Source organism: Bacteroides caecigallinarum, assembly GCF_021531075.1.
Lineage (GTDB): Bacteria > Bacteroidota > Bacteroidia > Bacteroidales > Bacteroidaceae > Phocaeicola > Phocaeicola caecigallinarum_B.
This window is the reverse complement of sequence record NZ_JADYTJ010000010.1, coordinates 1-84264: the sequence shown is the minus strand read 5'-3', so window position 1 is coordinate 84264 and position 84264 is coordinate 1. Positions and strand designations below refer to the sequence as shown.

Below are 84264 nucleotides of genomic sequence, written 5' to 3'. Positions count from 1 at the left end.
TGTATCAACTGAGGGAATGTCACTTCTGCCATAACTGATACATTTAGGGTTACACTATACAAAGGTAACTTCAGCTTGACTATTTACATTCTCTTTGGCGTGATTTTTTTATCTCATGGGAATTTCAATATATAACAGGCATCTAAAGCAAAATTTAAAACTGTTTGAAAAGCTTTTGCAAAAGGTTTTAAAACTTTAAGATTTATGGTACATTCCATTATCAGAACAAACCGAATAACAAAATAAATATACAAAATGAGAAAAAAATTTTCATATTTCGAAGTTATATGCTATATTTGTCATAGAAATTAGGTAGTATAGATGACAGAAGAGGATAAAAATCTACTAAACAGTTTTGAAGGAAAGCTAAGGCATATCCTATTTTTATACAATGAAGAGAAAAAGGAAAATGCTCTGTTAAAGCAATCCATAGCCGATAAAGATTCTGAAATACAGGCTCTGTTAAGTAAGATTAAGGAACTTGAAACCAGATATACAAACCTGAAAATGGCCCGTATGATAAGTGTCAATGACAATGAAATAAGAGACACAAAACAAAGACTTACGAGGCTGGTGCGTGAGGTCGATAAATGTATTGCTTTGCTGAACAAATAAACGGAAAGAAAAGACAGTGAAACATTAATATATGGACGACAAGCTGAAAATACACTTGCAGATTGACAGAGAACGGTATCCATTGGTGATTAGTCGTGAAGAGGAAATATTCTACCGTGAAGCTGCCAAGATGATTGACAATAAACTGAACAAATACCGCAGTCTATATCCGAATCTCGGAACCATGAAACACTGGACTATGGTGGCACTGGAACTGGCATATGAAAACGCCAAAATTAAAGATTCAGTAGATACATCACCATATACAGAAAAAATAAAACAACTGGAAGACCTGTTGGATGGTTACATAAAGGATAGTGCATCGAAGTAGTTGTTTAGGAAACAAGTAAGGAAATCCACGCACAAGTTTACAGGAAATACCCTGAAGCTTGTGCGTTTTTATTTATATTTAAAATTAAATTATAGATGTTGACAACAGTAATATTAACAGTTGTAGCCTTCCTGGTAGGAGGAGCTCTTTCATATAGCTTTTTCAGATACGGTCTGAAATCGAAATATGAGAATATCATTAAAGAGGCTGAAACAGAAGCCGAAGTTATCAAGAAAAACAAACTCCTGGAAGTTAAGGAGAAGTTTCTGAACAAGAAAGCCGACCTTGAAAAAGAGGTGGCTGCACGCAACCAGAAAATCCAGCAGGCAGAAAACAAGTTGAAACAGCGCGAAATGGTAATAAACCAGAAGAACGAAGAACTTCAGCGCAAACGCAACGAAACTGAAGCCATCAAGGAAAATCTAGACGCTCAGCTGGTAATAATCGAGAAGAAGAAAGAGGAACTTGACCACCTGCAATCGCAGGAACGCGAAAAGCTTGAGGCTATTTCAGGTCTATCGGCAGAAGACGCAAAGGAAAGACTGATAGAATCGCTAAAAGATGAAGCAAAGACTCAGGCTCAGTCTTATATAAACGACATTATGGACGATGCTAAACTTACAGCCAACCGCGAAGCTAAGCGTATAGTGATACAGTCTATACAGAGAGTGGCTACTGAAACCGCAATCGAAAACTCTGTAACTGTATTCCATATCGAATCAGACGAAATCAAAGGACGTATCATCGGACGTGAAGGACGTAACATACGTGCCCTCGAAGCTGCTACCGGAGTGGAAATAGTAGTTGACGATACTCCTGAGGCTATCGTACTTTCTGCTTTCGACCCTGTTCGCCGCGAAATCGCCCGTCTTGCACTTCATCAGCTGGTTACTGACGGACGTATCCACCCGGCACGTATCGAAGAAGTTGTTGCCAAGGTACGCAAGCAGGTAGAAGAAGAAATCATCGAAACAGGTAAACGCACTACTATCGACCTTGGTATCCACGGTCTGCATCCTGAACTTATCCGTATCATCGGTAAGATGAAATACCGTTCATCATACGGACAGAACCTGTTGCAGCACGCACGCGAAACTGCCAACCTCTGTGCAGTAATGGCTTCCGAACTTGGACTGAACCCTAAGAAAGCTAAACGTGCCGGCTTGCTTCACGATATAGGTAAAGTGCCTGATGAAGAACCTGAATTGCCACACGCATTGCTCGGTATGAAACTGGCTGAGAAATACAAGGAAAAACCTGATATCTGCAATGCTATCGGTGCCCACCACGACGAAGTGGAAATGAACAGTTTGCTGGCTCCTATCGTACAGGTGTGCGATGCTATCTCCGGTGCACGTCCTGGTGCCCGCCGCGAAATAGTTGAAGCTTACATCAAACGTCTGAACGACCTTGAACAGCTTGCAATGTCTTATCCAGGTGTTACCAAGACATACGCTATCCAGGCCGGACGCGAATTGCGCGTAATCGTTGGTGCAGACAAGATTGACGACAAGCAGACAGAAAGCCTGTCAACAGAAATCGCCAAGAAGATTCAGGACGAAATGACTTATCCGGGTCAGGTTAAGATTACCGTGATAAGAGAAACACGTGCCGTAAGCTTCGCAAAATAATAAATTAGAGAAATAAATAATAAAGGCTATATTTCATATCCTATGGTTAAGGATTGGAATATAGCCTTTTTAGTTTTATATAAAAAATTATCAACGAATATGATGACGTTTGATTCTTCTTTTTCTTCTGTTCTGATTGCGTCTGTTCCTATATTTCTCAATCTTTTTATACGAAACATAGATAACAAGCACCAACAATGTAAGAAGAATAAATATCACAAGACCTCCTCCAAGATTATCTCCCTTTACGTGCGACCACATATCCAGAACAGCCTGTGTCCTCTCCCCCGAATCGCGTATAATAGCACAGCGAGCCACTACCGCACTGTCGGGATACTGTATAGGGTCTATCTGTATATGTCTTGCTTCAGGACCGAAAAAATAAGCCAGATTGGAATAAGTTTCAAGAGTGGTATCAATCTTTTCCTCAAGAATCTCAGGCGTGGCTACTGCACTGACATAACCTATGGTTTCCATATTTGCCAATGCCACATCGGGACGGCAAAGATAGTTTATGAAATAGCTTGCGGCCTTCCTGTTGCGTGCATATCTCGGTATCACCCATCCGTCGAACCATACGTTACTTCCTTCTTTAGGGACTTCATATCCCAGCTCCACTCCTATCGCTTCGGCTTCCTCTATCGCCCACACAGCATCACCGCTCCATGTCATATTCAGATATGCCTTGCTTTTGGTCATCATTTCCTTACCGAAATCAGCCTCCCATCCTGCAATGTTCGGTTTCAAGTCCTTCAGGTATTTTTCAGCAGTGGCTATGGCTTCAGGTGAATAGTTGTTCATCAAATCATCAACTTTTATATCGCCTTTTGCCAAAGCTTCACGGTTGGCATATATCACAGCCGTTCCGTATGCATCACGATAGCTGTCTTTCATCAACAGCTTGTTGCGGAACTTGCTGTCCCATAAAGAATGCCATGTAGATGCCTCTTCGGCTGTTACATATTTCTTATTGTAAAGTATTCCCGCTGTACCCCACATGTATGCCACCGCATATTTTGATGTAGGACGGCCTGGAAGTCCAAGTTTATCCATCTCGCCGCGTACATACGGAGATATATTGTGTATGTAATTTGGCGTTTTGCCGAAAGCCGTATCTATGGGTAGAAGAAGGTCTTTAACAAGCATTCGCTCAATAATATATTCCGATGGGCATACCACATCGAAGTCTTCCTTACCACGTTCTATCTTGGTAAGCATTATCTCATTTATATCGAATGTCTGATATACAATGCTTATCTCCTCTCCTGTCTGCTCCTTATACCACTCCGGAAAAGCCGCCAACACTTCCTCGTCGATATAATCGCCCCAGTTGTAAATCTTCAAGACCTTTTCGCGATCCTCACTGTTATAGCATCCCGTAAGGAATATTGCTGCGAGCAGTGTCAGAAATATTGTATAAAGTCTGTTCATAATCTATTATCGTTATTTTGCGTTCTTTTTCCCTGCACGGCGGTTTATCATTATAAGCATAAACAGCACGATAAGGAATATAATAGTTGACAACGGACGAAGCTCCGGTGTAAGTCCGCCCTTTCTTGCATCCGAATATATGTATGTAGAAAGAGTTTCAAGCCCTTCGTTTCCTATGGTAAATATTGTTACAGCAAAATCGTCAATTGAAATTGTTACTGCAAGCATAAAACCGGCTATCATTCCTGGCAGAATTTCAGGGATGATAACTTTCCTCAATGCCTGTCCTGGAGTTGCTCCCAGGTCTAGTGCAGCCTCGTAAAGGTTTGGATTCATCTGTTTGAGACGTGGCAACACACTAAGCACTACGTACGGTGTACAGAAAGCTATATGAGCCATGAGCACTGTGCCGTATCCCTGATGTATTCCCAACGAAACGAAAAGCAGGAACAGAGACACACCCATGATTATATCGCCGTTCAATATAGGTATATTGTTGATGAAAGACACAGCCTTACGCTGACGTGCACGCATATTGTACATACCAATAGCCGTAATAGTTCCGAGCAGAGTAGATACGACAGCAGTTATCAAGGCTATGGTAACTGTATTCCATAGAGCATTCACCAAAGAGTGGTGAGTGCCATGCACAAAGAGGTTTTCGTATAGTTTTGTTGAAAAACCGGTCCAGTTACCTAGCACTTTAGCTTCCGTAAAGGAGTATATCATTATTATGATGATAGGAGAATAAAGCATCAGAAGTAACAGCCACAGATAGCCATGACAGAGGACTTTCTTTATCATGTTTACCATATCGCGCCTCCTTCCTTCTCCTGATTATCGTCAGAAGCAAAAAGAGTGGCAGCACCTATAAGGAACAGCATAATGAGCGAAAGTGCAGCACCGTAGTTCCACATACTATTGTTGATGTTCTCCTGGATTGTTGTACCAAACAGTTTTATATTGTTCATTGTAAGCAGTTCGGCTATTGCAAAAGTAGAAATGGTAGGCATGAACACCATGAGAATGCCACTTGCAACTCCCGGCATGGAGAGCGGAAGCACTGTCTTTGTGAAAACCTGAAAAGGAGTAGCGCCAAGATCCTGTGCTGCCTCAATATAACTGCGGTCCATCTTGACCAGTGTATTATAGATGGGGTAAATCATAAACGGAATATAGTTATATACCATACCGAAAATCAATGCTCCCTCACCTAGAGGTACACGGAAGAAATCGAACAGTGCCACTGTGGCAAGAGTTCGTATCAGAATGTTTACCCACATAGGAAGGATGAAAAGCATCACTACTATCTGTGAATATCCCGATTTGAGTCTGCTCAGAATATACGCAGCCGGATAACCCAGCAGGATACATATAAGGGTATTTATTATGGCTATACCTATGGAATAGATAAATGTATTCACAGCCTCAGGATGAGACATGAACTTACTGAAGTTGGCAAAAGTGAAATCCCCCCTCTCGTCAGTAAACGCAAATACCACAATCAATATAAGCGGAAGGACTACAAAGAATGCCGAAAATATGATGTACGGCAGTGTCCAACTCTTACGCGAAGTAAGAAAAATACGAATGTTACTTAGTTTCACCTCGTTTCCTTTTATAGTTAGTTATTAATTTTTTCTGCGTATGGATATGTATTCAGACGGAATACTGATACCCACATTATCTCCCTTGTCCCAAATATCGTTTGTATCAACATAAACCGGTTCGTCCCAATCGGAATCTACTGTGATGTGATAGTGATTACCTTTATAAAGGATGAAACTTATGCTTCCCGTAAGAGTTCCGTCCTCCTGATTGTCGTCAAGCACTATTCCGTCGAAAGGGACTTCCACCAGCACCTCAGTACCGGCATCCATGCCCGAAGTAGCTTCCTTACTGCACTCAAACTCACAACCAAGGAACTCAACATGAGTTTCGTCGATGATTTTTCCTTCGAATGTGTTGCATACCCTTTCTTTCTTCATTATATGTATATCGTAAGGCTTAACCAACAGCCCAACTTCCGAACCTACTTCAAAATGATGATAGTCCTGGACAATGAATTCAAATCCGTTTGCCACTACAACCATTTCGTAATGCACTCCCTTGAAGATACATGATGTAACCTTACCGCGGAACTGTGCGGAATCGTTTACATGGAATATGTAAAGGTCCTCCGGACGTATGACCACATCAACCGGTACATTGTCGCCAAATCCTTCGTCCACACATTCAGCCTCTACACCGGCAAAACTTACAAGGCGGTCGTGTATCATAACTCCGTTAAGAATGTTACTTTCGCCAATGAAGTCGGCTACAAATGAGTTGACTGGTTCATTGTATATATCAGTAGGAGTTCCTATCTGCTGAATTCTTCCTTCGCTCATCACTACGATGGTGTCGCTCAGTGTCAGAGCCTCTTCCTGATCGTGTGTCACATACACAAATGTGATGCCCAAACGTTTATGCATTTCCTTCAGTTCCATCTGCATATCCTTACGCATCTTGAGGTCCAGTGCTGCCAACGGCTCGTCAAGAAGTAGAACGTCAGGCTCGTTCACAATAGCACGGGCTATGGCCACACGCTGCTGCTGACCGCCGGAAAGAGAGTTTACATCGCGATACTCATAATCGCTCATGCTCACCATCTTCAGGGCGTTCTTCACCTTGCGCATGATTTCATCCTTAGGCATCTTTTTCAGTTTCAGACCGAACGCTATATTGTCGTAAACGTTAAGATGAGGAAATAAAGCATATTTCTGGAATACTGTGTTGACGGGACGTTTGTGTGGAGGTGTCTGGGTAATCTCTTTACCATTAATTGTTATCACGCCTTCCGATGCTGTCTGGAAACCTGCCAGCAAACGAAGCAACGTTGTCTTACCACAACCCGAAGGTCCCAATATAGTTACAAACTCACCCTTGCGTATGTAAAGGTTGATATCGTCAAGAGCTACCTTATCATCGAAGTATTTTGAGACATGGGAAATCTCAATAATATTTTTTACCCTTTCTTGCATTTCAATTAAAACTCTATCCGGCGACAAATTTACTGCTTTTTTGCATAAATAAACGTTAGAGTACGATTTTTATGCTGAAAAAATAACTTCTAGCGCAAATATATACTTAAATATTAAATATATATTGCAAAAAAATGCATGTACCTCATCTATAAGTGAGATACATGCATATACATTCAGGTAGGAAGAAATTTATTACTCTTCTACCAAGCCTATAGATTTCCAATTGTCAAGCAGACTTCGTGAGTCTTTCAAAGCAACACTACGTTCTATATCATAACGTTCCAAAAGTAAATCTACTATTGTTTCAAGATCAAACTCCCTGTTTGAGATATGTTCCCAAATATAGGCAGCCGAACTGTTAAGTGTAACTATTTTATTGAAATCTATCTGTTCCAGTCCCTCGCCGGAAATAATCTTTTCGCCTGCCAATTCACGCAGTACAAATCCTTTCTTTATTCTCATATATATTATTGTTTTAAATATTATCACATAAAATTATCATTTCACTGTATCGTGACATAAATGTGCGGCATCTGCATCCGGAAGACATTCAAGATGGAATATCCCTACAGATTGAATAATACCGGACAATGTATTGTGAAGTCCGTCAGCCATCACTCTGTCCCACTTCATGGACGACGCCGACGGTGCCAGCGCTGCATATGCCTGAATTCCTGTCAATCGTCTGATGGAATTGTGTGGAGCCTGACTCAGTCTGACAACTGCTCCCAGAGGTGCTTTTTCATTACGATAGCAAGGAGTTTTGCCACTCCACGGCGAACCATATACCATAACATTGCCGTCGTCTTCTATCTTGACCACCGGATTATCATCATTAAGGAGCCATGCACCGGGGATATTGTTGAGCCACAGCCTGGTATGTGTACTTTTTCCTGTTCCGCTCTTTCCCAGGAACACATATCCTTTGCCATCGGCCACTGCAACAGACGCATGTATGAGAAGGGTATTCCTTGTAGCAGTGAACAACGCATAAAGCAACATCAATGCATTATTTAGAACAAAGTGTCCATGTCCGCCACCATTGCACGCTCCGGCATAGAGCTTACAGTTACGATAATCTTCACCTATAACGAGAAGACCTCCTCTATCCCTCATTTCGCGATTCAAGGATATCTGGAAGATTCTTTCACCTTTACCGCCTGTCATAACTGATATGAAGGCTGTATCATCGTCAAACTCAGCCAGGACCTTGGAACTTTCCATCAATTCTGTTCCTGCCGATACTGTATCCACATAAAGCGAAAACACACAGCTATCCAATGTATCTACTCTGTCACCCTCTATAGTGTCCTCTGTTTCAATAAACGGTTTGTAATTATCCACTCCGTTCCATAACACAGACTCTACAGGCATACTCATGTAAAACCTGTGTCCGCCAACTATATATGAATTCTGTTTATCCATTCTCTTATATTATTTTTATTAATAATCGTCTGTAAACAGCCAGGATGTAGCGCCTCAATGGCAGCATTTTTCTCCATAGCCTGAACATAAAAATCCATGATTTTGAGTCGGGATTACATTTCCTCCCCTTCCTTATAACTGTTATAGCCTTTCCACATAGCTTGCTTGCATGACAATATTCCGTTCCACGGATATTACCATCGCCCATCAGTGTAATCATTCCCGAATCTGAAATACCAATTATGCGATGAAGCACATACGCACCATTGTCAAGATGTGCCAAGGCAATGTCTCCCACACAAGGTTCTCCATAAGGCTTAAGTATTACACTGTCTCTCTCGCCTACGATAAACGGCAGCATACTGTTACCTTTTGTCATTATAGTAACGGTTGTACCCTGCGAAAGGAGTCTTTCAACCTCTCCCATTAATATTTCATTTGGCAATACCAGTTTCTTCATAATCAGATCTTCTTTACATATACCACATTTTCACATCTGTCAGCAATTTCCTTGCGATGGGTTATAAACACAAGGGTCTTGCCGATGTAGTTTTCTGTCAGCCTGTCCATAAGTTTTTGTTCCGTTTCGGCATCCAGAGCAGATGTAAACTCATCCAAAAGCATTATCTTTCCCTCACAAAGCAAGGCTCTGGCTATTGCAATACGCTGTGCCTGTCCTTCGCTCAGTCCTTCTCCACCTTCGCCACACATTGTGTCCAGTCCGCTCTGCAAATCATAAACAAACTCTGCTGCAGCCATATAAAGAGAATTCCTGATTTCATCATCAGATATATTTTTGTTTCCACCTGTCAGATTCTCGCGTATTGTGGTACTGAGCAGACTGTTTCCTTGTGGAACGTATATTATTCCGTTTCTGAAACGTGCCGAAGCATCGGCATTTGCACCATCCTGGGCATATAGAATCACTCTACCGCTTTCCGGTTTAAGCAGCCCCAGCATAAGCCTCATCATAGTGCTTTTACCGGCACCGGTTTCACCCATAATGGCTGTAGAAGTTCCAGGGCGGAAATCATATGTAAAATTACAGAAGATTTTCCTGTTTCCATCAGGATAACCAAATGTAACATTTTCAAGCATTATGCCATCCGGTTTGAATACAGGAGAATTATCTGTCAAAGAGTCATCTTCTTCCTGTTCGGCAGTGTATACCTCCATAAGTCTCTCGGCCGATGCCATAGAATGTATCATAGCCGGCAGACGACGGCTCATATCGGCTGTGGGTCGCTGAATCTGACCAACAAGCTGCAAAAAAGCGGACAGCATACCGAATGTCACAACTCCGTCCTGCATGCTGTGTACTCCCCATATGAATGCCGTGAGATAACCTGCACCGAAACCGGCCATTACGGACGCACGCGATGACACGGTGAACTTGTTTCTCTTCATAACTTTTTTCATCAGAACATCCTGTGCTCCGACAAGACGTTTCATCACGTACTCCACCCTGTTCAGTGCTATTATCACAATACGTTTCTGAAGTGATTCCTGCAGCACGGACTGTACCTGAGAGTCGGACTTACGTATATCTGAAGTAAGTTTCTTTATCCGTCGTGCCATTAATGCCGCCACGATTAGAAAAACAGGAAGGATGCATAGTATCACCCATGCCAACCCAGGATTCATAGTCCATAGGAAAACAAATGCGGCAGCCAACTGTACAAAAGTAACCAATGTGCCGGGAACCAAATGACACAACGTATCGGCTATTACCCTGACATCTTCTTCCAGACGATTTACCACATCTCCGGTATGCCATTTTTCCTTTCCGTTCCATCTGGCGTTCAATGCTTTTATAAAAATCCTGCTACGCAATGAATTACGGATTTCAGCCTCGGTCTTCACATTTATATATCCCTGCAATACTGAACACAGCATTTCTACAGAAAGGGCTGCAATCAACAATATGACATATTTCATCAAACTGGTATCAGTCTTCACCGCCATGTCTATCATTTCCTTACTAATCCATATGAAAGACAAAGATGCAGCAATCCTTACCACCCCTAATAACACAGAGGCAGACACCGGGACTTTATATCCTGATGTCTGCCTATACATCCATGAGAGCGTGGTAAACGCACTACCCAATATTTTTTTATTTAATCTTATCATAAAATGTGGTAAATTACCAGCGAATTATCCCTATATCCTGCCAGTGATTCATCAAAACAAGAGCCTCCTCGAGAGCACGCGTATAGTCCATACCAAACTCGCTGCACAACATAGTGGCCAGAGTATCTTCATCAAACTCTTCCTGACCAATAGCCTGAATCAGATATGCAGCTTCATCGCTCAACGGGGTTAGCATATCGTATTCGGATGCCTCCATATCTTCTCCCCCTAAGATATATCCATCCGGCCCTTTTTCTATTTCTATATTTTTCTTTAGTTTCATCTTTTTATACCCATATCCTTCGGAGCGCAAAGATAGTCAATTCAATTAAAAATTGCAAGATGATGTAGAAGCATTATACATATACATTATAATATATTGACAGTTGATAAAAAATTATACCATGTCGTTTCTTATTTTATGCTCTATAATAATAGTGTTTCAAGATTAATACAACTGAACAACGGTATCAAATTATTGTTTTCTTTTTTTGAAATGCAGTCGCATTGTAGTACCTTTGCCGAGAATTTAAAACAGCATAAAATACAACATACAGACATGATTTATCCTCTGAATTTTGAGCAGAAAATAGGATTCGACCAGATACGCACACTTATAAAGAATAAATGTCTATGCACCTTGGGACACGAAAAAGTGGACGAAATAAGTTTCTCCGACGATTTCGATAATGTAAATTCCTTGCTGGACCAGGTAACAGAGTTCATGCAGATTATACAGGGTGAAAATGAATTTCCAAGTCAGAACTTCTTCGACGTACGCCCTTCATTAAAGAAAATCAGAATAGAAGGTATGTACATGAACGAAGCGGAACTGTTCGACCTGCGACGCTCGCTGGAAACTATCAGAGAGATAATACTCTTCCTTCAGAAGGATGACGAAACCGACGATGAAGGCAATTACACCAACAGCCACTATCCTAACCTCAGGATACTGGCTGAAGACATCATGGTTTTCCCACAGCTTACTGCAAAAATCAACAATATCCTCGACAAATTCGGCAAGATAAAGGACAACGCATCGCCCGAATTGCTCAACATACGCCGCGAACTGGCATCTACAGCCGGAAGCATATCGCGCAGCCTCAACTCTATCCTCAGACAGGCACAGTCTGAAGGATATGTGGACAAGGACGTAACCCCTACCGTACGCGACGGACGACTCGTAATACCTGTGGCACCGGGAATGAAACGAAAAATCAGAGGTATAGTACATGACGAATCGGCTACAGGAAAAACAGTCTTCATAGAACCAGCCGAGGTGGTGGAAGCCAATAACAGAATCAGAGAACTGGAAGGCGAAGAAAGAAGGGAAATAATCAGAATCCTTACTGAATTTTCAAAAGAGATACGTCCGCACGTCCCTGCCATAATGGTGTCATACGAATTCCTGGCAAAAATCGATTTCATCAGAGCCAAAGCTTTGTTCAGTATAGATATCAAGGCCACAAAGCCTGCAATGGAGAATAGCAGGACGATAGACTGGTTCGATGCGGTACATCCGCTGCTAAGAATAAATCTGGAAAAGCATAATAAGAAAGTAGTACCGCTGGAGATTGCACTAAACAGCAAAGACAGAATATTGCTAATCTCCGGACCTAATGCCGGTGGTAAATCCGTGTGTCTGAAAACAGTGGGACTATTGCAATATATGCTACAGTGCGGAATACCCGTTCCGATGAACGAACGCAGTCATGCAGGTATATTCAGCAGCATATTCATCGACATAGGCGACGAACAGAGTATTGAGGATGACCTTAGTACATATTCATCGCACCTGACAAACATGAAGAATATGATGAAATACTGCAATGGCAGCAGTATCATCCTCATAGACGAGTTTGGTGGCGGAACAGAACCACAGATAGGTGGTGCCATAGCAGAAGCCGTACTGAAACGTTTCAACAACAAGAAAACTTTCGGAGTAATAACCACCCATTATCAGAACCTGAAACATTTTGCCGAGAATAACGAAGGAGTGATAAATGGCGCGATGCTGTACGACCGCCACGAAATGAGGGCACTGTTTCAGTTGCAGATAGGAAATCCGGGAAGCTCGTTTGCTGTGGAAATAGCACGCAAAATAGGACTTCCGGAAGACGTAATAGCCGATGCATCGGAAATAGTTGGCAGCGAATACATCCAGAGTGACAAGTATCTGCAGGACATCGTACGCGACAAGCGCTACTGGGAAACAAAACGCCAGAACATACGCAAGCGCGAAAAGCAGATGGAAGATACCATTGCCCGTTACGAAAAGGAAATGGAAGAACTGGCAAAGAGCAGAAAGGAAATACTGAAAAAAGCCAAGGAAGAAGCAGAGAAAATCCTACAGGAATCGAATGCACGCATAGAAAACACCATACGTACCATCAAGGAAGCACAGGCCGAGAAAGAACGTACGCGCATGGCAAGGCAGGAACTTACCGACTTCAGACGCGAAGTGGAAGAACTTGAAAAGGCCGCTATGGAAGAGAAGATTGTCCAAAAGATGGAAAAACTGAGGGAAAAGCAGGAACGCCGCAAGGAAAAGAAAGAAAAGAAGGCAAATGAACCGAACACACCTGTCATCCCTAAAGTAAAACCTATCAATGCCGGCGACTATGTACGCATAAAGGGTCAGACCAGTACAGGTCAGGTGATGGAAATAAATGGCAAGAATGCTGTAGTGATGTTCGGGCTGATGAAGACCAACGTCAAGACAGAACGCCTGGAACATGCGGATGCACCTAAACCATCTGCCACATCTCCTGCAAAGGCAAGTTTCGTAAGCAGTGCTACACAAAGCAGCATGTACGATAAAAAGCTTAACTTCAAACACGAAATAGACGTAAGAGGCATGCGAGGCGATGAAGCAATACAGGCTGTGACGTACTTTATAGACGATGCTATCCTGGTGGGAGCCAAAAATGTGAGAATCCTTCATGGCACAGGTTCCGGTATACTACGTACGCTGATAAGACAATATCTGGCTACAGTACCGGGAGTATCAAGCTTCCACGACGAGCATGTACAGTTCGGTGGTGCCGGAATAACAGTAGTAAACATTTGACAACATAGCAAACAAGACAACAACATAAATGAAATCAATAAAAGAGCTATACAGAATAGGTACAGGTCCCTCAAGCAGTCACACAATGGGACCTCGCAAGGCTGCCGAGATGTTCCTTGAAAGACATCCGGAAGCCACATCATTTCAGGTAATACTGTATGGAAGTCTGGCTGCAACAGGCAAAGGACACATGACAGATGTGGCAATACTCGACACACTGCAACCACATGCACCGGTGGAAATAATCTGGAAATCGCACGTATTCCTTCCCTTTCACCCTAACGGTATGACATTCAAGGCATTGAACGCCAACAAGCAAGTTACAGACGAATGGACAGTATTCAGTGTGGGCGGAGGAGCCTTGGCAGAAGAAGGCAAAGCCAGAAATGTTTCGAAAGACATTTACGACATGAAAAGCATGAGCGAAATACTGGCATGGTGTAAAAATACAGGCAAAAGCTACTGGGAATATGTAGAACAATGCGAAGGACCTGAAATATGGGATTATCTGGCCGAAGTATGGGAAACCATGAAAGCAGCAATACATAGAGGACTTGACGCCGAAGGAGTTCTTCCCGGTCCGCTAAACCTGCCAAGAAAAGCATCATCATACTATATACGCGCAAAAGGCTACAAAGACTCCTTACGTTCACGCGGACTGGTATTTGCATACGCACTTGCAGTGAGCGAGGAAAATGCATCAGGAGGGAAAATAGTAACAGCCCCCACATGTGGCTCATGCGGAGTAGTTCCGGCAGTGCTAAAACATTTGCAGGAAAGCCGCTATTTCAGTGATGCAAGGATATTGCGTGCACTTGCCACAGCCGGTCTGGTGGGAAACATTGTAAAACACAATGCTTCAATTTCCGGTGCAGAAGCAGGATGCCAGGCTGAAGTCGGTGTGGCATGTTCTATGGCTTCGGCAGCTGCAAGCCAGCTGTTCGGTGGAAGTCCTGCACAGATTGAATATTCTGCCGAGATGGGACTTGAACATCACCTGGGAATGACTTGCGACCCTGTTTGCGGACTCGTACAGATACCATGTATCGAAAGAAATGCCTATGCAGCGGCAAGAGCACTCGATGCCAATATTTATTCGGCATTCACAGACGGACATCACCGTGTTTCGTTCGACAAAGTAGTTGAAGTAATGAAACAGACAGGTCATGACCTACCGTCGCTATACAAGGAAACGAGTGAAGGAGGTCTGGCAAAGAACTACCAACAAATGTAACAGACCTGAAAACATAAAAAAACAAAGGGTTAAATAGTCCGACACCGAACTGTTTAACCCTTAATTTATGACTTATTAATTGAAATAATAAAGGAATGTAGCCACTCCTTCAAGAGCTTTCTTCTTCTGATCCTTAATTTCTATAGAGAATTTTATTTCTGCCTTGGCAACTCCACGAAGGTTTACAAGCGACTGCAAATCAGCAACCAGTCTTACACTCTGACCGGAAAGAACCGCCTGACCGAATTTCATCTTGTCCATTCCGTAGTTTACCATCATCTTGAGATTGTTAACTTCGATAATCTGATTCCAAAGATAAGGCAACAATGACAATGTAAGATATCCGTGAACTATTGTACTTTTATATGGACTCTCCACCTTTGCTTTTTCCACATCAACATGTATCCACTGATGATCCAAAGTAGCGTCGGCAAACAAATTGATACGTTCCTGCGGAACTTCAAGCCATTCAGAAACACCAATTTGCTTTCCTACCAATTTTTCAAATTCTTCATAAGAATTAATGATAACTTTCTCCATAATATTCAATTCATTATTATTTAAATTATTGAATTGCAAAGATAAGGAAAACTTGTTGAAAAGGGATAAAAAAACGACAGATATTACACAAAAAAGCGACTTTTGTGCAATATTTTCATTAATATTTACCAGTTAGCCTTTTAGGAGACCCATGCCAGGAACATCCCAGACAATAAACCTCGCTCAAGTCAAAACCTTCAAGACTCTCTTCAGGATACTTAGGCACGACATTGTGATTTTCATCCACATATACTAATCGGCGTTCTCCACTGGAGTTCTTAACATACATAGACGATATCTTACATTGCGGACAAAGTAGTTTCTTCATAATCAATTCGATGTTAGAGTTTTATTTTTATTACCTTTTTAATATTATAATAGTCACAGCCGAAATTATAAGTATTATACCGACTGCAATAGTAAAAGTGAAAGCCTCGCCAAAAATCGCTATACCCACAATTACCGCCGTTACCGGCTCCATAGCCCCCAATACTGATGTCTGGGTGGCCCCAATGTACTTTATAGCCTCAATCAATGTCAGATTCGACACGATAGTCGGTATTATGGCAAGCAACAGCAAGTTACCTGCAGTAGTTACATCCGGTATAAAATGCAAACTTCCGGTTGACAACATTCCGGCAAGCAATATCACCGTACTGAAAAGGAACACATAAAAAGTGAGTTTCAGTCCTTTCAGGCTTTGATTCTTGCGCTGACCAACCGTAACAAGATACAAGGCATAGCCCACTGCCGATATCAACACAATAATCACTCCCAATATATTAGTTTCGCCTTGCGAATCGGAATACGAAAGTGCATAAACCCCTCCTATTGCCATCAGAATAGCCAAAGTATGAAACAGTGAATTCTTTTCGTGGAAGAAAAGCATCATGACTAGAGTCGTTATCACAGGATACATGAAATGTATTGTGGTAGCCACACCCGACGGCATGAACTTATATCCCCATAACAGGAATACAGAAGAAATCAGATAAAAAAATGATAGCAGCAAGAGCGTTGGCAAATCCGATTTTTCTATACAGAAAGGAACCTTCCTGATTTTCAGAAGAACAGCCAGTGCTATTGTGGCAAAAAGAAACCTATACGAAATGACATTCATAAAATCCATACCATGCTGCATGGCAGGAATGGCAAAAAGCGGTATCAATCCAAACGATGCAGATGAAATTATACCATATAGCAGTCCGTTTAATTTATTCATTGCAATATTATCATGATTAAAAAACGGCTGCAAAGATAAATAATTTATTTAATTATACCCGCCGCTGCAATACTTTGCCCTCTAAAATCAGGTTTGACACTTATATAATTTTTCTGTAGCAAAATTGTAGCAAATTATACTTAATTCATTAACAACCGTTTTTAAATAAAAAATCCCGTAAAATGTTGATTTTACGGGATTTATCAGTTTCAGCCTTTCTAATTTAATAAGTAGTTGCGGAAGCTGGGGGATTCGAACCCCCGGAACGGTTACCCGTTCGGCAGTTTAGCAAACTGCTGGTTTCAGCCACTCACCCAAACTTCCTTCCTTGGTAGCGCCTACGGGACTCGAACCCGTGTTTCAGCCGTGAGAGGGCCGCGTCCTAGACCGCTAGACGAAGGCGCCATTGCATTTAAATGTGACCGCGACAGGATTCAAACCTGTAACCGGCTGATCCGTAGTCAGCTACTCTATTCAGTTGAGCTACGCGGCCATCTTACTTTACTACTGGCGGAAGCTGGGGGATTCGAACCCCCGGTACGGTAATCCGTACGTCAGTTTAGCAAACTGGTGGTTTCAGCCACTCACCCAAACTTCCAATACTTCAGTAGTGCATTTCCTTAAATGCGGTGCAAAGATATGCCTAGTTTCCGACATATCCAAACATTTTCATACATTTTTATACCATTTTTTCCTCATTAGTTAATATTAGTTTGATTATAAAGCAGTTAGTATTTACAACTTTCTAAGATAAAATAAAACAACAATATTCCTTATTTAAGACCTTCAAAACAATTGATACAAATCAAAATAACTTTGTAATTAATACAAATTAATAATATACCTAATTGTAGGTATTGTGTAGTATAACAATTATTAGTACCTTTGCAGTGCTTAAAAATCATTTTTAAACATATTAAATATAAATCACTATGGTAATGAATTTCAAAGAAGGTCGTTGGAACCATGAAATCAATGTTACAGATTTTGTAAAGACTAACATCACTCCTTACGAAGGTGACTCTTCATTTCTGGTAGGTCCAACAGAACGTACAAAGGCAGTTTGGAACAAATGTTTGGAAGCTTTGGCTGAAGAACGTGCTAACAACGGAGTCCGCTCGCTTGACCCTTCGACAGTTTCTACCATCACATCATTCGCTCCGGGTTATATTGATAAGGATAACGAAGTAATTGTAGGTTTGCAGACAGACGAAGTTCTGCGCCGCGCAATCAAGCCTTTCGGAGGTATAAAGGTTGTAGAAAAGGCATGCCGTGAAAACGGTGTGGAGGTTGACCCAAAAGTAAAGGATATTTTCACCCACTACCGCAAAACTCATAACGACGGTGTATTCGATGCATATACAGAAGAAATACGTTCATTCCGTTCATTGGGATTCCTGACAGGTCTTCCTGATAACTATGCACGTGGACGTATAATCGGTGACTATCGCCGTCTGGCACTTTACGGTATCGACCGCCTTATCGAAGCTAAACAGGATGATTTGCGTCATCTGACAGGTCCTATGACTGAAGCCCGTATCCGTCAGCGTGAAGAAGTGGCTGAACAGATTAAGGCTTTGAAAGAAATCAAAGTTATGGGAGAACAATACGGTCTTGACCTTAGCCGTCCGGCTACTAACGCTCAGGAAGCTGTTCAGTGGGTATATATGGCATACCTTGCTGCCGTTAAGGAACAGGATGGTGCCGCTATGTCGCTTGGTAATGTTTCATCATTCCTTGATATATATATAGAATATGATATGGCTCACGGCCTGTTGGACGAAATGCATGCACAGGAATTGATTGACCAGTTCGTTATCAAATTGCGTATGGTTCGCCACTTGCGTATGCAGGCTTATACAGATATCTTTGCAGGTGACCCGACATGGGTAACAGAAGCTATCGGTGGACGTTTCAACGACGGACGTACAAAGGTTACCAAGACTTCATTCCGTTTCTTGCAGACTCTTTATAACCTCGGCCCATCACCAGAACCAAACTTGACTGTTCTTTGGAGCCCAGAACTTCCGGAAGGATTCAAGAACTTCTGTGCTCAGGTTTCTATCGATACATCATCTATCCAGTATGAAAACGACGAGTTGATGCGTGAAGTACGTAACTCTGATGATTACGGTATCGCTTGCTGTGTATCATATCAGGATATAGGCCGCCACATCCAGTTCTTCGGTGCACGTTGTAACCTTGCAAAAGCTCTGCTTCTTGCAATCAACGGTGGTAGATGTGAAAACACAGGTACACTGATGGTTAAGGACATCCCTGTATTGAGCGGCGATGTTCTTCAGTTCGAAGAAGTTCTTGCCAACTACAAGAAGGTATTGAAGGAAATGGCTCGTGTATACAACGAAGCTATGAACATCATCCACTATATGCACGACAAGTATTACTACGAAAAGGCTCAGATGGCTTTCGTTGATACTGACCACGTGATTAATCTTGCATACGGTGTGGCAGGTATGTCAATCGCTGTTGACTCACTTTCTGCTATCAAATATGCTAAGGTTAAGGCTAAACGTAACGATATCGGTCTTACTGAAGGTTTCGAAATAGAAGGTGAATTCCCATGCTTCGGTAACGATGATGACCGCGTAGACCACCTGGCTGTAGACTTGATTTACTACTTCGACGAAGAGTTGAAGAAACTTCCTATCTACAAGAACGCTAAGCCTACACTTTCTATCCTTACTATTACTTCAAACGTGATGTACGGAAAGAAGACTGGCGCTACTCCTGACGGTCGTGCCAAAGGTGTTGCATTCGCTCCAGGTGCAAACCCAATGCACGGACGCGACAAGAACGGTGCTGTAGCTTCATTAAGTTCTGTAGCAAAACTTCGTTACCGCGACTCACAGGACGGTATCAGTAACACATTCTCTATCGTTCCTAAATCATTAGGTGTAGATATGGAAAACCGTATAGAGAATTTGGTTACAATGATGGACGGTTATTTCGTGAAAGGTGCTCACCACCTGAATGTAAACGTTCTGAACCGTGAAATGCTGGAAGATGCAATGGAACATCCTGAAAAGTATCCACAGTTGACAATCCGTGTTTCAGGTTATGCTGTAAACTTCATCAAGCTGAGCCGTGAGCATCAGTTGGAAGTAATCTCACGCAGTTTCCACGAACGTATGTAATTGAATCCCGTATCCCGTCACTCTCCTATTGAGCAGTGACAACGGACACGATAATTTAAAGCAGAGGCTACCGACCTTCAGCAGGAAGCCTCTGCTATTTTACTATCTTTCAAAACAGGAAACTCCGGATATATTGCATAACATAAATATAATATCAATATGATAAGAGTACACTCATACGAATCGCTTGGCACATACGACGGACCGGGAATCCGCCTCGTGGTTTTCCTTCAAGGATGCAATTTCCGTTGCCTGTACTGTGCAAATCCTGACACTATTGACGCAAAAGGCGAAAGCAAGGAAACTTCTCCTGAAGAAATACTCAAAATGGCAGTGAGCCAGAAACCATTTTTCGGTAAAAAGGGAGGAATTACATTCAGCGGAGGAGAACCTACCTTCCAGGCCAAAGCCCTCATTCCATTATTCAAAATGCTGAAAGATGCAGGAATACATATCTGTGTGGATACCAATGGAAGTATATGGAATGATGACGTCAAAGAACTTCTTTCGCTTGCGGATCTTGTTTTACTCGATGTAAAAGAATTCAATCCTAACAGACACAAGATACTGACAGAACGTAGTAACGAACAGACATTAAAAACAGCGGCATGGCTTGAAGAGAATGGAAAACCTTTCTGGCTCAGATACGTTTTAGTACAGGGATATAGCGCTTTCAAGGAAGACATGGAAGCTATGGGCGAGCATTTCAAGGATTACAAACAGATTGAAAGAGTAGAAATACTGCCTTACCATACACTGGGGGTACACAAATATGAAGCCATGAACATGGAATACAAACTTAAAGGTGTTGAGTATAATACACCTCAACAACTGGAAGATGCCAAACAGATTTTTCAGAAATATTTCAAGACTGTTTACGTAAACTGATTTTTTTTGAAAAAAAATTATGATTGTGGTGCAGTAATATTGTTAAAGCTCCATTTAACCTATACAAGCGAGGAGCTAAAGGCAATAAAAAGCAAAACCAACAATTAAAGGAAAACAACATGAATAGAAAAACGGTGAACATTTCAAGCAAAAGAATAGAACAGAAAATAACATTTGTTACTTCAATCCTTGGTATCATCATTATGAATATCATATGGATAGCAGGTAGCAAAAGCATGAATGAACAGCCACATACATCAATAACACAAAACGAAAAAGATGCAACAGACAGTAAAGATATAATTAAAAGTACTCTTTACGTTTCTTACACTCAAGCAAAACTTGACTATTAAAATGCGTGCACCCCGCGAATCACTTCGCAGGGTGCACCCAACTAATAACTAACTTTTTTACTTTTGTGGTTTACGTAATTTCTATATGACTAACACTGCAAAGGTAATCACTTCCGCCTTTTCAGGCAATACCTAAAAATAGGTATTTTTCAGTTTAAAGTTTCATCTTTACCTCGCTTATATCTACTAATTTATTCACAATAGCATATATTGTAAGACCGGCAGCCGAATGAACCTGGAGTTTACGTGTTATGTTCCTTCGGTGTGTAATGACCGTGTGTACTGATATGTAAAGTTTTTCGGCTATTTCCTTATTGGTCATGCCCTTAACCACATATCCAAGTATTTCTTTCTCTCTCTGGCTCAATGATTCTGAATCGCTGTCCTCTTCTTCGTTTACATGTATCATAGCCGAAAGCTTTGCAGAAAGTGTTTCTATATCGTCAAACAGGTTTATACTCTCATCATAACCTTTCAGCATATTTGCATCTACTACAGTACATATCAACGATATAAACTTCACATCCTGTGCCTCATATTGGCGTTTGATTTCCTCTACATTGAACCATCCGTCGAACATAGGGTTCACTATCAATATTTCAGGTTTATGCGATTCCATACACAGTTGCAATCCCTCCATAGAGGATATTTCCAACGTTTCCACATTATAGTCGGGAAGATGCCTCAATACAGATATCAGCCCTGTCCTTACTATCATGGAAGCCTCGGCAACTGCAATATTTATAACATCATGAGATTTCATCTTGCCTCCTTTTCCAATTTCTTTATTGCCGGCACAAACAGGAAATCCTCTACCCTATTGTGCGATGCCAAATCTTCCTCGCAACTGAAGATATCGAACAAGGTTGCATTTAGCAAACGGTTGTTCCCTCCTGCTGGAAAATACTTGATAATTATGTTCTTTAGTTCCGTAAGTTTAGTGTCGATATGTTCGTGATGGCTGGCAAACACACTTATGTTATAACCATCCGGATGTTCTCCACTCAGAAGTTTCTCTACATAAGTAAACACATTTTCATTCTCGTGCTCCATATGTTTCTTCACTTCGTCAACATACGCATCGAAGAAACGCAATATAAGGAATGTTACATCTTTCTCTTTCGAATCGCCTATGGCCTCAATCAGTTTCTTTCTTATCTTAGGAAGCTGAAAATCAAGAAAGTAACTATGTGCTTCTCTTAAATAGTTCATAAGTGAAGTTATGGATATTCCTTCCAGATGATCTTCCATCCTGTTACTGTCTTCTATAAGGAAGTTCACCACTGTCAGAAATGTATTGCAGTCCACATTATTCAGTTCGCAAACCTCACGTACATTTTTATCTCCAAAGCCTAGGGATATCCCAAACCGGCTCAAAACCTGAAGAAGAGTATAATTTTCGCAAATCAGGTCACTCATTTTATCCGTCGGTTTGTAGATTCTGGTTCTATACATATTCAAAACATTGTTCATAGTTCTAATTCGGTTGCAAAATAATATATAAAAATCAGAGTTGTCAATACCTACTTTTAGGTATATTTCATATTTACAAAGATGAGGAAAATAGCTGAAAAAATCTAATTTCATACATTAATTTTCCGAATTCTGACTGAATGTCCTATCTTTGCATATATAAAATACGAAACAGAATGTCTGACAGCAAATACATTTCAATAAAAGGTGCAAAGGTAAACAACCTTAAGAATATAGACGTCGATATACCGCGCAACAAACTCGTGGTAATAACCGGTCTGTCCGGTTCAGGAAAATCTTCACTGGCATTCGATACTCTTTATGCAGAGGGCCAAAGAAGATATGTAGAAAGTCTGTCATCATATGCACGACAATTCCTCGGAAGAATGGGAAAGCCGGAATGCGATTTCATAAAAGGCATTCCGCCTGCGATAGCCATCGAGCAGAAAGTTGTGAGCCGAAATCCGCGTTCTACCGTAGGTACTTCAACAGAAATATACGAATATCTGCGACTACTGTTTGCCAGGGTGGGAAAAACATATTCTCCTGTTAGTGGTGAAGTAGTAAAGAAGGACAGTCCGGAAGATATTGTCAACTGCATGCTTTCCTATCCTAAAGGTACAAGATACACAGTCCTCACCCTATTGCTTCCACGCGACGGACGTACACATCAGGAACAGCTGGATATGGACCTGAAACAAGGTTTTACACGTCTGGAAGTTGATGGTGAAATAGTAAGGATAGAAGACTACAAGTACGACGAAAGCGACAAGGTATATCTTCTGATAGACCGGATGAGCTGCAATGACGACAAGGATTCGATAAGCCGACTGACTGATTCGGCCGAAACTGCCATGTACGAGGGCGATGGTACCTGCATGCTGCGCTTCTACCTACCCGATGGCGAAACCAGACTTCACTGTTTCAGCACAAAATTCGAAGCCGATGGAATCAAGTTCGAAGAGCCTACTGACCAGATGTTCTCGTTCAACTCCCCTATCGGAGCATGTCCGACATGCGAAGGTTTCGGCAAGATTATAGGTATTGATGAGCATCTGGTAATACCAAACAGAGCACTGAGTGTATACGACGGTGCCGTGATGTGCTGGCGAGGAGAAAAAATGGGAGAATGGCTCCAGGAATTCCTGCGTGAGGCGCCCAAACACAATTTCCCTATTTTCGCACCATATTACGAGCTTACAGAGGAACAGAAAGATTATCTCTGGCATGGTCCACGTGAAAAAGTATGTATAGACACCTTCTTCAAGATGCTTGAAGAAAATCAGTATAAGATACAGTACAGAGTAATGCTGGCACGCTATAGAGGCAAGACCACTTGTCCTACATGCAAGGGCGGCAGACTGAAGAAGGAAGCCACTTACGTGAAAGTAGGCGGAAAAAACATCTGCCAGCTGGTGGATATGCCTATATCAGAACTTAAGGAATTTTTCCGTACGCTTCAACTTAACGAGCACGACACTCTTGTGGCACAGAGACTTCTTAACGAAATAAACAGCCGCCTGAATTTCCTGATGGACGTAGGCCTTGGATATCTTACACTTAACCGTCTGAGCAATACGCTGTCCGGCGGTGAAAGCCAACGTATAAATCTTGCCACTTCGCTTGGAAGTAGTCTGGTTGGTTCATTATATATCCTTGACGAACCGAGTATAGGACTTCACAGCCGCGATACAGACAAACTGATAAAAGTATTGCGACAGCTCCAACAGCTTGGCAACACAGTTGTAGTGGTGGAACATGATGAAGAAATTATACGTGCAGCAGACTATATTATAGACATAGGTCCGAAAGCAGGACGCCTGGGCGGTGAGGTGGTATATCATGGCGACATGAAAGACTTACAAAAAGGCAGTAACAGCTACACTGTGAAATATCTGTTGGGCGAAGAGACTATTCCTCTCCCGCTAAGCCATCGTTCATGGAATAATTATATCGAGATAAAAGGTGCAAGAGAAAATAACCTGAAAGGTATAGACGTTAAATTCCCACTTAATGTAATGACCGTAGTCACCGGAGTAAGCGGTTCAGGTAAGAGTACACTCGTACGCGACGTTTTCTTCAAAGCGTTAAAACGCGAATATAGTGAATCGAGCGAACGTCCTGGCGAATTCGTGTCATTGGAAGGCGATATAAAGATGATAAACGATATAGAGTTTGTCGACCAGAATCCTATCGGGAAGTCATCACGCAGTAACCCTGTAACATACGTCAAGGCATACGACGAAATCAGAAAACTGTTTGCCGAACAACCTCTGTCAAAACAAATGGGATATACTGCCGGCTATTTTTCTTTCAACACCGAAGGAGGTCGTTGCGAGGAATGTAAAGGCGAAGGTACCGTAACAGTGGAAATGCAGTTTATGGCAGACCTTGTACTGGAATGCGAGTCTTGCCACGGAAAGCGCTTCAAGAGTGATGTACTTGAAGTAAAATTCGAAGGGAAAAATATTTACGACATACTTGAGATGACCGTTAATCAGGCTATAGAATTCTTTACAGAGCACAACCAGAAGAAGATAGTAAAGAAACTGCTACCACTACAGGAAGTAGGATTAGGCTATATCAAGCTCGGACAGTCATCATCTACACTTTCAGGAGGTGAAAACCAGAGAGTAAAACTGGCATATTTCCTCAGTGTAGAGAAATCGCAGCCGACAATATTCGTGTTCGACGAGCCTACCACCGGTCTGCATTTTCACGACATAAAGAAATTGCTCGAGGCTTTCGATTCTCTTATAGCAAGAGGACATACAATAGTCATCATTGAGCATAATATGGATGTAATAAAATGTGCAGACTATGTTATCGACCTTGGTCCAGAAGGTGGAGATAAGGGAGGTAATCTGGTAATTGCCGGTACTCCCGAAGAAGTAGCAAAATGCGGTGTATCCTACACAGGACAATTCCTGGCAGAGAAAATGTATCAGTAAGATTTATTATAAATATTATAAAAGGTTGTAAGACTACGTAAAACAGTCTTACAACCTTATTTTCTTTCTGAATATATTATAATAGTACAAAATGAAACATATACGTAAGTATTTGTTACATAAAGAATACATATTCTCAATCAATACAAGTATATTTGCATCTGTTACGGCATAAAAGTATCCGTAAGTAAAACCATGAAAAAACATAACAACATTAACCATTATGAATTTTAAAATCTTATTACAGACAGGCATCTTCTGTGCATTAGCATCATCATGCGCACAAGAAAACAAATTTCCTTATCAAGACCCATCATTATCTCCCAAAGAAAGAGCTGAAGACTTATTGAAAAGACTTACTCTTGAAGAAAAAGCCTTACTGATGCAAAACGAATCACCGGCTATTGAAAGACTCGGCATCAAAGCATACGACTGGTGGAACGAGGCTCTTCACGGAGTGGCAAGAGCAGGTTTGGCTACAGTATACCCACAATCAATCGGTATGGCAGCATCATTCAACGACGAACTTCTGTACGATGTATTTACATCTGTTTCGGATGAAGCAAGAGCAAAATCAACTGAGTTCAGTAAGGCCGGTGGATTGAAAAGATACCAGGGACTAACAATGTGGACTCCCAACGTAAACATATTCAGAGATCCACGTTGGGGAAGAGGACAGGAAACATATGGTGAAGACCCTTATCTGACATCAAGAATGGGTGTTGCCGTAGTCAAAGGTCTTCAAGGCCCGGACGACAGCAAATACGACAAGCTGCATGCTTGTGCAAAACACTATGCCGTACACTCCGGTCCGGAATGGAACAGACACAGTTATAATGCCGAGAATATATCACCAAGAGACTTATGGGAAACTTATCTGCCGGCTTTCAAGGAACTTGTACAAGAAGCTGATGTCAAGGAGGTAATGTGCGCATACAACCGTTACGAAGGTGAGCCATGCTGTGGCAGCAACAGACTTCTTACCCAAATCCTACGCGACGAATGGGGATTCGATGGTATTGTGGTATCAGACTGCTGGGCTATCAATGACTTCTGGAGCAAAGGTCATCATGAAACACATCCGGACAAGAATCATGCCATTGCCGATGCCGTATCGAATGGAACCGATTTGGAGTGCGGACCTAACTATTCATCACTTCCTGAGGCTGTCAAGGCAGGACTTATCACAGAAGAGCGTATTGACGTATCTCTCAAAAGACTTCTGAAAGCGAGATTCGAATTAGGAGAGATGGATGAAAAAACTCCTTGGAATGAAATTCCATATTCGGTTGTCGATTCAAAAGAACACAAGGAACTGGCTCTGAAGATGGCAAGAGAATCAATGGTTCTTTTACAGAACAAAAACAATATCCTACCTCTAAAAGGTAATGAAAAGATTGCTCTTGTAGGTCCTAATGCAAACGACTCTATAATGCAATGGGCAAACTACAATGGTTATCCTTCACACACCATAACCTTACTGGAAGGACTTAAAAATTCTGTCAAGCCGGAAAACCTGATATACGAACAGGGATGCGACAGAACTATCAGTACATACCTGCACAGCACTTTCAGTCAATGTAGCAATGATGGCAAACCAGGTTTCAAGGCTACATACTGGAACAACACAGAGATGAAAGGTGAACCGGCAACAGTTACTCACGTAAGTACACCTTTCCATTTCATAACAACCGGTGGTACGACTTTTGCTTCAGGAGTAAACATACAGAACTTCTCTGCAAAATATGAAAGTGTTTTGAAACCGGAAAAAGACACAGATATGGATTTCTGTTTCACGGCTCATGCACAGATTAAACTTTACATAAACGGTGAAAAGGTAGGAGAAGGAAAATTTATCAAAAACAACGAAAGCCTGTATACCCTAAAAGCCAAAGCAGGAAAGGAATACAATATTGCTATAGAATATACATTCAACAGTAATGACCGTGCTGCATCACTTGACTTCGATATGGGGTATTATGTTCCTGTCGACCTGCAAAAAAGTATAAATGCAGTAAAAGATGCCGACATAGTTATATTTGCCGGTGGTATATCTCCTACCCTTGAGGGTGAAGAAATGTCTGTCAAGATTCCGGGATTTAAAGGTGGCGACAGAACAAATATAGAACTGCCTGATATACAAAGAGAATTCATCAAGAAGCTGAAAGCAGCAGGAAAGAAAATTGTTTACGTGAACTTCTCCGGTTCTGCAATGGGGCTCGTTCCTGAATCACAGAACTGCGACGCCATTATTCAGGCATGGTATCCTGGACAGGCCGGCGGTCAGGCTGTTGCAGACGTAATTACAGGCAAATATAATCCTGCAGGAAGACTCCCTATCACTTTCTATAAGAATGTAGAACAGTTGCCAGACTTTGAGGATTACTCGATGAAAGGACGTACATACAGATATATGACAGAGAAACCTCTCTTCTGCTTCGGTCATGGATTGAGCTATACTACATTTGAATATGGGAATGCCACTGTAAGCAGCAACACTCTTGACGAGGAGGATGAAATAAAACTCACTATACCTGTAAAAAATATAGGCAAGATGGATGGTGAAGAAGTAGTACAGGTATATCTGAAATACAATAAGGACAAGGAAGGACCATCACATGCCCTGAGAGGTTTCAAGAGAGTGGAAATAGAAAAAGGAGAAACTGAAAATATAGAAATCACCCTCGAAAAAGAAGACTTCGAATGGTTTGACACTCTGAACAACACAATGAGAACTCTTGAAGGAGAATACACTGTATATTATGGTGGTACATCCGATATGAGTAAACTCAAAAAACTCACTGTAGAGGTGAAATAAAGAATATTTCTTGCATTCAACGAAAAAGAGTTGTACTTTTGAAATCAAAGAATACAACTCCAGACATGAATACAGAAATTATAAGTACATTATACAAACAAGTTACCGGTCAGCAGCACGATAATATCGAGCTGCTGACCGGTTCCGGTTCCAACCGTCAGTATTTTCGTATGACCGGAATCCGTAGTCTGATAGCCGTACGAGGAGAATCAATTGCAGAAAACCGTGCCTTCATATATATGGCTCGTCATTTCCGTAGTAAAGGAATACCGGTACCTGAGGTTCTTGCAGTTTCCGACGATGAAAGCTGCTATATTCAGGAAGACCTAGGCGATACTCTCCTTTTCAATGCCATATCAAACGGCAGAACAACAGGAGAATTCAGCGAGAATGAAAAAGGACTCATACGCAAAAGCATATCCCTACTACCGTCAATCCAGTTCAAAGGAGCCGAGGGTATGGACTTTGGTATTTGCTATCCGTTATCGGATTTCAACCGCCGCACGATTATGTGGGATTTGAACTACTTCAAGTATTGTTTCCTTAAGGCCACAGGCATCAGTTTCAACGAGAGTACCTTGGAAGACGATTTTGAGGAAATGACAGAAATTCTGCTCAAAGCATCATCCGATACTTTCATGTACCGCGACTTCCAGAGCCGAAATATAATAATCAAGGACGAAGCGCCATACTTCATCGATTTTCAAGGAGGACGCAAAGGCCCTATCTATTATGATGTAGCCTCATTCCTGTGGCAGGCTAAAGCCAACTTCAACAATGATTTAAGGGAAGAAATGATTGAGACGTATATAAGCGAGGCAAGCAAGTTCACAAAAATCAATCCTGCAGAGTTTAGAAAGACATTACATCACTTCGTTGTTTTCCGTACTATGCAGGTACTCGGTGCATACGGTTTCCGCGGACTGTTTGAACGTAAAACCCATTTCATTGAGAGCATTCCATATGCTCTAAACAACATTCAAACACTGTTTAAAGACCATTTAAACGAATATCCATACCTTAGCAAACTGCTCATGCAGTTATCTCAAATGGATATAAATGACATAACAACATTAAAACGATGAATACAGACAAACAACTTACAGTAAAAGTGATGAGTTTCTCCTATCGTAAAGGTATTCCGGAAGACACTTCCGGCAACGGAGGAGGATATGTTTTCGACTGCCGATATGTACACAATCCGGGAAGATATGACGAATACAAGCCTTTGACCGGACTTGACAAACCGGTTATAGACTTTCTTGAAAACGATGGCGAGATAACAGAATTCCTTAGTCACGTATATGCACTTGCAGATGCACACGTGAAACGATATATTGAAAGAGGATTTACCAGCCTGATGATATGTTTTGGTTGTACAGGTGGACAGCATCGTTCTGTCTATTCAGCACAACATACGGCAGAACATATTCACAACAAATTCGGAGTAAGAGTAGAACTCCTTCACCGTGAACAGAATATAGAGCAAATCTTCGAAGCCAATAATACAGAAGTATGAGAGCGATGATTTTTGCAGCTGGTTTGGGTACAAGACTCAAACCTCTGACAGACACAATGCCCAAGGCCCTGGTACCTGTAGCAGGCAAACCAATGCTTGAACATGTCATCATGAAACTGAAATCATCCGGATTCGATGACATCATCATTAACATCCATCATTTCGGGGAACAGATTATAGACTTCCTTCACGCCAACAATAACTTCGGAGTGAATATCCATATAAGCGATGAAAGGGAAATGCTTCTTGACACAGGCGGAGGAATAAGACGTGCCCTCGAACTATTCCCTACTGACGAGCCTGTGCTGATACATAATGTAGATATCCTGTCGGATGTAGACTTAAACGCATTATATGATTTCCACCTCCGTTCCGGTAATGATGCCACTCTTATGGTAAGCGAAAGAAAAACATCACGCTATCTTATATTCAATAAGAAAGACAGACTCTGCGGATGGATAAACAAGAACAGTGGTGAGACAAAACCAAAAGGTTTCATTTATAACTCTTCGGAATATTCTGAATATGCTTTCAGCGGAATACATGTGGTTTCGCCATTAATAATGAAATATATGGGAGAAAACTTTAAAGGTAAATTTCCTATAATGGATTTCTATCTTGGGACATGTCATGAAGCACATTTCGGAGCATGTATCAAGCCGGAAATAAAGCTGATAGATATAGGAAAGCCGGAAACTCTGGAGAAGGCAAATGAGTTTATAAGTACATTATAACAATAAAGGCGGTCCACAATGAACCGCCTTTATTGTTATACATTATCAATCCCAAAGTTTAAGTCTGTTTTCACGAGCCTCATCAAGCGAAACCACATTGATTTTCTTTTCCTGATGGGCATCTGTAAGAGCCTTATATTCATCGTAAAGTTCTTTCACAAATACTTCTTTTTGCTCCGGATTAAGTAGTTTGGCTGCCACAGGTGCATTCTGCGAAGCGTCCTTAAGATGAACTACAGGAGCATGATATGCAGGAACAATCTTCAATGCAGTATGAAGCTTGGATGTAGTAGCACCTCCCACTATGACAGGTATATCAAGTCCGGCACGCTCCATTTCCGAAACAGTATGTACCATTTCGTCAAGCGAAGGAGTAATCAGTCCGCTTAATCCTACGATATCAACCTTCTCACGAACAGCGGTTTCTATAATCTTATCGGCCAGTACCATGACACCAAGGTCTATAATCTCAAAATTATTACATGCCATTACCACACCTACAATGTTTTTTCCGATGTCGTGTACATCACCTTTCACTGTAGCCAAAAGGACTTTTCCCGCACTTGCCGCACCATCCTTCTTTTCGGCCTCAATATACGGCTGGAGAACAGCCACAGCCTTTTTCATCGTACGGGCTGTCTTCACTACCTGCGGAAGGAACATCTTGCCTGATCCGAACAATTCACCTACGTGATTCATTCCGTCCATCAACGGACCTTCTATAATGCTCACAGCGTTAGGATATTTTCCAAGAGCCTCATTCAGGTCATCTTCAAGAAAATCACCAACACCTTTCACCAGTGCGTATTTCAATCTTTCCTCTACCGTAGCTCCTTCCCTCCAAGCTATCTTAGACGAAGAAGCCTGTTCCTCAGTCTGTCCCTCTTTTTCGGCTTTCAGACGTTCGGCTGTCTCTATCAGTCTTTCTGCAGCATCAGGACGACGGTTTAAAACTACATCCTCAATCCTTTCAAGTACATCTTCCGGAATATCTGTATACAAAACTGATGCTCCCGGATTTACTATACCCATATCCATTCCCTGCTGGATGGCATGATAAAGGAATACGGCATGCATAGCCTCGCGGATATAATTATTACCGCGGAAAGAGAAAGAAAGATTGCTCACTCCTCCACTGATATGTGCTCCCGGAAGATTTTTCTTTATCCACCCTGTAGCACGTATAAAGTCTACAGCATAATTGTTATGTTCCTCTATACCCGTTGCCACTGCAAGTACATTAGGGTCGAATATAATGTCGTGCGGATTGAAACCTACCACCTCTGTAAGAATACGGTATGCACGTTCGCACACTGAGATTTTCCGCTCGTATGTATCAGCCTGTCCCTGCTCGTCGAATGCCATAACTATGACTGCTGCACCGAAAGCCTTGACTGTGCGTGCATGCTCTATAAACACCTCTTCTCCTTCCTTCAGAGAAATGGAGTTAACTACACACTTACCCTGTACACATTTCAGACCGGCAAGAATAACATCCCATTTCGAAGAGTCAATCATCACAGGCACACGTGCTATCTCCGGTTCGGAAGCCAGAAGATTAAGGAATGTAGTCATCTCTGATGCCGCATCCAGCAGACCGTCATCCATATTGACATCTATCACCAAAGCCCCGTCTTCCACCTGCTTACGTGCAATGGAAAGAGCCTCATCGTATTTCTTTTCGTTAATCAATCGGAGAAACTTTCTTGAGCCTGCAACATTACATCTTTCGCCCACATTCACAAATCGCACTTCAGGTGTAAGTTCCATAAGTTCAAGACCGGAGAGCCACATACATTCCGGACTGGCTGCCGGTTTATGAGGCACGGCATCCTTTATCAGCTCCTGATATTTGGCTATATATTCCTCAGTAGTACCACAACATCCACCGATAATGTTTACCAATCCCTCATCGATATATTCTTTTACCTCTTCTGCCATCTGCTCCGGAGTCTGGTCATACTGTCCCAGACTGTTCGGCAATCCGGCATTAGGATAAGCACTTATATAATACGGTGCACGAGCCGCCAGAGATTCCAGAAATGGCTTAAGCTGTTTTGCTCCGAACGAGCAATTAAGTCCTACAGAAAGAATATCTGCATGTTGTACCGATGCCAGGAAAGCATCAAGAGTCTGTCCGGAAAGAGTTCTGCCCGCAATATCAGATACAGTAACAGAAAGCATCAAAGGCACTTTTCTGCCGATAGTATGCATGGATTTCTCTGCTGCCATGATTGCAGCTTTCGCATTCAGTGTATCAAATATTGTTTCTATAAGTATAGCGTCAACCCCACCCTCAAGCAATGCCTCCATCTGTATGCAGTATGCAGAACACAGTTCATCGAATGTCAGCGCACGATAAGCTGGATTGTTCACATCCGGACTCATAGAGCAAGTCTTGTTCGTAGGTCCTACAGATCCTACCACAAATCTGGGTTTTTCAGGATTTTGTGCCGTAAATTCATCGGCTACCTTTCTTGCCAGACGTGCAGCCTCAAGATTTATCTCACGACAGAGATGCTCTGCATGATAGTCTGCCATCGACACCGGAGTGGCATTAAAACTGTTTGTTTCTATTATATCAGCTCCTGCCTGAAGATATTTACGATGTATTTCCTCTATCACGTCAGGCCGTGTAAGACAAAGCAAATCGTTATTACCCTTCTGCTGTCCGGACAAGTCCTTGAAACGTTCTCCGCGGAAATCTTCCTCAGTCAGTCCATACTTTTGTATCATCGTACCCATAGCTCCATCCAGAACCAGAATACGCTCGTCCAATAGTTGTTGTATTGTTTTTGTAAGCATTTTGCAATGTTTATCTCTTAAACATACGGTCCATCATTCTCTTGTCATCTTTCTCTTTAAGCGTTTCGCGCTTGTCATACTGTTTCTTACCCTTGGCAAGTGCTATTACCACTTTGGCAAGTCCGCGTTCGTTGATAAACATTCGTGTAGGGACTATGGTAAATCCCGTTTCCTGTATTCCACGCTGTAACTTACGAAGTTCCTTCTTGTTGAGCAACAGTTTGCGGTCGCGACGTGCCAGATGATTATTATACGAACCATAGAAATACTCGGCTATATGCATATTCTTTACCCATAGTTCACCCTTGGAAAAGAAACAGAAAGTATCCACAAGGCTTGCCTTTCCTTGCCTGATAGACTTTATCTCCGTCCCGGTAAGCACTATTCCGGCGGTATACGTATCTATAAATTCATAATCGAACGATGCACGCTTGTTCTTTATATTTATATTGTTATTAGTCTGATTCTTCATATTCAGTCCTTCCTTTTAATCAGTGTCCCCACTTCATCAGCGAAGAGTGACAGACAATTTATTAAACACAAATTCAATAAGCGACGGACACAGCAGAATTACCACCGTAGCAACTAAAGTAAATAATGTGACCTTATCCTCACTTATTTTAAGAAACCGTCTTGTTCCTTCAAAAGCCACAAACAGTGTATATATCTGAAGTATAACAAGCAAAAGTTTCAATGACAACAGACTACTAAGTATGTCTAACACAAATTTCACTGTCATGGAATATGCCACAAATACCGACACCATATCCTTTGACAAAGTTGTTCCAAACCATTTCTGCAACATTTTGTCTATCAGATAAGAAGACAGGAAGAAACCTCCAAACAAAGCAACGGCAACGGCGCAACAGTGTGTCAATGCTACCTGAAAAACATCCGGAATAAATTCTTTTCCGAAAAAAGTTCCTATAAACTCACTCACGCCACATAAACCTATAAAAGGATAAACAAAATTCGGGAGAACAGATTTTGTATCGCCTTCTGCAGAAATCTGCTCCCATGCTTTCGACGGCGATGATAGTATGAACAATGTCCTTGACAACAAATCCTTGTAATTCAATTTTCCTAAGTTTTAAATTTCTAATCTATTGATTTTCTTAGACTAATACCTTAATCTGAGATTATCGTCACTTAACGACGATTCGAACTGCAAATTTATAAAAAAAGAACGAAAATGCTCTGTTTAAAGATATGATTTTTACTATTATAATCTGTTACACAAGCATAATACCAATAAAAACCAACGGGTGGCAAACTCTAAGCTTTAAGTTTGCCACCCGTCACGACTTTAACAATTATACATTTTTATATATTCGTGTTATTGCCAAAATACTGATCAATTATAGACTTGTAATTAATCCTTATTTCACTTTCTTTAGCATCATCCATAGTAGATTTTGAAGAATACTTAAATTTGATAATTATCGTTTCCGGTTCAGAACCTCCCAATACGTAATTCAAATCAAAATGACGCGTTTCAGTACCTGCGCTTAATCTTTCATCATTAATTTCAGGATCGGCTACTATATGATTCAGATAAAGAACCATCGTATTATCTTTTACATCAGGGTCTTCTTCTGCTGTAGCTTTATAAATGACGAACCGATGTTTATCCAATTCTGTTTTCAAATCAGCTGCATTGGATGAATCCTTATAGTAATAAGTAAGATTTATGAATACGTTTGTTTTGTCAAAAAAGTTTACCGTAGCCCCTACTGTATGTATCGGTGCATTAGACTCCATCTCTCCTGATGTAAACCCAAAATCGTTAATAGGAAGAAGGTTTAAAATTTCTCCCTGAATGCTACTTGCACCTTGGGTTATAGTTCTGGTATCATATTTATATGTTACTACAGCAAACTCTGTATTAATTTCACTGGTAATAGCCTCCGCATTTGTTGGTTCCACTGTATATTTTCCGGCACTCTCAAAACTATAGAGGCCCATAAATCCTTTTACTTTCATTATTTCCGTACCTGTGAAATACGGATCAGGATCACCCAAACAAGAACTCAACCCCAATATAACCATCAATGCGGTAAACAAAACCGCAAACTTTGTCTTCTTCATAAATATCTTTTTAACTTTAAAATTAATAACTATACATATAAAATACAGATTTGCACATAAAACTGCACAAAGCTACAAAAAATTATTCTACAGAAGCAAAATCATCAATATGTTCGTCCACATACTCAGCTATTGTAGCAGTTATCACTTCTTCCATATCCATAAACTGCTCCTCAAGATCATCGAAAGCCTCATACTGCTCATACATAGCCATAAACTCTTCGTCGGTACGTTCTTTTTGCAAATCAGCCTTATTTGCATCATAAATAGCTTTTGCATCATAAAGAAGTTTTGCAAAATCCTTGGCACCGAACATACGCATAGCCTTTGCAAAAGGATTTTCGAAAATGTAAGAACCATATCCGTTCTGTATCAGTTGTACAAACCCTCCTTCAAGCACTTCTTCGCGAAAGAAATGATATCCCAACAACGAATGCTGGTAACCATTGAGCAAAGGCATTGTCTCGGCATTGATTTCACCACCTGTAACCTCTATATATTTATCTGTAAAAACTTTGAGAAAAGCATCCATACCTTCCTCCGCTCCCCTGCGCAAATCTGCGTCGGACACTGTTATTTTATTTGTTCCCATATACTATATTCTTACTGATACAAAGGAAATATTTTTTCGTGAAACATACAATATTTAGGCGAAAAAGATACTTTTCAAAACGCGGGCAAGTTTAAGTCAAAACACGGGCAAATTTAGACTTGAACTTGCCCGCGTTTTATTTTAGATTTTCCGAAGATAAAAAAACGGACAGATGATGACAAATGCAACAGCTACTTTTATATCTTTGCATCCAACAGTAAAAACAAACAAAAGAACAATCATGAGCAAAGACATAACATTCTTTACCGTGTCCGGGGATGATAATATCAATGAACATATCATATCGGAATGTAATAGGGTGAATATTATAAACCTGACAGAGAGCAACAATATAAATTCGACGGATGGACTTATAAAGATTGCAAAACAGACAGAGACGGATTTTATATTACTCTACACAAAACCATTTCCACTTAGTTTAGGATATAAAGCCATAGAACGCATAGCAGACTATCTGATGCCGGAGAATGCAGGTATGGCTTATGCTGACCACTATATTATGAAGGAAGGAACGCGTATGCCCCACCCTGTCATCGACTATCAGACAGGAAGTGTGCGCGACGATTTTGACTTCGGTTCGCTGATAATGTTCAGAACTGACATTTTCAAAAAAGCAGCTGAAAGCTTAATGGAACAGAAGGAATATTCATTTTCCGGCCTTTACGCATTGAGACTTGCTGTTTCTAGAGTTGCAGAAATCGTTCATATAAGGGAATTTCTATACACCGAAGTGGAAGATGACCTGAGAAAATCCGGCGAAAAGCAGTTCGATTATGTCGACCCTCGTAATCGCAACGTGCAGATTGAACGCGAAGAAGCATTTACATATCACCTGAGGAAAATCGGTGCCTATCTTCCGCAAAGAAACAGACTGATAGATACAGAAGAAGGCGATTTTGTCAATGAGGCTTCGGTCATTATACCAGTAAGAAACAGAGTAAAGACAATTGACGATGCCATAAAGTCAGTCCTGGAGCAGGAAACGGATTTCAAATTCAACATTATAATAATAGACAATCATTCCACGGACGGCACAACAGAATGTATAGAAAAATATAGGGATAATGAAAATGTAATACACATAATTCCTGAACGTGACGATTTGGGAATAGGTGGATGCTGGAACGTAGGTATAGACCATCCTGAATGCGGACGATATGCTGTACAACTTGACAGCGACGACCTATACAGCAGTCCTCGCACACTGCAAACTATAGTAGACAAGTTCCGCACAGAAAAATGCGCAATGGTGATAGGTTCATACAGAATGACCAATTTCAGTCTGGAGACATTGCCTCCGGGAGTGATAGATCATAAGGAATGGACAGACGAGAACGGCCACAACAATGCTCTGCGCATTAACGGACTTGGTGCTCCGCGTGCTTTCTATACCCCCCTGCTGCGTGAAATAAGAGTGCCGAACACCAGCTATGGCGAAGATTATGCCCTTGGACTGGCATTTTCCAGAAATTACAAGATTGGAAGAATTTACGACGTGGTATATCTCTGCCGCCGCTGGGAAGGAAACTCTGATGCAGCTTTGAGTATTGAAAAAATAAACCAGAACAATTCGTACAAGGACAGCCTTCGTACTTTGGAAATAAAAAGAAGACTAGGATTGGCAGAAAAAGAAGCTGAAGGATTCATAGCTGCACAGTTCGAGAAATGGGAACTTTGCCGCAAGAACCATGAAGCACTGGAAAATATAAAAACAAGATGCTTCAATATCGATGGAAACAATATTAAGGTACAGTTCAATCCGGCTAGAGCAGTCTCCACACTGGCCAAAATCGACAAATCGTCCATTGATGCCCGCCCATGTTTCCTATGTTTGAAAAACAAGCCGGAGGAACAGGATTCAATTATGGTCGATGCAGGCATGGAGTTCAGCATCAGGATAAATCCATATCCTATTCTGCCTGGGCATCTCACTATATCTTCAGACGGGCATATTCCACAGACACTTGCCGACAAGATGGATATGCAACTGCCGGGAAAAATTCTTCAGAAAATAGAGGATTATTTCGGACATCGTTATGCCATATTCTATAATGGCGCAAAGTGTGGCGCTTCTGCTCCGGATCATTTTCACTTCCAGGCTGCAAGAAAGACCGACATTCCTTTTATTGCCCAATGGAATGAAATATTCAAATCGGCCATTATGGAAGAAACCGTCAAAATGAATGGAGGAGATGTATCTACCAGTTTCTCTGTAAATGGCTATGTGTGCCCAATAAAGGTTTTCACTTCTTTTTCCGGGAATATTGATACAAAATTAGTTGGAAGGTATCTTGCTTCTCTGACTACACATGACGGAGAAACAGAACCGCGATACAATATGTTTGCGTGGAGAGACGACAGTGGAATGTTTATTACTACATATTTCCCAAGAGAAGAACACAGACCATCATGCTATTTTGCAGAAGGTAAGGAACAGATTCTTGTAAGCCCCGGAGCACTGGATATGGCAGGACTTATAGTAACTCCACGAGAAGAAGATTTCCTGAAAATCACTGAAACAGACATAAAAAAAATTTACAAAGAGGTATCATTATGGAAAAGCCATATATAAATGTAGGTATAATCACTGGGAAAGAAATTTCATTCAGTCTGAACGGTAAATATGTCACACGGAACGGTGATGCACAGACAGGAATACTGAAGGCATCTATGGCTACGAACGGAAAGATTTTGCTTGGTTTGGAAGAAATGGAAAGCATTGAATTTATCCCTGAAGACAATAACTGTTCGTTCACACTTCATAACGTAACCATAGGTATCTCCTACCATTGGGAAAGACAAGAAGTACAGACTTTCATCGGCAGACTGAAACTTATTACGGACGGAAAAAATGTGATAGCCATAAACATAGTGCCCGTTGAAGACTATCTGGTCAGTGTGATTTCTTCAGAAATGAGTGCCACATCATCTGTGGAATTTCTGAAATCGCACGCAGTGATATCACGAAGCTGGCTTCTTGCACAAATAGAAAACAGGGATAAGAAAAGCGTACATAAATATTTACAAGAAAACATCATAAAGGATGAGAACTGTATTATCAGATGGTACGACCGTGAGGACCATACACTTTTCGATGTATGTGCCGACGACCACTGTCAGAGATATCAGGGAATAACAAGAGCCACAAACCTGTCTGTAGCAAAGGCTGTGAAAGAAACTGAAGGAATGGTACTTATGTACGGTAATGAAATATGCGATGCCAGATTTTCTAAATGCTGTGGAGGGGTATCGGAGACATTCGATACTTGCTGGGAAGACAAGGACTATCCATATCTGCAACCGGTTATTGACGATTCTGAAAACAATGAATTACCTGACCTTAGTATTGAAGAAAATGCTGAAAAATGGATACGCACCTCGCCGGATGCGTTCTGCAATACACATGACGAAAAGGTTCTGAAACAGATTCTGAATAACTATGATCAGGAAACTACCGACTTCTATCGTTGGCAAGTGAAATACTCGCAAAAGGAAATATCGGAACTCATTCACAGAAAAACAGGAATTGACTTTGGTGAGATAAAAGACCTTGTTACCATACAAAGGGGTAAATCCGGAAGAATTTCAAGACTGAAGATTGTTGGGACTAAACGTACAGTGATTATAGGTAAGGAACTGGAAATACGCCGTGCATTGTCAGAAAGTCATCTGTTTAGTTCTGCTTTTGTGGTAGACAAAACTGAAGCTTCAGACAGTGTTCAGTCAGACTTTGTCATTACCGGTGCCGGCTGGGGACACGGAGTTGGTTTATGCCAGATAGGTGCAGCTATGATGGGCGAAAAAGGCTATTCGTATGATAAAATTCTCTTACATTATTACAAGGATGCAGAGATTAGGAAAGTGTATTAGTCGTTAGTTGTTAGTTATTAGTTGTTAGACAATAAAGGTTACCTTTTGAGTTTAAAGGAATATGAATAAAATACTGAAAACACATTCACCGTGGGCATGGGTCCCTTCGCTATATTTTGCCGAAGGTCTACCCTACGTAGCTGTCATGATAATATCGCTAGTGATGTACAAGCGAATGGGAATTTCGAACACCGAAGTAGCTCTATACACCAGTTGGCTGAATCTTCCGTGGGTTATCAAGCCGCTATGGAGTCCATTCATTGACATCATAAAAACCAAACGCTACTGGATTACCTCAATGCAATTGCTGATAGGTGCAGGACTGGCAGGAATAGCTTTCACTATTCCTACAGATTCATTTCTGCAAACCACTCTAGCAATATTCTGGCTGATGGCATTCAGCTCCGCCACTCACGATATAGCAGCTGACGGATTCTATATGATAGGACTTTCGCAACACGAGCAGGCACTGTTTGTAGGAATAAGGAGTACCTTCTATCGTCTTGCCACAATAACCGGACAAGGCGGACTTATCATGCTTGCTGGTTATCTGGAAAGCAGCAGTGGAAATATCAGCCGAGCATGGAGCATTACTTTCTATATCCTGTCTGGACTGTTCATAGGCCTGTGGCTTTACCACAGATATATCCTACCCCGCCCATCATCAGACATAAAAATAAGTAACAGCAATTCAGAGGGTATTCTGTCGTCATTCATAGGTACATTCCGCTCGTTCTTCAAAAAGAAACAGGCAGTTACGGCTATCCTTTTCATGCTCCTTTACCGTCTGCCCGAAGCCCAACTGGCCAAAATGGGTATTCCATTCCTCCTTGACCCATTGGAAAAAGGCGGTATGGGAATGACTACAGAACAGATAGGTTTCACACAAGGCACCGTGGGAGTGATAGGACTCACTATAGGTGGTATTCTTGGAGGTATAGCTGTTTCACGTCACGGACTGAAAAAATGGCTCTGGCCTATGGTATGGGCTATATCACTGCCCGACATAGTTTATGTGTATCTTAGTTTCTTCCAGCACAGCAGTCTGGCGGTTATAAATTTATGTGTTTTCATCGAACAATTCGGTTATGGTTTTGGTTTTACAGCATATATGCTTTACATGATTTATTTCTCGCAGGGAGAAAGCAAAACTGCACATTACGCAATATGTACTGCATTCATGGCACTGGGTATGATGCTGCCTGGAATGATAGCCGGATGGCTGCAGGAAATGATGGGATACCGTATGTTCTTCATATGGATTATGGTATGTACGGCTGCCACATTCTGGGTAACCTCGCTACTGAAAATAGACAAGAGCTTCGGGAAAAAATGACATAAAGCGGAATTTTAGGACAAAACTTACTTGAATATTCACAGAAATTATTCATTACTAATTTTTAATTTCTCACATAAACATATATCTTTGCGATATATTAACAAAAAACCAAAGCAAAATGAAACGAAATTTACTATCTGCATTTACTACTATTATTAGTATATTATTTGTCACTTCATTGTCATCATGTGGTGAAAGCTACTCTCCAATCACACTTACAAGCAAAGACGGAGAAACCGTAGTTACAAATGGTGACACTGTCAGACTTACCAAATTCACTGACGGAGAACAATACAACATCAAGGGAGGAAACGGAAAATATTTTCCTGAAATAATAAACAAAAAGGATGTAGAAATATTCAAATACTCATACGATGGTAATCTTCTTTCTATCACGCCTGTCAGCGAAGGAAACTGCTACTTGAAAATAAGTGACAGTGAAGAAAATGAAAGCAGATTTGTAGTCCTTGTGGAAAAGAAAGACAGACACTACAAAGTTGAAAGTTTAAGTGCTACTGTAGAAGGTGATGACCTGACAGTGGGTACACAAAAAGAAATTTACAACCTTATAATTGCTGATTCTAAAATCAAGACAGGAGGAAAGTTTGAGTTCTTGTATACAAACTCCAATAATGGTATAGTAAAGATATTATCCTCTGAAGGTGAGCAATACACAAGTGGAAGCTTTATCGAGACAAAATCTTATAATCCGGGAAACGGAGAAGAAATATCATCATTCAAGATTACAATATCTGAAAGCAATGTTTTCACATTGTATCTTTCTGAAAAAAATATGACACTATCGGAAGATGTTACGGATAAGTATAAGGGACAAAAAACTGAATATAACAATTTAGAGAAGGCTTACCTGATATACAATTTAAGTGTTGTTCCTACAGAAAACGAATAAGCATAAAGAATGACAGACAAACCGGAACACATCGACATACAGTCTTTTGATTTTTTCCAAAGAATAGAAAAAATACATACTCAGCCCGCAGCGTCGCAAGACAATCTGCGGGCTAAGTATATTATGCTATATAAGGTTCTGCAACAGGCTTGCTACGAACTGACCACCGGAGTTACGGCATCATTCGCCAATATGTTCTCCAGGCTGGACTTCATCTGCAAGGAAAAGAGGATGACTCCTTCGGACAGATACGCCATACAGACAATGAGACGTAACTGTAACTCCGCTATGGGCGACAATTTCCATCCTGACATGAATGAGTATCTCTATGACCTCAGAGCTATAGTGAGATTCATATCATTAGGTTTCGAAGAAGATATACCGGCATCAATACTTCCACAAATACCTCACTCCAACCGTCCGTACAGCGGAACACGTCTTTCGCACATACCATATGTCAGAGCATCAGTAAACAGCTGGAACGAAAATCTGATTTTCGCATCTACCGACAGCGACGAGGACCCTATGATAGTAATCAACTATGCCAAAGGTGGATTCAACGGCGACATGCTGTATCTTTACGACTTATTGGAAGAAAACATGCAGATAAACCTGCTTAATGTAAAAGTTGATGAAGAAAATCACTATATACCGGAACTGATAATACTCCATCCGGATTTCCTTATAGACATCAGTTCGCTGGCTTCATGCTTCAGAGAATACGGTCATCATCCACTGAACTATTTCATGAGCCGCATAAAACCTAAGGCAAATACGCACCACATACTGATGGGTAACCTGGCAGGACTGTTCCTCGATGATTATATAAACGAAAGAAATACACAACCGGTAACATACGCAGGCAGTCTGAAGAAATTCTTCTCTGCGTCTGCTCTCGATTTCTGCACCTGCCCCATACCTGACAATTTCCATACAATGGCACAGGCGCAGATGATGAATATCCGCTCTTTCGTAAACGATATATTGCCGCACAGCATTCCTTCATTCGACAGGAACAAGGTTATGCTGGAAGCATCTTTTATATGCGAAAAACTTGGCTTGCAGGGACGTGTGGACTTGCTACAGAAAGACTTCAAGGTGCTGATAGAACAAAAAGCAGGCAAAAAGGATGAATACAACAAAAGACATAAGGAAGACCACTTCATACAGATGATGTTGTATCAGGGTGTTCTGATGTACAATTTCGGAAAAGCAACTGAGGATATGCAGACGTTTCTGCTTTATTCCAGATATACAGACGGACTTATAATAGAACACTTCACTAACAGTCTTTTCCGTGAGAGTATAAAGCTGAGAAACATGATAGTGTGCAATGAAATGGCTTTCAGCGAAGGAGCTATTTCGAAAGTAACTGAAGAGATTGACACAGACCTGTTGAACGAACTGCAGGTGCACAACAAACTATGGAATGACTATCAGGAGCCGGAATTGTATAAAACGATACAAACCCTGAAACATTGCTCACCACTTGAAAAGTCCTATTTCCAACGTTTCTTTACTTTCATATGTAAAGAATCGGTTTTGTCGCGCACAGGCGGAAATGATGATTCATCCAGAGGTTTTGCTTCAGTATGGAATACTCCATTAGCCGAGAAAATAGAAAACGGTAATATCCTTACTGGTCTGAAAATAAAGGACAAGCGTATGAGTTCTCCCAACAAAGGATATGACCTGATAAAACTCAACATACCAAAACAGGGTGAAGATTTCCTGCCAAACTTCAGAAAAGGAGATATAATAATATTCTATCCGTATACTGAAAAACCTGACGTGAGAGACGAAATCCTAATGAAAGGAAACATAACGGAAATAACTCCTGACAGCGTAACAATAATACTGAGAAACGGACAGCAGAACAAAGACATCATAGGTAGCGATGACGAAACCTTTGCTATCGAACATGATTCATCGGACGTTTCTGCATCGGCAGGAATTAGAGGGCTTTTCTCTTTCCTCTCTGCACGTACAGACAGAAAGGAACTTCTTTTAGGAAGCAGGGAAACGTCGTTCAATGAAGAAATAAAATTGAACGGCAGTTACGGACGTTTTGATGAAATAATCCTAAAGGAGAAACAGGCTGAGGATTATTTCCTTCTGGTAGGCCCTCCGGGTACGGGCAAGACTTCGTGCGCACTGAGGTTTATGGTGGAAGAAGCTCTTTCGGAGAAAAATACATCTCTGCTGCTATTATCGTACACTAACAGGGCTGTAGATGAGATTTGCAGTATGCTTGTAGACTCCGGAATAGCATCCGATACACCATTTATACGTATTGGGCATGAAATGTCATGCGACAGAAGGTTCGAACAGTTCCTGATGAAAAACCAACTGGAAGACTGTCCGAAACTGGCAGATATCAAAAAGAAGATTTCTGACACAAGAATATTCGTAGGAACCACTACAGCGATAAACAACAGGCTTAATCTGTTCGACATAAAGCACTTCGATATGGCCATAATAGACGAAGCCTCGCAGATTCTTGAACCGGACCTGATAGGAATACTCTCGGCTAGAAGTGGCAACAATAATGCCATTGACAAGTTCGTACTTATCGGCGATTATAAACAGCTGCCGGCCATAGCTCTTCAGAATGCCGAATCTGCAAAGATTACTGACCCTCTTCTGAACGTTATAGGACTGTACGATTGCAGAAACTCACTGTTCGAAAGACTATACAGACAGAGTGACGAAAAGGCAAAAAGTGTACTAAGAAAACAAGGAAGAATGCACCCTGCCATCGCTGAGTTTCCTAATACAACATTCTACAGCCGTGAATGTCTGGAGTGTGTACCTCTTCCTCATCAGGAAGAGAGTCTGCCGTATGCAAGTATTCCGGAAAATCCGGACATGATAGAAAGGCTTCTTATTTCGAGGAGAATGGTTTTCATCACTGCACCTACACCAGACAACATCTCTGCATCTTCGGACAAGGCCAACATAAACGAGGCAAGAATCATTGCAGCATTGCTGAAAAGAATTTACGGCCTTACAGAAAACTATTTCGATGCAGACAAAACTGTAGGTATCATTGTGCCTTACCGCAACCAGATAGCAATGATAAGAAAGGAGATTTCATCACTCGGAATTCCGGAACTGATGAACATCTCTATCGACACTGTAGAAAGATATCAGGGAAGCCAGAGGAACATTATCATTTATTCCTTCACGGTAAGAAATACCAGTCAGCTGAACTTCCTTACATCTAATACTTTCCGCGAAGATGATGCTATAATAGACCGCAAACTGAACGTAGCCATCACACGTGCCAGAAAGCAGATGATACTGACAGGTAATCCGCAGGTGCTTAGTGCAAGCATCACATTCTACAAGCTTATGGAATATATCCGCATGAACAACGGATTTATAGAGACAGACACTGAAGAGTTCTGTAAAGGTAACTTCAACATACCTTCGTATGACATAAAGTGGGAAACTGACAGCAAATCATATTCCATAAAACCGGATTTTGAGAAGGCTTTCAAGAATATTATAGAGAAACAATACTCAGAAAACGAAACTTTATCAAAAGTGGATACAGCCAGTGCTAAAGAGATGATTTCATATGGAAGAACGGATTTCACTTCTCTGCATGGACTCAAAGCCGATGAGTATACCCTACTTTTCAACTTACATGAGATGAGAAAACAATACTCGGCTGCAATGGCTATGTACGAGGATTGCGGGAACTGGCTGAGGGATGCCATACGCAATGTATCGGGCAGGGTGGTATTTTGCGATATATCATACGAATCTGCATCATCGGGTCTGGCATTCATTGATCTGTGCAAACAACTGAATCACACAGATATATATTACTTGGGAATATACCCTACAGAAGAGATGGGACATACAAGCGAAGAATTCCTTATCTCCGAAAGTTACAGACATGTGAAATGGAGTCTGCATCCACGCATCACGGCTGTAAGCGATGGGTTTTGGAAAGCACATTCCGTACTTCCTGAACTAGTGATTTTCAATATGTCGAACAATATGGGCAGTATATCTCCTATCGAAGCCAGGCACCTTGCCATGCACATAAACCAGTTGGTACATGCACGTCCTACCAACCATTACATCACCATATACAGGGATGATGCCGGTAACATGGCAAACAGAAATGCATATATGGCTTTCTGCAGTCACCTGAGCAGGGAATTTATCAGCCTGAACGAGCAGATGCCTATGATATCAAAATATTATCTCGGAAGAAACACCAATGCTCCTGATTACAAGGAGTTTATTTACGAAATCAAATCAAACAGATAAATAACAGCAATGACTAACAATATGAAACGCGCAGTAATTATGGGAGCCACTTCCGGATTAGGATATGAAGTGGCACGACTTCTGCTTACAGATGGTTGGAAGCTGGGACTGGCGGGCCGCAGAGAAGAAAACCTAAAACAGTTTAAGTCGGAATTTCCCGAACAGGTATACATAAAGGCTATAGACGTAAAGGACAGCAATGCCGACAAGGCACTCCTGTCTCTGATTGACGAACTCGGCGGCATGGATATGTATTTCCACAGTTCGGGCATAGGATATCAGAATGCCAAACTTGACGCTGATATAGAGCTGAATACGCTTGAAACAAACGGAACAGGATTTACCAGACTGGTAGGTACAGCATTCAGATATTTCAAGGAAAAAGGCAAGGGGCATATAGCGGTGATAAGTTCAATAGCCGGCACAAAGGGATTGGGAATAGCCCCTGCTTATTCAGCAACAAAGAGATTCCAAAACACATATATTGATGCACTTGAACAGCTTGCAGGAATGCAGAAACTGAATATCCGTTTCACAGACATACGTCCGGGATTCGTTGCTACAAGTTTGCTTAACGACGGAAAGAACTATCCTATGCTGATGAAAGCACCTTATGCTGCCAGACTGATAGTAAAAGCCGTAAAGAAGCATAAACGAGTAGCTGTCATAGACTGGAAATACAGTATTCTGGTATTCTTCTGGAGGCTGATACCACGATGCATCTGGAGGAGAATGAAAGTGAAAAACTAAATCAAGCGGTATGCAGAGCTTTCTCTTTCTCCACGATATGACATAATCTGCGATAAACATATCTGAATGCCGGAAGAAGGAAAGCCACGGCAAACATCCATGCCACAGGGTCGCCAAAGCAGACTGCCCAATATCCCCACATAGGGACAGCCACCACACTCACCAATACACGTGCTATCATCTCTGCCACTCCGGAAAGCATGGACAGTTGTGTATAGCCTGCTCCCTGAATGGTATATCTGAATATACAAACCATACCCAAAAAGATGAAGAATGAAGCCGATATATGCAGGAACAATGCTGTATCGGCTAATACTTCTGTTTCAGAAGCATCAACAAACAACATCGCTATCTCTTCAGAGAAATTCCACAAAACCAAGTTTACCATAACCACATAAGCTACAGTAAGCATCATGGCAGCCTTCACACCCTGCCAAATTCTCTCCGGTTTTCCAGCTCCATAGTTCTGTCCGCTGTATGTAGCCATCGCCATTCCAAGGCTTTCAAGCATACAGAGGAAGAACATCTTTATCCTCATGGCTGCCGTAAATGCTGCCACACACGCCGTACCCAAGGCATTGTTGGAACTCTGAAGCATTATACTGCCTATGGCCGTTATGGAGAACTGAAGTCCCATAGGTGCACCTATGTAGAGCAACTGTTTTGCCAGCTCCGGTCGGAAACGTCTATCAGTCGGTGCTGTCTTAAGAATATCGAACTTGCGGTACATATACTTATAGCACATCAGTGCCGATACTCCCTGCGAAACAACCGTAGCTATGGCAGCACCTGCTACGCCCCACCCCAACACGAGTATGCACACCAAATCGAGAACAATGTTCAGAACTGTAGATATTAGAAGAAACCAGAACGGCGTCTTGCTGTCGCCCAATGCACGTATAATACTTGAAAGAAGATTATAATAGAAAGTACACGGAATTCCGATAAATGTAACCAATAGATAAAGATACGCATCCTTCATGATATTTTCCGGTGTCTGCATCCATCTCAGGATATAAGCACAAAGCAAGCTCGTCACAATAGCTATTGCAACAGACATAACTCCCGCAAGTTTCAGACTGACAGATACAAACCTACGCATGGTGACATAATCGCGCGCACCGAATTTCTGAGCCACAGGAATACCGAAACCGCCGCAACAACCGTTGCAGAAACCAAGGATAAGAAACACGACAGACGTACTGGCACCGACAGAAGCCAATGCATTTATACCAAGAAACTTACCCACAATGGCAGCATCGACAAACGAATAAGTCTGCTGCAGCAGATTTCCCAATAAAAGCGGAACTGTGAAATTCAATATTAGGGGCAGAGGAGCCCCGGATGTCATCTCTTTAGACTTTGCCATATATCCTGTACTTTTTACCGGGATGCAAAGGTAATGTATTTTCCAAACTCATAGACTTATGATTATTACGATTTTAACAAAAAATAAACTGCACCGGACGATATCGTTTTTACAATTTACGTCCGATGCAGTTTGAATATTATTTGAAAAACGTTTGCAAAAGCATTTCAAAGCCTTTGCAAGGCACTTTATCAGATACCAAGAGATTTCTTGACAGCTTCAATCTTTTCTTCAGCGTCAGCACATGCTCCTGCATAACACTTAGGACAAGCCATTTCGCCCTTAATTTCCATATAGAACTTAATCTTAGGTTCTGTTCCTGAAGGACGTACAGAAATCTTAGTTCCGTCTTCTGTGAAGAACTGAAGCACGTTAGATGGTTCCGGCATATCGATGTCAGTTACATTACCGTTGCCGTCTGTAGCCTTAAGAGTCTTATAGTCCTTAACGAGAGCAACCTTAGAACCGCCAAGTTCCTTTGGAGGACATGCACGGAAGTTGTCCATCATAGCCTTGATTTCGTCAGCACCACTCTTACCCGGCTTAGTAACGTTTACAGTCACTTCCTTAGAGAAACCGTATTCTACATAGATTTCCATCAATACATCATACAATGTCTTGCCCTGATCCTTAGCCCAAGCACAGATTTCAGCAAGAAGAGTACAAGCTGAAACAGCATCTTTGTCGCGAACGAAATCTTCAGCAAGGAATCCGTAGCTTTCTTCACCACCACCGATGTACTGCTTGATACCTTCGTTCAGGCGGATCTGACGTGCAATCCATTTGAAACCTGTGTAGCAGTCGTACATTTCGATATTGTTCTTATCAGCCACAGCCTTGATAAGTTCAGTAGTAACGATAGTCTTTACAACGAATTCATTACCCTTCATCTTACCCATAGCGATACGGTTCTTGATAATATAGTACAAGAAAATCAAGCAAGTCTGGTTACCGTTGATAAGTACCCATTCGCCATCGCTGTTCTTGCAAGCCATACCCACACGGTCAGCATCAGGGTCAGAAGCCATAACGATATCAGCATCGATACTCTTCGCCAGGTTGATAGCAAGTGTAAGAGCCTCAGCATTTTCAGGGTTTGGAGAGATTACTGTTGGGAAATCGCCACTCTTAACCATCTGTTCAGGTACACAGTGAACATTTTCGAATCCCCACATCTTCAGAGCCTGAGGAATAAGCATCATACCTGTTCCGTGGATAGGAGTATAGACTATCTTGAGGTCTTTCTGACGTTTGATAACTTCAGGGTCGATAGAGATTGAGTGTACTTTTTCCAAATAGATATCATCTACATCCTTACCGATAATCTGGATGAGGTCTTTATTGCCTTCGAACTTGATGTCAGCAGCAGAAGCAATCTTATTCACTTCGTCGATGATACCTTTGTCGTGTGGAGCAAGAACCTGTGCACCATCATCCCAATATGCCTTGTAACCGTTGTATTCCTTTGGATTGTGTGAAGCAGTAAGGATGATACCACTCTGGCAGCCAAGGTGACGGATAGCGAACGACATTTCAGGAGTTGGACGCATATCGTCGAACAGATATACCTTGATACCGTTTGCCGAGAAAATGTTTGCAGAGATTTCAGCAAACAGACGGCTATTGTTACGGCAGTCGTGACCTACAACTACAGAAATATCTTTCTTGCCGGCAAAACATTTATTAAGATAGTTAGACAAACCCTGTGTAGCTGCACCAACAGTATAGATGTTCATACGGTTTGAACCAACCCCCATGATACCGCGCAAACCGCCTGTACCAAATTCAAGGTCTTTATAGAAAGCTTCAATCAAGTCTGTCTTGTCTTCGTTTTCAATCATACGTTTTACTTCAGCCTGAGTTTCAGCATCGTATGCCGGTGTCAACCATTTCTGAGCCTTCTCAATGCAAAGCTTAATTAATTCTTCGTTTCCCATGATTAGTTGTTATTAAAATGATTATTGATTATATGATTAATTATGCACAAAAATATAAAATGAAAACTAATTATCCTAATGTTTTGATATTAAAAGAGATTTCCATAAAAAAATTATCACATTAAAATATAGTAATCTCTCACGTTTCCAGCATTAATATTTAAAATGCCTTGACATAATTACCGTTACACGAACGTGTAACGAGAGTAACGCCAACGTGTGACGCATGTGACACGAACGTGTGACGCGTGTAACACGAACGTGTCACACCTATTTTCTACCGGAGTTTTATCTTATGTTTCCTGAGTCTTTCCTCCATCATATAGTCCGGAATAATGGATTTCAGTGTTTCCAGCACGGCATTTACGGCACGTTCCCTAATGAAATCGTCCTTAATAAGGATAGAAACACATCGTTGCGCAGGCGGGGTAACATTCAGATGTACAACATTTTCCTTCTGAGCATCGGACAGGAAAGGTATATGAAGTTCCGGAATAATGGTATATCCACCGTTCCGGTCCACTATCCTGACAAGAGTTTCTATGCTGCCTGCCTCATAAATATGATTTCCGATATCCTTGTTTTTGCAGAAATTCATTGCCCCGTTCGGTACGCAATGTCCTTCCTTCAGAATCCACATATGCTCGGCCGGCAGGCTGCCACTGGCAATAATCTTCTGTGCCTGACTGCAACCAGAGGAAAAGTATGCCACAAACTTTTCTATATATACAGGTATTTCAAATATCCCTTCCCGATCTTCCGGAAGAGTGGAAATAGCTATATCTATGTTTCCGAATTGAAGTTCGCGTACGAGGGAGGCATTTTCCTTTTCATCGATAAATAAATCCACATCTGGATGTGTATCACGGAAATGATGAATGAAGTCCGGAACAAGATACGGAGCTATAGTAGGTAGTATTCCTATCCTCAGACTGCCTTTCATAGTACCTGTTTCGTCCGAAACAAGTTCTTTTATCCTCTGCGATTCGTTAAGAGCTATCTGGGCCTGACGTATGATTTTCTCTCCAATGGCTGTCGGTGCAATATTCTTTCTGTCGCGACTGAATATCTTCACGTCCAGTTCCTCCTCAAGCTTCTGAATCATGGCACTCAGTGTGGGCTGTGTCACACCGCATGCCTCGGCAGCAAGTACGAAATGACGATACTTGTCGAGTGCCACAATATATTCCATCTGTTGTAAATTCATGGTTCAATAGATTTTGTCTATACAAAGATAGAAATTATCTGTTGTCGGTGTAGCGAAAGTGGCATACTTTTGCATCAGAAACAATAAACAATTACTACCATGAACGAATTATTAAGAAACTGGGACATACTAAGATTAATAAGACTTCTGTCCGGAGCCGGATTCGCGATATACGGTATTTACTCCGGTGACCAATTTCTCACAACTCTTGGATTGCTGCTGGCATTCATGGCTGTCATAAACTGGTCGTGCTGTTGCTCTGGAGGCGAATGCGGAACAAGCCAAAAGACGAAATCTATATATAAGGATATGGTAAAGACATACGATCCTAACAAATAAAGAAGTATAAATAATGAAGTAATAACACATAAATAATGATTGATTATGAAAGCAAAACATCTGACTAAAGAAGAATTCCTGAATAAAGTAGCCAACTATGAAGCTAACCCTAACGAATGGAAGTTCCTGGGTGAGCGCCCCGCGCTGATAGACTTCTATGCCACATGGTGCGGACCTTGCAAGATGCTGGCTCCTGTGCTGGATGAACTGGCTGAGGAATACGACGGAAAGATAGATATCTACAAGATAGATGTTGACCAGGAAGAAGAACTGGCAGGACTGTTTGCAATACGCAGTGTACCTACATTGCTCTTCGTTCCTATGACAGGTGCCCCACAGATGGCTCAGGGTGCAATGCCGAAGCCAACATTGAAGGATGCTATACAGAAAGTGCTTCTAGGATAAGACTTTTTAACACAAAACGAAATGTGATTTACCAAAACGAAATGTGATATTCCTAAAACAAAATGTGCCGGAAACAGCTATAAGGAAAAGCTGCTGTCCGGCACATTCTGTTATATGTTTCTCTGAATCAAGTATCAATATGCATGATCGTCATTCTTTATCTCATCTGCAGTAATCGATTTACGGTCGATTGCACGCCATGCATAGAAGATATACGCCAATACGAAAGGAACAAGAATAGAAACATATGCCATAGTCTTCAGAGTGAACAGACTGGAACAGCTGTTTGATATAGTAAGTGAACTCTGCATATCTGTCAGTGAAGGATAGTAGGCTGTATTGTTATATCCTACAACAAGCAATAAAGCAAGAACTGTCAACACTGTGCCTACGCCTGAAAACCATATACCTTTCTTGTATGTTGAAACCAATATACTCTTGCCCAAGCCATACAATACGCAAACCACACCTATCAGGAACAGAACAAGAAGATATGGCATATCAACAAAATTGTTGAAATATTTGTACGGCTCCATCACTATCGCCTGAGTTTCCGGATTCACGGCAAATCCGTCTTTCAGCAATGTGCGTATAACGTATGCCAGGAAGAACAGAAGGAAAGGCACTGCATCAGAAACCAACTGTCGGCGGCAGCAGGTATTTATCGCTTCATTATCTATATTATTGATGAAATACATCCCTCCAAGAAGTCTTGCCAGGAAAAATACAGCCATACCGAGCACTAGATTCCACGGTTCAGCAAAGGCGTCAAGCCCGTGCCATCCGTTGGACCACGAACTGATGACAGGCATACCTAGTTCAGTAAGATTATCCTTAGTCACCTCGAAGTTTGAACCATAAAAGAATGTAGAAACAGCCATACCGAGAAGCAGAGGTCCCATAACACCGTTCAGCATAAGGAAGTATCTGTATGTACGCTGACCAAGCAGATTGCCCAGTTTGGACTGAAACTCGTACGACACTGCCTGAAGCACAAAAGTGAATAGTATTATCATCCACAGCCAGTATGCTCCGCCGAAACTTGTGCTGTAGAACAACGGGAAGGACGCGAAGAATGCTCCTCCGAAGGTTACAAGAGTAGTAAACGTGAATTCCCACTTTCTGCCTGTTGAGTTTACAAGCATCTTTCTCTCTTCTTCGGTCTGTCCTATACGGTAAATCAAAGAATTTCCTCCCTGCACGAATAGCAGGAACACCAGTAATGCACCAAGCAGTGATACTATAAACCACCAATAGTGCTGTAAGAATATATATGTAGATTCCATATCGAATGTAAGTAATATTTATCAAAAGAATATAATGTTATTTCTCCTCCGGACCGTGTTTAATAGCCTTGAGCATTATTCCTATCTCTGCTATCAGAAGTACAGTGAACATGATGAGGAATATGAAGAAAGTGGTCTGCACAGAGCCGGTTTCAAGTCTTGATATTGCAGCGTCCACAGGCAGCATATCCTGAATGGTCCACGGCTGACGTCCAACTTCTGCCACAATCCATCCAGCCTGACTGGCGATATATGCCAGAGGAATACTACACACTCCCAGCCACAAAAGCCAGTTGTGATAATCCACATTGCAGGTTTTCTTCCATGTCAGGAACAGAAGAACGGCAAACAGAACAATGAAATACATTCCCAAACCTACCATCACGCGGAATGACCAGAACATAAGATCGACGTTTGGCACCAGCGTGGATGTGTCCTTAATGTAACCGTAACCGAAATATGGCATATTCTCGTCTAGAACTTTCAGTGATTTCTCCATAGCAGCTGAATCGCCTTCTTTTTTAGCTTTTCTGTAATCCGCCAACGCCTTGATTGCCGTCTTTCCACGTTCTACCTTTTCATCCACAGAAAGCGCTTTGGAACCATCAGCCAGCTCATATCCTCCTTTCATTATATCATTTATACCGGGAACAAATCCGTCTGTACTGTGTGTGGCAAGAACGGAAAGCATCTCAGGTATCTCAACCGGACCTACCACAGTGAGAGGAGCATGCGAGCTTCCGTCATAAAGCGCTTCCATTGACGCCAGTTTCATAGGCTGTACCTGTGCCACCTGATATGCCGACTGGTCACCGGTTGCAGCCGTAACAATCGACGCAAACAAACCTACGGCTGAAGCTACCTTTATGCTTGCCTTGGCAAACTCTTTTTCGCGTTTCTTTATCAGATACCAACAGCTTACTCCTACCACAAACACAGCTCCTAAAATCCAACTGCTTATAACTGTATGGAAGAATTTCACTACTGCTACAGGCGAAAATGCCACGGACATGAAATCTACCATCTCATTACGCATGGTATCAGGATTGAACTCCATGCCTACTGGATATTGCATCCACGAGTTGGCGACCAATATCCACCATGCCGAAATCGTCGCTCCAAGTCCGGTAAGCCATGTGGATGCAAGGTGGAAACGGCGGCTCACCTTCTCCCATCCGAAGAACATAACTGCAATGAATGTAGCCTCCATAAAGAATGCCAGAATTCCTTCAATGGCCAACGGAGCACCGAATATATCGCCCACAAACCACGAATAATTACTCCAGTTGGTTCCAAACTGGAACTCAAGAATAAGCCCCGTAGCAACACCTACAGCAAAATTTATTCCGAAAAGTTTCATCCAGAACTTGGCCGTACGTTTCCAGAACTCATTCCCTGTACGGTAATAAACAGTTTCCATTGTTCCCATTATCACGGCAAGACCGAGTGTAAGAGGTACAAACAGCCAGTGATACATGGCCGTCAGAGCAAACTGTGCCCTCGACCAGTCAATCAAAGAAGTGTCAATAGCTTCAATCATAAAATAAAGTTTTATTAAGTTAGTTTGATTAGTTATTTAGTATCAGAATCCGATGCCCGTATAATCAGTTCATTGCCTACATAATTCTGTTTTTCTTCAGTTGTCTTATCTTTAAGGAAAGAAGGGAAAAAGAACAGTTTTATAATAAAGAACATAACAAATAGTTTCACCAGAATTATAAGCCAAAGTATACGTCCTGTAGTCATCGACTTGAATCCGTCTACATAAAATCTATAAATTCCAATTATATTCATAATTAACAAGTGTATATTTTTATAATGATTACAAAGTAAATGATTTATCGTGAAAAACCAAGGTTTTGTCCATACATTTCTTTGCCAAATCTATCTTTTTTGACTATGTGTTATATAAGGAATAATTTTGCCTCAGAAAAGAAATAGAGATAACAGTAAACAATATGAGACAAAGAGATTTATTCATTATCGCAGTTTTAGGTTCAAGCACAGGACTTTACGCACAGGACAACAAGACGTGGAGTCTGCAGGACTGCATTGACTATGCTCTGGAGAAAAACATACAGCTGCAGCAGAACAAGCTCTCGCTAGAGGAAGCTGATGTAGATGTGAAAAGCGCTAAGGCATCGCTGTTCCCAAGCCTGTCTTTCTCTACGGGACATAATCTGGTAAACCGTCCGTATCAGGAAAACAGTGCAACCGTGAGCGGTACAGAAATTATCACAAGTAACAGCAATAACACTTACAACGGAAGCTACAACCTGAGCGCTCAATGGACTTTGTGGAACGGCGGACAGCGACTGAACAACATTAAGCAGCAGAAAACAAACAAGGAAATAGCTGGTCTGTCTGTAGCAGAAACCGAAAACATGTTGCAGGAAGAAATCACAAAACTTTTCGTACAAATTCTTTATGCCAACGAATCTGTAGAGATTAATAAAAACACACTTGAAGTGAGTGAGGCTACATACAAACGCGCCGTTGAACTTTTCAATGAAGGAAGCCTGTCAAAATCTGACGTAGCACAACTTCAGGCTCAGGCTAGCAATGACAAATATCAGTTGGTAACAGCTGAAAGTTCACTGAGGAACTACAAGCTCCAGCTGAAACAGTTGCTTGAACTGGACGGCACTACGGAAATGATTCTAGACCTTCCGGAACTGAACGATGAAGATGTTATGGCCGCTCTGCCAAACCAGATAGATGTCTACAACACAGCCTTGACTTCAAGACCGGAAATACAAAGCAGTAAGTTGAGCATAGACAATGCAAAGCTGGGTATAAAAACCGCAAAAGCTGGATATCTGCCTACCATCAGTCTATCAGCCTCAACATCAAGTATGACAAACAATGCCAGCACAAACAACTGGGCTGAGCAGATGAAATATGGATGGAACAATATGATAGGTATAAACCTTAGCATTCCTATTTTCAACAACAGACAGACAAAAAGCGCCGTACAGAAAGCACAGATCACTTACAGTTCATCACAACTGGATTTGATAAACAAACAAAAGGAACTGTATTCAACCATAGAAACCCTTTGGCTTGACGCCCTGAACGCACAGCAACAATATGAGGCTGCAAACAGCAAACTTGAAAGTTGCCAGACCAGTTTCGACATGGTGAACGAACAGTTTAACTTAGGCATAAAAAACACTGTTGAACTGCTCACAGAGAAGAACAATCTGCTTAGCGCACAACAACAGCGTGTACAGGCCAAATATATGGCTATTCTCGACAGAGCATTACTTGATTTCTATGCGGGAAATGAAATTAAACTTTAAACAAAGGGAAACAACTTTATTATAAAGAACAAACGGTAAAATAACTAGATATGAACAAGAAAAAAGTTTTCATCAGCGCAGCTGCCATAATAGTACTTGCAGGAGCAGGACTGTGGATATTCGGTGGAAAAAAATCAAACCAGACTATAAGTTTTGCCACTTCGGCAGTACATAAGGGAACAATAAGTAATTCCATTACAGCTACTGGTACTATAGAACCGGTAACAGAAGTAGAAGTCGGTACCCAAGTATCAGGTATCATCGACAAGATTTATGTTGACTACAACTCAGTGGTTAAAGCGGGAGAAGTAATAGCCGAAATGGACCGTGTGACGCTTATAAGCGATCTTCAGTCGGCGCAAGCTACATACGACGGTGCAGAAGCAGAATATATGTATCAGGAGAAACTTTACGAGAGAAACAAGACTCTGCACGAAAAACAACTTATCAGCGACACCGAATACGAACAGTACGAATACAACTACCGCCGTGCAAAAAGTACATACGACCAAAGCAAGGCAGCACTGGCTAAAGCACAGAGAAATCTGTCGTACACCACCATCACATCGCCTATAGACGGTGTAGTGACAAGCCGCGAAGTGGAAGCCGGACAGACTGTGGCTTCAGGTTTCGAGACTCCGACCCTATTCACTATCGCAGCCGACCTGACAAAGATGCAGGTAGTGGCAGATGTGGACGAAGCAGATATAGCCGGAGTAAAAGACAGTGCAAGAGTTACATTTACTGTAGACGCCTATCCGAATGATGTGTTCGAAGGAAGAGTAAAACAGATTCGTCTGGGAAGTACCAACAGTACAAGTTCGTCTACCAGCTCTACATCTGAAACCGTCGTGACATACGAGGTAGTAATCACAGCCGATAATCCTGATTTGAAACTGAAACCAAGACTTACAGCCAACGTAACAATCTTTACAGATACACGCGAAAATGTTCTTGTAGTACCGAACAAGGCTCTCCGATTTATACCTGACAAGAAACTGGCAGGAGGAAAAGTCATAAAGGACTGCAACTCTCAAAAGAAAGTATGGACAATGGACGCGACATCAATTATTGCACACCCTGTCAAGACCGGTATGAGCGACGGTTCAAACACTGAAATAGTTTCGGGCATCAGCGAAGGAACTGAAATCATAACAGAAACAATAGTAAAAGGTGAAATGCCGGAAATGAGCGAAGAAGGAGGCGAACAAAATCCATTCATGCCGGGACCTCCAGACAGAAACAAGAAAAAACAATCTAAGTAAAAGGATTAATCACCATGAGCAAGACAGTAATCGAATTACAGAACATAAAACGAAACTTCCGTGTGGGAGACGAAACGGTACATGCGCTCAGGGGAGTATCATTCAGCATAAACGAGGGCGAGTTTGTCACTATCATGGGAACATCAGGCTCGGGTAAATCAACTTTGCTGAACACACTTGGATGTCTGGACACACCTACAAGCGGCGAATATCTTCTGGACGGAGTATCGGTAAGGACAATGAGCAAACCGCAAAGGGCTGTACTGAGAAACAGAAAAATAGGTTTCGTATTCCAGAACTACAATCTTCTGCCTAAAACCACTGCGGTGGAAAACGTAGAATTGCCACTGATGTACAATCCGTCAGTTTCTGCCGCTGAAAGACGCAGAAGAGCCATAGAGGCACTGATGGCAGTGGGATTGGGAGACAGACTGGAGCACAAGTCGAACCAGATGTCAGGAGGACAGATGCAGCGTGTGGCTATAGCCAGAGCACTGGTAAACAACCCTGCTGTAATCCTGGCAGACGAGGCTACAGGTAACCTTGATACACGCACATCGTTTGAGATACTTGTACTCTTCCAGAAACTACACGCCGAAGGAAGAACTATAATATTCGTTACACACAATCCTGAACTGGCAATGTACAGTAGTCGCAACATTCGCCTGCGTGACGGACATGTGATAGAAGATACCGTAAACAACAATATCCTCTCGGCAGCCGAAGCTCTTGCAGCTCTGCCAAAGAACGATGAAGACTGATACGGAATAATAAAACATTTTTACAATGAACGGAACAAATCTTTTTAAAATAGCTATCAGAGCACTGTCCAACAACAAGCTGAGAGCATTCCTTACGATGCTTGGAATCATAATAGGTGTGGCATCGGTGATAGCCATGCTGGCAATAGGACAAGGCTCGAAACGAAGCATCCAGAAACAAATCTCGGAGATGGGTTCTAACATGATTATGATACATCCGGGAGGCGAAATGCGAGGAGGAGTAAGACAGGACCCGTCGTCTATGCAGACTCTGAAACTTGAAAACTACGAAACACTTAGAGATGAATGTGTGTATCTTTCGGACATCAGTCCAAACGTATCTGCCAGCGGACAACTCATATCAGGGGCCAACAACTATCCTTCGTCTGTTAGCGGTGTAAGTATAGGATACCTCAACATCAGACAGCTGAAAATAGAACAGGGCGAGATGTTTACAGAAGAAGACATCCGCACCGCAGCAAAAGTCTGTGTTATCGGAACTACAATTGTTGATAACCTCTTTCCTGACGGTGCCGACCCGATAGGCAAAGTAATCCGATGCAATCAGGTTCCACTAAGGGTTATAGGTGTGCTTGAATCGAAAGGCTACAACTCAATGGGTATGGACCAGGACGATGTAGTACTGGCACCCTACTCTACCGTAATGAAACGACTACTCGCCCAAACATATCTAGGAGGTATCTTCGCTTCGGCATTGACAGAAGACATGACCGAAGAAGCAGTTGACGAAATAACAAATATACTGCGCCGCGAACATAAACTGAAAGAAACCGATGACGATGATTTCACAATCAGAACACAGCAGGAGCTCAGTTCCATGCTTAACACTACAACAGACCTTATGACTACTCTTTTGGCATGCATTGCAGGAATATCACTTGTTGTTGGAGGAATCGGTATCATGAACATCATGTATGTATCAGTGACAGAACGTACCAGAGAAATCGGTCTGCGTATGTCTGTAGGAGCAAGAGGAATAGATATCCTGTCACAGTTCCTTATAGAATCTGTACTGATAAGTATCACCGGAGGATTGATAGGTGTGATACTTGGGTGTGGAGCCTCATATATAATCAAGACTGTCGCCCACTGGCCAGTTTTCGTCCAGCCCTGGAGCGTACTCCTTTCGTTTGCAGTATGTACCTTCACCGGAGTATTCTTCGGATGGTATCCTGCCAAGAAAGCTGCCTGTCTTGACCCTATAGAAGCATTGAGATACGAATAAACGGATACAACTTCATTCTATAAATCAGGAACTACTTTGTTCTTCATAACTTTGGTTTCCTTTTCAGCAGTGCTGACGGTTCTCTCTGTGAGGTACCGCAGCGCTGCTTTGAAAGTATCAAAATACACAGATGAAAACACATTCCAATCAGCAATAGGCTTCTAAGTTTGCAATACTTATAACATTCCATTATATTTGTAAGTACACAATATAAAATCATTCAAACCTATGACTCATACAAACCGTAACAACAGATTGCTGGAAATATCCATACACGTATTCTGCTGGATATTGTTTTTCGGTTTTCCGATAATAATGACGCAAAGTGATAACGGAAGCATAGACTGGAAAGCTTTTATGCGGTTCATTATAGTCCCGGCATCACTGTTTGCAATATTTTATGTAAATTATTTTCTGTTAATTCCGAAACTACTTTTCAATGAACATAAGAAAAAGTTTCTGGCAGTAAATGCTGTTCTGACCATATTTATGTCGCTTACCATCAGATGGTGGAACGACATGCATGTTCCTGCTCCACCACCTGATATGTTCAGACATACCCCACCATCACAGATAGTTTTTATGATAAGGGATGCCGCAAGCATGATTTTCTCTGCAGGACTAAGTGTGGCCATCAGGCTAAGCATAAGATGGAACGAAACAGAACTGGCAAGACGCGAGGCAGTGAAAAGCATGACAGAAGCCGAACTTAAAAACCTGAGGAACCAACTCAACCCACATTTTCTGCTAAACACTCTGAACAATATTTACGCCCTGGTGGCTATTGACACAGACAAGGCGCAACAAGCCATACAGGAACTAAGCAAACTGTTGAGATATGTACTATATGACAATCAGTCAATGTACGTCCCACTGAAAAAAGAAACAGACTTCATCAGAAACTATATAGAACTGATGAGAATACGAGTATCCGAAGATGTAAATATAGAAACCAACTTCCGGGTAAAAGACAACAGCCAGACTCCGGTTGCTCCACTTATCTTCATATCTCTGATAGAAAATGCATTTAAACATGGAATATCACCCACAGGCCAAAGCTTCATAAAGATAACAATAGAGGAGAATGAAGACAACATTGTCTGCACGATACAGAACAGTAATCACCCCAAATCGACAGCAGACAAAAGCGGCTCCGGAATAGGTCTGGAACAAGTGAGCAAAAGACTAGAACTGCTGTATCCCGACCGCCATGAATGGAAATGCTGGCTTAGCGATAACGGCAACGTTTACAATTCGTGTATCAAACTGAAATTATAATAAAAACATATCACACAATATAACTATGACTATAAAGTGCGCAATAATAGACGATGAACCACTGGCTTTAGGATTGATAGCCGGCTACGTAAAAAAAACACCGTCGCTAGAACTATGCGGTACATATTCCAGTGCAGTACAAGCCATGAACGAACTGCCTAACAATCCCGTTGATCTTCTGTTTCTTGATATACAAATGCCGGATCTGAACGGACTGGAATTCTCTAAAATGGTTCCGGAAAAAACAAGGATAGTATTCACTACAGCTTTCGAACAATATGCCATCGACGGATACAGGGCAAATGCGCTCGACTATCTGCTGAAACCTATCAGTTATGCCGATTTCAGTGAAGCTGTAGGCAAAGCCGTAGAATGGTTTAATCTGAAACTAAAAGCCGAAAGCGAAAAGCCAAGTTTTCAACCGGAAAATCCAGAATATATTTATGTGAAAAGTGATTATAAGTTAATACAAATAGAATTGGACAAAATACTGTACATAGAAGGACTGAAAGATTACGTTAAGATATATACAGAAGATAACCCTCGTCCCATATTGTCACTTATAAGCATGAAATCATTGGAAGAAAGGCTTCCTGTTGAACGTTTTTTACGTGTTCACCGTTCTTTCATAGTACAAAAGTCAAAAATAAAAATAATAGACAAAGGACGAATAGTTTTCGGTAAAGAATACATTCCAATATCCGAAACTTACAAAATAATGTTGCAGGATTATGTTAATAAACACATTATATAATAAATAAGTTTCATTTTCAACTTTTTTATTTGTAACCAGGGAAAAAAGCTATTATTTTTTTGTTTTTGTTAATAAAAAACATATATTTGCAAGTGAATAAAGAACGGAAGTTGTGAAACTTCTCATTTAAATAGTTTAGTTAAGTCTAGTTTAGTTTTTGTGTTGTGATACTCCTGACAATAGCGATTGACAGGAGTATCTTTTTTTGTATATCTTTATCCTTTCACACCATAAATATAATCAGCCCATATTCGAGCCGCAGTCTCAACCATCTTTACACATGGACGTTTTGCATAATACGCACTGGTACGGGCTTCGGGTGTAGAAACTATAGGTTCTTTCTTAGATAGTCCCAATAAATCAGAGCAGCGCAATGATCCGTTCACAGTCTTGAATTTTTCAGCCAATTCCTGTACCAAAGCATATGTTGCACCCTTACTTTCACGGTCGGAACCTACTGTGGCACTCTTTTCCAGACCGGCAAGCATAAACATTCCGCAGGCAGCTCCACAAGTTTCACGCATGCGACCTATACCTCCACCAAATGCAGATGACATCTTCAGGGCCTGCTCTGTAGTAAATCCGTACATATCGGCAAAAGCTGCCACTACCGACTGCGAACAGTTATATCCTTCCTTGAAAAGCGCAACTGCCTTTTCTATTCTTTCCTCTTTTGTCATATTCTCACACTGCTACATTGTTAATAATTTTTCCTTCAATAAAGCTTTTCAGATTCATTACAGTCTGATTCATCAGTCTGGTGCGTGCCTCGTAAGTTGCCCATGCTATGTGTGGCGTAATGAAACAATTGTCTAACCCCAAAAGCGGATTATTCTCCATAGGAGGTTCATTCACCATTACATCAAGCCCTGCAGCCTTGATACGGTGTGACTTCAGAGCCTCAGCCAAATCATTTTCGTTCACCAGTCCGCCACGTCCGGTATTTATCAGTATGGCCGATTCCTTCATCAATGAAAGATGGTGGGCATTTACTATCTCCGCAGTCTTGTCATTTAACGGACAATGAAGGCTCACTATATCGGAATTACTGAATATCTCTTCTACTGAAGTAGCCTTATTCACACCTTCTGGCAAGGCCGACTGAAGTTTGCTGGTATATGCCAAAACTTCCATTCCGAAAGCTTTTGCGATACGCGCTGTGGCCGAGCCTGTGTTTCCTAACCCGATGATACCAATTCTCTTGCCGTAAAGTTCCATAAGAGGCCTGTTGGTGTATGAGAAATCCGCCTGTCTGCTCCACACTCCTGCATGTGCTTCTTGAGCATAGCATCCTACACTGTGAGTTATATTTAGAATGTGTGCGAATACCATCTGAGCAACAGACTCGGTGCTGTAGGCAGGTATGTTTGTAACAACTATGCCAAGTTCTTTTGCAACTGTGATGTCAACTACATTATATCCTGTGGCAAGCACTCCAACATACTTTAGTTTCGGCATATTGCGCAATGCCGATGCATTAATTACGGTCTTATTTGTCAATACAGCTTCAGCATCGGCTGCTCGTCCCAGTAATTGTTCTGGCAATGTCCTGTCGTATACCTTCAGAGTGCCTAATTTTTCCAGTTCACTCCATGATAAATCTCCTGGATTCATTGTAAATCCATCCAATACTACTATATTCATATCACTTATAGCATAATAAAAAATTATTACATATTAATCTTTAAATCTATTGCCCCACAACTGTATCATCCTTTCGCTTAATTTGGACTCCGAAGGATTGTTCTGAGGATGCCATATTCTGGTATCTTTCAGTTCGTCGGGCATAAACTGCTGTTCCACGAAATTTCCCTTATAGGCATGGGCATACTTATAGTCCTTTCCATAGCCAAGCTGTTTCATAAGTTTGGTAGGAGCATTCCTGAGATGCAACGGTACTGGGAGGTTTCCAGTCTGACGGACCAGTTCTATAGCAGAGTTAATGCCTTCATATGCTGAATTGCTCTTCGGACTTGTGGCAAGATACACTGTAGCCTCAGCAAGAGGGATTCTTCCTTCCGGCCATCCTATCTTCATCACGGCATCGAACGCAGCATTTGCCAGAAGAAGGGCATTAGGATTGGCCAATCCGATATCTTCTGAAGCCGAAATAACAAGTCGTCTGGCAATAAACGCCGGGTCCTCACCTCCTTCCACCATACGTGCAAGCCAATAGAGGGCACCGTCAGGGTCGCTTCCGCGTATGGACTTGATGAATGCAGATATTATGTCGTAATGCATCTCGCCCTCCTTGTCGTATGCAAGAGGGTTCTGCTGAAGACGTTCTACTACCTTCTCATCTGTTATTTCTACAGGAGTATCACTGTCTGCCTCTACTACAAGCTCCAAAATGTTAAGTAGTTTTCGTGCATCACCTCCGGAATATCTAAGCATGGCATCAGTTTCCTTAAACACCACATTCCTCTCTTTAAGAATACTGTCACGCTCTACTGCCTTATGAAGCAACTCCAGCAAATCCTCCTTTTCCAGCGATTTCAGAACATACAGCTGGCAGCGCGACAGTAACGGACGTATGACCTCGAAAGACGGGTTTTCAGTAGTAGCACCTATAAGCGTTACCACCCCTTTCTCTACAGCACCGAGCAGGGAATCCTGCTGAGACTTGCTGAAACGATGGATTTCATCTATAAAAAGTATCGGACTCTGCTGAGAGAAAAAACGGTTAGAACTCGCCTTTTCTATAACATCGCGAACATCCTTCACGCCGGAGGTCACCGCACTGAGAGTATAAAAAGGAACTTCCAACCTATTGGCTATAATTTGTGCCAAAGTGGTTTTTCCTACTCCAGGAGGCCCCCATAATATAAAGGAAGATATGCGTCCGGAATCTATCATCTTACGTAGGACAGCCCCCTGTCCTACCAGATGCTTCTGACCAATATAATCATCCAAAGTTCTGGGACGCAAACGTTCTGCTAGTGGTTTAGACATATTACTATTATTTTATTAATAATTTGCTACAAAAGTACACATTTTGCAGTAATTCTGACAGGTTATAGCATAAAAAAAAGGCCCTTTTCACAAAGAGCCTTTTTCAAGTTTTCAATAGGTATTAGTTTTTTTTTCTTAAGGTAAAAAGATTGTTTTCAGGATAACGTCACAAAGATGGGGTGATTTTTTGGATTGACCAAATAAAAAAAGATGTCATAAAACATATTTTGCAATTTTATTGCTTATTCAGTGCAAATCCAAGGCACTCGACCCTCATTTTTGTTCATTGCCAAATATACACACTATTTATGGATATACCAAAACTTGTTATATTAATTTTAAGCTTTATATATAATTATTCTATAAAAGAATCTTTAGGTGATATTTTTAAAGTAAGCAGTGAGAAAAACATGAAATTACAGTTCATTATCTATATATACAATCTTTATTTATGTAAATACAACTTGTATTTATAAAAACATAATGTGTATTTATATAAATATAAGTTGTATTTAGAGAATATGAAAAGACAAAATGAACTTTCCGGACAGGCATCTTTAAGAAAACAAGATAGCACAAGTCAAGAAAGATAATAAGCACAGCTGAATTAAAAAACAATTAAACATACAATATAAAAAGAAATGATTATTTTTGCACATTATTATTAATAAGGAATATGACTGAAATAAAAGCTACTGAAAGTTCAGAAAAGAAAAGCCTGAACTTCATCGAACAAATCGTAGAGAAAGACTTAAATGAAGGAAAGAACGACGGCAGAATACAGACACGTTTCCCGCCTGAACCAAACGGATATCTTCACATAGGACACGCCAAAGCCATCTGCATGGACTTTGGAATTGCTAAGAAATACGGAGGTGTATGTAACCTTCGTTTTGATGACACAAATCCTACTAAGGAAGATGTGGAATATGTAGAGGCTATCAAGGAAGACATTCAGTGGTTGGGATTCCAATGGGGCAACGAATATTACGCTTCAGACTACTTCCAGCAATTATGGGACTTCGCAATCCAACTGATAAAAGAAGGTAAAGCATATATTGACGAACAGTCATCTGAAGAAATAGCAGCACAGAAAGGCACTCCTACTCAACCGGGTACAAACAGCCCATACCGCGATCGTCCTATCGAAGAAAATCTTGACCTGTTCATGAAGATGAACAGTGGCGAGATAGAAGAAGGAAAGATGGTTCTGCGTGCTAAAATCGACATGGCAAATCCAAATATGCACTTCCGCGACCCTATCATATACCGTGTGGTTAAAACTCCACACCATCGTACAGGCGACAAGTGGAAAGCATATCCTATGTATGACTTCGCTCACGGACAGAGCGACTACTTCGAAGGTGTGACTCACTCACTATGTACACTGGAATTCGTTGTACACCGTCCGCTTTACGACCTGTTCGTTGACTGGGTGAAAGAAGGCAAAGACCTTGAAGACCACCGTCCACGTCAGTATGAGTTCAACAAGCTGAACTTGAGCTACACTCTTATGAGTAAGCGTAACCTTTTGACTTTGGTTAAAGAAGGGCTCGTAAACGGATGGGACGACCCACGTATGCCGACTATCTGCGGTTTCCGCCGTCGTGGTTACTCGCCAGAGTCTATCAGAAACTTCGTTGATAAAATCGGATATACCACATATGATGCATTGAACGATTTCGCACTGCTTGAAAGTGCAGTACGCGAGGACTTGAACGCTCGCTCTACACGTGTTTCTGCAGTTATCAACCCTGTGAAACTGATTATCACAAACTATCCTGAAGGCAAGGTGGAAGAAATGGAAGCCATCAACAATCCTGAAGATCCTAACTCAGGAACTCACATTATTGAGTTCAGCCGCGAACTGTGGATGGAACGCGAAGACTTCATGGAAGATGCTCCTAAGAAGTATTTCCGCATGACTCCGGGACAGGAAGTTCGATTAAAAAATGCTTACATCGTGAAATGTACAGGATGCAAGAAAGATGAGAACGGAAACATCACAGAGGTATATGCAGAATATGATCCTAACACAAAAAGCGGAATGCCTGAAGCTAACCGTAAGGTAAAAGGAACCCTGCACTGGGTAAGCTGTAATCACTGTCTGAAAGCAGAAGTACGTCTGTACGACCGCCTTTGGAAAGTGGAAAACCCACGTGATGAAATGGCTGCCATCCGCGAAGCAAAGAACTGCTCACCTCTAGAAGCAATGCAGGAAATGATTAATCCAAACTCTCTGACAGTGCTGAACGAATGCTATGTTGAGAAGTTCCTGGCAGACGCAAAACCATTGGATTATCTGCAGTTCCAACGTATCGGTTATTTCAATGTGGATAAGGACTCTACTCCTGAACACTTGGTATTCAACAGAACTGTGTCACTGAAAGATACTTGGAGCAAGATCAACAAGTAATCGTCAGTTGAAATAAAATTAAAGAGTAATATCACTAACCCCAACGGTAAATGATATTACTCTTTTTTATTTTATGCAAGCTGCAATATCCTACTTTCTCCTACCTATCCATGTAAGCCTGTGCCATACAGTTTCCAGAGGTCCACGCTTGAAATTTCTGAACCACCAGTGAGCAAACAGAACCTGTAGAATCAGAAATACAATACCTACAAGCAGACTGCATGTTGTTCCGCACACTTTATGCAATTCCAGTCCATAACCAAAATAAAGGAAACTGCCTACTACTGACTGAGAGATATAGTCTGTAAGACTCATTCTTCCATATGGAGCAAGAAGTTTCTGCACCTTTCCATCACAAGTCCAATATAGCAAAAGAAACGAAGCTACTATGCACAGCATGAAAAACAGATTATACCACGAATTAAGTATTGTCCTCAGTGTAGAAAGCATAAACTCAATCTCTATCTGAGTATAGACAAATTCTTTAAAATAGAACATCAACAGAGTTGCAGGTAATGACAGGCACAATACCTTTATCCAAAAGGTACGTGATTTAACAAGCTTTTCTTCCGATGAGGCATCGAAATATCCCAATCGTCCCAACAGGAGTCCAATAATAAACAATGAAGCAGTCTGAAACACACGTCCATAACACCATGCCCAGTTAAGGCTGGCCAACTGTCCGGTGACGAGGTTTACCTTAACCATTTCCCAAAACGACGTTCCACCAAGCTGGGGATAAACATCCCCAAGCGAGAAAATCATCTGCTTAGGATTTTCCATAGGATTGAAAGCTGAGTATATAACTTTTATCCATTCTACAGGCTGGATCATTAGGAACAATGCCATAGCAAAAAGAGCCTTGTTACTCCAATGTCTGACAGGAACAAGCACAAAACCTACAATGGCATAAAGCACAAGAATCTCTCCAGGAAAGAAAGCGGCATTTATGAATCCAAATCCAAGTAGCAGCAGAAGGCGCCACATATACCTATTTTTAAAATCCTCTCCCCTTTTTTCTGAACTTCGGCTCTGAAGATAGAATGTAAATCCAAACAACAATGCAAAAATTGCATATGTCTTTCCTGAAAAAGCGAAGAACATCATGTCCCACAAACTCGTATCGAGTGCCTTTATTGTTTCCCCGGAAGCTTCAGGAAACGAATAGAAATTGAAATGTTCAATGTTATGCAGCAACATTATCCCCATTACTGCAAAACCGCGCAAGGCATCTATGGCAACATTGCGCGAAGCATCATTACGTGTTTCCATATATTATATTTTACCCGACAAATAAAAAATGTCACCCACAAACCACATAAGTTTATGAATGACATTATAATTTTAAAAAGCTTGTACTCTGAAAATATTATTTCGCAGAATCACCTGTTGCAGGAGTAGCAGCCGCAGCATCAGTCTGAGGAGCAGCAAAACCGGCAGGTGCATTCAATGGGTTAGTACTCTGTTCTTCTACAGCCTGTTTCATGATTACTGAAGAGCTTTCAGCAGACTGAGGAATAACATATGCAGCTGCAATACTTACTACTACCATGAAGGCAGCAAGTCCCCAAGTAAGTTTTTCAATGAAATCTGTTGTTTTACGCACACCCATAATCTGGTTTGAAGATGCGAAACTGGAAGCCAAGCCTCCACCCTTAGAATTTTGAATCATTACAACAAAGCATAGTAACAATGCTGCAAGCACAATCAATACAATAAATAATAAATACATTTTCTTTTATTTTGATTTAGCGTTAATAATCAATCTTTCCAAATATCTTATTTGGTCTGCAAAGTAAATATTTTTTTTTGGATATTTCAAATTTAATTTTTTAATAATTTCCAATGCTTTATCATATCTTTGCTGTTTAACATATATTTTTGCCAATGTTTCAGTAAGATATTCGTCCTCACCTCCATCCAGTGTCTTATTATCTGCCTGAATGGAAGTTTCCTCATCTTCAGTATCAGCTGCGTAAAAATCGGCATCATCACCTATTTCATCCACTTTTTCTGTATCTTCAAACTTGCCGTTCTTTTCATTTAAGAATTGCCCTGACTCCGATTTTTCAATAAAACTGTCAATCAGTTCTTGCCCCCTAAGAGGAGACGATGAAATACTATCATCATTGTTTTTCTCATCCGAGGAATTTAAAAGCAACAATGATGAGTAATCAGGTACGGTTTCCGGTTGAATAGACAAGTCAGGGTTGAACCCCTTGTCATTTGGTATTTCAGAAAGGAAACGGTTTATGATATCAAGAGTCCTGTCGTTGGTTTGAACCGCTTCGGACGAATCACCTTTAATACAATCTAAGGAATATTTCTCACCTTCAATGAAATAGAACAAAACGCTCAAATCGGCTACATACAAAGCCCCACGTCTTAATTCTTCCTTGAAAGACGGACTTTTCAGAAGATAAAGGTTTTTAAGATATAAAAGCCATGCAGTCTGGAAATAAGGATATCTTGATATGAGAGATTTCAACTCCTCAAGAGTCTCATCCCCCATAAGTTCCGGGTTGTTTATCAAATCATTCAGTCGCTGCATTAACATATTAACTTCTCCTTACCAATTAGCAACAGTAGCATTGAAAATCTGCTCCACTATTTCATCAATCATCTGATTAACAAGTTCCTCCTGTACAGCAGACAACTGTTGGGTTGAATTATATTCACGACTTGCCGAGAACTGCTGTTCGAAGTCCTCTGCATGGTTTGTATTGTTCACAAAACGTACGTTCACCGTCATCTTAAGTTCGGCCATAGTAGAATAACCATCCGAGCCGACACCTTTGTTATATGCATCATAGTTGGTTATTTCACCAGACAACTGCAAGTCACCATTCTGTCTAACCTGCTTAAGTCTGGTCTGCTGCATATATCTGTCCTGAAGTTCTGTATTGAACATTGACTCCATAGGTCCCCATACGAATGCTGCCGAGCGGTTCGGGAAGTTCTCGAACGAAATAGTCTTTACTTTATCGTAGTTGATGGAAGATCCGTTAAACTTATATGAGATGGTACAAGCCGCAAGAAAACAAAGCGACAGGCTTAACATAAATACGATTCTGAGTCTGCTTATTTTATTCAAGTCCATATTCTTTAATTTTTCTATATAATGTTCTTTCAGAAATTTTCAAATCGTTGGCAGCATTTTTTCGCTTGCCATTATGACGTTCCAATGCTTTTTTTATCATCTCTTTCTCCACATCATCAAGCGAAAGATTTTCTTCTACATACACTTCAGTATCCTGATAATCGGAATCCGAATGTTTAGATGTTACAGAAGAAACCGGAGTAATTGAAGAGACTTTATTTACCGGCTGTATCTGGCTTACTTGCGGATATTGCTTAACTGGAGGAACCACCATAGGCACGTCGCTTATAACGTCCAGTGTAGGAGTCTGAAGAAAGTGAGAACTACTGTCTACAGGATGAGTAACATGATGTCCGGCCTCGCGTTCTGTCATTATTTCGTGAACCAGCTTTTTCAGTTCTGTAACATCGCGTCGCATATCAAAAAGCACCTGATACAGAATCTCTCGTTCGCTTTCAAAACTCTTACCGCCCGAATGACTTCCCTTACCACCCACAAAAGCCGGCAATCTTGAACTGTTGGCAATATCAGGCAAATATGTTGATAGAATCTCCGGAGTAATTTCTCTGTTAGTCTCAATAATGGAAATCTGTTCAGTAATGTTTTTCAACTGACGTATGTTTCCCGGCCACGGATATTCCACGAGCATACGTCTAGCCTGCTCATTAAGCTGTATTGAAGGCATACGATATTTCTCCGCAAAATCTGCCGCAAACTTTCTGAACAACAGTGCTATATCGTCAGGTCTCTCCCTCAAAGGAGGAACTTTGATGGGAACGGTATTCAATCGGTAATACAAATCCTCACGAAAACGCCCTTCTGCTATAGCATCTGCAAAGTTCACGTTTGTAGCAGCAACTATTCTTACATCTGTTTTCTGAACCTTAGACGAACCTACTTTTATGTATTCTCCAGATTCGAGCACACGCAAAAGCCTTGCCTGTGTAGACAAAGGCAATTCACCAACTTCGTCAAGAAAAATTGTACCTCCGTTTGCTTCAGCAAAATAACCGTTCCTGTCGCTTATAGCTCCGGTAAAAGCGCCTTTCTCATGTCCAAACAGTTCCGAATCTATTGTACCCTCCGGAATTGCACCACAGTTGACGGCAATATAGGGTCCGTGTTTCCTTCGGCTGAACTGGTGAATTATCTGCGGAAAACTTTCCTTACCAACTCCACTCTCGCCGGTTACCAGTACAGACAAATCCGTAGGAGCCACCTGCATTGCTATATCAATCGCTCTGTTAAGTCCTTCAGTATTACCTATAATACCAAAGCGTAACTTTATATTTTGAATATCCGACTTTACCATATAATAAAAATTGTCTGCCAAATTTACAAAATCTTTGGGAAGAATAAGTAAATATGGCAGAAAATTACTTTAGAACACCGTACGTATCATCAATCGTATACCCCATTTATTGGCAGTAGGAAGATGATTATAATTAAGACGTCTTACATACTCTACGTGCAGGAGTTTAAATATATTATGAATTCCGGCTGTTATTTCCACATAAGGGACTTTAGGGTCCATGACGTAGCTGGAATAATTATACTTTCCGGTTCTATCATAATGTCCAGGGAACATCATAAGCATGTCATCATTCCTGTTCTGTTCAAGGAAAGGATTATTCTTGTCTGTAAGTGTTCCCCACAAGCACTTGACACCGATAAACTCACGCCATTTCAACTTATTTATCAATGGTATACGGTTGAAAAGTTTGCCTTGCATATTCCATGAAAAATCAAGCGACGCATATCGGTCATTCAGGAACTCCATATTATTTATCAGGTTGAACGTTTCATCCTGGATAATATACGAGAGGTTTGCCGCCGGCATTATCAATAATGGGAACGGAACCTTATTCCACTGTATACCGCCTTTCAGGTATATATCAATATTACCCCATGAGCTCATCCAGAAACGTTTATATGCGCTGGCCTCGGTCATATTGTATGTATAGTCACTACCTAGCACACCTTTCAATCCTACAGTGTGCTGCAATGTAAATTCCGGAGCATCAAGGTTGACAGGGATTCTTCGCTGTCTTGTATTTACAAATGTTTCGCCAGGAGCATAACGCAAAGCCAATGAAGCTTCTGTCACTGTTATGTCATGAGTATTATAAGGTGATTTTACCCACTTGTTACCAGACAAAGAGCCATTGGCAATAGCACTCTGCAATGCACTCTCGCCTGCCATTGTTCTGTAGAACAACTCACCGCAAGGCTCATAGTTGGCATGCTTCAATATTGCAGTGGTTTTAAAGCCAAATTCACGTTCGCGTTCATATTTTATTATAGCTTTACGTTCATAGTTATACTGATCCACCTGACAAACTTTCAATGCTGTAAACACATTATCTTTATCAGTATCAATAAATTTGTCCGAAGGAAGCATATTATCATACTGATATGTAAAAGTCATCGAATGTTTCGGGAACTCACTTGGCAAGTATTCCTTTTTATCAAAAGAATATTCAAGCTCTCCCATATATTTTGATTTCTTATCTTTAAATCCGTATGCATAGTATCCTTTCAAGTATATATTAGGATGCAGATTGGCAGTAGTCATAGCAGAAGCACGCAATCTCAAACCATCAATATAGTTTGAAGTTATCATTGTGTTGATTGGTGCTATATCAACTTTACTATCCTTACCTGTTTGAACGGTATTCTCAATCAAGGCTTTTAGGGCGAAAATAATATACTTGAATCCTTTTATCTTAGCCAAGTCATCAATAAAGCCCCCCATTCTGGTTTCTGATTCTGTGAGTTTCTCCTGCCTGTATTTATTCCAATACTCTTCATCACGCATCATGGCATTCACATCCTTTATTTCAGAGCCCTTCTTTTTGAACATATTATCAGGCAAAGGTTCGAACGAGAAATCAAAATTTCTCGTTGTACGTCTTACCATATACGAGCCTAAAACCTTCTTAAGATATGATAACTCGCACAACATATCATCCTCCATCAACGACCATTCCCCGGTAGGAAGTTCGCCAAACTTTTGCTTGATAATCATATGGTCGACAAAGTTTATATCCGTCTTCTGTGGAAGATTCATTTCACACTGTCTCACACGGAACGTAGAATCGGCCAGAACATATAAATGTCCTGTAAATCCAAAGTCCTGTGAATTGTTCGGAACAAACGTAAGGTGGAAACATTTATCTTTTTCCACGTATATTGTATCCATGATATAAAACTTATAGAATCTTATACCAGCCTCCGAAATAGGACTGTCAAAGTAATGCTGCAAGAACCGGAAACGGTCCTCATAAATATCTATATCCTGGAAAACATCTTTCAATACGGTTGAAAGCATATCACCGGTACTGAACAATTCGTTTATACCTTTTGAGTTTATTCCATGTATAATGGTCTTCTCAGAACGAGGTTCCTTTCTATAAATCTTCTGTGATACAGTCTCATCAACAGAAACCGGCAATATCAGCTTTCCTGTAACGTCGCACGGTTCTACCTGATCGCGCAAGAACGGATACTTCTTGAACAGCCATGACTCCTTAAGTGAATCAGGAGTAATGTCGTTTACGGCAAGAGTAATTTTCTGATACTTATTATAGAAGTAATAATCATTATTTTCAAGATTAGTTCTCCTCTTAGATGCGATAACTTTTTTTATCAGTTCTACAGCCGGATTGTTCTTTCTTGAATATTTCTCTTTTTTAGGTTTTACAATAACTTCGTCAAGCACGAGGTCCGATTTCATACTTACATTCAGTTCCGTAGTCTTTGACGAAACGGTTATTTCCTGTTTCGTATATCCTACCATAGAGAATGTAAGTTTGTTCCAACCATCATAATATGGAATTGAGTACTTTCCGTCGATGTCTGTTATTGTACCAATACCTTTACCGTCATAATATATATTCAAATATGGGATAGGTTCACCGGTTTCAGAATCTATAACAATACCATGAATCTGAGCACGTAAACCTACCGCCCAAATACACAACATGATTATTATAAAAATCCTTCTTACCATACAATTTTTTCTACATGAAATCAAACAGCAGATAAACCTATCAAGATTCCCTCCAATCAAGTCATCATGCTCTATAATTATTCTATTTTCTAATTTAGTATTCTTTATAATGAATATTTTTGCGTTTCAGAAATTATAAGTTCAAATATCCTTAAGTCCTCCGGATAGGTCAATTTAAGATTAAACCTGTTACCCTCAACCAGATACAACGGGGTATAATCCAGTTGCGACATAAGTATATATAGTGATTGTGACAATATACCCTTTTCTTCAGCCTCTTTTAGAGCTTTGTTTATCACTCCAAGCCTAAAAGTCTGTGGAGTCTGTACCATATACATTGACTCCCTCAGAAAATGCTTGTCCGAAGATATTCCATTTTCACTAAACAGATAAGATTCATTTCCACGTATAACAGTTACCGCATTACCCTTTTCCAAACAGGTGGAAATGTTATCCGAGATAATCTTTTCAGTAACAAATGGTCTAACGGACTCATGAACCATTACTATATCATCACCATCGTAGCCATTATCCAACAAGTATCTTATACCGTTTGATATTGACTCCTGACTATTATTTCCACCTTCGACTACAGCAACCAGTTTTGTTATATTGTACTTGACTGCCATCTCCTTCAACTGCTCCACCCATCCACTCAGGCATACTACCAATATAACGTCTATACTGTCACTTTGTTCAAATTTTTTTAGAGTATATACAATTATTGGCACATTATTAAGACAAAGAAACTGCTTAGGAGTCTGCTCATGCATTCTTTCACCATGCCCTCCTGCAGTAATAAAAGCTATTCTCTTATCCATACCTTTATCTTTATAAACAATATTTTTTGCACATTTTCTTACAAAAACTCTCATGCTTATATCTCATATAGAAAAACAAGACATTGAGAACAGTAACTTCGAAAACAAAAAATATCCACGGCTCTTTTACGAGTATAGAAACAAAAAGAACAAAAGCCCTGGTATCGAAAGTCAGAATATTGGTATATTTCATAAGTGGCTTACTATACATTCTATACTCTTCTCTAAATTCAGAAGGTATATCATTTCCTTTATTAAGCCATTTAGCCTCTACCCCACGTAAAAGTTTTTGCAGTGATGGCGACATACTTTCCTGGCTTTTAGTATACTTTATATAGAAAAACAGATATAATTTCTCAAACCAATCAGATTTCCATGAAAGAGACTTCATCTTTTCTGTCTGTCTGGAAGATTTGTCGAATTCAGAGTTTACATTTCCTTTCTGGAAAAACATATGAATATTTCTGTAATAATCGGCCAAAGCACACTGCTTGCTATGACATATAAATCCTGAAAATGCAGCCAGCAACCATATATATATACCCCATTCGTCATTCAACCTTAAACATATGAAGAAATATATGGAGAAGAACCACAAATCTCCGGCAAAACCATCAAGAACACGTCCCAGAAGACTCTTCTTTCCTGTCATTCTAGCCAATTGTCCATCGGCACAGTCATACCAGTTTGCCCATATAAGCAGAAATATACCTAAGATTCCATGTTTCAGATCATCAAAATAAAACATGTATCCGGCAAGCATTCCTAAAATAATTGATATAATAGTCACTACATTAGGATGTACACCTAATTTTTTGAAAAATAAGGCCCATACATACCCGCTGAGACGAGTAACATATATCTCAAAAAAACCTTCAGTATCCTCAGACTTCAAAGTTGACTTTAATCCTCTATTAAATGATTCCAAACTCATATCTCTATTTATTACCTATTTTCATCAACGCTATACCTATAATAACGCATACTACCTCTCTTATTCTTATCAGCAAAGCCATAAAAACACCGTAAGAATACGGAATTGAAAGCAGAGCCACTGACATAACAAATCCACCTTCGCGCGCACCAAGCTGCATAGGAGAAAAGAACATCAGATTGGCAAACAATGATGTAAAAGCCAATATCAAAATACTATCGAAGAAACTTGCATCGGTAGAAAATATCAGCAAGATTATATATACTTCAAGACAAGAAACCACTCTTGCCACAAACTCCAGTGATAAGGAAGTAAAGAAAGTATATTTATTGTTCCTATACAAATCCTTTATCTGATTATCTATCTGGACAAAAGTATCTCCTTTCTTTTCTATCAATCCTGTTATCTTATTCCTTATAAACGGCATACGCTGTAAAAAGCGCATCAGTTTCATAACCATACCGGAACGGTATCCCTTAATGAAAAAATATATACCTATCATGCAGGCCACTACAAAAATACTCATGACCACTACATAAGTTCTGTTTATCTGGCTATAATAGGATAATATATATATCAACAAGGAAAACAGCCAAAAGCAAAAATGGGAGAATATATGCATCATGACATATAATATCACACTGGACGATGCTTTCTCGATACCTACATACGGTTTTAACTCCATAATACGGTATGGTTCACCTCCCATAAGTCCTACCGGCGTAGTTGAATTTAGTGCAAAGCCCGTTATGGTATATTTGAACACTTTCATAAATGGAACCTTAGTACCTTTTAGTCCGTTGCATATAATGGCATACCATGCTCCTGCATTTATGCCATATATAAACATCCACAATAAAAGTAAAACCGGGAACCATATACCTGCTTTCCTGATACACGACACGACATCATCGTATGTCATATCCATACCGAAAAGCATTATAACTACAGCTACTACACCTATTACGAAAAAGATATTCCTGAATTTACTCTTCATATTCCACGTCAAGTTTCAGTTTGTCGCTATCATCACGTTTCTCGTAATACTGTTTTCGAAGCGGATTTGCACTTATCTCCTTCTCCATACATCTGTTACGGAAAACGTCAATAGCCACATAAATGGCCTGACGGAACGAATCTTCCGAAGCAATACCTTGTCCGGCAATATCATATGCTGTACCATGAGCAGGCGAAGTTCTTACGATTGGTAAACCTGCTGTATAATTAACCCCTTCATCCATAGCAAGAGCCTTGAATGGAGCCAATCCCTGATCGTGATACATAGCCATGATACCATCGAAATGAGTAAAATTACCCGATCCCATAAACCCATCTGCCGGGTAAGGGCCAAAGCACTGTATACCTTTAGCCTTCAACTCGTCCATCGCAGGAATGATTATATCCTGTTCTTCTGTACCCAAAAGTCCGTTTTCTCCGGCATGAGGATTTAATGAGAAAATGGCTATTCGTGGACAACCTATACCAAAATCCTGTTTCAATGATTTATTGAAAATCTCCACTTTTTCCACTATAAGTTCCTTTGTCAGGATAGAAGGAATATCTCTCATAGGTACATGTCCTGTCACCAGTGCAACCCTGAAATCATTCTTCATGAGAATCATCAAAGACTTGTTTCCATCACCAACACGTTCTTCGATATATTCAGTATGCCCCGGAAAATGGAATGTATCCGACTGGATAGTATGCTTATTGATAGGAGCAGTAACCAATACATCTATTCCACCATTTCTATAATCCTCCAAAGCTCTTTCCAAAGCATCAAGGGCAGCCTTTCCAGCTTCAGCAGTTGGCTTGCCAACTTCCACTTTCAGTTCTTCGGCCGTACAATTCAATACATTCAGTCTTCCATCCTGTATTTCCTTAGCAGAGTTTATTATACTGAAATTTGCAGATATATCCATTGATTTACGATGATATGCAGCCACTTTTGGAGAACCATACACTACAGGTGTACATAGTTCCATCATTTCAGGTACTGCAAAAGTTTTCAAAATCACTTCATACCCTACTCCGTTGATATCACCGTGGGTGATTCCCACTCTTATTTTACGTCTTTCCATGTCTATACTTTAGATATATGTATGTATACTTATTTTATAGAATCGCCGGTAATTGTAATTTCTGTCACACCTGCACCTATAGGCAATTCAAATACTTCTTTCTGTGCCGGAAGTTTCAGTGTATAAAGAGAAGCTTCAAGCTTGCGCATCAAGTCACGTTTCAATTTTCCAGGATTATAGACAAATGCTTCTACCACTATTACCCTTGCATTGGCCCTGTCTACCCTTACATGCGACACGAACGGACCTCCCATTGCATCATTTTTCATTTCCCACAGTCCTCTTGCCTCGAAAGCATAGTCACCCTTCACTGCTATATTCTTAACATCCACGAACATAGAATCTGCTGTCTCCATATACATGCCTTCCATAGAACCTGGGATATTGATTTTCATTACCGAATCACGCTTATTTATGAAAAACTCTTTAGTAAAAGTATTATTATCTCTAAATGGATAAGAATACATTACGAAGTTCATATCATTAAGATTTGTTGAAGCCCAGAAGAAATCTTTGCCTTCCTTAAAAGAATTCAGTTCATTAGGCAACCATATGTCACAGTCGAAAAGGCTTCCAACTTTTGCCGAAATTGCACCATTATGTTTTTCACGCAAAAGGTTTATCTGGCGGTTCATTTCCGCACGGGTAAAGAAATCCACTATCACTTGTCCATGCTTGCTCACATATTCTGCAAATTCCTCCTGACTTGGCGACTGTATGGTCATTATCATCTGAGGCGAAGCATACGCGTCACGTACATATTTGAATTTGGTCTGTGTATAAATATCCTGAATATCTGCAATTATGATATTCCTGAAGATTCGCATCACACGGTCAAAATGCGCAGGACGGATACGTGAGATTCTGAACGAACGTTCTGGCTGAGGCAATCCGGGAACATCCGTATCAAGTACATGATACAAAGCACTGTCCGGACTCATCCAGCAATTGTCATCTGCTACCACCAAAACCTCATAAGGTCTTCCGCTTGAAACCGGAGTGATAATACTTTTACCTCCGTTGCGGCAAGAACCCAAAAGCGCAGCAATTATCACGAAACTAAAATAAAAAGCAATACGTTTCATATTTCTCATATTTCTTATTGGTTTACACATTTTCTTTATCAGCCTGCTGTTTGGCAGTAGAAAGCATACCACAGGCAGCAAATATATCTTCACCTCTGGATGCTCTTATAGTAGCAAACACGCCATGCTGTGTCAAATAATCACGGAATGCCAACATCGATTCCATATCAGTTCCCTCCAAATCCACATCAGGTATTGCATGGAAACGAATAAGATTCATCCTGCAGTCAAGTCCTTTTAAAATCTTCACCAGCTCCTTTGCATATATCAAGCTATCATTTACACCTTTGAACACAATATATTCAAAAGAAAGGCGCCTCTGCTTACTAAAGTCATAACGCTTCAGTATTTCTATAATATCCATTATTGAGAAAGCCTTTTCGGCCGGCATAAGTTCACGTCTTTGTTCCGGGAAAGGAGAATGCAGACTTACAGCCAAATGGCAATCACTCTCTTCCAGAAATCTTTCCAATCCCTTTTTTAGTCCAACCGTAGATACAGTTATCCTTTTCGGACTCCATGCATATCCGTAATCTGCAGTAAGAATATCCAAGGCACGAAGCACTTCATCCAAATTGTCGAAAGGCTCACCCATACCCATGAAAACCACATTCGTCAATGTCTCTCTTTCAGGGATTGAATAAATCTGGTTAAGTATTTGTGCTGCAGTAAGACTATTGGCATACCCTTGCTTTCCAGTCATACAGAACTTACAGTTCATCTTGCATCCCACCTGCGATGAGACACACAATGTTGCCCTGTCATCATCAGGAATATAAACAGCTTCAATATAGTCATTTTCCGGAGTACGGAATAAATATTTCACAGTTCCATCTACAGAACGCATTTCATGCACAGGCGGTGTAGCACCAATCTCGTATTTCTGTGCCAGTAGTTCACGGTTCTTAACCGACAGGTTTGTCATTTCATCAATAGAAAAAACCTTCTTATCATACAACCATGAAGCAATCTGTTTTGCAGTAAACTTTGGCATACCTAAATCCAATACAATAGATTTAAGTTCATCTAAAGTTTTACCCAAAAGTGGTGATTTTACGTCAGTCATCATTAAGTTATAAACAGTTAGCGTACAAAGGTAGCTAAAAAATAGGATAAAACATCTATTATCCTACAAATAATGACCTTTTAACGACGTAAAGGACAATATATTCCGACGAATTGACCAATAGAACAGACTTAATACGTGAAATAAACAAAGCAACGAGATATTACAACCCCTATGCTATAAAGAAGTATTAAACAGCATTTAAAAACCATTTAAACGCTGTTTAAACACCGTTAGAAACATCTAAATACTTAACTTGAAATCAACTGATCCAATAATTTCTGAATAGCCGTCACACTGATACCAGTCTCCTCTTTCATATCCGCAAGAGTCAGAGTGGGCTGTGTACGCATAGCGTTCAGTTTCTTCAGTCCCTAAAAAGGTTATAACCTTACAACCTTTTTGGCATAATTTTCAAATCTTCTTTCAGCGAACGGCCAGTGAACAATCAACGAACAACTGCTGAACAATCTGTAAACACGTCACCTTATTATCTTTTCCTGATTTTGGCAGACTGTTATAATCAAATCCTGTTCACTCTATGTTCACTAACCGTTCGTTATGCGTTCACTGAGCGTATTGCAAACCTTTTGCAAAAGGTTTAAACAGGTTTGCAAAACATACCTATTCTTTTTACTTATCTGTTCCATCTGTTTTTCATCTATTTTCTATATGTTTTTCATCTATTTTTTCAGCTGTTACTTACTGATTTTCAAATCAATAAATTTACAGAGGAGTTCTATCTCATCTATTTTTCATCTATTTTCCATCTATTTCCATCTAAATAGATGGTATTATCCTTGTTTTTCATTTCAGATAATAAGTTGCCAATGTAACTTGATGGATTCTTTGAAAACTTTGGTACCATATCCAACAACAAATTATCTATATCTTCACGTCCCAAACCTTTCTTGTTCTTAGACAATAATCTAAGAACCATATCCTTATAGTATTTTCTTCCCAACCCTTTCTGTTTTACATAGTCAGGAAGCTGCTTGGTTTCTCTTGCTATATATTCAGAAATAAACCACTCACTTTTAATTTTTTCAATATATCCTTTAGCCTTCAATTTTTTGGCAATATCAGCCTGAATGGGCTTATGCTTCTGAATACAATCCAATGCAATACATTCATTTAGCGACAAATCAGGTATCTGTTTTAATAGCTCTACATACTTTTCATCAATCATCTTTCCATAGATACGTACCTTTACTTCTTTTTTGTCGCAGTCTATAACATAATCAGGCATAGGGAAAAAGCGTTTCTGCTGCTCCGTAAAAATCTTTTTTATTCCACGGCCTATCGTATCTATCATATTAAAATTCACCATTCCCTGACAAAGGCAGAAATTGCGGTAATACTTCTGTGGTCCATCCTGTTCGAGAGCATTTTCAAGAGTCTGTGGCAAAAAAGTTCCTCCATTAGAAAACAATAACGAACCTGGCTGTTCTATCAACGTAATACGTTCTTGCAGTGTATAATCCTGATGTGCTATGCAATTATGTAATGCCTCCCTTATACTATAGTCGTCATATTGCTTCATTGTATCAGGAAATAAGGTATTGCCAGGCATTTCTCTGATAGTCAAATTACGAATAAGGCTTAATATTTTGTCAACTGTCAGTATAAATGGAATGGACTTATGCTCATAATCAATTTTCGTATCATTTTCATCCATTAATATCCAAGTGATTTGTGCCACTGCCGGCCTAATCAGGTGTGCGGATTCCTCTTTTCCAAGAAGTAATATGGCTGCTTTTGTCAACACACCTTTTACAGCCACTCCGGCTCTGTTCAGCAAAGTTATATTATCCCATTTATCTACTTCTTCCGCCAAACGGGGATGACATTTCTTATATTCAAATCGTGCTTTTACCAAAGCCTCTTCATCCAAATCGGCAAGTGTAGCTTCAGGTATCAGTTCACCGCTCCAGTCTATGCGCTGCTCCACTTCATTCAATATAGTAACCAGTCTGGATGAAGTCATTTCTATCAAATGTTCGTCTTGTCTCTGCCATGCTTTACTGTGCGCATAGACCGGCAGACGTAACTGATGTTTAGGCACATGAAGAATCCAAACCGTTTTTTGCGTATCTATGGTTTTAAATTCCTCTAAGCGAAGCCCTTCTGTAGGTAAATTAGCACAGTTATCCAACAAGGCAAGGCATAAATTGTCAACCGTATAAGTATGAAAATCCTGAATACCGACGATATCCAAGGTCTTATCTTTAACTCCCATTACGATGCTTCCGCCTTCCATATTGCTGATTGCGGATACATACGAAATAAGATCCCTTCCTGCATCACCTTTCAGAGTATGTTTCAAAGATTTATATTCCTTCCATTCACAGGCTGCATTTTCATGTCCATAATTTCGAAGAAGAAATTCCTGTAAATCCTTTTCGTTCATACGTATTCCATTTCTTTCCATACTACCTATTTGTTTTTTGTCATTTTCTCATATAATTTGAACAGACATTCCAGTCTTGCTTCATCATTAGCGAACGGATATCCGGGATAACAGCTTTCCATTATATCATCATTAGTAGTTCTCATTTCCAAATCGCATTTTATCACTTCTTCTATTCCCAATTTTGGAAATGAGAATCATCAAAGTAATTTACCAGTTACACTATTTCAACTTTCATCCTTATTTTCAACGCTTTGGCTATTTTGTCAAGTTGTTTTTTCTTATCATTAGTTGAACTATGAGTCAGTATAAGCTACCCTCCATCTACTGGTACTTGTGCTTTTCCATATTTCGCATCCCTTATATTAGATATGATTGGCACTTTACAAAACTTCAAGCCAAGCGGACGAACCCGTTCAATACCTATACGGCATATTACTTCAACAAAAGTATCCTTAGCTTTATCATTCTCTATTACAGTACCATCCGGCATTGTAACACGTAATAATGTCTTTGGAGCAATATCTTCTTTCTTTGCCTTTTGCGGGCCATTTGAACGATGTGTAACAATAGGGTCTGGTTTAATTTCTATCGCATCCGTTAAAATATTATCGATATTGCGTTTACGACTTAAACGCACACTTAACGGTTTTCCAGGCACATAATCAACGACCAATAAAAGTTCTCTCTGTACTGGTTGTAAGGCCGGTTCTATAGTTTTGCTTAACACTGGAAGAATTTCTTTTTTAATTATTTCTTCTTCAAGTTCATTAGCTTTTCTTTCAAGATCTTCATTTACAGGAAGCCCTTCTTTACGGAGGGTTTCCATAGCTTTATATAAGTCGCTTAATCGTGACATTTTCCTTTAAGTTTATTAAGATAAGTCAATACATTGCTTTCAAAAACTTGATATTCTGAATATATATCTAATAAGGCATCATCAATGTTAGTTCCATATTTACTATAATAAAATCTAATAGCATGAATAAGACTACCAGTTATAAATTGTGCCTTATATGCATATAAT

69 protein-coding genes, 4 tRNA genes and 1 pseudogene are annotated in these 84264 nt (G+C 40.8%); 27 read left to right on the top strand and 47 right to left on the bottom strand.

The genetic code is table 11. The annotated features are described in order from the left end of the window. Positions 1-321: 321 nt before the first annotated feature. From I6E11_RS04850 to rny, 3 genes are all read left to right on the top strand, one after another. Complete coding sequence (locus I6E11_RS04850; RefSeq protein ID WP_235336705.1) at positions 322-615, top strand: coiled-coil domain-containing protein; 294 nt, start codon at positions 322-324, stop codon at positions 613-615. A gap of 31 nt (positions 616-646) precedes the next feature. Next, the gene (locus tag I6E11_RS04845; protein ID WP_235336703.1) at positions 647-946 is read left to right on the top strand and encodes a cell division protein ZapA; all 300 of its coding nucleotides are present in this window, start codon (positions 647-649) and stop codon (positions 944-946) included. A 95-nt stretch (positions 947-1041) separates the two neighbouring features. Further along, positions 1042-2577: a ribonuclease Y gene (rny, locus tag I6E11_RS04840; RefSeq protein WP_235336702.1), complete on the top strand. Its 1536-nt coding sequence runs from the start codon at positions 1042-1044 to the stop codon at positions 2575-2577. A 90-nt stretch (positions 2578-2667) separates the two neighbouring features. On the opposite strand, the gene I6E11_RS04835 is transcribed toward rny, so the two are convergent. The 9 genes from I6E11_RS04835 to I6E11_RS04795 all read right to left on the bottom strand — a co-directional run bounded on the left by I6E11_RS04835 (position 2668) and on the right by I6E11_RS04795 (position 10875). Beyond that, positions 2668-4008: an ABC transporter substrate-binding protein gene (locus tag I6E11_RS04835; protein WP_235336701.1), complete on the bottom strand. Its 1341-nt coding sequence runs from the start codon at positions 4006-4008 to the stop codon at positions 2668-2670. 12 nt (positions 4009-4020) lie between these two features. Next, positions 4021-4812, bottom strand: a complete 792-nt coding sequence (locus tag I6E11_RS04830) for an ABC transporter permease (protein WP_235336720.1) — start codon at positions 4810-4812, stop codon at positions 4021-4023. A gap of 2 nt (positions 4813-4814) precedes the next feature. Continuing rightward, a complete protein-coding gene (locus tag I6E11_RS04825; protein WP_235336700.1) occupies positions 4815-5615 on the bottom strand; it encodes an ABC transporter permease in 801 nt (266 codons plus the stop codon). 24 nt (positions 5616-5639) lie between these two features. After that, positions 5640-7031 (bottom strand): ABC transporter ATP-binding protein, encoded by a 1392-nt coding sequence (locus I6E11_RS04820; protein ID WP_235336699.1) that lies wholly within the window; start codon positions 7029-7031, stop codon positions 5640-5642. A gap of 195 nt (positions 7032-7226) precedes the next feature. Continuing rightward, complete coding sequence (locus tag I6E11_RS04815; RefSeq protein WP_235336698.1) at positions 7227-7496, bottom strand: PqqD family protein; 270 nt, start codon at positions 7494-7496, stop codon at positions 7227-7229. Between the two features lie 36 nt (positions 7497-7532). After that, positions 7533-8459, bottom strand: a complete 927-nt coding sequence (locus I6E11_RS04810) for a hypothetical protein (RefSeq protein WP_235336697.1) — start codon at positions 8457-8459, stop codon at positions 7533-7535. A 4-nt stretch (positions 8460-8463) separates the two neighbouring features. Continuing rightward, on the bottom strand, positions 8464-8919 hold the full coding sequence (locus I6E11_RS04805) for a S24/S26 family peptidase (RefSeq protein ID WP_235336696.1): 456 nt from the start codon (positions 8917-8919) through the stop codon (positions 8464-8466). Between the two features lie 2 nt (positions 8920-8921). Continuing rightward, positions 8922-10592 (bottom strand): ABC transporter ATP-binding protein, encoded by a 1671-nt coding sequence (locus I6E11_RS04800; protein WP_235336695.1) that lies wholly within the window; start codon positions 10590-10592, stop codon positions 8922-8924. A 13-nt stretch (positions 10593-10605) separates the two neighbouring features. After that, positions 10606-10875, bottom strand: a complete 270-nt coding sequence (locus tag I6E11_RS04795) for a hypothetical protein (RefSeq protein WP_235336694.1) — start codon at positions 10873-10875, stop codon at positions 10606-10608. A 276-nt stretch (positions 10876-11151) separates the two neighbouring features. On the opposite strand from I6E11_RS04795, the gene I6E11_RS04790 reads away from it, so the two are divergent. Further along, a complete protein-coding gene (locus tag I6E11_RS04790) occupies positions 11152-13662 on the top strand; it encodes an endonuclease MutS2 (protein WP_235336692.1) in 2511 nt (836 codons plus the stop codon). A gap of 28 nt (positions 13663-13690) precedes the next feature. After that, positions 13691-14896, top strand: coding sequence for an L-serine ammonia-lyase (locus I6E11_RS04785; RefSeq protein WP_235336691.1), 1206 nt, complete (start codon positions 13691-13693; stop codon positions 14894-14896). Between the two features lie 75 nt (positions 14897-14971). Here I6E11_RS04785 and I6E11_RS04780 read toward each other — a convergent pair whose 3' ends face one another. The 7 genes from I6E11_RS04780 to I6E11_RS04750 form a co-directional block, all read right to left on the bottom strand. Beyond that, positions 14972-15436: a MaoC family dehydratase gene (locus I6E11_RS04780; protein ID WP_235336690.1), complete on the bottom strand. Its 465-nt coding sequence runs from the start codon at positions 15434-15436 to the stop codon at positions 14972-14974. 118 nt (positions 15437-15554) lie between these two features. Then, positions 15555-15764 (bottom strand): hypothetical protein, encoded by a 210-nt coding sequence (locus I6E11_RS04775; protein ID WP_235336689.1) that lies wholly within the window; start codon positions 15762-15764, stop codon positions 15555-15557. 30 nt (positions 15765-15794) lie between these two features. After that, positions 15795-16658, bottom strand: a complete 864-nt coding sequence (locus I6E11_RS04770; RefSeq protein ID WP_235336688.1) for a DMT family transporter — start codon at positions 16656-16658, stop codon at positions 15795-15797. Between the two features lie 237 nt (positions 16659-16895). Next, positions 16896-16982: transfer RNA gene (locus I6E11_RS04765), tRNA-Ser, on the bottom strand. Between the two features lie 5 nt (positions 16983-16987). Next, positions 16988-17063, bottom strand: a tRNA-Glu gene (locus I6E11_RS04760). A gap of 14 nt (positions 17064-17077) precedes the next feature. Then, a tRNA-Arg gene (locus I6E11_RS04755) sits at positions 17078-17151 on the bottom strand. Between the two features lie 15 nt (positions 17152-17166). After that, positions 17167-17256, bottom strand: a tRNA-Ser gene (locus I6E11_RS04750). A gap of 334 nt (positions 17257-17590) precedes the next feature. Here I6E11_RS04750 and pflB point away from each other — a divergent pair. The 3 genes from pflB to I6E11_RS04735 all read left to right on the top strand — a co-directional run bounded on the left by pflB (position 17591) and on the right by I6E11_RS04735 (position 21054). Next, complete coding sequence (gene pflB, locus I6E11_RS04745) at positions 17591-19813, top strand: formate C-acetyltransferase (protein WP_235336687.1); 2223 nt, start codon at positions 17591-17593, stop codon at positions 19811-19813. Between the two features lie 159 nt (positions 19814-19972). Beyond that, positions 19973-20701 carry a pyruvate formate-lyase-activating protein gene (gene pflA / locus I6E11_RS04740; protein WP_235336686.1) on the top strand — a complete coding sequence of 243 codons (729 nt, stop codon included), beginning with the start codon at positions 19973-19975 and terminating at the stop codon, positions 20699-20701. Between the two features lie 119 nt (positions 20702-20820). Then, entirely contained in the window at positions 20821-21054 is a 234-nt protein-coding gene (locus I6E11_RS04735; protein WP_235336685.1) for a hypothetical protein, read from the top strand. A gap of 154 nt (positions 21055-21208) precedes the next feature. On the opposite strand, the gene I6E11_RS04730 is transcribed toward I6E11_RS04735, so the two are convergent. Then, positions 21209-21817 (bottom strand): response regulator transcription factor, encoded by a 609-nt coding sequence (locus I6E11_RS04730; RefSeq protein WP_235336684.1) that lies wholly within the window; start codon positions 21815-21817, stop codon positions 21209-21211. Next, positions 21814-22509, bottom strand: coding sequence for a hemerythrin domain-containing protein (locus tag I6E11_RS04725; RefSeq protein WP_235336683.1), 696 nt, complete (start codon positions 22507-22509; stop codon positions 21814-21816). Before I6E11_RS04725 ends, I6E11_RS04730 begins: the two co-directional genes overlap by 4 nt. 194 nt (positions 22510-22703) lie before the next feature. Here I6E11_RS04725 and uvrA point away from each other — a divergent pair, with 194 nt between their 5' ends. The 4 genes and pseudogenes from uvrA to I6E11_RS04705 all read left to right on the top strand — a co-directional run bounded on the left by uvrA (position 22704) and on the right by I6E11_RS04705 (position 30549). Further along, positions 22704-25478 (top strand): excinuclease ABC subunit UvrA, encoded by a 2775-nt coding sequence (uvrA, locus tag I6E11_RS04720; RefSeq protein WP_235336682.1) that lies wholly within the window; start codon positions 22704-22706, stop codon positions 25476-25478. Between the two features lie 223 nt (positions 25479-25701). Beyond that, positions 25702-28296 (top strand): xylan 1,4-beta-xylosidase, encoded by a 2595-nt coding sequence (xyl3A, locus tag I6E11_RS04715; protein ID WP_235336681.1) that lies wholly within the window; start codon positions 25702-25704, stop codon positions 28294-28296. A gap of 65 nt (positions 28297-28361) precedes the next feature. Then, positions 28362-29815, top strand: a pseudogene (locus I6E11_RS04710) (RapZ C-terminal domain-containing protein). Then, positions 29812-30549, top strand: a complete 738-nt coding sequence (locus I6E11_RS04705; RefSeq protein ID WP_235336680.1) for a nucleotidyltransferase family protein — start codon at positions 29812-29814, stop codon at positions 30547-30549. Before I6E11_RS04710 ends, I6E11_RS04705 begins: the two are co-directional and overlap by 4 nt. 45 nt (positions 30550-30594) lie before the next feature. Here I6E11_RS04705 and metH read toward each other — a convergent pair whose 3' ends face one another. From metH to I6E11_RS04680, 5 genes are all read right to left on the bottom strand, one after another. Next, positions 30595-33354, bottom strand: a complete 2760-nt coding sequence (gene metH, locus I6E11_RS04700; RefSeq protein ID WP_235336679.1) for a methionine synthase — start codon at positions 33352-33354, stop codon at positions 30595-30597. A 10-nt stretch (positions 33355-33364) separates the two neighbouring features. Next, the gene (gene smpB, locus I6E11_RS04695; RefSeq protein ID WP_235328590.1) at positions 33365-33826 is read right to left on the bottom strand and encodes an SsrA-binding protein SmpB; all 462 of its coding nucleotides are present in this window, start codon (positions 33824-33826) and stop codon (positions 33365-33367) included. Between the two features lie 36 nt (positions 33827-33862). Beyond that, on the bottom strand, positions 33863-34432 hold the full coding sequence (locus I6E11_RS04690) for a YIP1 family protein (RefSeq protein ID WP_235336677.1): 570 nt from the start codon (positions 34430-34432) through the stop codon (positions 33863-33865). 245 nt (positions 34433-34677) lie between these two features. After that, positions 34678-35442: a hypothetical protein gene (locus tag I6E11_RS04685; RefSeq protein WP_235336675.1), complete on the bottom strand. Its 765-nt coding sequence runs from the start codon at positions 35440-35442 to the stop codon at positions 34678-34680. 82 nt (positions 35443-35524) lie between these two features. Further along, positions 35525-36034 (bottom strand): DMP19 family protein, encoded by a 510-nt coding sequence (locus tag I6E11_RS04680; protein WP_235336673.1) that lies wholly within the window; start codon positions 36032-36034, stop codon positions 35525-35527. Between the two features lie 241 nt (positions 36035-36275). On the opposite strand from I6E11_RS04680, the gene I6E11_RS04675 reads away from it, so the two are divergent. The 6 genes from I6E11_RS04675 (at position 36276) to I6E11_RS04650 (ending at position 47211) form a co-directional block, all read left to right on the top strand. After that, the gene (locus tag I6E11_RS04675; protein ID WP_235336671.1) at positions 36276-38627 is read left to right on the top strand and encodes a DUF4922 domain-containing protein; all 2352 of its coding nucleotides are present in this window, start codon (positions 36276-36278) and stop codon (positions 38625-38627) included. Further along, the gene (locus tag I6E11_RS04670) at positions 38609-39925 is read left to right on the top strand and encodes a SpoIID/LytB domain-containing protein (RefSeq protein WP_235336670.1); all 1317 of its coding nucleotides are present in this window, start codon (positions 38609-38611) and stop codon (positions 39923-39925) included. The genes I6E11_RS04675 and I6E11_RS04670 overlap by 19 nt, the downstream gene beginning before the upstream one ends. Positions 39926-39986: 61 nt before the next feature. Continuing rightward, positions 39987-41261 (top strand): MFS transporter, encoded by a 1275-nt coding sequence (locus I6E11_RS04665; RefSeq protein WP_235336669.1) that lies wholly within the window; start codon positions 39987-39989, stop codon positions 41259-41261. Positions 41262-41382: 121 nt separating this feature from the next. Beyond that, entirely contained in the window at positions 41383-42174 is a 792-nt protein-coding gene (locus I6E11_RS04660; RefSeq protein ID WP_235336668.1) for a hypothetical protein, read from the top strand. A 9-nt stretch (positions 42175-42183) separates the two neighbouring features. Further along, positions 42184-46461, top strand: a complete 4278-nt coding sequence (locus I6E11_RS04655) for an AAA domain-containing protein (RefSeq protein WP_235336667.1) — start codon at positions 42184-42186, stop codon at positions 46459-46461. A 21-nt stretch (positions 46462-46482) separates the two neighbouring features. Next, positions 46483-47211: an SDR family NAD(P)-dependent oxidoreductase gene (locus I6E11_RS04650; protein ID WP_235336665.1), complete on the top strand. Its 729-nt coding sequence runs from the start codon at positions 46483-46485 to the stop codon at positions 47209-47211. A gap of 1 nt (position 47212) precedes the next feature. On the opposite strand, the gene I6E11_RS04645 is transcribed toward I6E11_RS04650, so the two are convergent. The 3 genes from I6E11_RS04645 to I6E11_RS04635 all read right to left on the bottom strand — a co-directional run bounded on the left by I6E11_RS04645 (position 47213) and on the right by I6E11_RS04635 (position 51724). Then, on the bottom strand, positions 47213-48580 hold the full coding sequence (locus I6E11_RS04645; RefSeq protein WP_235336663.1) for an MATE family efflux transporter: 1368 nt from the start codon (positions 48578-48580) through the stop codon (positions 47213-47215). 191 nt (positions 48581-48771) lie between these two features. After that, entirely contained in the window at positions 48772-50517 is a 1746-nt protein-coding gene (locus tag I6E11_RS04640) for a phospho-sugar mutase (RefSeq protein WP_235336661.1), read from the bottom strand. A gap of 277 nt (positions 50518-50794) precedes the next feature. Further along, on the bottom strand, positions 50795-51724 hold the full coding sequence (locus I6E11_RS04635; RefSeq protein WP_235336659.1) for a LysR substrate-binding domain-containing protein: 930 nt from the start codon (positions 51722-51724) through the stop codon (positions 50795-50797). Positions 51725-51823: 99 nt separating this feature from the next. On the opposite strand from I6E11_RS04635, the gene I6E11_RS04630 reads away from it, so the two are divergent. Together I6E11_RS04630 and trxA are read left to right on the top strand one after the other, a co-directional pair. Next, positions 51824-52063: a hypothetical protein gene (locus I6E11_RS04630; RefSeq protein WP_235336658.1), complete on the top strand. Its 240-nt coding sequence runs from the start codon at positions 51824-51826 to the stop codon at positions 52061-52063. Between the two features lie 45 nt (positions 52064-52108). Then, entirely contained in the window at positions 52109-52468 is a 360-nt protein-coding gene (trxA, locus tag I6E11_RS04625) for a thioredoxin (protein WP_235336656.1), read from the top strand. A 134-nt stretch (positions 52469-52602) separates the two neighbouring features. On the opposite strand, the gene I6E11_RS04620 is transcribed toward trxA, so the two are convergent. The 3 genes from I6E11_RS04620 to I6E11_RS04610 are packed head-to-tail and all read right to left on the bottom strand — an operon-like array spanning position 52603 to position 55548. Next, the gene (locus tag I6E11_RS04620) at positions 52603-53754 is read right to left on the bottom strand and encodes a cytochrome d ubiquinol oxidase subunit II (RefSeq protein WP_235336655.1); all 1152 of its coding nucleotides are present in this window, start codon (positions 53752-53754) and stop codon (positions 52603-52605) included. Positions 53755-53791: 37 nt separating this feature from the next. Then, positions 53792-55294 carry a cytochrome ubiquinol oxidase subunit I gene (locus tag I6E11_RS04615; RefSeq protein WP_235336654.1) on the bottom strand — a complete coding sequence of 501 codons (1503 nt, stop codon included), beginning with the start codon at positions 55292-55294 and terminating at the stop codon, positions 53792-53794. Between the two features lie 32 nt (positions 55295-55326). After that, positions 55327-55548: a DUF4492 domain-containing protein gene (locus I6E11_RS04610; RefSeq protein ID WP_235336653.1), complete on the bottom strand. Its 222-nt coding sequence runs from the start codon at positions 55546-55548 to the stop codon at positions 55327-55329. 164 nt (positions 55549-55712) lie between these two features. Here I6E11_RS04610 and I6E11_RS04605 point away from each other — a divergent pair, with 164 nt between their 5' ends. From I6E11_RS04605 to I6E11_RS04580, 6 genes are all read left to right on the top strand, one after another. Then, the gene (locus I6E11_RS04605) at positions 55713-57056 is read left to right on the top strand and encodes a TolC family protein (protein ID WP_235336651.1); all 1344 of its coding nucleotides are present in this window, start codon (positions 55713-55715) and stop codon (positions 57054-57056) included. A gap of 50 nt (positions 57057-57106) precedes the next feature. Further along, a complete protein-coding gene (locus tag I6E11_RS04600) occupies positions 57107-58321 on the top strand; it encodes an efflux RND transporter periplasmic adaptor subunit (protein WP_235336650.1) in 1215 nt (404 codons plus the stop codon). 14 nt (positions 58322-58335) lie between these two features. Further along, positions 58336-59082: an ABC transporter ATP-binding protein gene (locus I6E11_RS04595; protein ID WP_235336649.1), complete on the top strand. Its 747-nt coding sequence runs from the start codon at positions 58336-58338 to the stop codon at positions 59080-59082. Between the two features lie 25 nt (positions 59083-59107). After that, a complete protein-coding gene (locus I6E11_RS04590) occupies positions 59108-60328 on the top strand; it encodes an ABC transporter permease (RefSeq protein WP_235336648.1) in 1221 nt (406 codons plus the stop codon). Between the two features lie 228 nt (positions 60329-60556). Next, entirely contained in the window at positions 60557-61606 is a 1050-nt protein-coding gene (locus I6E11_RS04585; RefSeq protein WP_235336647.1) for a sensor histidine kinase, read from the top strand. A gap of 25 nt (positions 61607-61631) precedes the next feature. Then, positions 61632-62360, top strand: coding sequence for a LytR/AlgR family response regulator transcription factor (locus tag I6E11_RS04580; RefSeq protein WP_235336646.1), 729 nt, complete (start codon positions 61632-61634; stop codon positions 62358-62360). Between the two features lie 215 nt (positions 62361-62575). Here the strand turns inward: I6E11_RS04580 and I6E11_RS04575 are convergent, their stop codons facing one another. The 3 genes from I6E11_RS04575 to I6E11_RS04565 are packed head-to-tail and all read right to left on the bottom strand — an operon-like array spanning position 62576 to position 65312. After that, positions 62576-63040 (bottom strand): C-GCAxxG-C-C family protein, encoded by a 465-nt coding sequence (locus I6E11_RS04575; protein ID WP_235336645.1) that lies wholly within the window; start codon positions 63038-63040, stop codon positions 62576-62578. Between the two features lie 4 nt (positions 63041-63044). Continuing rightward, positions 63045-64004 (bottom strand): D-2-hydroxyacid dehydrogenase, encoded by a 960-nt coding sequence (locus tag I6E11_RS04570; RefSeq protein ID WP_235336644.1) that lies wholly within the window; start codon positions 64002-64004, stop codon positions 63045-63047. Between the two features lie 33 nt (positions 64005-64037). Next, a complete protein-coding gene (locus I6E11_RS04565) occupies positions 64038-65312 on the bottom strand; it encodes a replication-associated recombination protein A (protein ID WP_235336643.1) in 1275 nt (424 codons plus the stop codon). A gap of 676 nt (positions 65313-65988) precedes the next feature. Between I6E11_RS04565 and I6E11_RS04560 the strand changes: the two genes are divergently transcribed. After that, on the top strand, positions 65989-67728 hold the full coding sequence (locus tag I6E11_RS04560; RefSeq protein ID WP_235336642.1) for a glutamine--tRNA ligase/YqeY domain fusion protein: 1740 nt from the start codon (positions 65989-65991) through the stop codon (positions 67726-67728). A gap of 90 nt (positions 67729-67818) precedes the next feature. On the opposite strand, the gene I6E11_RS04555 is transcribed toward I6E11_RS04560, so the two are convergent. The 15 genes from I6E11_RS04555 to I6E11_RS04485 form a co-directional block, all read right to left on the bottom strand. Next, positions 67819-69000 carry a DUF418 domain-containing protein gene (locus tag I6E11_RS04555; RefSeq protein ID WP_235336641.1) on the bottom strand — a complete coding sequence of 394 codons (1182 nt, stop codon included), beginning with the start codon at positions 68998-69000 and terminating at the stop codon, positions 67819-67821. Between the two features lie 97 nt (positions 69001-69097). Next, the gene (gene secG, locus I6E11_RS04550; protein ID WP_235336640.1) at positions 69098-69460 is read right to left on the bottom strand and encodes a preprotein translocase subunit SecG; all 363 of its coding nucleotides are present in this window, start codon (positions 69458-69460) and stop codon (positions 69098-69100) included. A gap of 6 nt (positions 69461-69466) precedes the next feature. After that, complete coding sequence (locus I6E11_RS04545; RefSeq protein ID WP_235336639.1) at positions 69467-70285, bottom strand: DUF8458 domain-containing protein; 819 nt, start codon at positions 70283-70285, stop codon at positions 69467-69469. 12 nt (positions 70286-70297) lie between these two features. Further along, positions 70298-70789 (bottom strand): LptE family protein, encoded by a 492-nt coding sequence (locus I6E11_RS04540; RefSeq protein WP_394800097.1) that lies wholly within the window; start codon positions 70787-70789, stop codon positions 70298-70300. 25 nt (positions 70790-70814) lie between these two features. Then, a complete protein-coding gene (locus I6E11_RS04535) occupies positions 70815-72140 on the bottom strand; it encodes a sigma-54 interaction domain-containing protein (RefSeq protein ID WP_235336711.1) in 1326 nt (441 codons plus the stop codon). A gap of 69 nt (positions 72141-72209) precedes the next feature. After that, complete coding sequence (locus I6E11_RS04530) at positions 72210-74840, bottom strand: DUF5686 and carboxypeptidase-like regulatory domain-containing protein (RefSeq protein ID WP_235336638.1); 2631 nt, start codon at positions 74838-74840, stop codon at positions 72210-72212. A gap of 104 nt (positions 74841-74944) precedes the next feature. Continuing rightward, positions 74945-75661, bottom strand: a complete 717-nt coding sequence (locus tag I6E11_RS04525; protein WP_235336636.1) for an IspD/TarI family cytidylyltransferase — start codon at positions 75659-75661, stop codon at positions 74945-74947. A gap of 10 nt (positions 75662-75671) precedes the next feature. Continuing rightward, complete coding sequence (locus tag I6E11_RS04520) at positions 75672-76595, bottom strand: CDP-alcohol phosphatidyltransferase family protein (protein WP_235336635.1); 924 nt, start codon at positions 76593-76595, stop codon at positions 75672-75674. Positions 76596-76599: 4 nt separating this feature from the next. After that, positions 76600-77592, bottom strand: a complete 993-nt coding sequence (locus I6E11_RS04515) for a lysylphosphatidylglycerol synthase transmembrane domain-containing protein (RefSeq protein WP_235336633.1) — start codon at positions 77590-77592, stop codon at positions 76600-76602. After that, positions 77582-78676 (bottom strand): 4-hydroxythreonine-4-phosphate dehydrogenase PdxA, encoded by a 1095-nt coding sequence (gene pdxA, locus I6E11_RS04510; RefSeq protein WP_235336631.1) that lies wholly within the window; start codon positions 78674-78676, stop codon positions 77582-77584. The genes I6E11_RS04515 and pdxA overlap by 11 nt, the downstream gene beginning before the upstream one ends. A 29-nt stretch (positions 78677-78705) precedes the next feature. Continuing rightward, the gene (locus tag I6E11_RS04505) at positions 78706-79761 is read right to left on the bottom strand and encodes a DUF4837 family protein (protein ID WP_235336709.1); all 1056 of its coding nucleotides are present in this window, start codon (positions 79759-79761) and stop codon (positions 78706-78708) included. A 22-nt stretch (positions 79762-79783) separates the two neighbouring features. After that, the gene (gene rlmN, locus I6E11_RS04500) at positions 79784-80827 is read right to left on the bottom strand and encodes a dual-specificity RNA methyltransferase RlmN (protein ID WP_235336707.1); all 1044 of its coding nucleotides are present in this window, start codon (positions 80825-80827) and stop codon (positions 79784-79786) included. 748 nt (positions 80828-81575) lie between these two features. Continuing rightward, positions 81576-83258 carry an RNA/DNA-binding domain-containing protein gene (locus I6E11_RS04495; RefSeq protein WP_235336630.1) on the bottom strand — a complete coding sequence of 561 codons (1683 nt, stop codon included), beginning with the start codon at positions 83256-83258 and terminating at the stop codon, positions 81576-81578. A gap of 292 nt (positions 83259-83550) precedes the next feature. Continuing rightward, entirely contained in the window at positions 83551-84066 is a 516-nt protein-coding gene (locus tag I6E11_RS04490) for a Rossmann-fold NAD(P)-binding domain-containing protein (protein ID WP_235336629.1), read from the bottom strand. Positions 84067-84083: 17 nt separating this feature from the next. Beyond that, positions 84084-84264, bottom strand: a 181-nt coding sequence (locus I6E11_RS04485; protein WP_235336628.1) for a hypothetical protein, incomplete at its 5' end; no start/stop codon positions are given.

What these genes read in the sequence shown, in the direction of transcription:
- I6E11_RS04845 (WP_235336703.1), top strand. Translation starts at nt 647, where the DNA reads ATGGACGACAAGCTGAAAATACACTTGCAGATTGACAGAGAACGGTAT.
- I6E11_RS04655 (WP_235336667.1), top strand. Translation starts at nt 42,184, where the DNA reads ATGACAGACAAACCGGAACACATCGACATACAGTCTTTTGATTTTTTC.
- I6E11_RS04650 (WP_235336665.1), top strand. Translation starts at nt 46,483, where the DNA reads ATGAAACGCGCAGTAATTATGGGAGCCACTTCCGGATTAGGATATGAA.
- I6E11_RS04775 (WP_235336689.1), bottom strand. Translation starts at nt 15,764, where the DNA reads ATGAAGAAACTACTTTGTCCGCAATGTAAGATATCGTCTATGTATGTT.
- I6E11_RS04570 (WP_235336644.1), bottom strand. Translation starts at nt 64,004, where the DNA reads ATGAATATAGTAGTATTGGATGGATTTACAATGAATCCAGGAGATTTA.
- I6E11_RS04565 (WP_235336643.1), bottom strand. Translation starts at nt 65,312, where the DNA reads ATGTCTAAACCACTAGCAGAACGTTTGCGTCCCAGAACTTTGGATGAT.
- I6E11_RS04545 (WP_235336639.1), bottom strand. Translation starts at nt 70,285, where the DNA reads ATGTTAATGCAGCGACTGAATGATTTGATAAACAACCCGGAACTTATG.
- rlmN (WP_235336707.1), bottom strand. Translation starts at nt 80,827, where the DNA reads ATGACTGACGTAAAATCACCACTTTTGGGTAAAACTTTAGATGAACTT.
- I6E11_RS04560 (WP_235336642.1), top strand. Translation starts at nt 65,989, where the DNA reads ATGACTGAAATAAAAGCTACTGAAAGTTCAGAAAAGAAAAGCCTGAAC.
- I6E11_RS04675 (WP_235336671.1), top strand. Translation starts at nt 36,276, where the DNA reads ATGAGCAAAGACATAACATTCTTTACCGTGTCCGGGGATGATAATATC.
- I6E11_RS04600 (WP_235336650.1), top strand. Translation starts at nt 57,107, where the DNA reads ATGAACAAGAAAAAAGTTTTCATCAGCGCAGCTGCCATAATAGTACTT.
- pflB (WP_235336687.1), top strand. Translation starts at nt 17,591, where the DNA reads ATGGTAATGAATTTCAAAGAAGGTCGTTGGAACCATGAAATCAATGTT.
- I6E11_RS04820 (WP_235336699.1), bottom strand. Translation starts at nt 7,031, where the DNA reads ATGCAAGAAAGGGTAAAAAATATTATTGAGATTTCCCATGTCTCAAAA.
- I6E11_RS04605 (WP_235336651.1), top strand. Translation starts at nt 55,713, where the DNA reads ATGAGACAAAGAGATTTATTCATTATCGCAGTTTTAGGTTCAAGCACA.
- I6E11_RS04730 (WP_235336684.1), bottom strand. Translation starts at nt 21,817, where the DNA reads ATGAAATCTCATGATGTTATAAATATTGCAGTTGCCGAGGCTTCCATG.
- I6E11_RS04535 (WP_235336711.1), bottom strand. Translation starts at nt 72,140, where the DNA reads ATGGTAAAGTCGGATATTCAAAATATAAAGTTACGCTTTGGTATTATA.
- I6E11_RS04830 (WP_235336720.1), bottom strand. Translation starts at nt 4,812, where the DNA reads ATGATAAAGAAAGTCCTCTGTCATGGCTATCTGTGGCTGTTACTTCTG.
- I6E11_RS04635 (WP_235336659.1), bottom strand. Translation starts at nt 51,724, where the DNA reads ATGAATTTACAACAGATGGAATATATTGTGGCACTCGACAAGTATCGT.
- I6E11_RS04805 (WP_235336696.1), bottom strand. Translation starts at nt 8,919, where the DNA reads ATGAAGAAACTGGTATTGCCAAATGAAATATTAATGGGAGAGGTTGAA.
- I6E11_RS04515 (WP_235336633.1), bottom strand. Translation starts at nt 77,592, where the DNA reads ATGAAGAGTAAATTCAGGAATATCTTTTTCGTAATAGGTGTAGTAGCT.
- I6E11_RS04555 (WP_235336641.1), bottom strand. Translation starts at nt 69,000, where the DNA reads ATGGAAACACGTAATGATGCTTCGCGCAATGTTGCCATAGATGCCTTG.
- I6E11_RS04780 (WP_235336690.1), bottom strand. Translation starts at nt 15,436, where the DNA reads ATGGAGAAAGTTATCATTAATTCTTATGAAGAATTTGAAAAATTGGTA.
- I6E11_RS04815 (WP_235336698.1), bottom strand. Translation starts at nt 7,496, where the DNA reads ATGAGAATAAAGAAAGGATTTGTACTGCGTGAATTGGCAGGCGAAAAG.
- I6E11_RS04575 (WP_235336645.1), bottom strand. Translation starts at nt 63,040, where the DNA reads ATGACAAAAGAGGAAAGAATAGAAAAGGCAGTTGCGCTTTTCAAGGAA.
- I6E11_RS04620 (WP_235336655.1), bottom strand. Translation starts at nt 53,754, where the DNA reads ATGGAATCTACATATATATTCTTACAGCACTATTGGTGGTTTATAGTA.
- I6E11_RS04495 (WP_235336630.1), bottom strand. Translation starts at nt 83,258, where the DNA reads ATGGAAAGAAATGGAATACGTATGAACGAAAAGGATTTACAGGAATTT.
- I6E11_RS04585 (WP_235336647.1), top strand. Translation starts at nt 60,557, where the DNA reads ATGACTCATACAAACCGTAACAACAGATTGCTGGAAATATCCATACAC.
- I6E11_RS04505 (WP_235336709.1), bottom strand. Translation starts at nt 79,761, where the DNA reads ATGAAACGTATTGCTTTTTATTTTAGTTTCGTGATAATTGCTGCGCTT.
- I6E11_RS04810 (WP_235336697.1), bottom strand. Translation starts at nt 8,459, where the DNA reads ATGGATAAACAGAATTCATATATAGTTGGCGGACACAGGTTTTACATG.
- xyl3A (WP_235336681.1), top strand. Translation starts at nt 25,702, where the DNA reads ATGAATTTTAAAATCTTATTACAGACAGGCATCTTCTGTGCATTAGCA.
- I6E11_RS04705 (WP_235336680.1), top strand. Translation starts at nt 29,812, where the DNA reads ATGAGAGCGATGATTTTTGCAGCTGGTTTGGGTACAAGACTCAAACCT.
- I6E11_RS04785 (WP_235336691.1), top strand. Translation starts at nt 13,691, where the DNA reads ATGAAATCAATAAAAGAGCTATACAGAATAGGTACAGGTCCCTCAAGC.
- I6E11_RS04735 (WP_235336685.1), top strand. Translation starts at nt 20,821, where the DNA reads ATGAATAGAAAAACGGTGAACATTTCAAGCAAAAGAATAGAACAGAAA.
- I6E11_RS04795 (WP_235336694.1), bottom strand. Translation starts at nt 10,875, where the DNA reads ATGAAACTAAAGAAAAATATAGAAATAGAAAAAGGGCCGGATGGATAT.
- I6E11_RS04590 (WP_235336648.1), top strand. Translation starts at nt 59,108, where the DNA reads ATGAACGGAACAAATCTTTTTAAAATAGCTATCAGAGCACTGTCCAAC.
- I6E11_RS04725 (WP_235336683.1), bottom strand. Translation starts at nt 22,509, where the DNA reads ATGTATAGAACCAGAATCTACAAACCGACGGATAAAATGAGTGACCTG.
- I6E11_RS04680 (WP_235336673.1), bottom strand. Translation starts at nt 36,034, where the DNA reads ATGGGAACAAATAAAATAACAGTGTCCGACGCAGATTTGCGCAGGGGA.
- I6E11_RS04790 (WP_235336692.1), top strand. Translation starts at nt 11,152, where the DNA reads ATGATTTATCCTCTGAATTTTGAGCAGAAAATAGGATTCGACCAGATA.
- I6E11_RS04610 (WP_235336653.1), bottom strand. Translation starts at nt 55,548, where the DNA reads ATGAATATAATTGGAATTTATAGATTTTATGTAGACGGATTCAAGTCG.
- pdxA (WP_235336631.1), bottom strand. Translation starts at nt 78,676, where the DNA reads ATGGAAAGACGTAAAATAAGAGTGGGAATCACCCACGGTGATATCAAC.
- trxA (WP_235336656.1), top strand. Translation starts at nt 52,109, where the DNA reads ATGAAAGCAAAACATCTGACTAAAGAAGAATTCCTGAATAAAGTAGCC.
- I6E11_RS04630 (WP_235336658.1), top strand. Translation starts at nt 51,824, where the DNA reads ATGAACGAATTATTAAGAAACTGGGACATACTAAGATTAATAAGACTT.
- I6E11_RS04835 (WP_235336701.1), bottom strand. Translation starts at nt 4,008, where the DNA reads ATGAACAGACTTTATACAATATTTCTGACACTGCTCGCAGCAATATTC.
- secG (WP_235336640.1), bottom strand. Translation starts at nt 69,460, where the DNA reads ATGTATTTATTATTTATTGTATTGATTGTGCTTGCAGCATTGTTACTA.
- I6E11_RS04520 (WP_235336635.1), bottom strand. Translation starts at nt 76,595, where the DNA reads ATGAGTTTGGAATCATTTAATAGAGGATTAAAGTCAACTTTGAAGTCT.
- I6E11_RS04525 (WP_235336636.1), bottom strand. Translation starts at nt 75,661, where the DNA reads ATGGATAAGAGAATAGCTTTTATTACTGCAGGAGGGCATGGTGAAAGA.
- I6E11_RS04540 (WP_394800097.1), bottom strand. Translation starts at nt 70,789, where the DNA reads ATGTTAAGCCTGTCGCTTTGTTTTCTTGCGGCTTGTACCATCTCATAT.
- I6E11_RS04800 (WP_235336695.1), bottom strand. Translation starts at nt 10,592, where the DNA reads ATGATAAGATTAAATAAAAAAATATTGGGTAGTGCGTTTACCACGCTC.
- I6E11_RS04685 (WP_235336675.1), bottom strand. Translation starts at nt 35,442, where the DNA reads ATGAAGAAGACAAAGTTTGCGGTTTTGTTTACCGCATTGATGGTTATA.
- I6E11_RS04580 (WP_235336646.1), top strand. Translation starts at nt 61,632, where the DNA reads ATGACTATAAAGTGCGCAATAATAGACGATGAACCACTGGCTTTAGGA.
- rny (WP_235336702.1), top strand. Translation starts at nt 1,042, where the DNA reads ATGTTGACAACAGTAATATTAACAGTTGTAGCCTTCCTGGTAGGAGGA.
- I6E11_RS04770 (WP_235336688.1), bottom strand. Translation starts at nt 16,658, where the DNA reads ATGAATAAATTAAACGGACTGCTATATGGTATAATTTCATCTGCATCG.
- I6E11_RS04660 (WP_235336668.1), top strand. Translation starts at nt 41,383, where the DNA reads ATGAAACGAAATTTACTATCTGCATTTACTACTATTATTAGTATATTA.
- I6E11_RS04670 (WP_235336670.1), top strand. Translation starts at nt 38,609, where the DNA reads ATGGAAAAGCCATATATAAATGTAGGTATAATCACTGGGAAAGAAATT.
- smpB (WP_235328590.1), bottom strand. Translation starts at nt 33,826, where the DNA reads ATGAAGAATCAGACTAATAACAATATAAATATAAAGAACAAGCGTGCA.
- pflA (WP_235336686.1), top strand. Translation starts at nt 19,973, where the DNA reads ATGATAAGAGTACACTCATACGAATCGCTTGGCACATACGACGGACCG.
- I6E11_RS04615 (WP_235336654.1), bottom strand. Translation starts at nt 55,294, where the DNA reads ATGATTGAAGCTATTGACACTTCTTTGATTGACTGGTCGAGGGCACAG.
- I6E11_RS04595 (WP_235336649.1), top strand. Translation starts at nt 58,336, where the DNA reads ATGAGCAAGACAGTAATCGAATTACAGAACATAAAACGAAACTTCCGT.
- I6E11_RS04665 (WP_235336669.1), top strand. Translation starts at nt 39,987, where the DNA reads ATGAATAAAATACTGAAAACACATTCACCGTGGGCATGGGTCCCTTCG.
- I6E11_RS04645 (WP_235336663.1), bottom strand. Translation starts at nt 48,580, where the DNA reads ATGGCAAAGTCTAAAGAGATGACATCCGGGGCTCCTCTGCCCCTAATA.
- I6E11_RS04850 (WP_235336705.1), top strand. Translation starts at nt 322, where the DNA reads ATGACAGAAGAGGATAAAAATCTACTAAACAGTTTTGAAGGAAAGCTA.
- uvrA (WP_235336682.1), top strand. Translation starts at nt 22,704, where the DNA reads ATGTCTGACAGCAAATACATTTCAATAAAAGGTGCAAAGGTAAACAAC.
- I6E11_RS04640 (WP_235336661.1), bottom strand. Translation starts at nt 50,517, where the DNA reads ATGGGAAACGAAGAATTAATTAAGCTTTGCATTGAGAAGGCTCAGAAA.
- I6E11_RS04490 (WP_235336629.1), bottom strand. Translation starts at nt 84,066, where the DNA reads ATGGAAACCCTCCGTAAAGAAGGGCTTCCTGTAAATGAAGATCTTGAA.
- I6E11_RS04530 (WP_235336638.1), bottom strand. Translation starts at nt 74,840, where the DNA reads ATGGTAAGAAGGATTTTTATAATAATCATGTTGTGTATTTGGGCGGTA.
- metH (WP_235336679.1), bottom strand. Translation starts at nt 33,354, where the DNA reads ATGCTTACAAAAACAATACAACAACTATTGGACGAGCGTATTCTGGTT.